The sequence below is a fragment of the Aquibium carbonis genome (genome assembly GCF_003970795.1).
In the GTDB taxonomy this organism is placed as follows: domain Bacteria; phylum Pseudomonadota; class Alphaproteobacteria; order Rhizobiales; family Rhizobiaceae; genus Aquibium; species Aquibium carbonis.
The window spans coordinates 57,281-171,235 of the sequence record NZ_RWKW01000035.1; the positions used below are offsets into that span (position 1 = coordinate 57,281).

Sequence of the window (113,955 nt, forward strand, 5' to 3'; positions counted from 1 at the left end):
CGGAACAACAATGAACGATATCAAACGGGAAGACGCAGGAGAGAAGGCTGCGAAAAGTGATCGCGCGCCGTTGGTGGTTCTCGTCCGCGGCGCCGAGAAGACATTCGATAATGCGGAGCGCCTTTTTTTCGAGGCGCAACTCTTGGCGAAAGCGGGCGCGGTGGCGCGTGCCCTTTGCCTCCACCAGATCTCGCTCGAGGAGTGCTCGAAGGTCAACAACCTCGGTGCGTGGGCGGTCAGCTTGGTTCTTGGGTTGGAAGTCAATCAGAAGAAGGTGCTGGCCGCCTTCGGCCGTCACGCTGCCAAGAACAAATCGAATGCGTACATGCTGAAGGGCTCGGAGGCGGAAACCGATGCGAAGGCCCGTGGCGACTGGGAGGCTGCCATGGAGGCATTCAGGCAGACCCAAGATGAGTTTCACGAGACGTCAAACCGAGCCAAGAACGCCTCCCTGTACGTGGACTGGGTTGACGGTGAATTCGCCGCGCCAAGCGAGCGCATCACCAAGGAGATGCTGGCCGAGATTACGGAGCGAAACGCTGAATTTCTCGGTTATGCCCAAAACGGCCTGAAGATGCTGAGACGGCTGGAGACGTCACCGGAGGAAATGAAGGGATTGCTCTCGGGTTTCGTCGAACAGGCGGAAAAGCTCCGCGAAGAGAAGCCGGACGACTTTATGGGGGCAATGGAGACATTGCTGTCGAGCTTCCTGGAAAAGGGAAAGCGGAAGCTAAAGGGTTAGAGACTTTTCGAGAGGCCAAGCTCGAATCAGTTCCCGCCCTCGGCGACGCCGGCGTGGCGGAGCAGGTCGCCGATGCTGTCGGTTCCGATCTGACAGCGGGCGATCACACGGTCGTAGGAAATGACGCGACCGCCGCGTCCTCGTTCCGTTGTGCATATGACTGCGCTCAGGAGGGCGATGCGCTCGAGGGCGGCCTTGGCTGCGGCACTACCCGGCTGGTGCAGTTCAGGCGCGTCAAAATCCGCGAGCCGAACTTCGATCCACTCCTTGGGATCGGCCGTCTTACCAACGCAAAGACCGTCCCCGTCACCGACGTATCGGACGACTCCAGAAAAGCTGATGCCGGCCTGGCTCGGTAGTGGCGCCTCGCACGGGTCGGCATGCACAGGAGCGGTGGGCCAGAGCAGGCCGAGCGCACCGGCGACGATGAGGACGCGATAGTTCACGCGGCTTGCTTCAACGGATTGTTGGCTTTCTTCCTCTTGAGCAGCGCCCGAACGAACCTGTCCCACTTGGCCATGCCGGCGCGCTTTTCGACCATATAGTGCCAGCGATCGTAGTGCTTGGAGCTGACGTCCTGGAGGGCGTGATTTTGGAGGCGATCGCGGATTTCCTTCGATACACCTGCCTTGCCGGCAAGCGTTTTGAAAGTCCGGCGGAGATCGCGGTTCGTCGCATAGGGGATCACGCCGCGGTCCCGTTGTCGCCAGACGAAGCTATATAGCGTGCCATGGCTGACGGGTTTCTTCGGGTCTTTGGCAGAGGGGAAGAACCAGCCATATTCGTTCGGCTTGATCGACTCGATCAGTTCGGCAGCGAGCAAGGGAACCGGAACGGCGTGGGGCTGCTCGTTCTTGGTCTTGGACCAGTCGATGATCCGCTCCTTGGCGTCCCATTGATCGACATGCAGCCGTGCAATCTCCTCGACGCGCTGGCCGGTCAGCATGATGAGTTGCACGGCGCGAGGATAGGAGGGGTGGACCGGCGTGTCGGGGCATTCCAGCCAGCGATAGAGTTGCACGAACTCGTCTTCGTCGAGCCAGCGAGTACCCTGGACCTTCGGCTCGGTCGGGATGCCCGTTGCGGGATTGAAGGGGAGCCGGAAGCGGCGAGAGGATTGCTGGCGATAGTCGTTGTCGGACTTCATGCCCCAGCTAAAGGCAGCATGGAGGTAGGAGCGAACATGATCGGCCATGGACTTTGCGCCTCGCTCGTAGATGGGGCGGATCAGCTCGATGATTTCCTCGGCCTCGATCTCACGTGCGAGGCGGTTGCGCCCCAGCGTATCGGCGATCTTGTTGAGGCCCTTTTCGGTTTCCTTCCATGATGGCTTGCCGGCTTCCTTGAGCGCCGCGACATAACCCTCGAACAAGTCGGCTACCGTGCCGGGACGTGTGTCGGTGGCTATCTTGATGCTTCGGCCCTTTTGGATGACGTCGGCAAAGTCGCGCTTGTAGATTTCGCGGGCCTGGGCCAGCGACATCGACGGATAGGCACCGATCTTCTTCTTAGTGCGTTTGCCGTCGCGCCATTGCTGCGCCATCCAATCGGCGGTGACACGCTTCGGCATGGGCTTGAGAACGAGGACGAGACGGCCGGTGCCACGTCCTTCGCCATCGGCGAGGTTTTCTTGTTTGCGGCTGATTTCGACGCGCTTCAGTGCGTGCCGGATCGCGGTGTCGGTTAGGACGGTCATGGCGTTTCCTCCCTTCCGGAACTGGGATCGGTCGAGGAGAAACAGGGATCGCTAGCTGGGAGCGGAAGGCCGTTTTCTACCCCTTTTACAGCCCCCAATTTGCCAAAACCGCCCCCACTACGCAATGCCAAAAATGCGCGATTTTGTTAGTGTTTCAAGGTGCTTGAGCGTGATTAAACGTGATCAAAGGGGGCGAGTGGGGTGGTTGTGCACGAGGATGATCGCGGTGGCCGAGAGTTCCAGCGCCCGCCGCACGATCTCGCGCGGATAGACCGGCGTGTGGTCGACGGTGCCGGTCTGCTGCACCTCGTCGGCGATCAGCGCGTTCTTCTTGTCGAGGAACAGGATGCGGAACTGCTCGCGCGCCTCGAAGGCCATCGCCATCCGGCAATAGTCGATCACCGCGCTCCACGAGGTGAGCACCTGGCGGCCGCGGATCGCGCTTTTCAGCATGCGTTCGGCGGCGGCGGCGGCGAGTTTGATCTCCAGCGCCACGGCCGGGCCGACGCCCGTGACTTCGCCCAGCAGGCGAGGGGGCGCGCCGAGCACTTCGGCGAAGGATCCGAACCGGGCGAGCAGCGCCTTGGCCACCGGCTTGGTGTCGGCGCGGGGAATGGCGCGAAACAGCAGCAGTTCGAGCAGCTCGTAATCCGCCAGCGCGTCCGCGCCGGCCTGGACGAAGCGTTCGCGCAGCCGCTCGCGGTGGCCGGCATAGTGCGGTTTCGGCTTCTCGACCACGGACGAGGCACGGCCGGGCGCGACGCTGCGTTCGGAAAAGAACCCGCGCTCGTCCTCGTCCTCGATCGTCATCGACGCCCTCGCCATCGCCCGCCCCGTGTGCTGGCCAGGGCAAGCTTAGTGCAAGACGCGGCAAGAGAGAACAGGCCGTTGCGGTGGTGGCGTCAGGCCGCTTCGGGCAGGCCCGGGCGGTCGAGCCCGCCGGGTGACAGCGTGAAGATCTCGCAGCCCGTGGCGGTCACGCCGACCGTGTGCTCGTACTGTGCCGACAGCGAGCGGTCGCGCGTCACCGCCGTCCAGCCGTCCGACAGCACCTTCACGTGCGGCCGGCCGAGATTGATCATCGGCTCGATGGTGAAGATCATGCCGGGGCGCATTTCCACGCCCTCGTTGCGGCTGCCATAGTGCAGGATGTTCGGCGCGTCGTGGAACAGCCGCCCGACCCCGTGACCGCAGAAGTCGCGCACCACCGAGCAGCGCTCGGCCTCGGCGAAGGACTGGATCGCGGCGCCGATCGCGCCGGTGCGGGCGCCGGGTACCACGGCCGCGATGCCGCGCATCATGGAATCATGCGTGACCTCGAGCAGCCGTTCGGCGGCGCGCTTGATGCGTCCCACCGGATACATGCGCGAGGAATCGCCGTGCCAGCCGTCGAGAATGTAGGTGACGTCGATGTTGACGATGTCGCCCTCGCGCAGCGGCTTGGCATCGGGAATGCCATGGCAGACCACGTGGTTGATCGAGGTGCAGGAGGATTTCGTGTAGCCGCGATAGTTGAGCGTGGCCGGCAGCGCACCATGATCCATGCCGAATTCGAAGACGAAGCGGTCGATCTCTTCGGTGGTCACGCCCGGCGCCACGCGTGAGGCCAGTTCGTCGAGCGCGCGTGCGGTCAGCTGGCAGGCCTTGCGCATGCCTTCGAAGGCCGCCTCGTCGTAGAGACGAATCTGGCCGGTGTTCTTCAGCGGCGCAAGCGCTGCATCCTGGTAGGTGACCATGATCTGGCTTTCGTGGCGATCGGTGGCAGGTGAGGCGGACCCTGCCCCTGATTTGGCATCGATCGGTCCGGGCATCAAGGCCGCAGATCGCCTGCCGCGAAATCAGCCCCGGTTCGGCGGCCATACCGGCCGTCCGTCTGGCCGCGCTCCCGGCCGGGAACCAATGGCTGCCTCAAACCTCCGGAATGTTCTCCTTGAGGATCAGGTGCAGCCGCGGCGGATGGCTTTCGTAGGCCAGTCCCCTGATCGACGACGTCAGCAGGTTCAGCGCCTCGCGGGCCTCGACCCTGGGATTCTGGTCGATGACGGCGTCCATCGTGCCGTCCAGCAGCAGCCCCTTGGTGTCCTCGGTCAGTTCGTGGCCGATCAGGATCACCGACCGCGCGCGACCGCTCTCCCGCAGCGCCCGCGCGATTCCCTGATTGCCGGCCCCGATGTTGTAGATGCCTGCCAGGTCGTCATGCCGTTCGAGCAGGGCCGACGCCTCGGCATAGGCGCGCTCGCGATCGTCGAGCATCTCGCGCAGTTCCACGATGGTCAGGTTGGGGAACTCCTCCACCAGGATGTGGCGGAACCCCATCTCGCGCTCCTGGTGCCCCCGGTAGGACAGGGAGCCGGCGAACATGGCGACCTTTCGCGGTGCGTCGCGCCCCAGCAGGCGCCCGATCAGATGTCCCGCAAGCCGGCCCGCCTGCCGGTTGTCGATGCCGACATAGGCGATGCGCGGCACATGCAGCACGTCCGTGGCGAGGGTCACGACCTTCGTGCCGCCATTCGACAGGGCGCGGATGGCTTCCCGCACGGTCGGGTGATCGAGGGCGATCAGCCCGACGCCCTGCGTGACCCCGGCGAGATCGTGCAGGGTGGCCGCCAGCGTATCGGGGTTGAAACCCTCGATGCCATGCATGTGGACGTCGAGCTCGGGGCGAGCGGCGGCTTGCAGCCGAAGCTGCTCGTGCAGGATGCGGATGAAGGAATTCGTCCCGACGGGCAGCACGAAGTCGAGGCGGAGCGTTCCCGCGCGCGTGCTCATGGCAGATCCGGGGTCGGGCGCGATGTAGCCGAGCCGCCGCGCGACCTCCAGCACCACTTCGCGCGTGCGTTCACGCACCCCGGGGCGGTTGTTGAGGACCCGGTCGACCGTGGCGGCCGATACGCCGGCCTCGCGCGCAACGTCCGTTACTGTGGAACGCATGGTCGGTGTCTCGGGTCAAAACGCATATGTCGAGGCCGGGCGAGATGTGTCCGGACCCGCCTGAGCCTGATGGGAAATGATGAACACACCAAGCCGGGCGCGGCAACCCTTGCGTCCGGATATCCACCGCACCCGGGAAAGCCGGCCTGCAGTACGATCCCATCAAATTCCATCATGTGCGATGCAAACCGGATTTGGTGCATCGCGGGAGGTGTTTGAATTCGCAATTGTTTCCCTTTGGGCCTTCGATGTGAGGGCAGATGAGTGGAAATGATGTTGACATCATCATCTTGAAACGTCAATCTTCCTCATATGGGCGCTCTCATTCGCCCACAGGGAGGAATTTCGATGACAGATCTGATGCGCATGTCGCGTCGCAGGCTGCTTGCGACCGGAGGAAAGGCAGCACTCTATGCAGGCGCGATCGGGATCGCGCCGAAGTTCATTCGGCCGGGACGCGCCTACGCAGCGGACGCGCTCGCGCCCGGCATGATCGGCGGTCCGACCGGCTTCGAGGGCGCCGAACGCTACCAGTACGGCGCCGAAACGCCCGAGGGACGCGCCATCGAGGCGGCGAAGCAGTTGAAGGCCTCCGGCGTGGACCGGATCGTGCTCGGCCTGTCGGACGGCTCCATCGGCCAGCTGACGCAGCCCTTCCCGGCAGGTGCGCCGTCGATCAAGGAGCTGTGGGAGCGGGAAACCGGCATCACGCTCGAGATCGTCGGCGTGCCGAACGGCCAGGAATTCACCAAGACGATGCAGGACATCTCCACCAGGGGTGGGGCCTACGACATCTATGCCGTCGAGTGGAATCGCCTCGGCGACCTCGCCGAGACCGGCGGCATCATCAAGCTCGACGATTTCGTCGAAAAGCACCGGCCGGAATGGGACGATCCCGAGACTGGCTATGTCGGCGGCGCCAAGGGCGTCTCGCTGCTCAACCAGTATCGTGGTTCCACCTATGGCGTGTCGCTCGATGGTGATTTCCAGACCTGGGTGTACCGCACCGACCTGTTCAACGATCCGGCCGAGCAGAAAGCCTTCAAGGACAGGTACGGCTACGATCTCGCGCCGCCGCGCACCTGGAAGCAGCTCGACGAAATCGGCATGTTCTTCCACCGCCCCGACAATGGCCTGCTCGGTTCCACCGACATCCGCAACCAGGGCTGGGGCTACACCAACTGGTACCAGCGCTACGTGTCGATGGGTTCGCCCAACCAGTTCCTGTTCGACGATGACGGCAGGGCGCTGATCAACTCCGAAGCCGGCATCGCCGCAACGCAGGAATACATCGACTCGCTGGCCTACAAGTCGCCGGATGCCATCTCCTGGGGCTGGCCCGAGCAGTACGGCAACTTCGCCAATGGCGGCGCGGCGATGACCTGCGCCTTCTCCAACCTGCCGAAGTTCCTCGACAACCCGGCCAACGCCGACTCGAAGGTGACCGGCAAGATCGGCTCCATGCTGCCGCCCGGCCGCGAGGTCGACGGTGGGCTGGTTCGGCGCTCGGTGCTGTGGCTGAACCTTTCGGCTTCGATCTCGTCGCAGGCGAAGAATCCGGAGGCCTGCTACGCCCTCCTGCAATGGCTCGGGTCGGCCCGCATCTATGCCTGGATGACTGCGAACCCCGGCGGATACTTCGACCCGTTCCGCCTGTCGGACTTCTCCGACCCGCTGGTTCGTCAGACTTACCACGCCTATCACATGGACGTGGTGCGCGAGACGGTGGAGCGCACGGTCCCGACGATCAACTATCCGGGTGCGACGGCCTTCCACAACGCCCTCGACGAGAACCTCGTCGCGGCCCTGACCAAGTCGAAGACGGCCGAGCAGGCCATGGCCGACACCGAGCGCGAATGGCAGCGGATCGCCCGCCGCACCGGTGAGGACAAGCTGCTCGAGGCGATCAGGACCAACAAGGAAGCCTGGCCCACCATTATCGATCCGATCGGCTGATCTCCCGGACCGGCCGAACGGGTGGGAGGGGCGGTACGACGCCCCTCCCGCATGTCTTGAAAACCAGACGAGCGTGCCTCCTTGCCATGAAGCGTTCCGTTTCCTTCGAGCTGTTTCGATACGCGGCGATCCTGCTCGCCCTGGCGGTGACGCTCATCCCGATCCTGTGGATGGTGTCGATGGCCTTCAAGCCCGTCGGCGAATGGTCGGCCACGGGCGCCGACCTGACGTGGTGGCCGCAGAACCCGACCCTTTCGAACTTCCGCTTCATCTTCGGCCAGTCCGATTCCAGCCTGATCGTCGCGCTGGACCGCACGGCCATGAAGCCGATCCTGTCGTCCCTGCTGTCGGCGAGCTTCGGCACCCTGATCGCGATGACGGCGGGCACCGCCGCCGCCTATGGACTGTCGCGCTTCGGCTCGGGCCAGAACCTGCCGCTGGCGCTGACGCAGCTGCGGCTGTTTCCGCCGATGGCGGTGATGATCCCGGTGATGATCATGTGGGCCTTCCTCAAGCTCACCGACACCTGGTGGGGCCTGGCCCTGGTCTATGGCATCGTCACGCTGCCCTTCGCCTTCTGGCTGATGAAGACCTTCTTCGACGACATGCCGCGCGAGATCGAGGAGGCGGGGCTCGTCGAAGGGTGCTCGCGCTGGCGGGTGTTCACCCGGATCACGCTGCCGATGATGCGCGCGCCGCTGGCGTCGGCGGCTCTGTTCGTCTTCATTCTCAACTGGTCGGACTATCTGATCGCCCTTCTGCTGACGACGCGCGAATGGGTCACGGTGCCGGTCTACATGGCCTCTCTGTCGTCCTCGATGACCGGCCAACTCTACGGCGCCAAGGCCGCGCTCGGCCTCATCGCCGCCGTGCCGCCCGTGATCATGGGCATCGCCATCCAGCGCCATCTCGTGCGCGGGCTCACCTTCGGAGCCCTGAAGCAATGAGCGTGGCCACGGTTTCGCAGACCGCCATGGCGGGGCAGGACACGACCGCGAGGGCCGGGCGGGACGAGTCGGCGCGGCTCGGCTTCCGGCTGACGCTGCCGGCCCAGATCCTGGTCCTGTTCATCGCCGTCTTTCCCCTCCTGATGCAGCTCTACATCAGCCTGACCGACTGGTCGCCGCTGAGCGGGCGCAACTGGTGGATGGCCTGGGAGAGCTGGAACAGCTTCTACAACTACTACGACCTGATGCAGGACAATCGCTTCTGGGGCGCGCTCTGGCGCACCTTCGTGGTGATGATCGTCTGCGTCCCGGTCGAATTCCTGCTCGGCCTCGGACTGGCGACGCTGTTTGCCGACGATTTCCGCGGCAAGCGGGTTTTCTATTCGATCCTGCTGATGCCGATGATGGTGGTTCCGGCGGTGGCGGGCTACATGTTCTTCATGTTGTTCCAGTCGGGGGGGCCTGTGAACGATGTGCTGTCGACCCTGCTCGGCACCCGCGTCGCCATCGCGTGGCTGTCGGATCCGACGCTCGCGCTAGTCGCGGTGATGATCGCCGACATCTGGCAATGGACGCCGCTGATGTTCCTGATCCTGCTTGCGGGTCTCGTCGGCGTGCCGCAGGACCAGGTCAGGGCTGCGACGCTGCTCGGCGCCGGCCCCTGGCAGCGCTTCGTCACCATCGTCATTCCGAAGATGAAGACGATCATCATCATCGCGCTGGCGATCCGGGTGATCGAGAACTTCAAGATCTTCGACACGCTCTACATCATGACCGGCGGCGGTCCCGGCGTCGCGACGGAGACGATCTCCGTCTACATCTACAAGCTCACCACGCAGGACCTGATCTGGGGCTACGTGGCGGCCATCGCGCTGGCGATCCTGCTGGTGCTGTCGGTCGTCACCATCTGGGCCATGAAGCGCATGGCGGCCGCGCGCGAGGTGCAGGCATGAGCGCGATCCGGCTGCAGAATCTGGTCAAGCGCTTCGGCTCCTTCACCGCGCTGAAGACGATGGATCTCGACATCGGCGACGGCGAGTTCATGGCGCTGCTCGGACCTTCGGGATGCGGCAAGTCGACCACGATGAACATGATCGCCGGCATGGAGGAGCCGTCGGAAGGCCGCATCCTGTTCGGCGACCGCGACATGGCGGGCGTCGCGATGGGACAGCGCGGCGTCGGCTTCGTGTTTCAGAACTACGCGATCTTCACCCACATGACCGTCCGCCAGAACCTCGCCTACGGACCCAGGATGCACGGCAAGCCGAAGGCCGAGATCGACCGGCGCGTGGCGTCGATCGCTGACCTTCTGCAGCTGACCCCGATGCTCGACCGACCCGCACGGGGCCTGTCGGTGAACATTCTCCAGCGGGTGGCGATCGGCCGCTCGGCCATCCTCGAGCCGGCGATCTTCCTGCTCGACGAGCCGCTGTCGAATGTCGACGCGGCGTTTCGCGCCGTCATGAGAACGGAACTGAAGCAGCTCCAGCGCGAATTCCGGCAGACGATGGTCTACGTCACCCACGACCAGCTCGAAGCCATGACCATGGCCGACCGCATCGCGGTCATGGACCATGGCGTGCTGCAGCAGGTCGGGACGCCGCTCGAGGTCTACAACAACCCGGCGAACGTCTTCGTGGCACGCTTCATCGGCTCGCCGGGCATGAACCTGCTGCCCGGGAAGCCGAGCGAAAGCGACCGCGGTCTGGTCGTCGACCTCGGCCCTCTCGGGGCGACGGCACCCTTGCCGCCGTCGCTCGCTCAGGCGCTGCGCCGACATTCCGGCGACGTGCTCTTCGGCTTCCGTCCCGAACAGGCCAGCCTCGAACCGGCGGGGCCGGGCATCACCGCCCCCATCACGATCGTCGAGCGCATCGGCGCGCGCACCATCGTCCATCTCGGCGACGACGAGACGGCGATGAAGGTGGTGGTCGACAACGACGTCGCCGCCGATGCCGGGACGTCGGTCGTGGTCGTGCCGAGGTTGGACACGGTGCGCATCTTTGACCGCGCCACCGGCACCGCCATCGGAGGCGAACATGGCTGAGGTTGTTTTCCGTAACGTATTCAAGCGCTTCGGAGACACTGTTGCCGTCTCGGACGCCAGCTTCGCCGTGGAGGACAACGAGTTCTTCTGTTTCTTCGGTCCGCCTCTGTCCGGCAAGTCGACCATCCTGCGTCTGATCCTCGGCCTGGAGACGCCCGATTCCGGCGAGATCCTGATCGATGGTCGTCCCGTGAACGGCGTCGGGCCAGCCGAGCGGAACGTCGCCATGGTGTTCCAGAACCTGGCGCTCTTTCCGCACATGACGGCGCGGGAGAACATCCGTTTCCCGCTGGTCGAGCGCAAGGTGCCCGCGCCGGAGATCGACCGCAGGCTGGACGAGGTGGCGGCCAAGCTGCACATCCGACACATCCTGCACAAGCCGCCGGCACAGCTGTCGGGCGGCGAGCGCCAGCGCGTCGCCATCGCCCGGGCGCTGGTGCGCGATCCCGTCGCCTATCTGATGGACGATCCCATTTCGGCGCTCGACGCGAGGCTGCGCGAGGAAACCCGCGTCGAGCTCAAGCGCATCCAGCGCGAGCTCGGCAAGACGCTGATCTATGTCACGCACGACCAGGAAGAGGCGATGTCGGTCGCCGACCGCATGGCCATCATGGAAGGCGGATCGATCCGCCAGATCGGCACGCCGCGCGAGATCTACGACCATCCCGCCAGCACCTATGTGGCGCGCCTCCTCGGCTCGCCGATGATGAACATCCTGCCGTCGGGTCCGTCCGGCGACAAGGCCGGGTTCGCCAGCGGCGCCATCGCGATTCCGGGACTGGTCGTCGGCCAGACCGCCGAAATCGGCCTGCGCCCGGAAGACATCAAGGTCGCGGCCTGGACCGAAGGCGATGCCGGTCGCCCCGCTCGCGTGTTCCAGGTCGAACCGCTCGGCGGCTTCACGGTGGTGACCGTCGACGCCGGTGCCTCGCAGGTTCGCGCGCTGGTGCGCGGCCAGCCCGACATCCGGCCGGAGGCACTGGTGGCGCTGTCCTGCGATGCCGCGCGCGTGCACCGGTTCGGACCGGACGGAGCAGCGATGCCGCGATGAATCAAGCCGTCAGAACAAGCGACAGGGAGAACTCAATGGCCGAGGTCCATGAATTCCAGCCGGACGTGAAAGTCCGCAACCGGGACTTCGCGATCGGGTGCATCGGAGCGGGGATGATCATGGCCGAATGCCATCTCGCCGCCTACAAGGAGGCCGGGTTTCCGGTCGTGGCCATCGCCTCGCGCACGAAGGCGAATGCGGCCAAGGTTGCCGAGCGGTGGAGCATCCCGACAGTCCATGACACGCCCGAGAGGCTGATCGAGGACGCCAGCGTCGCGATCATCGATCTGGCCTATCCGCCGGATCTGCAGCCGGCGCTGATCCGCCATGCGCTGAAGCAGCCGCATGTGAAGGCGATCCTGGCACAGAAGCCGCTGGCGCTGTCGCTCGACGAAGCCAAGGCGCTGCGCGACGAGGCGAAGGCGGCCGGCAAGATCCTCTCGGTCAACCAGAACATGCGCTACGATCAGTCGATGCGCGTGCTGAAGCAGATCATGGATTCCGGCGCGTTGGGCGACGTCGTCTTCGCCCAGATCGACATGCACGCGATCCCGCACTGGCAGGGCTTCCTCGAGGATTACGACCGGCTGACGCTGGCCAACATGAGCGTGCATCATCTCGATGCCTTGCGCTTCCTGTTCGGCGATCCGGACGAGATCACGACGCTGACCCGCAAGGATCCGCGCACGACCTTCGACCATTCGGATGGCATCATCGTTTCGACGTTGCGTTTTCCCTCAGGCGTGCTCGCACTCTCGCTGGAAGACGTGTGGTCGGGTCCGCGGCAGGACGGCTACAAGGACGACCAGCACATCCACTGGCGCGTCGAGGGCACGCTGGGCACCGCCAAGGGCACGATCGGCTGGCCGACGGGCGCGCCGTCGACGCTGAGCTATGCGTCGGCGAAGACCACCGGCGGCGAGTGGGTCAGCCCGGGCTGGGACACCATGTGGTTTCCCCACGCCTTCATCGGCGTCATGGAGCAACTCCAGCACGCGGTCGCCACGGGTACCGAACCCGCGCTCTCCGTTGCCGACAACGTCAAGACGATGGCGCTGGTCGAGGCCGGCTACAGGTCGATCGCCGAGGGGCGGACCGTCCGCCTCTCCGAAATTCCGCTTCACTGAAACCGACACCCACAGCAACTCGGGAGGAGTTCCAAGACCATGATGCAAGCCGGTATTTTCACGGGGTATTTCCCCTATTCGCTCGAGGAGACCGCAAAGCGGATTCGCGCCCTCGATTTCAACACGGTCCAGCTCGACCTGCATTTCAAGGATGTCGACCTGTCGGCGGGGCAGATCACCAAGGACAAGGCGAAGAAGGTTCGCGACACCTTCCGCGACCACAACCTGCCGATCTGCTGCATCTCGGGCTATACGAACATCATCCATCCGGACAAGGGCGAGCGCGACAGGCGCGTCGGCTATCTGAAGGAAATCATCCGCAACGCGCGCCATTTCGGCACGCCCTACGTGATTTCCGAGACCGGCACCTACAACACCGAGTCCGACTGGGTGCACCATCCGAAGAACAAGACCGAGGAAGGCTTCGAGGAGTGCCGCAAGGTCATCGCCGACCTCGCGCAGACCGCCTATGACCACGGTGCGGTGTTCCTCCTCGAAACCTATGTCAACAACGTCGTCGGCTCCGTCGAGGAGACGGTGAAGATGTTCGCGCAGGTCGACCATCCGGGCCTTGGTCTCCTGATGGATCCGACCAACTACTTCGAGACCCACAACATCGATGCGATGGACAAGATCCTGAACCAGGTCTTCGACACGCTGACCCAGCACATCAAGATCGCCCATGCCAAGGACGTGAAGCGGTCGGGCGACGACAAGACCGAAAAGCACGCAGACATCGGCGACGAGGACGCGCTGGAGAGCCACACCTTCCGCGGCGTGGGCGAGATCGAGCTGCCGGCGCCCGGCCTCGGTTCGCTCAACTACGACCTGTATCTGCGCAGGCTGGCCGAGAAGCACCCGAACATCGAGGTGATCATCGAGCACCTGTCGGAAGACGACGTGCCGCGGGCAAAGAAGTTCCTCGACGGCAAGTTCCGCGACAACGGACTCTGATCCAGGCAACCGGGGAGGCGCAAAGCCGCGCCTCCCGCATCCATGCGGCGAAGGTGAACATGGTCGAACTCTACGGACAGACGCTGACCCGCCGGCAGGTCGCCGAGCGCTCCGGCATGCTGTCGCAGTTCGCCGGGGTCCGCCTGATGACGCTCGACGACGGCGTCGAACGCGGCATCCGGATGCTCGAATTCCGCACCGGCAGCGGCCTGCGCTTCACGGCGCTCGTCGACCGGGCGCTCGACATCGCCGATTGCGACTACCGGGGCCAGGCGATCGGCTGGCATTCGCCGGCCGGATTCCGCCATCCCGGCCTGCACGACTATGAAGGGGAGGCGGGCCTTGCCTGGGCACGTTCCTTCTCCGGCCTGCTGGTGACCTGCGGCCTCGACCACATCCTCGGCCCCGAGGACGTGCCGGCCGACAGCTACTGCTATCCCGGACGGCGGACGGTGCGCCACTCGCTTCATGGCCGCGTCGGCACCATTCCCGCGCGTCTGACCGGCTATGGAGAAAGCTGGGAGGGCGATCGCTGCGTGCTCTGGGCGGAAGGCGTGGTCCAGCAGTCCACCGTTTTCGGCGAGGATCTCCACCTGCGCCGGCGCATCGAGGCGGATGTCGGCGGCAGCGAGATCCGGGTTCGCGACACGGTGGTCAACCATGGCTTCCTGCGCACGCCGCACATGTATTTCTATCACGTCAACGTCAGCCACCCGCTGGTCGACGAAGGCTCGCGCTACGTCGCGCCCGTTCGCGACGTGGTTTGGGCCGCGCATGCGGGCGAGGCCTATCGGGCACAGGACGTCGGATACCGCCGCTTGCCCGGCCCCATGCGCAACTTCCGCGAACAGGTCTGGCAGCACGAGCTCGCCGCCGATGCGTCCGGCGAGGTGCCCGTCGCGGTCGTCAACGAGCGCATCGGGCTTGGCCTCGAACTCGTGACCCGCAAGCAGCAACTGCCCTGCATGTACCAGTGGCAGAACTTCCAGGCGGGTCAGTACGCCATGGGCATCGAGCCCTCGACCCACCACGTGCTCGGCGACAATGCGGCGCGCGAGCGCGGCGAGATGATCTGGCTCGAACATGGCGACGAGCGCGCCTACGAGGCGACGTTCCGGGTGCTGGACGGCATGGCCGCGATCAAGGCCGCCGAAGAGCGCATCGCCGGCATCGCGCCCCAGCCGGATGACGAATTTCCAGCGCCGTCGGGTCGCTTCCCGGCGCTGACGGGAGGATCGCGAACATGAAGCGACGAGTGGAGCGGCCGACGGGCTGCCGGGCCGGCGGGGGGAGGAGCCCGGTGTCGAGCGGCTGGCCGTGGAGAACATGATGAGCAGCATGGAAAAGACCAAGCGCGACTACAGCCTCGTCGGCGAGAGCACGCGGCGTGCGATCGAGACCGGCCTCGCATCGGCCGAGTGGTACCATACCGACGTGCCCCGCAAGGTGATGAAGGACTTGATGCAGCGCTCCGACGGGCCGGCGATCCGCGACACCATCCTGTGGTTCGCGCTGCTGATCGGCTCGGCCGCCGGCGCGATCTGGTTCTGGGGCACCTGGTGGTGCGTTCCGTTCTTCTTCGTCTACGGCGTGATCTACGGCTCCTCCAGCGATTCCCGCTGGCACGAATGCGGCCACGGCACCGCATTCCGCACGCGCTGGATGAACGACGTGATCTACCAGATCGCGTCCTTCATGCTGATGCGTAATCCCGTGCAGTGGCGCTGGAGCCATGCGCGCCACCACACCGACACCATCATCGTGGGACGCGACGCGGAGATCGCCGTGATGCGGCCGCCGGACCTTTTGAAGGCGGCGCTGATGTTTACCGGGTTGCTCGATTTCCGCTACTCGCTGCCTGGCCTCTTTCGTCAGGCCTTTAGGGGCCTCAATGCCGAAGAGGAAAGCTATATCCCCGAGATGGAGCGGCACCGGGCGGTCGTCGCCGCCCGCTGGCACGTCGCGATCTACCTCGCCACCCTCGCGGTCGCGCTCTACAGCTGGTCGTTCCTGCCGCTGATGCTGATCGGCCTGCCGCGCCTCTACGGCAGCTGGCACATGGTGCTGACGGGGCTGCTCCAGCATATCGGGCTCGCCGACAACGTCACCGATCACAGGCTGAACAGCCGCACGGTCTACATGAATCCGGTCAGCCGCTGGATCTACTGGAACATGAACTACCATGTGGAGCACCACATGTTCCCGATGGTCCCGTACCATGCGCTGCCAAGGCTGCACGAACTGATCAAGCACGACCTGCCGGAGCCCAATCCGTCCATGTGGCACGCCTACCGGGAGGCCTGGCCGGCGCTGCTGCGCCAGCTGAAATACGAGGATTATTTCCTCAAGAGAGAACTGCCGCCAACGGCAAGGCCCTATCGCGACGAGTTCCACAACCTCGCGACGCCGACCGCCGCGGAATAGCAGCGCCGGGACGACCGACACCAATCGCCCGCCGCGCCCGCGCGCGGCGGCAAGAGATCACGCATGCCGAAAGGAACGCAAATGGCAGACTGGATCGAAGCCTGTTTGGTCGACGACGTGGACGAGGAGGACGTGATCCGCTTCGATCACGAGGGACGCACCTTTGCGATCTACCGCTCGCCGGACGGGCAGTTCTTCGCCACCGACGGGCTGTGCACGCACGAGAAGGTGCATCTGGCTGACGGCCTGGTGATGGACGACATCATCGAGTGTCCCAAGCACAATGGCCGCTTCAACTACAAGACGGGTGCGGCCAAGGGCGCGCCGGTCTGCGTCAACCTGGCGACCTATCCCGTCAAGGTGGAGGCCGGCACCGTCTTCATCGGACTGGACTGAGCCGATGACCGAGCCGGGCATGGTCATCGTCGGCGCGGGGGAATGCGGCGCGCGCGCGGCCTTCGCCCTGCGCGAGGAAGGTTTTGCCGGCCCCGTCACGCTCATCGGCGCCGAACCGCATCTTCCCTACGAGCGGCCGCCGCTGTCGAAGCAGGGGATGGCCGCCGACCGGCCCGGGATGACCCCGATCGCCGGGCATGATCGCTTCGCGCAGCAGGGCATCCGGCTGGTGCTCGGCAACCAGGCCCGTGCCATCGACCGGGCCGCCCGGACGGTCGAACTCGCCGAGGGCGAACGGGTCCCCTATCACCGGCTGCTCCTGGCGACCGGCGCCGTACCGCGGCGCCTGCCGGCGGCGGCCGCCTCGCGCCATGCGGTCACCTTGCGCACCCACGAGGATGCCGAACGCATCGCCGGGCATCTGTCGGCGCGCGCGCGCATCACCATCGTCGGCGGCGGCTTCATCGGCCTCGAGCTTGCCGCGGCCGCGATCGGCCGCGACTGCCGCGTGACCGTGATCGAGGCCCTGCCGCGGCTTCTCGCGCGGGCGGTTCCAGCCGAGATCGCCGAGCGCATCGCCGACACCCACCGGGCACGAGGCGTCGAGATCCTCACGGCGGCTTCGATCGAGGCCATCCGCGACGTCGGCGAAGGCGTGCAGGTGACGTTGGCCGACGGTCGCGCCATCGCTGCCGAACTGCTCGTCGTCGGCATCGGCGCGCTTCCCGCCACCGACATCGCGGCAGAGGCAGGACTCGTCGTCGACAACGGCATTCGCGTCGACGCGACGCTCGCCTCCAGCGACCCGGACATCTTCGCGGCGGGCGACTGCTGCTCCTTTCCACTCGCGCTCTATGGCGGCCGCCGGGTGCGGCTGGAGGCCTGGCGCAACGCGCAGGAACAGGGCGCGCTGGCGGCCAGGAACATGCTGGGGGCGCGGGAGGCGCATTCCGCCGTGCCGTGGTTCTGGTCGGATCAGTACGATCTGACCCTGCAGATCGCCGGCCTCTGCGACGAAGGCGCGACGACGGTTCGCCGCGACCTGGGCGGCGACGCCTTCATCCTGTTTCATCTCGCCGCCGACGGGCGGCTGGTCGCGGCCAGCGGCCTGGGCCACGGCAATGCCGTCGCGCGCGACATCCGTCTGGCCGAAATGCTGATCGCCCGGCGCGCGGCGCCCGACCCGCGAAAGCTGGCGATCCCGGACGTCAAGCTGAAGTCGCTGCTCGCCGCCTGAACGCGGCCTAACCAATTAAGGGGGATCCCGTGAGCCGTACCAGACCGACCATCCACGACCTGCGCGCCATGAAGGGCAAGCGCCAGCTGACCATGCTGCGCGTCATGACGCTGGACGAGGCGGAGGCCGCCGAGCGGGCCGGCATCGACATCGTCTCGATCCCGCCGGAACTGCTGCTCGACCCGCGCTACCGCGACGCCGCGCCGTCGCTCTTTTCGATGCCGGGCGAGAATTTCTACGAGATCGGCAATGGCGACGACTTCGTGCGCTGGGCCTTCCGGATGGTCAAGGCGAGCGCCGACGCGGTCTATTGCAGCGCCAGCTACGCCACGGTGAAGCGGATGGCCGACGAGGCGGTTCCGGTGATCGGCCATGTCGGGCTGATCCCGTCGCGGCGCACCTGGACGGGCGGCTGGAAGGCGGTCGGCAAGACCGCGCAAAGCGCTCTCGACATCATGCGCGCGGTGCGCCAGCTTGAAGCCGCCGGCGCCTTCGGAGCCGAGATCGAGGTCGTGCCGGTCGAGGTCGCCGAGGCGATCTCGAAAAACACCTCGCTGTTCATGCTGTCGATGGGGGCGGGCGCGGGTTGCGACGCGCAATACCTGTTCGCGGAGGACGTGCTTGGATCGAACCGGGGGCACATGCCCAGGCACTCGAAGGTCTATCGCAATTTCGCCGCCGAGTTCGACCGCCTGCAGGGCGAGCGTGTTGCCGCCTTCAGGGAGTTCGTCGCCGACGTCGAAAGCCGCGCCTTTCCGGAAGAGCGGCACATCGTTCGCATGGATTCCGCCGAACTCGCGACGTTCCTGAGGGAGATGGACCGACTGTAGGACGCCGCCAGGCGCTCCTGCGCGGGCACCCGTCGCCGACGATGCGCCGGGTGCCTTTCGGTCATGATTCGGCGCGCACGCATTGGCTGCGCGCGCCGATGTCGTGACTATGTAACTGTGGGGAAAATCGGGGCGAACCCTCGTTCTGCATGGCACGCCCAACGGGAATCGAACCCGTGTTTCCGCCGTGAAAGGGCGGCGTCCTAGACCGCTAGACGATGGGCGCGTAGCAGAACGTGCGGCCTTATAGTCAGCTTCGAACGGACGGGCAACCCCGCCGATCCCCGCTCGGGCAAGTTTTTTCTCAGCCCCTCGGCGCCCGGCAGCGCCAGTTCCAGTCGCGCTCGGGTCCGATGTCGATGTGGACCGAAGCGGTGTGGCAATAGGTGCCGACGCCGCCTCGCCCGGGCAGGGCGCGCACATAGGCAGCCAGGCGATGCTTGTCGACGCCCGGCACCTGAACGTCAGCCGCCGCGCAATACATGTGCATCGAGTTGCGTGCGCCGCGGACCGCCCGGTTGCGCTCGGGATCGCGGTAGCCGGAGGTGACGATCATCTTCTTGCCGAAGTGCCGCTCGACGTTCTTGAGCATGCGCACCAGCGATGGCTTCAGGCAGCCGACGTCGACGCCGTCTGTCTGTTTCAGGAGGCCATTCGGCGCAAGCCGGGCGAGGCCGGCAGCCGAGGCCACCCGGTAGGATGGTTCGTCTTCGTGGAGGTCGATATCCGAATCGTCGTCCAGGCCGGATTTGCGGGTGATTTCGAACAGCGAGCCCTGACGGACGCCCGGCAGGGCCTCGCCCGAGAAGACCGGCCGCGTGTCGCCGGCCTTTCCTCCGGTGGAGGCAAGCTTCACCAATGGCTTGCCGGCCTTGTCGGATTTGTCGGGCGCGGCGGCGGCCGAGGGCTTGTCGGCGAGGTCGAGCACGGGCCGCGGCGTGGCGGCAACGGCCGGCTTGGATCCGAAGAGCGAAGTCAGGAACCCCGATTTTTCGGCGGCGGAATCGTCTGCCGTTCCGGCGCGGTCCAGGGCCTGATCCGTGGACTGCGGGGGCGCTGCGGAGGCGGGCTTATCGGGCGCTGCGAGGGCTATCGGCGGAGCCGCTGGCGCCTGGGGATCGGCAGCCGGGACGAGACCAACCGTTGCCGGCTGGCCGCCGTCGTCCCCGCCATTGGTGGAAGCCGAACTGGCGTCGCTCTGTCGTCGTGCCGGGTCGGGCGATGCCGGCGGAGAACCCGCCTCGGCCGACAGTTCCGCTTCGGCCTGGCTCAGTACCGAGGTCAGGCCCGACGCAAAACCGGATGGCCCGATCTTCAAGGCGGAATCGCCCGTCGCCGAGCAGGAGGCGACGATGATGCCGGCCAGGATGGCGCTGCTCGTGCGCAGCCGGCACGTCGCAAGACGCGTTCGGAATGTCTTCAACCGTCCTGCCCCTTGCGTGTCCCGTCTGGGACTGTCTGGGTGTCGTCAGTTTTCCCCGGACGTGGATCCGAAGCATGCTCTCCCGATCCGTAAGGCCATGAACCGGATTAGGCAAACCGCCGCTGAGGGCGAGCGGCCAACCGCGCGGAGACGCAACGCAATAAAAAAACCGTTCCGGCCTTCCGTGGATCGTGAATTCACAGTCTATCCACAGCTTTCGCTGAAATGACGTCAAGTACAAGGCACTGTCGCTGCACGGGAATCCGAGTGCCGTAACGATTCGTTCACAAAGAATGACATCGTGTTACGGATCAGACGCGAACCGTCACATAGGTGCCGGGCGCGTCGCCCAGGACCGGCATGCCGCGCGCGCCCGGCCGGCGTGCGGTGACGAGGCGTTCGTCCAGGCCGGCGACCCAGGCGTGCCAGTGCGGCCACCACGAGCCCGGCGTCTCCGTGGCGGCCGCCAGCCAGGCGTCGAAGTCGCCGACGGGCTTGCCGCCGGTCCAGTATTGGTACTTGTTCAGCGCTGGCGGATTGACCACGCCGGCAATGTGGCCCGATCCCGACATGACGAACTGAACCTCGTCGCCCCCGAAGAAGGAGCATCCGGTGAAGACGGAGCGCGCGGGGGCGATGTGGTCCTCCTTGGCGGCGAGGTTGTAGATCGGGATGGTCACGTCCTTCAACGACACGGTTTGGCCGGCAAGCATCATCTCGCCACGGGACAGCGCATTCTTCATGTAGCAGTTGCGCAGGTAGTAGGAGTGGTTCGCCGCCGCCATGCGCGTCGAATCCGCGTTCCAGTAGAGCAGGTCGAACGGCATCGGATCCTTGCCGCGCATGTAGTTGTTGACGACGTAGGGCCAGATCAGGTCGCCCGCACGCAGCATGTTGAAGGCGGTCGCCATCTTGGTGCCGTCGAGATATCCCTTTTCGCCCATCGCGCGTTCGAGCGCGGTCACCTGGTCCTCGTCGACGAACACCTTCAGGTCGCCGGCATGGGTGAAGTCGACCTGCGTCGTGAAGAAGGTGGCGGAACGAATCCGTTCGTCGCCTTGCCTGGCCATCAGGGCGAGCGCGGCTGCCAGCAGCGTGCCGCCGACGCAGTAGCCGATGGCATTGACCTCGCTTTCGCCGGTCGCCTTCTCGATCTGGTCGAGGGCGAATTTCAGGCCTTCCTCGATATAGTCCTCCCAGCTTTTACGCCCGTGGCGCTCGTCGGGATTGACCCAGGAAATGACGAAGACGCTGTGGCCCTGTTCGACGGCCCACGCGATGAAGGATTTCTGCGGGTTGAGGTCGAGAATATAGAATTTGTTGATCCAGGGGGGGCAGATCAGCAGGGGCCGTTTGAGCACCTTCTTGGTCGCCGGCGCATACTGGATGATCTCGGCGACCTCGCTGCGGGCGATGACCTTGCCGGGCGTGGTCGCGAGATTCTTGCCGACCTCGAACTTGGTGTAGTCGGCCTGTCGCAGCTTGAGTTCGCCCTTGCCGGCAGCAATGTCCTCGGCCAGCATCTGCATGCCCTTGGCGAGATTCTCACCGTGGCTGGCCACCGTCTCCCGAAAGAGCTCGGGATTGGTGAGGATGAAGTTCGACGGCGAGATCGCCTGCGAGATCTGGCGGACGTAGAAGTCGGCCTTGTGGCGGGTGTGCTCGTCGAGCCCTTCGGCGTTCCGGACCAGATCGTTGGCCCAGTTCGTCGTCACGAAATAGGCCTGCTTGAGAAAGTCGAAAAAGGCGTTGGTGCTCCATTCGGGGTCGCGAAAGCGCTTGTCGGTTGTCGCCGCCGGCTCGTCGGGAGCGGCACTGCCGTCGCTGCCCATGCGGCGGATGGCGTTCGACCAGATGTCGAGATAGCCGGAAAAGAGCTTGGTCTGCGCCTCGAGCGCGCGCGACGGGTCGGACAGCCAGTATTCGGACAGCTTCGAGAAGGTCTTCACCATGTCGGCCATCGGGTCGGCCATGCTGTCGCGCACTTCACCCTTCTCGCGCGGATTGACCCAGGCGGAGGCGGCCTTGCCGGCGCTCTCGATCATGCGGGCGACATTGCGCGCAAAGAGCTCGGGGTCCTTGATGACGTACTGCTCGGTCGAGGAGCCTGCCGGCTTCGTCCCGTTCCCGTCCTCACCGGAACTCCTCATGATGCGCTGTCTCCTCCGGAAGCCTTTTCTTGACACAATACCATGTGACGACCATACCGGTCCAACGATGATGCCGGCCAGACGCGATCCCACCTAACCCTCTTTCGGATACAAAATATGTCGTCGATCATGGTTTGCGGACATATTTCGACCTGTCGAATGCCGTCGATCCTCGCAGTCGCGACGATGCTGGCACTGGCAGGCTGCGCCGGCATGTCGATCGACGACGCGGTACCGGCCGGCGCGCGGTCGTCTGCATCCGCCCCCGTCGTCGGCACGGGCCCGTCGGCGCCCCGCCAGACCGGCGAATTTCCCAATCTGAACATCGTGCCGAAGCCCGCGACCGCGCAGTTCACGGATGCCGAGACCAGCGCGACGACGAGCGAGCTGCGCCTGGCGCAGGAGCGTGCCCGCCGCACGGTGCAATCGCTGTCGGCGCCGGGAGAGGGCGAGCGGTTGCGCGTGCTCGGCAACACCCATGGCGCTGCGGTGCTCGGCGAGATCGAAGCCCGCTGACTCTATCGACCCCACACCCTAATGGGTGTATATCGCCGCCACTCCGCGCCCCTGAACCAGACGGAACCGTCATGGAAGAGTTTCACAAGACCCGCAGGCTGCCGCCCTATGTTTTCGAACAGGTGAACCGGCTCAAGGCCTCGGCCCGTTCTCAGGGCGCCGACATCGTCGATCTCGGCATGGGCAATCCGGATCTCCCGACCCCGAAGTCGATCGTCGACAAGCTCTGCGACGTGGTGAGGGATCCGCGCACGCATCGCTATTCCTCGTCGCGTGGCATTCCGGGCCTGCGCCGCGCCCAGGCGAGCTACTATGCCCGCCGCTTCGGCGTGAAGCTCGATCCGGAGCGCCAGGTCGTCGCCACCCTCGGTTCCAAGGAAGGCTTCGCCAACATGGCGCAGGCCATCACCGCGCCGGGCGACGTCGTGCTGTGCCCCAATCCGACCTATCCGATCCATGCCTTCGGCTTCATCATGTCGGGCGGTGTGATCCGGTCGATGCAGGCGGAGCCGGACGACGGCTTCATTCCGGCACTGGAGCGCGGCGTCCGCCATTCCATTCCCAAGCCGCTGGCGCTGATCCTGAACTATCCGTCCAATCCGACCGCACATGTCGCCTCGCTGGACTTCTACAAGGACGTGGTCGCCTTCGCCAAGAAGAACGAGATCATCATCCTGTCGGATCTCGCCTATGCCGAGATCTATTTCGACGAGAACAACCCGCCGCCCTCGGTGCTGCAGGTGCCAGGCGCGATGGACGTCGCGGTCGAGTTCACGTCGATGTCGAAGACCTTCTCCATGCCGGGCTGGCGGATCGGCTTCGCGGTGGGCAACGAGCGCCTGATCGCGGCGCTGACCAGGGTGAAGTCCTACCTCGACTACGGTGCCTTCACGCCGATCCAGGTGGCGGCGAGCGCGGCGCTCAACGGCGATGGCGCCGACATCGCCGAAGTGCGCGACGTCTATCGCCGGCGCCGCGACGTCATGGTCGACAGCTTCGCCAAGGCCGGCTGGACCATCCCCGCACCGCAGGCGACGATGTTTGCCTGGGCGCCGATCCCCGAGCCCTTCAGGTCGATCGGCTCGCTCGAATTCTCCAAGCTCCTCGTCGAGAAGGCCGATGTGGCAGTCGCGCCTGGCATCGGCTTCGGCGAACATGGCGACGACTACGTCCGCCTCGCGCTGGTGGAAAACGAGCACCGGATTCGCCAGGCGGCGCGCAACATCAAGCGTTTCCTGTCGACCGCGAGCAAGACGCTCGACAACGTCATCCCGCTCAGCGCGCGCCGCTGAGCTAGTCATCGACTTGCTGCCCGGCGCAAGGCCGCTGGGCTATCTTACATCTTGTAGAACGCGTTCAGGAGGGGTCCGGAACCATGGGCGAAGCATTGCGTGTCGGGATTGCCGGCCTTGGAACCGTGGGCGCCTCCGTCGTCCGCGTCCTCACCGAGAAGGCGGGCGAACTGACGCGCCAGTGCGGTCGCGAGACCGGGTTGCGGCCGTCAGCGCCCGCGACCGGTCCAAGGATCGCGGCATCGCGCTCGATGGCGTCGCCTGGTTCGACGACCCGGTGGAGCTCGCCCGCAAGGCTGACATCGACGTCGTCGTCGAACTGATCGGCGGCGACGAAGGCCCCGCCAAGGCCGTGGTGAAGGCGGCGCTCGAGGCCGGTCGTCACGTCGTCACCGCCAACAAGGCGCTTTTGGCGGCGCATGGCCTGTCGCTGGCCGAGGCGGCCGAGAAGAAGGGCGTGCTCCTCAACTACGAGGCGGCGGTGGCCGGCGGCATACCGGTCATCAAGACGATGCGCGAATCGCTCGCCGGCAACTCGATCAGCCGCGTGTTCGGCATCCTGAACGGCACCTGCAACTACATCCTGACGCGGATGGAGCACGAGGGCATCTCGTTTTCCGACTGCCTGGCGGATGCGCAGCGCCTGGGCTACGCCGAGGCGGATCCGACCTTCGACATCGAGGGGCACGACACGGCGCACAAGCTGTCCATCCTGACCAGCCTGGCCTTCGGCACCCGCATCGCGCCGGGCGCCATCTACATGGAGGGCATCTCCAACATCACCCAGGCCGACATCCGCGCGGCGGCCGAGCTTGGATACCGTATCAAGCTTCTGGGCGTCGCCCAGCGCACCGACAGCGGAATCGAGCAGCGTGTTCACCCCACCATGGTGCCGACCGCATCGGTGATCGCGCAGGTTCACGGCGTCACCAACGCGGTGGCGATCGAGACCGACATCCTGGGCGAGCTGCTGCTGTCGGGCCCCGGGGCGGGCGGCAACGCAACGGCGTCCGCCGTGATCGGCGACATCGCAGACATCGCCAAGAGCCGGCCGGGCTTCCAGCACGGGCCGGTGTTCGGTCGTCCGGTGAAGGAGCTCGCCCCCTACAAGAAGGCCGGCATCCGCGCCCATGCCGGCGGCTATTTCATCCGCCTGACCGTGCATGACCGCATCGGGGTCTTCGCCGCCATCGCCAAGCGGATGGCCGACAACGACATTTCGCTGGAATCGATCGTCCAGCATGCCGGCGCTGACGACGGCGATGACCGCAAGACGGTCATCCTGATCACGCATGAGACCACGGAAGCCGCGGTTCGCAAGGCCGTCGAGGGGATCACCAAGGACGGCCATCTCATCGACAAGGCGCAGGTCATCCGCATCGAACGGGCTGCCTGACGCGCCTCACCGGATCCCCGCATCGCGGACCGCCGGCAGACGGGACCGGCTGACGGGCAGTTCCGTTCCGTCCGAAAGCCGCAGCATCGTGCGGTCGCCCCGCCGCACGCAGTCGCGGATCGCCTCGCGCGCCACCCAGTGCGAGCGGTGGACCTGCAGCCCTTCGACCCCGCCGGTCTCGGCCATGGCGTCGGACAGCCGCATCAGCACGAGATGCGCGCCCTTGTCGGTCACCACCTCCACATAGTGGTCCTGCATGGACAGGCGGTGTAGCCGCCCGCGCAGCGCGACCGGAAGGCGGTCGAGCAGCGGCGGCCGTTCCGGCGCCGACGGTTGCCGCACTGCCGGTGTCTCCAGGGTCAGCGCAAAGCCGGTGACGACCGCCGAGCCCACCGCGGTGACGACCGCCACGTAGGCAAGCAGGGTCAAGAACGCCATCCCGCCGCCGGGGAAGAGCCACAGATTGGCGAGCCAGACGAGCGCGGCGACGGGAACGCCGGCCAGAATGCCGAACGCGCCGTCGCGCAGAGCCGTTCGCCGCGTTCCGGGAAAGAGCCCGTTGAGCAGGGTCGCCACCAGAAACGCGGTCAGGTATGTCGCGATCGCGATCACCGTCCAGTAGGAGAGGCGGGCGGGCAGCCGCAGGGACTCGTAGGTGCCGAAAGGGCCTGCGAGCCCGAGCACGAGCCCGCCCGCGGCGAGCGCCGACCACATGAGCGGCGAGCGCAGCGCCGCCTGCATTTCGCGCATCGTGAACTGCACGATCCCGTCCTTCACAAATACCGTCCTTCCGTCTGCGAAGTCGCCCTTGAGAAACAGCACCGGCCGGGGCCAGGTCAAGCCGCGCATCCGCGCACTCCGCAATCGACAGCCTTGGGACGGATCATGACCTTCGAACCGCTCATCCACACGACGCTCGCCATCCAGGTCCACACGCTGGCCGCCATCCTCGCCTTCCTCCTCGGCGGCATCGTCCTGTTCCGCCGCAAGGGCGACCGGCTCCACCGCCTCGGTGGTCGGATCTGGGTGGGGCTGATGATGGTCGTCGCCGCCACATCCTTCTTCATACACGCGATCGGCCTTGTCGGCATCTGGAGCCCGATCCACCTGATCTCGGTCGCGACCTTCTGGCTGATGGCGCGCGGCGTCTGGCTCGCGCGCGCCGGCCGCGTCTCAGACCACCGCGCCATGATGCAGCAGACCTATCTCGGCGCGCTGGTCGTGGCCGGCGCATTCACCTTCTGGCCCGGCCGCATCATGCACGCCGTCTTCTTCGAAGGGCCGCATCCGTGGATCGGAGGCGCTGCTGCGGCAGCGCTCGTCGCGGGGATCGCATTCCTGATGCGCCGGATGGTGCTCGAAGGCCGCAGCCGCCGGCGCGCGGTCCCCGCGACCTGACGCGGGAGCAAAACAGAGGGAAAGCATTCAATCGATTCATCCCCGGCGCGGCTCAACTATCCGCGCTGCAAGCCCTTGCCGCGCCGGGATGGCTTTGACAAAAGGAGACGCCTTCAAACTGCTCGCAGGAAAGCCCCCATGGCAAAGACCGCGTCGACCGGCCTCGATCGAATTCTGACCCTCGAACTGGTCCGGGTGACCGAGCGCGCCGCCGTGGCCGCCGCCCGTTTGCGCGGACGCGGCGACGAGAAGGCTGCGGATCAGGTTGCCGTCGATGCCATGCGTTCAGAGCTCAATCGTCTCCCCATTCGCGGCACCGTGGTGATCGGCGAAGGCGAGCGTGACGAGGCGCCGATGCTCTATATCGGCGAGGAAGTGGGACTGGGCGACGGACCCGAGGTCGACATCGCGCTCGATCCGCTGGAAGGCACCACGATCTGCGCCAAGAACCTGCCGAACTCGCTGGCGGTGATCGCCATCGCCGAGAAGGGCAGCCTGCTCTATGCGCCTGACGTCTACATGGACAAGATCGCGATCGGGCCCGGCTATCCGGCAGGCGTCATCGACATCGACGCGCCGGCGATCGAAAACCTCGAGAACGTGGCCAGGGCGAAAGGCGTCTCCGTTGCCGAGATCACCGCCTGCATTCTCGACCGCCCGCGCCATGCCCGCCTCATCGAGGAAGTGCGCTCGACCGGCGCGGCCATCCGCCTGATCGGCGACGGCGACGTGGCGGGCGTGATCCACACCACCGATCCCGACGAGACCGGCATCGACATCTATCTTGGCATCGGCGGCGCGCCCGAGGGCGTTCTGGCAGCGGCGGCGTTGCGCTGCATCGGCGGCCAGATGCAGGGACGGCTCCAGCTCAACACCGACGAGAAGGTGGCCCGGGCTGCCAAGATGGGCATTTCCGATCCCACCAAGGTCTACCAGATGGACGAGATGGCCCGAGGCGACGTGCTCTTCGCTGCCACCGGCGTGACCGACGGCAATCTGCTTGCGGGCGTCAAGTTCGCGCGCGACTACATCCAGACCCACACGATCGTCATGCGGTCGTCGTCGCTGACGGTGCGCGAGATCAAGGCCAAGCACCAGGACATGGACAAGTTCTGAGCGCGTTCGGGCTTTGCAGGGCAGGGGGTGCAGGCGCTATCCTGCCGGTCATGAAGACACCGTTTCCAACGGACGCCGTCTGACGTGCGCCCGTTCCTCGACATACGCCGCTCCGCAAGCGGTCTGGCCTGGGTTCACCGGCTGACGGAACGCGACGAGAATGTCGCGCTGACGATCTCCCAGAACCACGGCCTGCCGGACATCGTCGCTCGGGTTCTGGCGGGCCGTGGCATCGACGCCGACGCTGCGCAGCGCTTTCTCGATCCGTCGATCCGCGATCTCCTACCCGACCCGGCGTCATTGACCGACATGGACAAGGCAGCCGCGCGTATCGCCCATTCGATTCAGCGCGGGGAACGGGTCGCGATCTTCGGCGACTACGACGTCGATGGCGCGGCCTCGTCAGCGCTGATGAAGCGCGTGCTGGACCACTACCGGGTGCCCAACGAAATCTACATTCCCGACCGGATCTTCGAGGGGTACGGACCCAATCCCGATGCGATGCGCGAGCTGGTCGCGAAGGGCGCGCGGCTGATCGTGACGGTCGATTGCGGCACCAACAGCGCGGCATCCATCGAGGCCGCGAACCAGGCCGGCGCCGATGTCGTGGTGATCGATCACCACCAGGTCGGCGGACCGCTACCGAACGCGCTGGCGATCGTGAACCCAAACCGGGACGACGATCTGTCCGGACAGGGGCATCTCTGCGCGGCGGGCGTGGTGTTCCTGACCCTCGTGCAGGTCTTGAAAGTTCTCAGGCAACGCGCTGTTTCGATTCGTCCGCCCGACCTCCTAGGCCTGCTCGATCTCGTGGCGCTCGCCACCGTTTGCGACGTCGTCCCGTTGACGGGCGTCAACCGCGCTTTCGTCGTCAAGGGACTGGTCGCCGCGCGCCACATGCAAAATCCGGGACTGGCGGCGCTTCAGCGAGTGGCCCGGATCGGTGAGCCCATCAATACGTTCCATCTCGGCTTCCTGATCGGCCCGCGTATCAATGCCGGCGGACGCATCGGCGACGCGGCGCTGGGCGCGCGATTGCTTGCGACGGACGACCCGGTCGAAGCGCAGTCGATTGCCGAGACGCTCGACCGCCTGAACCAGGAACGCCAGGCGATGGAGAAGGCGATGCTGGAGGAAGCGCGAGCCGAGGCCGATGCGGAACTGATGCGCGGGAAGGGCCCTGCCGTCATCCTGACGGCGAGCGATCACTGGCATCCCGGCATCGTCGGGTTGCTGGCCTCGCGCCTGAAGGACCATGGGCGCCGGCCCGCCTTCGCCATCGCGTTCAACGCCAACGGCATCGGCACGGGTTCCGGCCGGTCGATCCCCGGCCTCGACCTCGGTCGGCTGGTGCGCGAGGCGGTGGAGCGCGGGCTGCTGGTGAAGGGGGGCGGACACGCGATGGCTGCGGGCATCACCGTCGAGCGGTCCAAGCTGGGCGCCCTGCGGGCCTTTTTCGAGGAGACCGCTTCCGACGAGGTGTTCCGGCTGCGCGATGCGGAAACGCTCAAGATCGATGCCGCGCTGATGGCAGAAGGCGCGAACCTCAGGCTGCTCGACGTTCTGGAGCGAGCGGGTCCCTTCGGCGCTGGTCATTCGCAACCGCTCTTCGTCCTGCCGCGTCACGAGATCGTCCGGGTGCGGCCCGTCGGAACGGGCCATTTGCGCGTAGACCTGAAGTCTGGCAGCGGCGGGAGCGTGCAGGCGATGGCATTTCGAAGCGCCGAGACGGAACTCGGGAACTTCCTGCTCAAGCAGCAGGGGCGAACCGTGCATGTCGCGGGATCGATTTCCGCCAACTACTGGAACGGTTCGAAATCCGTCCAGTTCAGACTGGTGGACGCCGCGCTTGCCGGCTAGCCGAGCCGGACCGGCATCAGGTCAGACCATGACGGTCTGAAGCCGTTTCAGTTCATTGATGTTGGCGACAGTCGCCTCGTATCCGAGGCGGATCGCCTCGTCGGCGCGATGGAATTCGGTGAGCCCGATGTGCCCGAGCTTCGGCTGCAGCGACATGTCGGGCGGATCGCCGGCCAGCCGCGCGCGCGAAATGCGATCCTGGATGATGTTGAAGGCCTCGACCATGACGCCGGTGATGCCGAGCTTGGACTCCCGTTCGCGGACCTGAGTTTCCGCGCGGGTCGGGCGCGGCGCGTCCTTTTCGACCAGCAGTTCGCCGGCCGAATGCCGGATCACGGCGGCGCGGCCGAACAGGTCGTAGTGCAGGTTCACCGCAACCACGAGAGGCTGCTCATAAGCGCGGCAGACCGAGACGGGCACCGGGTTGACCAGCGCGCCGTCGACCAGGACGCGCTTGTTGGCCGTGACGGGTTCGAACACGCCGGGAAGCGCGTAGGACGCCCGCATGGCGGTGATCAGGCTGCCGCTGGACAGCCAGATCTCGTGGCCAGTGCGGATTTCGGCCGCCACGCAGACGAAGGGCTTCGGCAGGTCGGAGAAGGTCAGCCCGTTCATGTGCTCCTTCAGCCGGGCGGTCAGCTTGATCCCGCTCAGCAGGCCGGACCCACCAAGGTGAAAATCGAGCAGGCCGAAGATGCGGCGCTTGGTCAGACCGCGAGCGAACTCTTCGAGCTCGTCCAGTTTTCCAGCCAGGTAGCAGCCGCCGACGAGCGCACCGATGGACGTGCCGGCAATCATGTTGATCGGGATTCGAGCCTCGTCGAGCGCCCTCAGCACGCCGATGTGAGCCCAGCCGCGTGCGGCTCCGCCGCCGAGCGCCAAAGCAATGCCGTTCTCCGGGCCATGCTCGGGTTGCGCCGGCGTCGGCACGAAAGGCGGCTCGGCCTCGTCACGCATCTCTTGCCTGCCACGAAGGGGAGCCCAATCGAGCATCCTTCCCTCCCTTGAACTCCCTGGCTCGCAAGATACGCCGAACACCTGTCGAAAACATGAATCGCCCGTTCATCGATTGGTAGGATTCGATCCCGATTCCCGCCCGACCCTACTACGGCCTCGATGAGAGCGGCATTCACGGTTCGGTCAGGATGGGATCACGACTTGCCGTAGACGTCGTGAGGGGAAAACAGCGGCTCGCTGCCATCCGACACGAGAATGGCACCCGCTCCCGACAAGGCGACGTCACGATAAAAGCAGGATCGGCGGCCGGTGTGGCAGGTCGCGCGGTCGCCGCCGACCACGACCGACAGCCAGATGGCGTCCTGATCGCAATCGGTCTTCATGGCGACCACGCGCTGCATGTTTCCGGACGTCTCGCCCTTCTTCCACAGGCTGTTGCGGGAGCGGGACCAGTAATGCGCGATACCGGTTTCGAGTGTGAGAGCGAGGGCCTCGCCGTTCATGTGCGCCACCATGAGCAGCACGCCGTCCTCCGCGTCGGTCACTACGGCGGTCACGAGGCCGGCGGCGTCGAAGCGCGGGGTGAAGACCGCGCCTTCTTCGAGCGCGGCCTTGTCAGCAGGAAGTGGAGGAAACTCGTTCGGGGCCATACCAGTCCATCTTTCGTGGCCGGCAGGCAGGTATCAGCCCTTGGCGCCGGCACGCAGCAACGTCATGAAGCGCACCTGTTCTTCGGGATGGTCGCGAAAGGTGCCGGTGAAGGTCGAGGTCAGGGTGGAAGACCCCTGCATGCGAATGCCGCGCATGGCCATGCACATGTGCTCGGCCTCGATGATCACGGCAACGCCGCGGGGATTTAGCACGTCCTGGATCGTGCCTGCAATCTGCGCGGTCATCGCTTCCTGCGTCTGCAGGCGCTGGGCGAAGATTTCCACCACGCGCGCCACCTTGGACAGCCCGACCACCTTGCCGTCCGGCAGGTAGCCGACATGGGCCTTGCCGATGATCGGCACCATGTGGTGCTCGCAATGCGAATGGAAGGTGATGTCCCGGATGAGGACCATGTCATCGAAACCGGCGACCTCCTCGAAGGTCCGGCCCAGTTCGTCGGCCGGATCCTTGTCGTATCCCGAGAACATTTCGCGGTAGGCCTTCGCAACCCGCTTCGGCGTGTCGAGCAGGCCTTCGCGTGACGGATCTTCGCCGATCCATCGCAAAAGCGTGTTGACCGCAGATTCCACTTCCGTCTGCGACGGACGCTCGGTCACGGGCAGCGGGGGCTTGGTGGCAAAGGTTTCCAACTTCTTGACGATGGCATCCATGAAAAGTGTCTCCCGTAGTTCCCCCATTTACGGGGAAACGAGTTGAACGGACCACAGCCTTTTCAGGGAAGAACGGGAAATTCCGATGCGTGCCCGAAAACGGCGTCAGGCTTCCAGACAGCGCGATGCGGTGCATCTTGCCGCCCGAGGGCCACGCCCCCTATATATTGGGTCGACCTATCAAATGAAAGAAGGCAGCGCGAAACGCTTTGTCCTTCTGTCCGCGACGATCGGAAAACGATGATCGACGATGTCTACAATGCGAAGATTCTCGGATTTGCCGGGAACATTCCGCGGATCGGGCGGCTGGCCGAACCGGACGCGACCGCGACGGCGCATTCGAAGCTTTGCGGTTCCACCGTGACGGTCGATCTGAAGATGGCCGACGGCGCGGTGACCGACTTCGCCCACGACGTGAAGGCCTGCGCTCTCGGCCAGGCCTCGTCGTCCATCATGGCCAGTCAGATTGTCGGCGCCACCGCCGCCGAGCTGCGCGAAGCGAGGGAAACCGTGCGCCGGATGCTGAAGGAGAATGGCCAGCCGCCCGAAGGCCGCTTCGAGGACATGAAGTACCTGGAGCCGGTGCGCGAGTACAAGGCCCGTCACGCCTCGACGCTTCTGACCTTCGATGCCGTCGTCGACGCGGTCGGCCAGATCGAGAAGCGCCACGCCGAAGCGGCGGCCTGAACGAAAGGGAGACGCATGCGACCCTCGGAGGCCCTGGCGATACACCGCGACGAGGTTCTGGCCATCATCGCGCGCTATCCGGTGACGAACCCGCGCGTCTTCGGCTCGGTGGCGCGCGGCGAGGACGTGGAGGGGAGCGATATCGACATTCTGGTGGAGAACCAAGGCAGGTTGACCTTCTTCGACATATTTGAGCTCGAGGAGCGACTATGCGATCTTCTCGGTGTGCCGGTAGAGGTCTTCACGAAACTGAATGACCCGGCGGCACGCACGGCGGCGAGCAACGTCCGGCCGCTATGAGCGTACCTCTTCGGACGGAAGTAGTGCAGCTGCTTGATGACATGGTGTTCTGGGGTCGACGGACGAGCGATCACATCTCAGGCCTAAGCGAAGAGGAATTCGTAGCGGACACAAAAAGCTGCGATGCAGTCTGCTGGTGCTTCGTCTGCATTGGTGAGGCAGCGTCGAGAATTCGCCAGATCGATCCGGAGTTCGTCCAGCTCAACCCCGAACTCCATCTCAACAGCGCTGTCGCGATGCGCCATCGCCTCGCTCATGGCTATGACGGTCTCGATCTGTTTGTCGTCTGGCGTTCCGCGATCGTTTCCATCCCCGCTCTTGTGGCGTCGATCGACGCACTGCTTCAAGAGCGGGCAAGCTACAGATGAGCCGCAACTACACCGGTCCTTGGCGCAAGACGCCCGGGCGCCTGTTCGGCACCGGCTTCGTGCGGCTCTACCAGCTCACGCTTTCAGGCTTCATCGGCAACACCTGCCGGCATCTGCCGACCTGCTCGGAATATGCCTACGAGGCGATTGCCCGTCACGGACTTTGGAACGGCGGCTGGATGGGGCTGTTTCGTCTGATGCGCTGCGGCCCGGGAGGCACCAGCGGCATCGACAACGTGCCGGTGGCTCTTGCGCCGGAATTGCACTGGTGGACGCCATGGCGATTCTGGCGGGTGTCGAAAAAGTGTGGTTGCGGGCACGACCACGACGGTTGACGCCGGCCGACATGACGAAGACCGGCGCATCGCCTTTACGGCAGCGTCGATCACCGCTAACAAGCCCGCGCCGCCGGACGCATCCGGCACGAAACCACCCGCGCTCGTTTGCGGGACTGGATAAGGAGAGAGAACATGTCCCAGGTTTCCCTGAAGTTTCCCGATGGATCCGTGCGCGACTACGACGCCGCGATGACCGGCGCGCAGTTGGCCGAGGCGATCTCGAAGTCGCTCGCCAAGAAATCGATCGCCTACGCGCTCGACGGGGAGGTGCGCGACCTGTCCGATCCGGTCGGCCGGTCCGGCGCGGTCGAGATCGTTACACGCGACGACCCGCGCGCGCTGGAACTGATCCGGCATGACACGGCCCATGTGCTCGCAGAAGCCGTGCAGGAGCTCTGGCCCGACACTCAGGTCACCATCGGCCCGGTGATCGAGAACGGCTTCTACTACGACTTCGCCCGCGCCGTGCCGTTTACGCCGGACGATTTTCCGGTCATCGAGAAGAAGATGCGCGAGATCATCCAGCGGGCCCGTCCCTTCACCAAGGAGGTCTGGGACCGCGACCGCGCGCGCAAGGTCTTCGGCGACAAGGGCGAGAGCTACAAGGTCCAGCTGATCGACGCGATTCCTGAAGGCCAGGATCTCAAGATTTACTACCAGGGCGACTGGTTCGATCTCTGCCGCGGGCCGCACATGGCCACGACGGCGCAGGTGGGCAACGCCTTCAAGCTGATGAAGGTGGCGGGCGCATACTGGCGTGGTGATTCGAACAACCCGATGCTGACGCGCATCTACGGCACCGCCTGGGCGACGCAGGAGCAGCTCGACGGCTACCTCCACATGCTGGAGGAGGCGGAGAAGCGCGATCATCGCCGTCTCGGCCGCGAGATGGACCTGTTCCACTTTCAGGAGGAGGGGCCGGGCGTTGTGTTCTGGCACTCCAAGGGCTGGCGCATGTTCCAGAGCCTGGTCAGCTACATGCGGCGCCGCCTGGACGGCGTCTACGAGGAGGTGAACGCGCCACAGATCCTCGACAAGTCGCTGTGGGAGACTTCCGGCCACTGGGGCTGGTACCAGGAAAACATGTTTGCGGTGAAATCGGCGCATGCCTTCACCAATCCGCAGGACGAGGAAGCCGATCACCGCGTCTTCGCCATCAAGCCGATGAACTGCCCGGGTCACGTGCAGATCTTCAAGCATGGGCTCAAGTCCTATCGTGAACTGCCGATCCGCTATGCGGAATTCGGTAATGTCCACCGCTACGAGCCGTCGGGCGCGCTGCACGGGTTGATGCGCGTGCGCGGTTTCACGCAGGACGACGCGCATGTGTTCTGCACGGAGGAGCAGCTCGCCGCCGAGTGCCTTCGCATCAACGACCTGATCCTGTCGACCTATGCCGATTTCGGCTTCGAGGAAGTGAGCGTCAAGCTCTCGACCCGGCCCGACAAGCGCGTCGGATCGGACGAGGCCTGGGATCATGCCGAGGCGATCATGAGTGGCGTGCTGGAGACCATCGAGAAACAGTCGGGCGGGCGGATCAAGACGTCGATCAATCCCGGCGAGGGCGCGTTCTACGGGCCGAAGTTCGAGTATGTGCTGCGCGATGCGATCGGACGTGAGTGGCAGTGCGGCACCACGCAGGTCGACTTCAACCTGCCGGAGCGTTTCGGTGCCTTCTACATCGACAAGGATTCGGAGAAGAAGCGGCCCGTCATGGTCCATCGCGCCATCTGTGGTTCGATGGAGCGCTTCCTCGGCATCCTGCTCGAGAACTATGCCGGCCACCTGCCGCTCTGGTTCGCGCCGGTGCAGGTCGTGGTCGCCACCATCACCTCGGAGGCCGACGACTATGCGCTCGACGTGGTCAAGAAGCTCAAGGCACTGGGGCTGATGGCCCAGGCCGACCTCCGCAACGAGAAGATCAACTACAAGGTCCGCGAGCACTCCCTGGCCAAGGTGCCGGTCATGCTCGTCTGCGGCAAGCGGGAAGCCGAGGAGGGCACCGTCAATATCCGCCGGCTCGGCTCGCGCGACCAGCAGTCGATGGCGCTCGGCGAGGCGATGGCGATGCTCGGTGCCGAAGCAGTGCCGCCGGACCTGCGTCGCCGCGCGGATGCGCAGGCGGCCTGATCGATCGACGACGGGGAGGCAGGGCCTTCCCCGTTTCGCCATCATCGGCGCGCCGCGCGGCCTTCATCCGCCTGTCATGGACGGCGCGCATATCGGAAAGATGATGCCCCGTTTGCGCAGCCGCCCGATTCCATTTCCCGAGCTGTCCTATGCCAACGACAGCCAGCCGCGCCTGAAGCGCTGGGTGATCCGATCGATCGAGGGCATGGCGGGTCGAGACCGCTACGCGGCGCTCTACGGCATCTGGCGCGACGAGATCGTCCCGTCGGGCGAACGCATCTTCGGCCGCATGCTCGACTTGATCGACGTGAAGGTGAACCGCGACAGGCCCTGGCCGCCGCAGCCCGCTCCGGACGCGCCGCTCGTCATCATTGCCAATCATCCCTATGGCATCGGCGACGGGATCGCCGTCCTGTCGCTCGCCGAACAGATTGGCCGCCCCTTCAAGGTGATGATCAACGCCGAATTGCTGAAGGTGCCCGAAATCGCGCCCTACTCGCTGGCCGTCGATTTCTCGGAGACGAAGGACGCGCTGAAGAACAATCTCGAGGTTCGCCACGAGGCCTTGAGATTGCTGCGCGAGGGCGTCACGATCGTCATTTTTCCGGCCGGTGGGGTCGCGACTGCTCCCAAGGGGTATGGCCGCGCCGAAGATCTGCCCTGGAAGATCTTCGCCGCGCGGCTGGTGCAGGATGCGAGGGCGTCCGTCATCCCGCTCTACTTCGACGGCCAGTGCGGGCGGCTGTTCCACATCGTCAGCCGCCACATGGACCTGACGGCCGACAAGCGGCCTATTCCACGGCTGATCGGCAACATTTCGCTCACGCTGCGGACCTCGCTCCTGATCCGCGAATTCGCGCGGCTGTCCGGCAAGACGCTGGAGGCGCGCATCGGCAATGTGATCGCCTGGAGCGAGATGGAGCCGATCCGCGATCGGAAGGCGCTTCTGGCCTTCCTGAAAAATGCTGTCTTTTCGCTTGCGCCGCCTAGGACGCCTGCCCGGCGTCGCATCCGACTGCCTCGTCGTCGCGCGGGCGTCGGGATTCCGGTCTGACCGCGCTACTCGACCGGCGCTTTCTCGGTTCCGTCGGCGCCAATGTCGGCGATGTCGCGGCTGGTGATCAGCTCGATGTCTTCATCCTGGCCCGACCTGACCGTGAAACTGCGTTGGTAGATGCGATCGCGATTGTTGGCGATGACCGTGTAGTCGCCCTCCGCGAGCACCATGGCCGCAAAAGGGCCGACGGATTCGCGAACCACGTCGCCCGAATCCGTGAGCACTGACCAGGCCGTGTCGGCGATTGCTTCACCGCCCGAGGCACGCACCAGTTTCATGGACAGCTGCGCCGCCTTGTGTTCGACCGTCGCGACCGTCAGCTTGCCCGGATCGATACGGATGTCGGATCGGATGACGGCGTTGACCTGACCGTAATAGGACACCACGTGGTAGACACCCGCGTTGAGCCGAACGACGCTGTTGGGCCTGACCTGAGGTGCAATCATCGCCCGTTCGCCATCGGGTCCCTCGGTGCCTTCCATGACGTCGAACCGCACCTTGGACGGCGCGATGCGCATTCCGTCCGAGAGCATGGCATCGAGCTTCAGGCCGCCGGCGTCGAGGACGAAGTTCTCCATGCGCGGTTCGTTGCCGACCGTGATGCGCTTGGTCGCGCCGGCCCGACCGAACGCTGCATGAACGAGGTAGCTGCCCGGCGCGAGGTCGAACGAGCGGGTTCCGCCCTGTTCGGCGACCACCAGCGGAAGCTTGCCGTCATCCCCCGCGTCCGGCTTGAAGATCCGCCAGATCAGTCCGCGTGTGAGTTCCGGCGATTCGGCCGTCAGCTGCGCGGAAAGTCGCACCTGCTGGGTGCCGACGAAGGGCAGGGCGGGCCCGCGCTCGACGCCGCCGAACCCGCCAGCGCCGGGAATCTGGAGTTGCGTCGCGTCTCCCGACTGCGCCAGCGCGCCCACGCTGTTCGCAAACAGGAGGGACGCCGCCAGAACGGCGCGCAAGGTGCGTTTTGCGGTGAACGGCGTGTCTTCGTGCATCGGGTTGCCATCAAGCCCAAAGCGGTGGCAATTTCAAGGCCGTCGGCTGGCACGTGACACGCGTCGCCGCAACTCTTCCGAACAGTTCGACCGCAAGGAATCGCCCTTTTGAACGCATCCGTCATCGACTTCATGCTGGCGCGAAAGTCCGCGCCGATCCAGGAACTCGCCGGCCCCGGTCCAGGTGACGAGGACATCGCAACCATGCTTCGGATCGCCTCGCGGGTTCCCGATCACGGCCGGCTGGTGCCGTTCCGCTTCATTCTCTATCGGGGCGATGCGCGTGTGGCCATCGGCGAGAAGCTGGCCGACCTTGCCGTGAAACGCGAGGGCGCGCTTGCTCCGGCCCGCATCGAGCAGGAGCGTACCCGCTTTTCGCGCGCGCCGCTGGTCATCGGCGTGGTGTTCGTGCCGAAGGCCAATCTGAAGATTCCGCAATGGGAAATGTTCCTGTCGGCCGGCATGGCCGCGATGAACCTGATCATCGCCGCCAATGCGCTCGGTTATGGCGCCAACCTGATCACCAACTGGTACTCCGATGTCGACGAGGGCCGCGCCATCCTCGGGCTCTCGCCGGAAGAGCGCGTGGTGGGCTTCGTCCATGTCGGCAACCATACCGGCGAGATCGCCGAGCGTCCGCGTCCCGACCCGGCGACGCTCGTCTCCGACTATGCCGGGCCTCGGGAGGGCTGAATGTTCTACGAAGCCGCCAAGGGCCACGGATTGCCGCACGATCCTTTGAAGGCTATCGTCGCGCCGCGCCCGATCGGCTGGATATCCAGCCGCAATGCCGTCGGCGAACTCAACCTCGCGCCCTACTCCTTTTTCAACGCTCTATCGTCGAGGCCGATGCTGGTCTGGTTTTCGTCCGAAGGCGAAAAGGACAGTGTCACTTTCATCCGCGAGACGGGTGAGTTCGTCGCCAATCTGGTCACGCGCGACCTCGCCGATGCGATGAACGCGACGTCGGTCGATGCCCCGCGCGGCGTCAGCGAGTTCGGCTATGCCGGACTGACGCCTGCGCCTTCGCGACTGGTTGCTGCCCCCCGCGTGGCCGAAGCCCACGCCGCGCTGGAATGCCGGGTGACGGAGATATTCCAGCCGAAGCTCCTCGATGGATCGAAGGCGGGTGTGACAGTGGTGACGGGGCAGGTGGTCGGCGTCCACATCGACGACGACTATCTCACCGATGGGATGTTCGACACGGCACGCGCGCAGAACCTCGCGCGGCTGGGCTATCACGACTATGCGGCGGTGCAGGAGGTGTTCCAGATGCGCCGGCCGCGGTGGGAGAGGGGCTGAGGGCGAAGGCGCCCACCGGAAACGGAACGGCCTTTCCGGTTGGTCTGCCTGGATATGGCCCGAGGCTGACGCCAACGCCAACGCGGATGCCTGCAATGGACGTAGACTGCCGCCGATCTGGGGCTGGGCCGAAATCGCCGCCGAATGTGTCGAGAATGCTCGTCGGTGGCTAAAGCAGGCGGGCGCCAGGACCATCTTTCGCCAGTTCGTCATTCGCGTTGACCAGTGGACAACGTTGCACGCTGAGGCATCCACAGCCGATGCACAGCGCCATCTTGTCACGAAGCGCCGTGAGCAATTCGACCCGCCGTGTGAGATCGTCATGCCAGTTTTCGGCGATACGCTCCCAGTCCCGCGTGTCGGGCGCCTTGTCGCGGGGCAATCGAGAGAGTGCTTCGGTTATCTCGGCAAGCGGGATGCCCGCGCTTTGCGCGATCTTGATGACCGTCACACGTCGCAGGATGTCACGCCGATAGACCCGATGATTGGCCGATGTCCTCTCGGAGGCGATCAGTCCGCGACGTTCATAGAAATGCAGCGTGGAGACCGGCAAACCGCTGCGACGCGAGAGCTCGCCAACGGACAATTCCTTCTTCGTCATTCGCAAACTCCTTGACCTCAACCAATGTTGAGGTCGTAGCAGCATGTCGGTCAAGAGGAGACGGGCATGACTGACACGGACGACGGTGCGAGAACGGATAAGGAGACATTCGTGTCGTGGGGGGAGTTTCTTGGGAGCCCTTATGCCGCGTCGTTGACACTGGTTTGCGTAGCCGTCTGGCTGCATGCGGCCGACAGCCTGATCGTCGCCACCATGCTCCCATCCATCGTCGCCGAGATCGGCGGGGCCGCCCTCGTGGGCTGGTCCGTCTCGCTCTACGAGATCGGGTCGATCGTCGCGGGAGCGGCCAGCGCACTGTTGACCATGCGCGCCGGCCTGCGCGCGCCGATGAGCATGGCTGCCGTCCTGTTCGGGGTCGGCTGTGTCGTCAGCGCCGTCAGCCCGACGATGCCCTTGCTTCTGACTGGCCGCGCCTTGCAAGGTCTGGGCGGCGGCGGTTTGGTGGCAATGAGTTTCGTCGCGGTCGGCCTGATCTTCCCGCGCCGCTATGTTGTGCGCGCGATGGCGGCCGTGTCGGCCCTGTGGGGCGTTTCGGCCTTCGCCGGGCCGCTGGTCGGCGGCGTCTTCGTGGAATATGCGACATGGCGGTGGGGCTTCGCCTTCTTTGCCTGTCAGGCGTTCGCTCTCGCCCTCTGGATCGTCTTTCGACGAGACACGGGCGCGACACGATCCATCGGCGGTTCCCCCGCGTTTCCTGTCGGCCGTCTGGCCCTGTTGTGTCTCGCCGTCGTTCTGGTCGCTTTCGGTGGCGTCGAGGTGTCGATCCTGCGCACGGTTCCCTCCGTTGCCGCCGGACTGGCCTGCCTGATCGTGTTTCTGTGGCTGGACGTGCGCGCTGGCGAAAACCGGCTCCTTCCGCGTCGTCCGTTCGATCCACGGCGGCCGGCTGGCGCCGCGCTGCTCATGATCCTGTCCATGTCGATGGCAACCATCGCCGTCACTGCATTCGGGCCGTTGCTGGCAACCGCGATCCACGGGGTATCCGCGCTGACGGCCGGCTACATCGTCGCCTGTTCGTCGATCGGCTGGACGATCATGGCGGTTCTGGTCAGCGGATTGCCCGAGCGGTTGGACCGGATGATGATCGGCCTCGGCATGACGGTCGTGAGCCTCAGCATCCTCGGCTTTCTGCATGCCGTTCCCAACGGCCCCGTCTGGCTGATCGCCCTCTTCTCGGCCATGGAAGGTGGCGGTTTCGGGATGGCGTGGACCTTCATTCTGCGGCGAACGATCGCGCTCGCCGATGCCGACGAGGTTCAGCGTGTTTCGGGAGCGATCCCCACGATACAGAGGCTCGGCTATGCCCTCGGCGCAGCCTATGTCGGGATCGTGGCCAATGCTTCGGGCCTGCTGTCCATGGAGTCGGCCGCGGACGCAGCAACCGTTGCCCGATGGGTCTTTGCCTCATGCGTGCCCTTCGCCGCCATCGGACTGGTGGCCATGAGCGCAATGATGCGCGATCCGTTGCGACCACCGCGGCCGTAGCCGCGATGGTCGCAACGGCGGCCTCAAGCCGGATGGTCCGCGTCCGATGCCGCTACAGTGGCTGCGCCATCCCCTCCAGCCAGGCCCGGTCCTCGTCCCCCAGCATAGGCCCGATCTCGGCCACCACCCGCGCGTGGTAGGCGTCGACCCAGGCGCGCTCTTCGGCGGTCAGCATCTCCGTCACGATCAGCCGCCGGTCGAAGGGGGCGAGCGTCAGGGTCTCGAAGCCGTGCATGGGCTTGTCGCCGCCGGGGATCGTCTGCGGCTCGGTGACGACGATCAGGTTTTCCAGCCGGATGCCGTAGTGGCCGGCCTTGTAGTAGCCGGGCTCGTTGGAGAGGATCATGCCGGGCAGCAGCTTTTCCGTGCCGGTCTTGGCGATCCGCTGCGGCCCCTCGTGGACGGAGAGGTAGGAGCCGACCCCGTGGCCGGTGCCGTGGCCATAGTCGAGCCCGGCCTTCCACAGCGCCATCCGCGCCACGGCGTCGATGTCGGCGCCGCGCGTGCCTGCGGGAAAGCGCAGGAGCGAGATGCCGATCATGCCCTTCAGCACCAGCGTGTAGCGCTCGCGCATTTCCGCGCTCGGGATGCCGATCGGCACCGTGCGGGTGATGTCGGTGGTGCCGTCCTGGAATTGCGCGCCGGAATCGACCAGGAACAACTCGCCGTCGCCCAGCACGCGATTGGTCGCGGTCGTCACCCGGTAGTGGATGATCGCGCCGTTCGGGCCGGCGCCCGAGATCGTGTCGAAGGAGATGTCGCGCAAGGGCATCTGCGCTTCCTCGCCGGCTTTGCGGCGGGCATTCTCGAGCGCTGTCACCGCGCCGATCTCGTCCACCGAACCGGGACGCTGGCGGTCGAGCCAGGCGAGATAGCGCGTCACCGCGACGCCGTCGCGGCGGTGCGCCGCCCGCGTGCCGGCAAGTTCGGCCGCGTTCTTCGTCGCGCGCGGCAGCCGCACCGGATCGGGCATCGACACGATGATCCCGCCGTTCTCGTCGACCAGCATCCGCAGCTTTTCGGCCGCGAGCGCGGTATCGAGACCGACCCTTGCGCCCGATGCCGCCAGCCGGACAATCTCGTCCTCGAGCGCCGATGGTGGCATCAACTCGGCGAGCTGGGTGAGATAGGCCTGCGTGCGCATCGGCAGCTTGCGCTCGTCCATGAACAGCAGGGGCAGACCTTCGGCGCGCAGGATGGCGAAGCCGAGCGCCAGCGGCGTGTGCGGGACGTCGTTGCCGCGGATGTTGAAGGCCCAGGCGAGCGACGCGGGGTCGGTGAGGACGCAGCAATCGGCGTCCGCCTTGGCGACGGATTCCGCGAGGTCGGCGAGCTTCTCCATCGCCAGCCGGCCGGCGAAATGCTCTGGATGGATGTCGACGGGCTCGATCGGCGGCGACGGCTGGTCGTCCCAGACGGCGTCGACGGCGTTGCGGTCGAGCGCGACGAGTCGGCCGCCGCTGGCCTCGACCGCGCTCTTCAGCGCCGCGGCGTCGCCGATCGTATGCAGCCAGGGATCGAACCCGATGGAAAGGCCCTCGGGAAGGCTCTCGCGGATGAAGGCGGGCGGCGGCGTTTCGATCAGGCTCTCGCCTGTGAAGATCGCAGGATCGGCCTGCTGCGCGGCCTGCAGCGTGTAACGTCCGTCGACGAAGAGGTGGGCCCGATCGGCCAGGATCAGCGCGACGCCGGCCGAACCGGTAAAACCGGTAATCCATTGCAGCCGTTCGGCGCGAGCCGGCACGTATTCGCCCTGGTGCTCGTCTGCACGCGGCACGAGAAAGCCATCGAGACCTTGGCCGGCAAGCCAGGCGCGCAGGCGCGCGACGCGAGGGCCGGATAGCGAGGGATCGGAAACGGTGTCGAAGCTCTGGAACATGAAAAGTCCGTCTGGTGGGAGGTCGTGCGACCCTAGTGGATTTTCTCCACGGGTTGAACCGCTTGCGAGCACGCCTGTCACCCGAAACGATCGACGACGGGCTTGCTGCGACGCACAAGATCGTTTCGCATATGCGAAGAGCGCATGGGTGGCATGCGGCATCGGCTCTGGTGGAAAAGGTCAGCCACGCTTACCTTTCAACCCAGTGGAGGACACATCAACTCCAGCCACGAAGGACATTCGACATGGCCACCAAGAACGGATTTTTCCGCAATGCGGTCGACGCGCTCGTCGAAGCCCGGCAGCGCCAGGTGAGCCGCTACGTCAACGGCGCGCTCCTCATGCTCGACGACGAGACGCTGAAGTCGCACGGCTATGACCGCGCAGACCTCAAGAAGCGCGGCGGCGCCTACTACATGTTCTGATCGCGTTGCGCGGGCCTCGCGCCCGGCGCATGGATCGAAGGCGGCTTCTTCCTGTCGGAAGGGCCGCCTTTCTCTTTATGAGGGCGGGGGGAGGGACGCTCAGCGCGTCCTCTCGAAATGGATCGTCACCCAGTCGCCGCGCGTCAGCGTCGAGACGTGGCGGAAGCGCTGGCCGGCATAGGCTGCCACCACCGCGTTTCGTTGGCGCACCAGGATGCCCGACAGGATGAGCGAACCGCCCGGCGCCAGGTGCAAGGCCATCTGCGGGGCAAGCTTCATCAGCGGCCGGGCCAGGATGTTGGCGACGATCAGATCGTAGGGAGCGCCGGCTGCGATCTCCAGATGGCCAAAGCCGGTGGCGGTGACGCAGCGCACATAGGCGCCGACACCGTTGAGCCTGGCGTTCTCGCGGGCAACGCCCACCGCGATCGGGTCGATGTCGGTTGCGAGCACGGGGATGCGTGCGAGTTTCGCGATTGCGATCGCGAGCACGGCGCTGCCGGTGCCGAGGTCGAGCACGCGGCGCGGACGCCGGTTGCGCACGATCCGCTCGATCGTTTCGAGGCAGCCGGCCGTCGTGCCGTGATGGCCGGTGCCGAAGGCGAGTCCGGCCTCGATCTCGATGGCGAGATCGTTTGCCCGCACCTTGTCGCGATCATGGCTGCCATGGACGAGGAAACGGCCGGCCCGCACCGGTTTCAACCCCTCCAGCGAGGTCGTGACCCAATCCGTTTCGGGCAGGATCTCGCGCACGAAACGCCCCTCGATGCCTTCATCGGCGAGCAGCTGTGCCAGTCGCCCCGCCTCGGCCTCGCCCGCGCCGTCGACATAGAGGTCGACGGTCTCGATGCCCTGCGCGGGTCCCTTGTCCTCGTCGATGTCGGTCAGCGCAACGGGCCAGCCATCCTCCTCGAACGCCGCCTCGACGAGTTCGTAGATGCGGCGGGCCAGTGCGCGCGGCGCGGTAAAGGAGAACTTGGTCTGCGGCACGGGAAGCGTCTCCGGGGCTGTCTTGCCGGCGCGGGGAGGGCGGCCGGGCGCTCTTCCTGCCTTAGGCCTGCGGGCGGGGCAAGCCCCGACGCAGGCTCAGCCCTCGGCGGCGAGCCGCTTCAGCTTCGCGACCGCCGTATCGGGATTCTCACCATAGGCGATGGTGCCGAAGAAGTCGCCGTCGCGGCCCAGAAGCAGGATGGAAGCGGTGTGATCCATGGTGTAGTCGTCGCCGTCGAGCGGCACCTTCTTCCAGTAGATGCCGAAGGATTTTGCCATGGCCTCCACCTTGGCGGTTTCGCCGGTGATGCCGGTGATGCGGTTGGAGACGTTGGAAACGTAGGTGCCCATGATCTCGGGCGTGTCGCGCTCGGGATCGACGGAGACGAAATAGGCGCGGATGTCCTCGCCTTCGCTCCCCAACTGCTTGAGCCAGCCGTCGAGTTCGAACAGCGTGGTGGGGCAGACCTCCGGACAATGGGTGAAGCCGAAGAACACGGCGGTCGGCTGGCCCCGGAAGGCGGCCTCGGTGATCGGCTGGCCGGTCTGGTCGACGAGCGTGAAAGCATCGCCGAAGGCCTCGCCCGAATGCGTCGTGCGATACCAGTCGAAGGTGAGCCAGCCGACGGCGCCGGCCATCAGGAGCACGATGCCGACCAGGATTCCACGCATCATTTGCAGTCTCTTGTTGTCGGGTGCGGGCGCCTATGTCCGGGGAACATGTGTCAGAAGCACCAGGAAAGCCCGCTTTCGGCGAGCGCCATGAACATCGCCGGCCCGTGCGCGCCCCAGGCCGCGAAAGCCACGCCGGTGGCGGCGGCAAGCCCCGCAAAGGCTGCGGCGGACAGGAGGGCGGGGCGGGCGGGCATCCGGATCGAACTCTCTCGCAGGTCGTGTCGTCGAGGCAGCATATAGGCGCTTCGGCCCCTGCGTGCAAAGGCGGCCGGTTGTCGCTGCCGGGTCAATCTTGCGCGAGGGCTCGCGAAGGCCCATTTGCGGGGCGACACCAGGAGACACACGACCATGATCCGCACACGCCTTGCCGCGGCTGTACTCGCCGGGCTCGCCGCCTTTCCGGTTGCCGCGCACGCCGACAAGGTGGGCGAGGTCGGGGTCGACTGGCTGGGCAACGACATCATCATCGAGGCCATCACCGATCCGGAGGTCGAAGGCGTGACCTGCCACGTCGCCTATTTCGAGCGCGGCGTGATCGACCGCCTGCAGAAGGGCAACTGGTTCGAGGACCCGTCGAATTCCTCCATCGCCTGCCGTCAGACCGGGCCGATCAAGATCGGCGACATCGACCTGTCGAAGGATGGCGAAGAGGTGTTCAAGCAAGGCATCAGCCTGATCTGGAAGAAGCAGGTGGTGAACCGCATCTACGACGCCAGGAACGAGACCCTGATCTATCTCGCGCATTCGCGCCAGGTGCAGGACGGCTCGGCCAAGATGTCGATCTCGACCGTGCCGCTCTACGGCCAGCAGGTGGAGTGGACGAAGGCCAAGCCGTAGGAAAACCGCCCTGGCGGCCTGCAAAAGGCGCTTCTCTGCGCTCCGATGCTCACGGACCCGAATGTCCGCTCCGCTTCGGTGCTCGACAATCGCCATTTTCGGCACGCCACGGCAATTTTCCGGGTGGCGTGGGCAAACGCACCCGCTTGCCGCGGCATGAGCCGCCCGCTACAGGCTCGGGCATGGCCGAGGATCTCCGCTTTACCGACGACGAGCCGCGCATCCACCCGACGGCAGAGCTGAAGGGCTGCCGGCTCGGCCGCCACGTCACCGTTGCCGAGCGCGTCATCCTGCGCGAGGTGACGGTGGGCGACTATTCCTATTTCGAGCGCCACGCCGAGGGTATCTACGCGCGAATCGGAAAATTCTGCTCGATCGCCGCCAACAGCCGCATCAACGCGCTGGAGCACCCGCTGGAGCGGGTGACGACGCACAAGGTGAGCTACCGTCCGAACGAATATTTCCGCTATCTCGGCGTCGACCCAGGGTTCCGAGAGCGCCGGCAGGCGAAGGCCGTGACGATCGGACACGACGTGTGGATCGGCCACGGCGCGGTGATCCTGCCCGGCGTCACGATCGGCAGCGGCGCCGTGGTCGGCGCCAATGCGGTGGTGACGAAGGATGTCAACGCCTACGCGATCGTCGCCGGCGCGCCGGCCCGCCTGCTGCGCCCGCGCTTTCCCGCCGACATCGCTGCCCGGCTGGAGCGGCTGGCCTGGTGGGACTGGCCGAAGGAGACTCTCTTCGAGGCCGTGCCCGAAATGCAGACGCTGGAGATCGGTGCGTTCCTCGACAAGTGGGAGGCGGCCGCCCTCAGCCGATGAGGCCGACCACGTCGGCCGTGCGGCGCACGTCGCCGAAGGTAGCGGCGACGTTGACCAGCGCCGCGACGTGCTCCTCGTCGGTCACGGCAGCGTTGGCGTCCTCGACGAAGACGACCCGGTAGCCGATCATCATCGCGTCGCGCGCGGTGCTCTCGCAGCAGCGGTTGGTCAGCGTACCGCAGATGATGATGTGGTCGATGCCGCGCGAGCGCAGCACCATGTCGAGCGTCGACGCACCCTGGATGAAGCAGGAGAAGCGGTTCTTCGACACGTGCAGGTCGCCCGGTTCGACCGCGAGACCGTCGGCCAGACCGTGCCAGGGCGAGTTGTCGCCGAGCGCCGCCAGGAGCCGGGCGCCGCTCTCTTGCGTGTTGAAAAGCTCGAAGAACACCGGCCAGGGATGCGCGCCGGTCTCGTCGGTGAGCGTCGTCCTGATCCACACCACCGGCGCGCCGGCCGCGCGGCACGTGGCGGCGAGCCGGTTGATGTTGCCGATGATCCCGCGCGCGAGCGGCACCTCTACCGGCGCGCCCTCGGCCACGAAGGCCTTCTGCATGTCGACGACGACGAGCGCGGTGCGGGCGGGGTCGAGCCGGTCGAAGATCTCGAAGCGGCCGCGCCGGCGGGCGATCTTGTCACGGAAATGGTCGGGGATGGTGACGCTGTGCATGGTGACAGGCATGGCATGCACGACGGGGCAGGGCAAGCGCGGCGGCAGGTCATGCGGGGACGCGCCGTGCAATGGTGACTTTACCGCCCGGCTCATCAGGCGTGGATGGAATTCATGGAAGACGTTGAAATCGCTGGGGTGAGGCAGGGGTTTGTCAACGCGGTGACGCATCGCCCCCTCCGCGTCGTCATCCCCGGTCGACCGGAGCGAAGCGCAGGGAGAGCCGGGGATCCATGCCTCTTCCGTGGTGAGGGATGACCCGGTGCGGAAGGGACACCCTTCCGCCGGCGTCTCGCAGGGCATGGAGGGCGAGGCATGTGTCCCATGGTCTGCGCCTCCGCTGCGCTGCGTCTCCACCATGGGATGACGACGCCGAAAGCCCTGCGTGTGCCCGGCGGGCCCGCCCTGTCAACGAACGAGGGGCCTTGCGGCCCCTCGTGAAAACCGGATCGTCCTTGTGGCGTCAGTCGAGCACCGCGCCCCAGGCGGCTGCGCGATAAGGCATCGTGGGGGTCTGGAAGGCGTTGAACGTGTCCTTGGCCGTGCCGGCACCGCCGAGGGCAATCGCCAGACCGAGGCGGAAGGCATGCTCGTTGCCGTCGTCCTCGGTGTTGGCGGTGTAGTCGCGATAGTCGTACGACGCGGTCGCGAAGATCGGAAGGTCGGAAGACACCTTGAACGCGCCCTTGATGCCGACATTCCAGAAATGGCCGGAGCCATCATCGTCCTCGAAGCCCTCATTGGCATGGCCATACCCGCCAGCCACGGCAAGCGCGACGCCGTCGCTGAAGCCATGGATCACGCTGCCGCCGATGAAATAGCCGGTAAAGCCGTTGTCGTCGTCATCGACACGAATGTCGGCCCAGCCGGCATGGCCCGTCAGCGTGGTGTCGGCCGTGAAGGCATGCGTCAGCAGCACGCCGCCCGTCCATCCGAAGCTCTGATCCTCGGCTTCGTCATACTGGCTTGGCGTTCCGAAGCTGCCGAACGCACCGATGGTGCTGTGTCCGAGCCGCACGTTCAGGCTCGATCCCGCCACGGCCACGAGGTTCGGCGCATTCTCGTCCCATTCCTCGTCGTCTGACAGGTGCAGCAATTCGAACTGCAGGTCGGAACTCCAGATAAGACGCGGCGTGACATCGACATTGGCGAAGGCGGAGGCGTATCCGCCCCAAAGCGTGTCGGTGACATCGTCATCGGTATTTGAGAACCGCAGCGCGCTGCCGCCGATTTCGAATGCGCCCTTGATGCGGCTCTCGACGACCGGCGCGCTGATGATGGCGTCGGCGGCGACCGCCGCTGTGGCGCTGACCAGCAGTGCAAGCATGGAAACGGTATACTTCATGGCAACCCCCTCGAATCTCATCGCAAGATGATAATGGTAGGTGGCCCGACAGCACAACACGATACGGGTGTAGAGGAGATGGTTTGTAGGCAAATGTTGCTTTGCTGCAACAGTACCTCGGCTCGTCATTGCCGCTCTCCTCGGCGGTTCGGAGCGCGGCGGAGTGAGAGCTGGGGGCTGGGCTCAATGGCGGTGACGGCTGACGCCGCGCAAGGGCGGGACTGCTTCTTCCCGCCGCCTAGTATGACGCAGACGGCGAGGCACGGATCCCGGGTCTTCGCCTCCGCTTCGCTCCGGCTCCGCCCGGGATGACGAAGGGGGGTGGGGAATGGCGCGCGAGGGTGGAGCGTGTCCTTCCTCCGTCGGGGGTAGAAGATGCGCGCTTGGTTGCCTTCGTCTTCCTTGGCCGACCGGAGCAGAGCGCAGGGCGAGCCGGGGTTCAGGTCTCGATGGTGGTGACGGGCGGGACGGGGATGGATGTCGCGTCGTTGTGACTGGTGGGCGTCCTGCACCGTCTCGCGTGGCCGCACTGGCGAGGCATGGATCCCATGGTCTGCGCCTCCGCTGCGCTCCGGCTCCGCCCGGGATGACGAAGGGGGGTGGGGAAGACCGCGAGGGCCAGGGAGACCGATGGTTGGCCATTTTCGCCGCCATGCGGTTCGGCTACGCTCTTCCCATGACCGGGTATGTCTATATGACCGCGAGCCAAAAGGGCGGCACGATCTACATCGGCGTCACGAACGATCTCGCTCGCCGCATTCCCGAGCACAAGTCCGGCGCGGGCTCGCGGTTCACGGGCCGATACGGCGTGACGCGGCTCGTCTGGTACGAGGAGCATTTCGACATCCGCGACGCCATCCTGCGCGAGAAGACGTTGAAACGCTGGCGCCGGAAATGGAAGGTGGCGCTGATCGAAAGCATGAACCCGGGCTGGGAAGAACTCTTGCGGGGCACCGGGTGGTAGACCCCTCGGCGATCGCGGTTTTCGCGCCGTTCCCTCCGCTTCGTCATCCTCGGCCGACCGGAGCGCAGCGCAGGGAGAGCCGGGGATCCATGCCTCGATGGTGGTGACGGACGACGCGGCGCGGGAAGGGTGCCCTTCGCCCGCTGAACTGCGTGACGCAGACGGCGAGGCATGGATCCCGGGTCTGCGCCTCCGCTGCGCTCCGGCTCCGCCCGGGATGACGAAGGGGGTGTCAGCTAGTGGCAAGTCACCTCCGATCCGTCAACGCGGCTGAGTCCCTGAGCAAAAACTATACAATCATCCCCCGTCCACATACAAATTGGTACCCAGAAGTAGCAACGTAGTCTCCGGGGGCTCCGAAATGAGATGGACGAAACGAAGACAGCACTCGCGTTGTGTCAATGGGCGTACTGTGACAGTTTCGGAGTGTTGGATTCCCAGGGAGGACAAGAAATCGACCGATGGCGTCAGGGTGAAATCATCTTCTTGCCCCCATTGCAGTGCAACAATTCAAAGCATGAAAATGCCGAATGGTGGATGGGCGCATTTCGAAAGTGGCGACGGACTGAAAGCTGTGAAACATCCCTGCTTCAATCGGGGTGATCGGCTTTCGAAAAGGCGAGATAACGATACTCCCGATTTGTTCGTGTCGGAGGGATTGTAATGGCGCGCCTCATCAATCTCCACGCCCGCCCCCCTCACACCCTCTCCACGAACCCGTCCAGCACGCGTTTCTGTCCCGCCTTGTCGAAGTCGATGGTCAGCTTGTTGCCTTCGATGGCGGCGATGTTGCCATTGCCGAACTTGAGGTGGAAGACGCGGTCGCCGACGGCGAAGGGGGAGGGGGTGTCGGAGACGGATTTGGCGACGAGTTCGCCCTCGATGACGCGGCCCTTGACCGAGCCGCGCCCGGCGCCGTAGCCCGAGTCGGTCTCCCCATAGCCGATACGCTCGACGGCGTGGCCGGAGCGGTTGCCCCAGTTGCGGTCGGTGGCCTCGGTGCGGTTCTTCTGCGCCCGCGCCCAGCCGGGCGTGGCGTAGGTGTTGGAGAAGGCGCCGCCGCCCTGGCTCCCTGAACCGCCGCGCCCGCCCGCTTGTCCGCCAGACGCGCCGCCCTGGCCGCCCGAGGCGCCGCCGCCCAGGCTGTCGAAGCGCGAGGCGCCGTAGGGGTTGCGCCGGCCGGCATTGCCGTCGGAAAAGCCGCTGCGCCCGCCATAGCCGCCGCCCGAGCCGTAGCCGCCATAGGACTGGCCGGCGTCGGCCACCTCGACATGCGCCTCGGGCAGTTCGTCGAGGAAGCGCGAGGGGATGGTGGATTGCCAAAGCCCGTGGATGCGGCGGTTGGACACGAACCAGATGTGCAGGGTGCGCTTGGCGCGGGTGACGCCGACATAGGCCAGCCGCCGCTCCTCCTCCAGCCCCGAACGGCCGCCCTCGTCGAGCGCGCGCTGGTGCGGGAACAGGCCTTCCTCCCAGCCGGGCAGGAAGACGGTGTCGAACTCCAGGCCCTTGGCCGAATGCAGCGTCATGATGGAGACGGCGTCGGTCGCCTCGGTCTGCTCGGTGTCCATCACCAGCGCGACGTGCTCGAGGAATCCGCGCAGGCTCTCGTAGCCGTCCATGGAGCGGATCAGTTCCTTCAGGTTTTCCAGCCGGCCCGGCGCCTCGGCCGACTTGTCGGCCTTCCACATGTCGGTGTAGCCGCTCTCCTCGAGAATGGTCTCGGCGAGCTCGGTGTGCGGCGTGTCGTCGAGCGCCTCCTGCCAGCGCAGGAACGAGGCGGCGAGTTCGCGCAACGCGGAGCGCGGCTTCGGCTTCATCTCGTCGCTCTCGGCCAGCTTTCGCGCCGCCTCCAGCATCGGGATTCCGAGCGCGCGGGCGGCGTCGTGCACCTGTCGCACGGCCGCGTCGCCCAGCCCGCGCTTGGGCACGTTGACGATGCGCTCGAAGGCGAGGTCGTCGGTGGGATTGGCCACGACGCGCAGATAGGCCATGGCGTCGCGGATCTCCTGGCGCTCGTAGAAGCGCGGGCCGCCGATGACGCGGTAGGCGAGGCCGAGCGTGACGAAGCGCTCCTCGAACTCGCGCATCTGGAACGAGGCGCGGACGAGAATGGCGACGTCGTTGAGCGCGCCGCCCTTGCGCTCGATCTGCTCGAGCTCCTCGCCGACGGCGCGCGCCTCCTCCTCCGAATCCCAGGCGGCGTGCACCTGCACCTTCGCGTCTTCGGGATCGGAGATTTCGGTGAACAGCGTCTTGCCGAGGCGACCCTCGTTGTGGGCGATGAGATGCGAGGCGGCGCCGAGAATGTGTGCGGTGGAACGGTAGTTGCGCTCCAGCCGCACGACGATGGCGCCGGGAAAATCCTTGTCGAAGCGCAGGATGTTGTCGACCTCGGCGCCGCGCCAGCCATAGATGGACTGGTCGTCGTCGCCGACGCAGCAGATGTTGACCTTGTTTTCGCTCACGCTGTCGCCGCTTCGCGGCTCGCTCCGCGAGGGCGCGCCATCGGGCGCGACGGCCGGTCGGCCTTGCGAACCTTCGGTTCGTGACGTGGCCTGGGTCTGGCCGATCTCCCCCCTTGAGGGGGAGATGTCCGGCAGGACAGAGGGGGGTGCCTCGCGCCCGACCTTCGGTCGCTGCGCCAGGAGCCGCAGCCACATGTACTGCGCCGTATTCGTGTCCTGGTACTCGTCGACGAGGATGTATCTGAACCGGCGGTGATAGTCGGCGAGCACGTCGGGATTGTCGCGCAGCAGCCGGATCGGATGGCAGAGCAGGTCGCCGAAATCGCAGGCGTTGAGCGTTTTCAGCCGCTCCTGGTAGGCGGCATAGAGCTCGCGGCCGCGGCCATTGGCGAAGGCGCGCGCGTCGCCCTCGGGAATGTCCTTCGGCGCCAGCCCCTTGTTCTTCCAGCCATCGATCATCTGCGCGAACTGACGCGCCGGCCAGCGCTTGTCGTCCAGCCCCTCGGCCTGGATGATCTGCTTGATCAGGCGGATGACGTCGTCGGTGTCGAGGATAGTGAAATCGGAGCGCAGCCCGGCGAGCTCGGCGTGGCGGCGCAGGATCTTGACGCCGATCGAGTGGAAGGTGCCGAGCCAGGGCATCCCCTCGACACTGGCCTCGCCGACCAGAACGCCGATGCGGTGCTTCATCTCGCGCGCCGCCTTGTTGGTGAAGGTGACGGCGAGGATCTGCGAGGGAAAGGCGCGCCCGGTGGCCAGGATGTGGGCGATGCGGGTGGTGAGCACGCGCGTCTTGCCCGTGCCGGCGCCCGCCAGCACCAGCACCGGACCCTCGGTGGTCTCGACCGCCAGCCGCTGCTCGGGGTTGAGGCCGGAGAGATAGTCCGGCGCCTTGGTCTGGCGCGCGGCCATGGCGCGCGCGGCGATGCCGAGCCCGCCCGAAGCGGGGGCGGCAGGGCGGGGCGGTTCGTCCTCGTCGAAGAACGGCATATCGGGAAAGTCGGACATGCTCCGGAATGTAGTGATTCGCCCGGCAAAGGCCAGCGAGTGTGTCCGTTTTGTTCCGGCTTCGCCGCCAGACGGCGCGACGTTGACGGTTTGCTGCCGCCTGTTCTATCTTTTCGATCAGGCTGGCGCGGCCCGCAGCCCGCACCCCGAAGGGGGATGGCGAACGCGCAGAACCATTCTTCAACCGGTCTCTTCCTCGGCGGACGACACCGGCAACGCGGGCGCCGGAGACTGTTCCGCCGCACAGGCAAGGATCGGAATTCCCATGCGGACATACCTGGACGCCAAGGCGATGGCGAAATCGCTGCGCGAGGCCATGCGCGAGACGGGCGTCGACGTCTCCCATTCGGCCGTGCTGGAACTGGTGGCGCGACAATTCGGCCTGCCGAACTGGAACGTGCTTTCGGCGCGGATCGAGGGCGAAAACGCGGCTGACGTCAAAGCGGCGGCCGCAGGCGCGGCGGCCTTCGGCTTCGAACCGCCGGTGCCGATCGTGCGCATATTCGACGAGGCGAAGGCGCGCGAATTCTACTGCGGCTTCATGGGCTTTCGCGTGGACTGGGAGCATCGCTTCGGCGACGATTTCCCGCTGTACTGTCAAGTCTCGCGGGCAAACGTGAAGCTGCATCTGTCCGAACATGCCGGCGATGCGACGCCGGGCGGCAACATGGTCGTCTTCATGACAGGGCTGGCCGCCTTCAACGCCGAACTGAAGGCGAAGAACTATCGCTACATGAAGCCCGGCATCCAAGCGCAGGACTGGGGCGACGAGATGCAGGTGACCGATCCCTTCAACAACCGGATGCGCTTCATCGAGCGCAGGGCGGTGTGAAGCCGGCGGGCAGGCCCTTGATCCGGGCTCGCTCGATGCCGATGTGCAAGAAAGCCGGGCGCCCTTCGCGCCGCCGGCAACGGGAGGCAGCATGGCCAGACGCGGATCTTCGTTCGGTTTTCTGGGACGGTTCGGACGGTCGGCGGACTTGCGCCAGCTCGACGACGCGCTGCGCGCCTTCGACCTGCATCCGGCCCGCGTTCCGGAGGGCGCCAAGCTCGCGCTCGTCAACCTGATGAAGGATCACGATCCATCCGGCGAGCCGCCCGAACACGCCTACCCGTTCACCGCCTGGCTGTTTTCCTACTGCGCGCTCGGCCGCGAGGCTTGCGTGGCGGCCAATGGCGAGGAGCCGGCGGACGCGGCAGAACGGCGGCTGGAGGCGGCGATCGAGGCGGGCGAGGGCTTCGACGCCGACGTGGTGCTGCTCACGCTCCATGCGAGGCTGATCCATCCGAAGATGGTGGAGCGTTTCGGCCTGGAAGCGGGCGAGGCTTGAACGCCACTCGATGAGGGGGCGCATGCGGTCGATGGCCGGCCCGTCCGGTCCCACCCGCGCTCGGAATTGACGCAGCGCAATGAATGTATGAGCGTTGCATGGAATACGAAACGGACGAAGGCCCGCGTGAGGGATGGGAATGTCCGCAGTCAAGAAATACCAGGAAGACGAATTGCCGTTGGAGCCGCCGGTCGACGGGTACGACCTGTGGCGCGCGCGGCGCGACCTCGAGCGCTACATCTTCGAGCGCCGGATCGACGACGGAGCGATTGCGCCCGAACTCCTGCGCGTGCGCGACTTCCTGCGAGACCTGTCCGACAAGGGTTGAACGGTCGCGGCTTGCGTCGCGGCCATGCCCGGGCAAGGATGCGCCGGACACAAGCACGCGGGAGAACGCCATGTCGCTGAAGGGAAAGACCCTTTTCATTTCCGGGGGTTCGCGGGGCATCGGGCTCGCGATCGCGCTGCGCGCGGCGCGCGACGGCGCCAACGTCACGATCGCGGCCAAGACCGCCGAGCCGCATCCGAAACTTCCCGGTACGATCCATACCGCCGCAGCACTGATCGAAGAGGCCGGCGGCAAGGCGCTGCCGGTGCTGTGCGACATCCGCAGCGAGGAAATGGTCGAGATCGCGGTGAAGGCGACGGTCGACGCTTTCGGTGGCATCGACATCTGCATCAACAATGCCAGCGCCATCCAGCTGACCGGAACGCTGGACACCGACATGAAGCGCTACGACCTGATGCACCAGATCAACACGCGCGGCACGTTTCTCGTTTCGAAGACCTGCATTCCACATCTGAAGAAGGCGGACAATCCGCACATCCTCAACCTGGCGCCGCCCCTGGACATGAACCCGAAATGGTTCAGGAACCACGTCGCCTACACGATGGCGAAGTTCGGCATGTCGATGTGCACGCTGGGCATGAGCGCCGAGTTCGCCCGCGACGGCATCGCGGTGAACTCGCTCTGGCCGCTGACGGCGATCGACACGGCCGCCGTGCGCAACCTGCTCGGCGGGGAGGCCGTGGCGTCGATTAGCCGGCTGCCCGACATCATGGCCGATGCGGCTCATGCGATTCTCAAGCGTCCGTCGCGCGACTGCACCGGGAACTTCTTCATCGACGAACTGGTGCTGCGCGAAGAAGGCGTGACCGACTTTTCCGGCTACGCGCCCGACGCCACCGGATCGCTGGCCGCGGACTTCTTCGTGCCGGACGAGGTGTTCGCCAGGACCGACACGAAGCTCGCCGGCATGCCGAACTGAGGGTTCGACGCAAGGACCGGCGAACGGTCGTCGAAGGGCAGGTGTTCGAAGGGACTGGCGCCGAGGGGGCGCCAGTCGTGGTCAGAAACGCAGGATGAAGCGCGCCTCGCCGCCATTGTCGGTCGAATTCTCGCCGAAGGCGCCGCGATAGTCGACCGAGAGGGAGCTGGAGGCCGAAAAGTCCACCGCCACGCCCGCGCCGACCACGGCCAGGTTCTTCGACAATGGCGCGCCCTCGACGGCGAAGGCAGAACCGCCGGCAAAGCTCGCCGTCGACATGGGGGTGAGGTCGCCGAAACCGTGGCGCCAGCCCAGCATCCCGTTCAGCCGCGCGCCCGTGCCCATCGAAGGCAGGAGGACGGAGCTGCGGATGCCGAGCGTGGAATAGGCGACGTCCGTCTCGCTGCCTGCGATCGACAGGGCGGCAAGCCCGCCGGTCTCCTGATAGCCGTCGATGCTGAGCCGAACGTAGTCGATGCCGGCGAAGGGCTCGACCTGGAGCGTGCGCGTGCCGAAGGCCAGCACATAGTCCTGGCTGATCTCGCCGAAGAGCTGCAGCGAGCCGCCGGCGGTCGAGCCGGAGAGCGCTTCCGTGAAGTTCCCGATCGTGGCGATGCGGGCCGTGTCGATGTCGTGCCACGCATAGCCCGCGCCGCCGCGCAGCGTCAGCCGATCGAAACGCAGGCCGCCATAGACGCCGACCTCCCAGCTGTCGGCCGAGGAGCTCGATGCGCGGCCGTCGACGTCATAGTCGGCGGAGTGGTACGCGGCGAGGACACCGACGCGGGCGTTCTCGCTCGGGGCGAAATCGATCCCGACCGCGCCGCCGACCGAGCTGCGGTCGATCGCGGCCGTGTTGGCCGAACCGTCCAGGCTGCCACGCGCGCCGTCGAAGGAGGTCCAAAGTGCGTAACGCTGTCCTGCCGGTCCGGCGGCGAGTTCGGGCGCCGGGCCGTAGCTCGACACCAGGATGCTGCCGGTGCTGCCGCCGGCATCGTGGCCGAACGCCTGCGAGATCCGCTGCTGCGCGGCGTTGCTGAAGAACTGAGACGAAAGAACGAGGCCGCCCTGCGTGGCCGCCGCGACTTCGCCCGACAGGCTGTCGTAGCTCGCACGCGCGCCGTCGGCGCCGAGCATCAGCACCCGCTGCAGCAATTCGCTGTCGGTGCCGAGCGATTCCAGGCCGGCGGCGGCTGCTGCCTGGTTGGGCGTGGCGGCCACGTCGGCCAGCGCCACGCCGTTGCGCGCGATCGTCAGCCGAACGTCGTTGCCCACATAGTCGAGATCGGCATCGACGAAGGCCGAGAGCGGTGCAATCGGATCGAAGGCGCCGCTCCTTCCCTCGTCGGCGGTCAGGATCGTGTAGGTCCGATCACCCGCGAACCGTTCGCCGAACGGAATCAACTCGACGCTGCCCGCGAGACTGGCTTCGCCGGTCACGTGGAGCAGGCTCGCATGCGCGCTCGCGGGGTCGAACTGGACGCCCAGGACCGCCTCGGCGGTCATCGTGAGATGGCCGTCGATGGTGAGCGTGCCGATCCCGCCGACATTGCCGGCCGCGATGCCACCGGCCCGCACCGTGACGTTTCCGCCGATCGTCCCGTCGCCCGAAAGGAGCGCGACGACGTCCGGCGTCGGGCCGCCCGTTTCGCCAACTTCGACGGAAGCGGTTCCGTCACCCAGCGTGCCGTCGACGACGAGAATGCCGCCCTTCAGCGTCACAGTCCCTGCGAAGCCGCTGCTGTTGCCGGTGAGCCGTGTCAGGCCGTCGAGATGGAGGATCGCGCCGTTGCCTTCGACCACCGGCGCGAACGTATAGTCGATCAAATCGCCGGTTCCGGCGTCGGTGATCGAATGGTTGAAGACGATCTCGCCGCCGCCCGCGCCGATGACGACCTTCGACGTCTCGACGGTGCCGGCCGCTGCCGAGGCCGAGCCTTGCGCCGCGCCGATGTTGAGGACGCCGTAGCCCTGGCTGTCATAACCGATGCGCAGTTCGTTGTCGGCCCGGACGATACCACCGTCGGAGACCGTGACCGTACCCGATCCGTTGTAGCCGGCATAGACGTTTCCGAGCGTGCCGGCCGTCGGATTGGCCTTGGCCCAGAGCAGCGAGCCGGGGCCCGTGACCGTGATGACGCCCTGAGAGTTCGGGTCCATGCCCGCGCCGACCGTACCGGCGATGGTGACCTGGGCGCCGTCCGACACGAGGAGGACGCCGTTGCCGTTCATCGGTCCTTCGTCCCGGCTGCCGTTCTGCCCGCCGACGTAGAGGCGCACGTCGCCCTCCACGATGGTTCCCGCGCCCGTGACCGTCATCGTGGTGAGGTTGCTCCCGCCGGAGCCGACATAGATGCCGTTGGCGAAGAGATAGGCGCCGTCCGATACGAGGACCGTCCCGCCCTCGGGGCTGAGCCAGGCGCGATCGTCCTCGGCGGTCTTGGAACCGATGGTGACCGAGGTGTCTTCGCCGGTGATGGTGATCTCGGCGCCAGCCCCGGTATAGATGCCGGTTTTGACGATGGAAGCGCTCGCGCCGTTCGAGATCGTGAGCGAACCGGTTGAGCCGGCCGTCCGCGCGATGTCGACGCCGCCGGTGTTGGTCCAGGTGGTGCCGGGGCCGGTGACGGTCAGCGAGCCGTGGCCGCCTTCGCCCGTCTGCCAGTTCCCGGTGGAGAGGGCGAGCCTGCGCGCGACGAGGGAGGCCCCGTCGGAGACCGCAATGCTGCCTTCGCCGCCGTCGAGACCGACGGTGAGTTCACCCGTGCTGGTCCAGATCGAGCCGGTCCCGCTGATCGTGACCGAGCCAGCACCGCCCTCCGGCCCGCCGACCGTGGCGTTCTCGCTGGTCAGGCTGCCGCCGTTGGTGATGGCCAGTGCCGCCGCCGCGTCGCTGCCGATGCTGGCCGATCCGACCGCGATCGTGCCTTCCAGGACGAGCGTGCCCTCGTTTACGGCGAGGCTGTCGGTCAGGCTCGAGCCGCTGCCGGTGACGGTCCACATGCCGCTGCCGGACTTGGCGAGCTTCGAGAAGCCCTGGAACTGGCCCGACGCATGGACCGTGCCGAGATCGAAGGCGCCGGTCGCATTGCCGGTGAGTTCCAGCGTGTTGCTGCTGGAGACGTTTAGCACCTTGCCGACCAGGGACGCCGTGTCGGCGAGGATGAGCCGGTTGTTGCCCGAACCCATGCTGATGGCGGTCCCGGAGGCGGAGGACGCTGCGATGGTGCCAGTGTTGACGATCGTCGTGTCGCCATTCCCGGTATAGACCGCCGTATCTCCGGTGGTCTCGATGGTGCCGGTGTTCTCGAGCAGGTTGGTCGTCCCGTCGAGCCAGACCGCGTAGGACGCAGCCGTGACCGTGCCGCTGTTGGTGACGGAGATGTCGCCGTCGATGGCGTCGACCGTCGCGGAGGTGAGGTCGCCCGACAGGCCACTGTCGACGTAGATGCCGGTAAGGCCGGTGAGCAAACCGGCATTGACGATGGTGACGTTGCCTTCGGGCGTCGCGGCACGGATGGCGCTGTCGCGGTTGGCGGTAACGATGCCGGTGGCCTCGTTGGTGATGACGATGTCGCCGGACGTATTCGCGGTCGCGACCAGGCCGCCATAGCCGACCGGCGCGCGAATCAGGGCGCGGGCGGCGTCGTAGGACGCATCGCCCGTCGCGGTGACGGTGCCGCTGTTGGTCACCGTCGCCGTGCCGTTGCTGGTGGCGGCGTAGACGGCGTTGTCGGTGTTGGAGGTGACGGAACCGCTGTTGGTGACGGTGGCGTCGCCGTCGGCCGACCAGGCGATCAGGCCCTGGAACAGCGTCGACCCAACCGTGCCGTCGTTCGTGATGCTGGCGAGACCGTTGTAGGCAATGACTCGAATGCCCGCCGTGGTGGCCTGAACGGTTCCCGTGTTGGTGTTGGACACAGAGACCGTGGCCGGATCCGTGCCGTTGTAATTGCCGTCGGCATAGATGCCGCGCCCGCCAATCGACGTCACGGAGCCGCTGTTGGTGATGGTCACGCCGCCGAGATTGGTGACGCCGCTGAGCACCGCCTTGTTCGAATCGTCGAAGGTGCCCGTCAGCGTACCGGCGTTGTCGATTTCGATGGTGCCGGCGTAGTCGTTCAGCACCCAGATCGTGCCGAAACCGCCCGAACCGGAATTGGCCACGACGTCGGCGCCGATGTTCACGGTCGCGTTGACGGTCACGGCGACGGGCTGGGGCGGATTGTCGGGCGTCGTCCCGAACTGCATCACCAATCCGCTGTAGTCGGGATTGTCGATGAGGGTGGACCCGGTCAGCGTGACGGACTGGTCATAGACGCCGGGCGTCTGGGGCGACGCATAGATCACCGAGATCGTCTGGACGCCGTCGACCGTCAGCGAGCCGGCGCCAGGCGTCATGGTGACATTGACGCTCGTCGGGTCGCAGGACACGAGGCTGGTGGTTCCGTCGACGGTGCAGGCCGCGAGCGCCGGCCGGGTTACAAGGCCCCCAAGTCCTGCCAGGCAGAGTGCCGCGAGGCAGACACTGGTCCGCAGCCCGGCAACCGACCGCCTTTTCGACCGGGGCGAGGCTCCGAGCGTCGCAAGAAGCGGGTTGTCTTCTTTTTCGGGAGGGCTAAAGTCTGATGTCGCGACGCGGCCCGTGCTGGAATTCAAACGTTCGTCCATCGTAAGCGATCCCCCGGCCCAGACTCGGTATCTCAATCACAAGTTGAGAAGCAATGCACCGATAGGTCATGCCAGCGGGCCAAGTCAATGTGCGCCGGTGTCCGTTCCCTTGGGCCAGAGGCGATCGTCCCCTCAGGAAAACATCAGCGTGCGCAGAAGATCCGGGATGACCTGGATCGCCTTCAGGGAGGCCTTCAGTTCGGTCTGGTCTTCACGCGACATCGCCCCCACCTCGACCTTGTTGGAGACGGGAATGCCGGCGAGCAGGTCGCGGCTCTGCTGCGTCAGCATCGCCTTGATGATGGCGCCGTGCGCGGCGATCAGACGCTCGATGTCGCCAGTGCTTCCCAGACCCCGGGCGATCAGGCCCGAAAGCCGGGCCTTGGTGGAGCGCTCCGCAATGCCATGGCGGATGGCGAGCGCGCGGGCGAAGGCGACGATGGGAAACAGCCCATGCATCTTCAGATCGACGCGGCCCTCATCGGTGCGAAAGCCGCCGAAAAGCGTGAAGGGGCCTGAACCGACGGCGATGCGCTCGCCGAGGAGCTTCGCGAAGACCGGGCTTTTCGAGCCAAGGTCGTAAGCGAGGTCGAAGAGCCTGGCGGCAAGCGCGAAGTCGCCATGGACCGGCGCGAAATCGAAGAAAATGTCGACGTTGAGCAGGTCGTCCGGGCGCGAGCGGCCGATCCAGTCCTCGACCCGGGCGGTCCAGAGCGCCGCGGAACCTCGAAAGGCCGGGTTCTTCGCCATCACGCCGCCCTTGCAGAGCGGGATGCCCGCATCGTCGAGGGTGGCGGCCATCCGTTCGCCGAGCCTGGCGAACCACCGGTCCTGCGGCCCGTCCGGCTCGCCCTCGGCAAAGACGATGGCGTTGTCCTGGTCGGCGGCGAGCAAGGATTCGCCGCGTCCGCCGGAGCCGAGCACCAGTACCGCATAGGGGCAGGGCGGTTCGCCCAGGCCTTCGGCCAGCATCGCCGCCTCGGCCAGCTGCGCGGCGCGACGGGTGACGATCCGAAGCTCCTCGCTGACGATCTCGGCAATGACGCGCGCCTCGATCGCCTCGCCGATCAGCGCCTCGGCGACGGCGGGAAGGGTCGACCAGGCCGACGCCAGCGCGCTCGGATCGCCGGCCGCCTCGATCTCGTCGTCCAGGCTGACGGCGGCGCCCGCGCGCAGGCGCAGCAGATCGCGCGCCGAAACGACACCCACCAGCCTGCCGAGATCGTCACGGACTGCGAGGTGGCGGATCTTCAGCCGGTCCATGCGGCCGACCGCACGGTAGACGAAGGCCTCGGCGCGGATGGAGGCGAGGTTGCGGGTGGCGATGGAGCCGACCGGTTCGCACAAGGCATCGGCTCCGCTGCCGGCGATGCGGCGCATCACGTCTCGCTCGGTCACGATGCCGTAGGCCGGCAGCGGCAATCCAGGCTCGGGTGTGTCGGCGACGAACAGCGAGGAGATGCGCTTTTCGACCATCAGGTCGATGGCACCGCGCAGGTCGAGGCCGGCGGCGACGATCAGCGGCGGAGACGCCATCAGGTCACGGATGCGGTGGCGGTAGGCGTAGGGATCGACCGCGCCGAAGGCGCGAGGGCCGGGCGCTTCCGGACGCGTAGCCGGTTCCGACCAGCCGGCCTTGTGATGGCTGTCGAGCTGGGCTGTCTGCGCAAGACAGGCGCGCTCGGCTTCGGCCAGCGTGCGAATGCCGCGCTCGGCCAATCGGGGCAGCAGGGCGACGAAGATGTCGGCGGCGGCCTTCGCGTCGCCCGGCGCCTGGTGGCGGCCGTCGATTTCGATGCCGAGCCATTGCGCGATCATGTCGAGGGACTGGTCGGGCAGGGTCGGGCTGGCGACGGCCGAGAGCAGGCGAACGCACAGGGTTCGAGGTCGGATCCAGCGGATGCCGGCGCGCTTCGCCTCGTGTTCGATCACCGCGAGGTCGAAGCCGATGGAGAAGCCGATCAGGACGCGCTGCTTGGCGAAGGCGTCGAACTGCCCGAGCGCCTCGCCGAAGGAGGGCGCGCCGGCCACGTCGGCGTCGGTGATCTGATGGATGAGAGTCGAGCCCGGCGGGATCGGACTCTTTGGATCAACGAGTGTCTCGAAACGCTCGTCCGCATTGACTTTCCCGCTCGTGATCGCCACCGCGCCGAACTGCACGATGCGGGCGGTGGTCGTGTCGAGGCCGGTCGTCTCGGTGTCGGCGCAGACCGCGTCGAGCGCGATCAGCGGCGTCGCCCCGCTCAGGATCCTCATGCGGCGTCCTCCCCAGGATGGTCGGGCACGACCATAGCATGGCTGCCGCAACGGAGCTTGATCCTGATCATCCCAGAAGCGGGAGACGAAGCCATTCCGGCGCTGCCGCGCCGATGCGCATGGCGGCTGTGGGCTGTCGCCTTCCAATGCGACGCATGTCGCTTTCGTGCGATCCTGTCCGATTGCGACATGGTGTTGTGGGACCGTTCAAGGTGCCTTCCGGCGGCGACGCCCGGAAGGATAATTGGGAAGCCGGTAACCCCGACAGGGAAATCCGGCGCTGCCCCCGCAACGGTGGCGGAGCGACAAACCCGACGGGAGACCACTGGGCCGACAGGCCCGGGAAGGTGTCGGGCAAGGCCTGCACGGGCCAGCTCCGGAGCCCGGAAACCAGCCTGGAACCTGTTGAGAACCGACTGATCGCGGTGGGCGGTCAAGAGGCAGAGCGATTCGGGAGGCCCTGCGTGGCCTTGCGCGCGGCTTTTCCTCCATCACCACCAGTTCAGTCCTTGTGCGAATGCGAGGACGGACATGGATACGCGCAACGACATGCTGCGGTTGCTGAACAACCGCCGGCCGGGCTTCAGCCTCGAGCAACCCTTCTACATCGACCCGGGCTTCTACCAACTGGATCTCGAACTCGTCTGGTATCGTGACTGGCTGTTCGTCGGTCATGATTGCGAGGTTGCCAAGCCCGGCGCTTTCTTCACGGTCCAGGTGGGCGATTACCCGGTGGTGATCGTGCGCGGCCGCGACGGACAGATCCGCGCCTTCCACAATTCCTGCCGCCATCGCGGCAGCCGCGTCTGCACGGCGCACAAGGGCACGTCGGCCAGGCTGGTCTGCCCCTATCACCAGTGGACCTACGACCTCGACGGATCGCTCGTCTTCGCGCGGCAGATGGCCGACGACTTCCGCAAGGAGGAGTTCGGCCTCAAGCCGGTCGCCTGCGAGAGCGTCGGCGGTTACATCTTCATCTGCCTGGCGCAGGAGCCGGCGGATTTCGCCCCGTTCCGGGCGATGATGGAGCCCTATTTCCGGCCGCACCGGCTGGGCGAGGCGAAGGTCGCGCACGAGGCGACGATCGTCGAGAAGGGCAACTGGAAGCTCGTCTGGGAGAACAATCGCGAGTGCTATCACTGCGCGGCCAATCATCCCGAACTGTGCAAGACCTTCCCGGAAGCCCCGACCGTCACCGGCGTCAATGGCGCCGAAAGCGATCCTGACATGCTGGCGCACTGGGCGAAATGCGAGGCTGCCGGGCTGCCGTCACGTTTCCGCATCGACGACCGGGGCCAGTACCGCGCGACGCGTGCACCGCTCTTGCGCGATGCGGTGAGCTACACGTCCACCGGCAAGCGCGCGGTGGGCAGGAACCTGTCCGACGACGTCGCGACCGACCGCATTGGCACGCTCCTGCTCTATCATTATCCGACGACCTGGAACCATGTGCTCGGCGACCATGCCGTCACCTTCCGCGTGTTGCCGATCAGCGCCACCGAGACGGCGGTGACGACCAAGTGGCTGGTGCACAAGGACGCGGTGGAGGGCGTCGACTACGACCTGCAGAACCTGATCCACGTCTGGACCGAGACCAACGACGAGGACCGCAGGATCGTGGAGGAGAACGCCTTCGGCATCCGCTCGCCCGCCTACGAGCCGGGGCCCTATTCGGAACTACACGAGGGCGGGGTGATCCAGTTCGTCGACTGGTACGCGGGTTTCATGGCCCCGCGCCTGGCCGAGGGTGCTGCGCCGCGCCTGAAGAACGTGGCGTGAGGGAGGGGCGGATGGCCGTGCTCGACGATACCCCCCGCTGGCCTGCCGGGCAGGGCGAGCCACTTGTCCCGCCCGTCCTTCGTATCCCCCTTGAGGGAGAGATGGCCGGCAGGCCAGAGCGGGGTGCCTTGGGGCGCATCCTCGAAGGAAGGGGAGCGCCTCGATGAACGCCCCCACCGATCCCGGACTCTACCGCCATCTGGACGAGATGGTGCCGTGGGACGATCGCCTCCAGGTTCTGGAGGTGATCGGCGTGACCGAGGAAGCGCCCGACGTTCGCACCTTCACCTTCCGCTCCGACGCGCAGACCTGGTTCCGCTACAAGCCGGGCCAGTTCGTGACGCTCGAACTGCCGGTCGGGCCGGAGCCGGTGATGCGGACCTACACGCTGTCTTCCTCGCCGTCGCGGCCATTCTCGATCGCGGTGACGGTGAAGGCGCAGCCCGGAAGCATCGGCACGCGCTGGATGTTCGACAATCTGAGGCCCGGGGCGCATGTCCGCGCCTACGGGCCGGCCGGCGACTTCACGCATCACAACCACCCGGCCGGGAAATACCTCTTCATTTCGGCCGGATCCGGCGTCACGCCGATGATGTCGATGCTGCGCTGGTTTTCCGACTGCGCGCCATGGTCCGACGTCGCCTTCGTCAATTGCGCGCGGCGGCCGGAGGAGATCATCTTCCGCAAGGAACTGGAGTTGCTGGGCAGCCGCATGCCGGGCCTGTCGCTCGGCTTCCTGATCGAGGAGCGGTCGAGCCGCGAGAGCTGGTTCGGCCACATGGGCCGCATCGACGCGGTGCGACTGCCGCTGCTGTCGCCAGACTTCCGCGAGCGCGAGGTGTTCTGCTGCGGACCGGAGCCCTTCATGCGCGCGGTACGCGGCATGCTGGAAGCGTCCGGCTTCGACATGGCGCACTACCACCAGGAGAGCTTCGCAGCCCCAACGCCGCTCCCGGCGCCGGTGGATGTCGAGGCCTTGGCCGCCGAAGACGGCGCACCGGTGCAGGAGGCGCTGCCGATCCGCTTCTCGACATCGGACGCGACGGGCGAGTGCCTGCCCGGCCAGACGATCCTCCAGGCCGCGCGGGCCGCCGGCGTGCGCATTCCCGCCGCCTGCGAATTCGGTCTGTGCGGCACGTGCAAGACGATGAAGATGTCGGGAGAAGTGGAGATGGCCCACAATGGCGGCATCCTCGACGAGGAGATCGCCGAAGGCTTCATCCTGGCCTGCTGCTCGAAACCGCTGACGGCGGTGGAGGTGGCGGCGTGAGCGCGCGCGATCCGGATGGCCTGTCGACGACCCCGCGTCTGCTCGATGCTCACGCATTGGAACGCGTCTCCCCATTGCCGCCGCCGGACGAGGTGTTTGCCGACTGGCTCCTGTCGGTGCCGCATGGCGCGGACCTTGCGGCCGACGCCCGTCGGCAGGTCGAACTGATCGACGCCCGCGGTGTGACGCATCCCGATGTCGCGTGCCTGCGGATGCTTCTGGTCGCGGTCGCCGAGGATGCCCGCTGACAGCCACCGTTCAAGCCACACCTCGTTCGGAAATCCGAACAGGCTCGCGAAACCCTTTCGGAATTCCTGACAACGTCTTCCGGTGATCAAACCAAGCCATTGAATTCACGTCGAATCCGGAACTGGCACGCCTCATGCATCGCGAGGGGCGACCAGCGAAGGGAAGACCGTGAACATGGCGTGGATCATCATCATTGCATTGGCGGGAGCGGCCATCGCGCGACCAGCCGCCAACCTGTTCGGCAAGGCGACGGGCTGGGTGATGAGCCTGATTCCGCTTGCCCTGTTCATCATGATCCTGCGCCATGCCGGGGACGTGGCGGACGGCGGCGCCGTGATCGCAACGATGTCCTGGGTGCCGTCGCTCGGGGTTGACCTGACCTTGCGGCTCGATGGCTTCTCGATGCTCTTCGGGCTCCTGATCACCGGCATCGGCACGCTGGTCACGGTCTATGCCGGCGCGTATTTCGCCGAGAAGCCGGCCGCCGACATGGGCCGCTTCCTGGCGCTGATTCTCCTGTTCATGACCGCCATGCTCGGCACCGTGCTGTCCGACGATCTGATCGTCATGTTCGTGTTCTGGGAACTGACGAGCCTGACCTCCTTCATGCTGATCGGCTTCGACGCCCACAAGGCGGAGGCGCGCAAGGCGGCGATCCAGTCGCTGCTGGTCACCGGCGGCGGCGGCCTCGTGCTGTTCGCCGGCATCCTCCTGATCGGCATGACGCTCGGCACCTTCTCGTTCACCGAAATCCTCGCCCGCGCCGACGAACTCGTCGCCAGCCCGTGGGCCGGCGTGATCGCGGTGCTGATCATGATCGGCGCCTTCACCAAATCGGCTCAGGTCCCGTTCCACTTCTGGCTGCCGAACGCGATGGCGGCGCCGACGCCTGCGTCCGCCTATCTCCATTCCGCCACGATGGTGAAGCTCGGCATCTACCTGCTCGCCCGCTTCGACGCGGTCTTCGCTTCGGCGCCGGCCTTTGGCGCGACGCTGGTGGTGGTCGGTTCGCTGACGATGCTGGTCGCCGCGCTCAAGGCGTTGCGGGCGGAAGGCTACAAGGCCGTCCTGGCGCACTCCACCGTCGCGTCGCTCGGCATCCTGGTGATGCTGATCGGGCTCGACGGAGAGGTCGCGGCGGTGGCCACGGTCGGCTTCATCCTGGCGCATGCGCTCTACAAGGCGGCCCTGTTCTTCTGCGCCGGCACGGCCATCCACGCCACCGGCGAGACGAGCCTGCGCAAGCTCGGCGGGCTCGCCCGCTTCCTGCCGGTGACCGCCGTCGCTGCAGTTCTGGCAAGCCTCAGCATGGCCGGGCTGCCACCCTTCGTCGGCTTCATCTCGAAGGAGTACCTGTTCGAGGCGCAGCTGACCAATGGCTGGAACGTGGTCCCGATCGTCGTCGCCGTCCTGGTGAACGCGGTCATGTGCGGCGTGGCCGGCGTGGTCTCCATCAAGCCGTTCTACTTCAAGAGCCACCGGGTCGAGACGGTGAAGCATGGCGAGACGCCGGGTCTCCTCGTCGGACCGCTGTTGCTTGCGAGCGGGGGCATCATCATCGGGCTGTTCCCGGACGGGATCGGCAACCTCCTGATCGGTCCGGCCGCGTCGGCGCTGTATGGCAGCCCGATCGACGTCTCCTTCCAGCTCTGGCACGGCCTGACGCCCATGCTGGTCCTCAGTGCGCTGGTCGTTGCGATCGGCGTGGCGATCGTCGTCTGGTGGGACTTCATCCACGACCACCTGCGCCGCCACGACCGCCTGTTTCGCCTGATCGGCGACGGCGGCTATCACTGGGTGGTCGACGGCACCCTGCACATCGCGCGCAGCTCTACGCGTGTCCTGCAGAATGGCGACCAGCGGCGCTACACCGCCATCGTCGTGGCGGTGGTGGTGGCGGGGCTGGCCTTCGCGCTCCTTGCCGGGCCGGCCGGTCTCTACATCGCCGCACCCGACGGATCGCTGCGAGCCTCGGTCGCGATCGTGCTTTTCCTGAGCGCGGCCGGCGCCGTTGCCACCGTGCTGGCGCGCTCGCTGATCGCGGCCCTCGTCTCGGTCGGCATCGTCGGCTTCGCCGTGGCGGTGATCTTCATGCTCAATGGAGCACCCGACCTCGCGCTGACGCAGATCGCGGTGGAAACCCTCCTCGTCATCCTGCTGACGGCGGTGCTGCTGCGTCTGCCTGCACGGCAGCGGCACTCGAGGACAGTCGGCGAACGCCGGCGCGACGTCGGGCTGGCCACCGCGTTCGGGGCGGTGATCTTCCTGGCGGTCGCCAGCATGAGCGTCATCCCGCTCGACATGAGCCTGTCCGACTATTTCGGCCAGACCAGCTACCTGGAAGGTTTCGGCCGCAACGTCGTGAACGTGATCCTGGTCGACTACCGCGCCATCGACACCCTGGGGGAGATCGCCGTGGTCGCCTTTGCAACCCTCGCTGTGTGGGCGCTGCTGCGCAACACCGGCCCCAAGACGCGGACCAAGGAGTAGCGGCCATGCAGATCATCTTTCCGACCATGTCGCGGCTGTTCTTCATCCTGATGATCGGCGTGTCGCTCTACATGCTGTTTCGGGGCCACAACGAGCCCGGCGGCGGCTTCATCGGCGGGCTGATCGCAGCGCTGGGCTTTGCGCTGCTGGCGATGGCGCATGACGTCGGCGCCGCGCGCAGGGCCTTGATGGTCCACCCCGTCGCGCTGATGGGTGGCGGGCTGCTCCTGTCCTTCGTCAGCGGACTGCCCGGCCTCCTGTCGGACCAGTCCTTCCTCACCCATTGGTGGCTCGAGATCGGCTCGCTTCACCTCGGCACGGCGACCACCTTCGACATCGGCGTCTACTGCGTCGTGATCGGCGGCGTCCTGTGCCTCGTCTTCCGTCTTTATGAAGGGATCGAGCAGTGAACCTCGTCTACGCCTTCGCCATCGCCGCCCAGATGGGTTGCGGCGTCTATCTTCTCCTGTCGCGCCACGGCGTGCGCATCCTGCTCGGCATCGTGCTGTTGTCGACCGCGACCAACCTGCTGATCTTCGTCGCCGGCGGGCTGCGCTTCACCGCGCCGCCGGTGATCGAGCAGGGCATGCGCATGCTCGGCACCGAGACCGCCAATGCGCTGCCGCAGGCGCTGATCCTGACGGCGATCGTCATCGGCTTCGCCCTCGTGGCCTTCGCCGCCGCCCTGATGCTGAAGACCTACCGCTCGGTCGGCTCGGTGCTGACCAGCGACCACACCGACGCCGAAGCACTCGGCAGTCCGTTCGACAAGGAGGCGCTGCGCGATGCCTGAGTTCCTGGCCGGCACCGAGCTCTTCTGGCCGCTCGCCATCCCGCTCGCAACCGCCGCGGTCTGCGCCGCGGCTTGGGCCTACCCGCGCCTGCAGCAGGCGGCGAGCCTGGTCGGCCTCGTGCTGACGCTCGTCGCGTCGCTGGTCCTGCTCCAGATCGTCCTGTCGGAGGATATCGTCACGAAGCAGTTCGGCGGCTGGGCGCCGCCCTTCGGCATCAGCTTCGTTGCCGACCGCTTCAGTGCCGCCATGGTGGTGATCTCGAGCGTGCTTGCGCTGGCGGCAGGCATCTTCGCCATCGCCGACCTGCGGCGCAGGCAGGTGAAGGCGGGCTTCTATCCGCTGTTCCAGGGCCTGATGGTGGGCGTCAACGGCGCCTTCCTGACCGGCGACATCTTCAATCTCTACGTCTGGTTCGAGGTGATGCTGATCGCCACCCTCGGCCTGATCACGCTCGACCGGACCCGTGCGCAGCTCGACGGGGCGATCAAGTACGCCGTGCTGAACCTGTTCTCGACCATCCTGTTCCTGATGGCGATCGGGTTGCTCTATGGCGTGACCGGCACGCTGAACATGGCCGATCTCGCACGCGTCCTGCCGCAGACGGAAGGCTCCGTGGCGCTGACGGTCTCGGCCATGCTGTTCCTGCTGGCCTTCGGCATCAAGGCCGGCTTCTTCCCGCTCTTCTTCTGGCTTCCAGCCTCGTATCACACGGCCACGATCATCGTGTCGGCGGTTTTCGCCGGGCTGCTGACCAAGGTCGGCGTCTATGCCTGCTTCCGCGTCTTCACCCTCCTGTTCGAGGTGAACGAGGGAGGCATCCGGCCGATCGTCGCCTTCTTCGCGGCCGGAACGATGCTGTTCGGCGTCTTCGGCGCGGCGATCCAGTGGGACGTGCGCCGCATCCTGTCGTTCCACATCATCAGCCAGATCGGCTACATCATGCTGGGGCTGGCCATCGCCACTCCGCTGGCCATGGCCGGGGCCGTCTTCTACATCATCCACCACATCGTGGTGAAGGCGAACCTGTTCTTCGTGGCGGGCGCCATCCACCGCGCGACGGGCACGTACGATCTGCGCAAGGCGGGCGGACTGATGAAGTCCTCGCCGCTGCTGGCCGTCCTGTTCCTCATCCCCGCGCTCTCTCTGGCCGGAATCCCGCCGCTGTCGGGCTTCTGGGCGAAGTTCATGGTCATCGACGCGTCGTTCCGCGGCGACATGGCCTGGCTTGGCGCGCTGGCGCTCGTCGTGGGGCTGCTCACGGTCTTTTCCATGAGCAAGATCTGGATCGAGGCCTTCTGGAAGACCTCGCCACGCAAGGTCGCAAGGGTGCGCGCCGTCCCGGTCGCCATGCTCGTGCCGATCGCCGCGCTTGGCCTGATCACGCTCGCCATCGGCTTCAATCCGGAGCCGCTGGTGGCCTTCGCCAACGTTGCCGCCGACACCATGACCGACCCGGCCCAGTTCATCGCAGCGGTCTTTTCCGAACCGCGTATCGCAGGAGTGACGCCATGACCGCCATCGCCTCCAAGGCCGTGCAGGTAACCTCGCTGGCCGCCATCTTCCTCAAGGAACTCGTCGTCTCGTCCGTCGCGGTGGCCCGCTCGGTGCTGGGCGCGAAGGGCTCCTCGTCGTCGGCGATCGTCGCCGTGCCGATCGGGCTTCGGACTGCCGCGGGTGTCACGACGCTGGCCAACTGCGTCAGCCTGACGCCCGGCACGACCTCGCTGCATGTCAGCGAGGACATGTCGACGCTTTACATCCACGTTCTCGACGCGCCGTCGACCGACGAGATTATCGCGTCGATCAAGGAGAAGTTCGAGGCGCGCATCAAGGAGATTGAAGCATGATCGAATTCCTGGACAGCCATCTGCCGACGCTCGCCGCGGTGCTCATCACCGTGCTGATGATCCCGCTCGGCATGTCGGCGCTGCGGATGGCGACCGGCCCCGGCTACGCCGATCGTTTCATCGCCCTCGACATGCTGACCGGCATCGCGGTGGCGGTGGCCTGCCTGACCATGATCGTGACCGGGCGGCGCGAGTTCCTCGACATCGCCTTCGGCATCGCCCTCATCGGTTTTCTGGCGACGTGCTCGCTGTCGGCGCTCCTCGAAAAGAAGAAGGGGGACAAGAAATGATGCTGCTCGCTTCCGTCCTGCTGAAACTCCTCGGCGTTGGCTTCCTGTGCATCGCCGGCATCGGCGTGATGCGGCTGTCCGATCCGTTCCAGCGCATGCATGCCGCCACCAAGGCCGGCACGCTCGGCGCCGGCCTCGTCATCCTGGGCTCGATCATCTCGCACGGGGCCACCGATGCGACCGTCATGGGGTTGCTGACCATCGTGTTTTTGCTCCTGACCGTGCCGGTGGCGGGACACCTGCTCGGCCGCGCTTCCTACATTTCGGGCGCGCGCCTGTCGCTTCGCGGCGAGAACGCGCTGGAAGGCGTGCTGGAACGGTCGGACCGGTCCCTGGACGAGCGTCTTGCCTGGCTGCCGACTGGTGCAGGCGCTCCGGCGGCAAGCGCGACGCGTCTGCGCCCGGCGTCGCAGCCTGGTCGGCGGGAGTTGTCTCCGCCCGCGCCCGCGCCTGTGGTCTCGTTGCCCGCGGTCGAATCCGTGCGTTTCGCCGTCATCAAGGGCCTCGTGCCGTCCGTGGCCGAGCGCGCCTGCGCGATCGCCCGGAAGAGCCGCTCCGACCTGTCGGCCCACGTCATCATCGATGCCGCCGCGATCGAAAGCGCCGCCGATCCGGCCCATGCACGCCAGATGATTCGCGAGCGGGCGAGTGCTGCGATCCTCGAACTGCGCGCCTGCACGGCGGCGGGCGGCGCCGAACCGGCGCTGAATTATGACGAGGGCGATCCGGAACGGCTGCTGGTGACGAGCGATCCGGGCAGGGTGTTGCTGGTCCTGCCCTGCGAGGGCTGGTTCCACCATCAGGTGGAGGTGCGCCGCGACCAGACGACCTGGGAGCCCGACGGGCTCCTGCGCCTGCCGATGGTCCATCGCGGCCCGGTGCTCTACGTCTCGCCCGACGCGGTGGAAGCGGAGCGCGCCACGATCGTGGTGCGCGATCGCGGCGAGGCGCATCTGCCCGCGCTGCTCGAATGGGCGCTCGTGGGCGATTTGTGGGATGTGTCGCACATCATCCATGTCGCCGCGGGCGATGCGGGACGGCTGGCGGAGATGGAGGCGATCGCGCGCCGTTTCGGCTGCACGTTCGAAAGCAGAACGGTCGCGACAGACGATTGCGCCATTCCGGACGACATCAGAAGGCCACGGGCCGTCGTCCTCGGACAGGCGCCGCGTCCATTGCGGACCAACTGGTTCGGCAGCCACTGGCGCCGCCGGATTTCGCCGAACATGCCCTGCGAGGTCCTGCTCATGGAGGACCCGGCCTGATCGCATCCGGCGGGGCACAGCGCGCGGCGAGAGGTCTCTGGCCCCGTCGCGTGCAACTGGGCTAAACCTGACGCATCATGCGATCCAACCTGAAGCCCAAACTGCCCCTCACCTTCGCGCTACCGCTGTTTGTGGCGCTGGCGATGTTTGCGGTCGCCGTGGGCACGACCCAGATCGGCGTTCGTATCCTCCAGGCCAACGACGAGACGGCGCTGCGCGACCAGGCGGTCGTCTTTCTCGATGCGGTCGCCGGCCACATCGCCGCCGAGACCGACGATTCGCCCGACGCCGTGCGCAGGCAGCTTGCCGCCTCGCTGACGTTTCGCACGGCGCTTCTGGAACGGACGATCGCCGCACGATGGCGCGGAACACCGGGTGCCTGGCAGACGGTGGTGCTCGGCGAATCGTTCGACGAGACCAGACTGGTCGAAGCGCTCGACGCGGCCGAGGAGATCGACCCGGACGCGGTCACCGAATGGAAGGATCCCGACGCAGCGGTCCTGACCGTTCTCCGCAGCTACGCGCTGCGCGATGACACGCTGCTTCTGGCGGCGACCTTCGACACCACCAGGATCCTCGACGACGCCGCCACCGCCACCCGGCTGACGATCGGGGTCGACGTGCTGGTGGCGGTGCTTGCGGCCCTGACGGTCTACGCCATCGCGCGCCGGGTGCTGTCGCCGCTCGACGGCTTCATCAGCCGGCTTGCCGAACGCGGCGATGATGGCGCCTCGCCGGCCGGCCTGCGCGACGGGCACGAACTGCAGCGGCTGGAGGCCGCGCTCGCGATGCGCGAGCAGTCGGAAGCAGCCCGGACGAAGATCCTCGAGCAGATGGCCCAGCAGGAGCGCGACGCGCTGCTGGCCCGAATGGCGGCAGCCATCGCCCATGAGGTGCGAAACCCGCTCGCCGGTCTGAAGAACGGCGTTTCGACCCTCAAGCGATTCGGCGACCAGCCGCAGGTCCGCCAACAGACGGTGGAACTGCTCGAGAGCGGTCTCGACTCGATCGGCCGGGTGGTCGACGTGACGCTGTCGACCTACCGTCGGCGGCCCGGAAAGACCCGGATCGTCGCCCGCGACATTCGCGACCTCGAACTCCTGATCCTTCCGACCGCCCAGCGCGCGGAGGTTTCGCTGCGCTGGGAACTCGACGAGGCGGTGGTGATCGACGTCGACGGGGATGCGCTGCGGCAGATCCTGGTGAACCTGCTCCTGAATTCGGTCGGGGTGACGCCGCGCGGAGGCGAAATCACCATCACGCTTGCGCGGGCGACGGATGGCCGGTCCGTCTCGATCGCCATTGCCGACCAAGGCAGCGGCATGCCGCCCGAGGTCGTCGCCGCGATCGTGTCCGGACAGATGGACGAGGTTCCCATGGAACGCGGCATCGGCTTGTGGGTGGTCGCCACGCTCGTGCAGCGCATTGGGGCGGGCTTGTCGATTCGAAGCGAGGAAGGACGCGGAACGACCGTGACGCTGTCGCTTCCCGCCATCGCCGAGAGCGGGAGTTAATACCATGTCCGCCCCCCTGATCCTCATGGTCGAGGACGACGCCACGCTCGGGACCTCGCTCCAGCAGCGGCTGGAGCTGGAAGGGTTTCGAGTCCGCTGGGCGCGCTCGGCCCGGGAGGCGCGCGCGGCGCTGCCCGGCGCCCACCCGGCCATCATCCTGTCCGACATCCGACTGCCGGACGGCGACGGCGAGGCCGTAATGCGAAGCCATTTCGCGAATTTCGGTCTGGTGCCGACGATTTTCATGACGGCTTACGGCGATATCGAACAGGCGGTGCGGCTGGTGCGCGACGGGGCGCTCGACTACGTCACGAAGCCGTTCGATCTCGACCAACTGGTCGATCGGTTTCGCGACATCGTGCGGCGCGCGACCCCGCAAGCGATCGGCGCCGGCACGCCGCTGGGTCGCAGCGCCGCCATGCAGCCCGTGGTCGAGACGCTGTCGCGGGCGGCCCGCGTGGCGTTGCCGGTGCTGTTGCTCGGCGAGACCGGCAGCGGAAAGGAAGTCGCTGCCCGTCACGTGCACGACAGCGGCCCCCGGAGCAGCGCGCCCTTCGTGCCGGTCAACTGCGGCGCGATGCCGGCCGAACTCGCCGATTCGATGCTCTTCGGCCATGAGCGCGGCGCCTTCACGGGAGCTGCGGGCACGCATCGCGGCCTGCTGGAAGAAGCCGGCGAGGGGACCTTGTTCCTCGACGAAATCGGCGACCTGCCGCTGCCTCTCCAGGTCAAGCTTCTGCGTGTGCTCGAGACGCGGGCGTTCCGCAGGCTGGGCGCTGCCGAGGAGCGTGGCTTTCACGCGCGCCTGATCTGCGCCACGAACAGGGATCTCGAGAGCATGGTCGCGGAAGGCGCCTTTCGCGAAGACCTCTGGTTCCGCATCAACGTGATCACCTGCAAGCTGCCGCCGTTGCGCGAGAGACCCGAAGACATCGCCGACCTGATGGCGAGCTTCGCCGAGGCTGCCGCAAAGGAGAACGGCTTTCCCGGCGTCTCCATCGAACCCTCGGCCATCGAGGCCGCGCTCGCGCATGCCTGGCCGGGCAACGTCCGCGAACTGCTCAACCGCGTGCAGCGCGCCGTGGCCCTCGGCGCGAACGGAACGCTGACCGCAGCCGACCTCTTTCCAGACGGGGTCGACGCCGGTCGGCGCCAGGCGTCGGGCGGCGACGATATCGATGGCAGCCTGTCCGACATTCGCGAGGCCGCCGAACGTCGCCACATCGTCGCGGCCCTGGCCAAGACCGGCGGCTCGACCAAGGATGCGGCCGATCTGCTGCAGGTCTCGCGCACCACGCTGTGGGAAAAGATGCGCCGTTACGGCATCGACGGGTAACGCGTCGCAGGCTGATCCAGGACGACGACCGGGGCGAGAAACGCCACCGCCGTCAGGGTCGCTTCAGCGCCGCCATGTCGATCTCGACCCGCTCCGAGAGGCTTTCCAGGCTGTCGTGGAGCAGTTGCAGCATGTAGGACGGGTTGTGGACGTAGGCGCCGGGGTCCTTCGCCGCCACCTGATAGTTGTAGGCCGCCTTGAGAAGCCGCGGCGTCCAGCTCTGGTAGCGGTTGGGGAAGACGGCCTCGTCGGGTCCGATCTCTCCGTCAGCGTCGGTGTCGGCGAAGAAGTAGGGAAAGGTGCCCTTCGCATAGCCGATGGGGGCTTCGGCCACATCCGTCGCATAGAGCTTGATCGCGTCGAGAAGTTGCGCATGCAGGCCCATGATCTCGGAATGGATGCCACCGGCGGCATTGCCGTCGCCGTCGAAATCGGCATGGCGCATGCGGATGGCGCGAATGTCCTCGACGCCGCGATGGCACACGAGGCACGGCTCAAGCTCGACCGTCGTCGCGTGCGGCTCGTGGCAGTCGATGCAGGTGCTCGCGCTCGGCACATGGAAGAAGCGTCCCGCGTAGGAACGTCCGGGATACTGGTACCCGCCACGCACCTGCGAGCCCTGGCTCACCGCCGCCGCGACACCGTAGTGGACGTTGATGAAGCCCAGGGTAGGCGAGACGGTGTCCTCTTCCAGTGCCTCGGTCGCTGCCGCTACCGTATCGGTCGACGCCCGACCCTGGTGGCAGACGTTGCAGGTGGCGGACGCGCCGAGTCCGTCGACCGTCACGCCGGAGGGAAACGTGACGCTGTCGAGCGCATGAGCGGCCTGAGTGTGACAGGAGGCGCAGCCGATCGGCGCATTGATCGCCGCGGGCGCGTCGACGACCCCGGGCGCGCTTCCATCCGCGCCGAGGAAATCGATGAAACCGGGTTGGGAGTGGCAGGCCGCGCACTGCACCGGCACGGCCCCGTCCTTGTTCCAGTACGTGAAGGAGGGGGAATGGTAGTTGCCGTGCGGAGAGGCGAGCCAGGCATCCACCAGGGCGGACAGGGCGTCTTCGGTCTGCGCCGCCGCGGACCCGCCGAGCCAGAACACGGCCAGGATGGCGGCAAGAAACGTGTGGCTGCGCGTCATGAAACGCATGGCTATCCTCCTGTACTGGCTTCGTCTGAAACGATCATTGACGACAATTGATGACCGCTCCATGACCTGTGTCAATGCATCCGCCGGTCATGCATCTAGTTTGGCACCGTTCTACAAGGGACGCCATTTGGATGAACAGAAAGGGGACATTGGCAGCGATGGAGCCGACGTGATGGAAACCCGCCGCATGCCGCGTTTGCCCGGAAGCGCATTGGCTCTCATCTATCTGGCGGTCTGCATGACGCCCGTGGCGCTGGCTGCCACGCGCATCGTCGCGCCGCTCGATGCCTGGGAGGCCGGCGCGGCGGCGCTCGGGCTCGCCGGCCTGACGGCGATGGCTGTCCAGTTCGTGACATCGGGCCGGTTCGGCATCGTTTCGGGCCGGCTCGGCATCGACAAGATCATGGCGTTCCACAAGATCGCCGCTCGCTGGGTTCTGCTCGGTCTTCTGCTCCACCCGTTTCTCTACGTCCTGCCGACATGGCTGGACGATCCGGCCCTCGGCCAGGAGCGCTTCCTCGCCTATCTGACGTCGCCCCACTACCGCTCCGGCGTGGTTGCCATGGGCGCGTTGCTGCTGCTGGTCCTCAGTTCCCTCCTGCGCGACCGGCTGCCATGGCGCTACGAGACATGGCGCGCCAGCCACGTCGTCCTTGGCACGCTGGCCATGGTGGCGGGCCTGCATCACGCCCTGACGACCGGCCGTTTCAGCGCTGCCGGGCTGGTGGAAGGATTCTGGTGGCTGGCTGCGCTCGGCATTGCCGTCGTCCTCGGCATTCTCTACGGCTGGCGCTGGTTCCTGCTGCACCGCAGACCATGGCGGCTGGCTTCGGTTCAGAAGGTCGCCGACCGGATGTGGGAACTCGACATCCAGCCGGCTCCGCACAACCCAGCCTGGCCCTACGAGGCGGGACAGTTCGTCTGGATGACGGTGGGCAGTCGCCGCTTTCCGCTGTTCGACCACCCCTTCTCCATCGCCGACAGCCCCAGCCGCGCCGGGCTCAGCCTGATCATCAAGGAGGCGGGGGATTTCACCCGGACAGTCGGCAGTCTCGAAGCCGGCGTCGCGATCGGCATCGATGGGCCATATGGCGACTTCGTGCTGCCCGGAGACGAGGCGCAGTCGGTGGTGTTGCTGGCCGGCGGCGTCGGCATCGCACCCATCATGGGCCTGTTGCGGGACATGGTCGCGCGGCGCGACCCGCGCCCGGTTCGCCTTGCCTATGCGGTCGGGTCGCCGGCGAACTTCGCCTGCCTGCCGGAGATCGAAGCCGCCGGACGCGTCCTCGACCTGCGCGTCCTGCTCGTCAGCGAGGAGGCCGGGGAGGGCTGGACGGGCCTCGTCGGACGGCTCGACCAGAAGCGGCTCGGCGAACTGCTCGAGGGCCTGGACGCGAAACGGACGGTCGCGCTGATGTGCGGTCCCGGACCCATGGTCACGGCCGTCTCCGACACGCTGCTCGATCTCGGACTGCCGATGGACCATGTCGTCTACGAGCGATTCGACTATGGCGGCGGCGTCAGTTCGCGACAGGACCGTCGGCGGTCGCTCCAGCTGGCGGGCATCGGCGCCGCGCTCGCCGCTGCGGTGGGGCTTTTGGCGCTGTTCATCGGCTGAGCAACACCGCGACCTTTGCGGCAGCCACGCGATGCCCGCCGGTGGCGACAACCGCGTTGCCGGCGGGCGAGGGACGCCTTACTGGGGGAGACGTGAAATTCCGGAGCAGTGCCCACGGGTCGGACGTCATCTGATCGTACCCGGGCGATACAGGTGATTTGCGCATGACCGATATCGTCTTTCGAGAGATCGCCTTTCTTTTGCTGGGCGCAGCCGCGATCGGCATGATCGGCTCGGCCTTGCGCCAACCCGTCATCGTCAGCTTCATCGCTGTCGGCATCCTGGCGGCGGCGACGTTCGACCAGACCCATCAGACGACCGAGCAGATCGAATTCCTCGCCGAACTCGGCGTCGCGGTGCTCCTCTTCCTCGTCGGCCTGAAGCTCGATTGGCGCCTTGTGCGGACGCTCGGCCCCGTGGCGCTGGCCACCGGCTTGGGGCAGGTGCTGTTCACCGCCGTCATCGGCTTTCTGATCGGCCTGGCGCTGGGTCTCGATACGCGCACCAGCCTCTATGTGGCGATCGCTCTCACCTTCTCGTCCACGATCATCATCGTGAAGCTGCTCAGCGACAAGCGCGAACTGGAAACGCTGCATGGGCGCATCGCGCTCGGCTTCCTCATCGTCCAGGACATCGTCGTCGTCCTCGCGATGGTGGTGCTGTCGACGCTGGGCGTCGGCGCCGACGAGGGCCGGCAGGGCCTTGCCGGCATCGCCACCGTCCTCGGATCGCTCGCCGCCACCGGCGTCCTGCTTTTCCTGTTCGTGCGCTACGTCGCCGATCCGCTGGTCGGCCGGTTGGCGCGTTCGCCGGAGCTGCTGGTCATCGCCGCGCTGGGCTGGGCCGCCGCGGCAGCCGCCGTCGGCGATCTCGTCGGTCTCGGCAAGGAACTGGGCGGCCTCGTCGCGGGCGTTTCGCTGGGCTCCACGGCCTATCGAGAGATGATTTCGGCCCGCCTGTCGGCCCTGCGCGACTTCCTGCTCCTGTTCTTCTTCCTCTCGATCGGCGCATCGCTGGATCTGTCGACGCTCGGCCAGGACCTGTCGCGCGCCGTCGTGTTCTCGCTCTTCGTGCTGATCGGAAACCCGCTGATCGTGCTGCTCATCATGGCCTGGATGGGCTATCGCGCCCGCACCGGCTTCCTGGCCGGCCTGACCGTGGCGCAGATCTCGGAATTCTCGCTCATCTTCATGGCCATGGGACTGAGCCTCGGCCACGTGCAGGAATCGGCGATCGGGCTGGTCACACTGGTGGGCCTCGTGACGATCGCGATATCGGTTTACATGATCACCTATTCCGAACAGCTCTACCGGTTCGCCGCGCCGTTCCTGAAGCCCTTCGATTTCGGCTGGCACCGCGAAGCCGCCGACGACGAGTCGCCGCAGGAAAAGGCTGATGCCATCGTCTTCGGGCTCGGACGCTTCGGCGGCCAGATCCTGCGGCGGCTCAATGACGACGGCGTGCCGACGATGGGCGTCGACGTCGATCCCGTAGTTGTCCGCCGCCTTGCCGCCGACGGTTTCCAGGTCCGCAATGGCGATGTGACCGAGCCGGAATTCTGGAGCGAACTGCCGCTGGCGCAAGCGCGCTGGATCGTCATCGCCATGCCGCTCGGCTCCGTTCACCTCACCGAGACGGACCCGGGCGAGAGTTTCCTGACCGCCGTCAGGATGCACGGGTTCAGCGGCCAGATTGCCATGACCGTCCGCAATGCGGAGGAGGCCGACCGGCTCAAGGCGATCGGACGCATCGACCTCGTGCTGCATCCCTTCGACGATGCGGCGCTTCTGGCCGTGCGGCAGATCAGGGACATGGACGAGGAACTCGCCGACAGCGAGGCGATGCCCTGACAGGTCGGTCGTGGCGCGCGCTTCGGCGCGGCCGGCTCCGGTCGCCCAAGCCGCCAGCCTTGTACTCACCTGTTTCCGGGAGAACGGTTCTATCTGCTCCGACATTCCTCTAGTTTGCAGGTCGCGGGGGAATCGCCCCCCTTGACTGCGAGACGGAACGAACGGACGGCACGATGCGCACCCATCCCGAAGCACAGTATCTGGACCTGATCGAGCGCATCCTCGGTACAGGCGACCGCCGCGTCGACCGCACCGGCGTCGGCACGATGTCGGTGTTCGGCGCCATGCTGCGCTTCGACCTGTCGGACGGGACCATCCCGGTGCTGACCACCAAGAAGGTCTACTGGAAGACCGCGATCAAGGAGATGCTGTGGTTCCTCACCGGCGGAACCAACATCCGCCAACTGCTTCAGGAGAACGTTCGAATCTGGACCGACTGGCCGCTTGCCCGCTACCGCCGGGAAACCGGAGAGGCGATCAGCCAGGCGGATTTCGAGGCGCGCGTCCTCGCCGACGAGGCCTTCGCCGCGCGCTGGGGCGAACTCGGGCCGGTGTATGGCAAGCAGTGGCGGCGCTGGCTCGGCGCCGACGGACGCGAGCACGACCAGATCACCGAGGTGATCCGCCTGATCCGGGACAATCCCGGCAGCCGCCGGATGCTGTTTCACGGCTGGAACGTGCCGGAACTGCCGGGCATGGCGTTGCCGCCCTGTCATATGGTCTACCAGTTCCACGTTCATTCGAGCGGCCGGCTGAACATGCTGATGTTTCAGCGCTCGGGCGACGCGCTGCTCGGCCTGCCGTTCAATTTCGTCGGTGCGGCGGCACTGCAGGCCATGGTGGCGCAGCAGACCGGACTGGCGCTGGGAGAGTTCATCTGGATGGGCGGTGACGTGCACCTCTACCTGAACCATCTCGACCAGGCGCGGACACAGGCCGGGCGCGAGCCGAAGCCCTTGCCGAAGCTCACGCTCGGGCGCCGGCCCGAAACCATCGACGGCTACCGGATCGAGGACTTCGAGGTGACCGGCTACGAGAGCCACCCGGCGATCGTCGCCGACGTCGCTGTATGAGACGAGGAACCCGATGAAACGCTTCCTTGCCACTCTCCTGCTGGGCGCGACCGCGACCGCCGCGAACGCCAACGACTCGACGGCGCAGCTCGGTGCGGGCGGGCTCGTGCTGTCGCGCAGCGACGTCATCGAGATGGCGCGCGAGGAGCTGTACCTGTCGAAGGACGCGGTGCGGGTTGACTACGTCTTCCGCAATCGCTCGGACGAGGACGTCGCCGCGATCGTCGCCTTCCCGATGCCCGATATCGAGGCCAGTCCGTATCACAACGTGTCGATCCCTTTCGACGCGCGCGACGACTTCCTCGGCTTCGAAGTCGTGGTGAATGGCGAAGCGGTGGTCCCCCAGCTCGAGCAGCGTGCCTTCGCCGTCGGCATCGACGTCACGGCCGATCTGGCCGGGCAAAGGGTGCCCCTGTTTCCCTATGGCGGGCCGGCCGAGAAGGCGCTCGCCGCGTTGCCGGCCGATATACTCGAGGACTGGCTGGCACGGGGCATCGTGATCATCGAGGAGTTCGATTTCGGCAAGGGCATGCAACGGGTCGTCACGCCGTTCTGGCGGCTGACGTCGACCTACTGGTGGCGCATGACCTTTCCGGCGGGTGCCGATGTCGAGGTCGCTCACCGATACACGCCCAGCGTCGGCTCGACCGTCGGCGTCACCTTCTTTTCGCAGAACCGCCTCGGCGGTGACGCGCTCGACGAATACAGACGGCGCTACTGCATGGACACAGGCTTCGAGAACGCGGTGCTGAAGGCGGCGAAAGCGTCCCCCGACGGCTACCCGCGTCTTTATGAGACGCGGCTGTCCTATGTCCTGACGACCGGCGGCAACTGGGCCTCGGGCACGATCGGCGATTTCCGCCTGACCATCGACAAGGGCGATCCGAAGAACATCGTATCGTTCTGCGGGACCGGCGTCCGGAAAACCGGCCCGACGACCTTCGAGATGCGGGCGACCGACTTTCATCCGGAACGGGATATCGAGGTGTTGATCCTCGAACCGTACCAGGTCGATCCCGGCTCGGGAGGATGAGCATGACCGACATCGTCATTCACGTCGCCATGGCAGAGAACGGTGTGATCGGCCGCGACGGGGACATGCCGTGGACGCTCTCCACCGATCTCAAGCGGTTCAAGGTGCAGACCATGGGCAAGCCCGTCGTGATGGGCCGCAAGACCTTCGCGAGTATCGGCAGGCCCTTGCCCGGGCGGTTGAACATCGTCGTGACCCGCGATCCGGACTGGCGCGCCGAGGGCGTGGAGACGGTTCATTCGCTCGACGATGCGCTGACGCTGGCGCGCGTCCGCAGCCGCTGCATGCCGGCGGCCGACGCGATCTGCATCATCGGGGGTGGCGAGATCTACGCGCAGGCGATCGACCGGGCAGACCGCCTCGAGGTCACCCACGTTCTGGCTGCGATCGACGGCGACACCCGCTTTCCGGCAATCGACCCCGCCAGGTGGCGCGTGGTGAGTTCAGCAGATCATCCAGCCGGCGAACGGGACAGCCATGCGACCCGGCATGTCGTGTACGAACGGGCGGGAACGTCTGCCGGTTGAACACGTTTTGAAGAGTTTCGCTTCGTTTCCGTCTTTTTCCGCGACATGGCATCGCAATTCGCCGCATTCACGGCCTATGTCGCGTTGAAAGGCAGGGATCGTATCCCTATAACACGGCCATCGGTTCCGCCCTCTCCATGGGGGCGGCGCCCACCAATTGAGAGGACATTCATGCCCTGGAGCAATCAAAGCGGAGGCGGCGGCCCTTGGGGCGGCGGCGGTGGCAACGGCGGAGGCGGCGGACCCTGGGGGCAGGGACCTCGCGGTCCGAGCGGCCCGAAGGGAACCCCTCCGGATCTCGAGGACATCATCCGTCGCGGCCAGGACCGGCTGAAGAACGCACTGCCGGGTGGCGGTGGCTTCTCGCCGGCGATCGTCGGCCTCGTGGCCGTCGGCCTGGTCGCGCTCTGGGCATTCCAGTCGGTGTACACGGTGCAGCCGGACGAACTGGCGGTCGAGTTGCGCTTCGGAAAGCCGAAGGACGAGCTCTCCCAGCCGGGCCTGCATTTCCACTGGTGGCCGGTCGAGACGGTCGAAAAGGCCAACACCGCCGAGAAGCTGGTCAACATCGGCGAAGTGCGGGGCAGCGGCTCTTCCGGCCTGATGCTGTCCGGCGACCAGAACATCGTCGACGTGAAGTTTTCGGTCGCCTATCAGGTCTCCGATCCGGCAGCCTATCTGTTCAACGTGGCAAGCCCGGACGACACCGTTCGTCAGGTCGCCGAGAGCGCCGTGCGCGAGGTTGTCGGCCGGCGTCCAGCGCAGGACATCTTCCGCGACGATCGCCAGGGCATTTCCGACGAAGTGCGACAGATCATCCAGGGATCGCTGGACGATTACAGCGTCGGGATCGCGGTGAACGCGATTTCGATCGAGGACGCGGCGCCGCCGCGCGAAGTGGCCGATGCGTTCGACGAAGTGCAGCGCGCCGAGCAGGACGAAGACCGTTTCGTCGAGGAATCCAACCAGTATTCCAACCAGCAGCTCGGTCGGGCGCGCGGTGAAGCCGCCCAGATCCGCGAAGACGCGGCCGCCTATCGGACCCGCGTCGTCCAGGAAGCCGAGGGTGAGGCGCAGCGCTTCATCTCCGTCTACGACGAATACGCCAAGGCTCCCGACGTGACGCGCCGCCGTCTGTTCCTCGAGACGATGGAACAGGTGCTCAAGGGCTCGAACAAGGTGATCATCGAGCAGGGTAGCGGAACGGGCGTCGTACCGTATCTGCCGCTTCCCGAACTAGAGCGCCGTGCGACGACCACCGGAGGGACGAACTGATGTCGAACAGGCTTCCCATCATCGCCGCCATCGTCGCGGTCATCGCCATCATCGCCTATTCGTCCTTCTTCGTGGTCAACGAGCGCCAGCAGGCCATCGTGCTGCGCTTCGGCGAGATCGTCGACGTCAAGTCGGAGCCGGGCATCTACTTCAAGCTGCCGTTCGGCTTCGTCGAGGCGGACAATGTCCAGTTGATCGAAGACCGCATCATGCGCTTCGATCTCGATGACATCCGCGTTCAGGTCTCGGGCGGCAAGTTCTACGAGGTCGATGCCTTCGTCCTCTACCGGATCAACAATCCGCGCATCTTCCGCCAGACGGTTTCGGGCTCGGTCCAGCTCGCCGAACAGCGGCTGCGCACCCGTCTCGATGCAGCCCTGCGCCGCGTCTACGGTCTGCGCGGCTTCGAATCGGCGCTGTCGGAGGAACGCTCGTCGATGATGCGTGAGGTTCGCGACCAGCTTCGCCCCGACGCGACGTCGCTTGGCCTGGAAATCCAGGACGTGCGTATTCGCCGGACGGACCTGACGCAGGAGGTCTCGCAGCAGACCTACGACCGCATGAAGGCCGAGCGTCTGGCCGAAGCCGAGCGCCTCAGGGCGCGCGGTCGCGAGGCGGCGCAGCGCATCCGCGCCCGTGCCGACCGCGAGGTGGTGGAGATCATCGCCGAAGCGCGTCGCGAATCGGAGATCCTGCGAGGCGAGGGCGAAGGTCAGCGGAACGCCATTTTCGCCGACGCCTTCCAGCGCGATCCGGACTTCTTCGACTTCTACCGCTCGATGTCGGCCTACACGGAGTCCCTGCAGGGCAGCGGCACCTCGATGGTGTTGTCGCCGAACTCGGAGTTCTTCCGCTTCTTCGGCAACGACGCCGGGCGGATGACGGCGCCTGCCAACGGGGCTGCTCCCGGCGGAGGGCAGGCCGGAACGGCCTCGCCCGCGGGCAATCCGCTGCCGGCTTCCGGTCCGCTCGCGCCAGCGTCCGAGCCGGCGGCTCCGGCCGCCGACTGACATGCGCGACTTTCTCGGCGCCCTCGGTCTCGTCTTCGTGATCGAGGGCCTCATCTACGGAGGCTTTCCCTCGCTCGCGAGGAAGCTTGCATCGAACGTGCTGGAGATGTCCGACAACACCTTGCGATACGGCGGTCTTGCCGCCGTAGCGATCGGCGTCGGCATCGTCTGGCTGGCCCGAGGATAACGCAGGAGTTATCCGATTTGCGCTATCCTCGACCGCAAACTGGCCCTAATTCTCGCTGACGAATGAGCGGGCGCGACACCGTCGCGCCCGCTCATTCGCGACGGACGCGGACAATCGCGGCGCGACAATGAAATTTCCAATCGGGAGAACGTCACGATGATGCACATGCGGTTCCTGCCGGCGATGCGTCGCTTCGCCCTTGCCGCAACCGCCGCCGCCATGCTCGCGCAGCCAGCCGCGCCGGCTTTCGCGCAGCAGCGCGGCCCGGCGTCGGTGGCCGATCTCGCGGAAGGTCTGCTGGAGGCGGTCGTCAACATCTCGACATCCCAGAACCGGGGCGCAGGCGGGTCGGACGCGGTGCCCATGCCGCGGCTTCCGGAAGGCTCTCCGTTCCAGGACTTCTTCGAGGAGTTCTTCCGGGATCGCGGCGGCAACAACCAGCCGCGCCGTGTCCAGTCGCTCGGATCCGGCTTCGTCATCGATGCCGAGCAAGGCATCATCATCACCAACAACCACGTGATCGCGGACGCCGACGAGATCGAGGCGAACTTTTCCGACGGCTCCAAGCTCAAGGCGGAGCTGGTCGGCCGCGACACCAAGACCGATATCGCGGTATTGAAGGTCGACCCGACGCTGAAACAGCTGAAGGCCGTTCAGTTCGGCGATTCGAACGCCATCCGCATCGGCGACTGGGTAATGGCGATCGGCAACCCGTTCGGCCTCGGTGGCACGGTCACCGTCGGCATCGTTTCGGCTCGCAACCGCGACATCAATTCCGGTCCCTATGACGACTTCATCCAGACGGACGCGGCCATCAACCGCGGCAATTCCGGCGGTCCCCTGTTCGACATGGACGGCAACGTGATCGGCATCAACACCGCAATCATCTCGCCATCGGGTGGATCGATCGGAATCGGGTTCTCGATCCCGTCGGAACTCGCCGTGAACGTCATCACCCAGCTGCGCGAGTTCGGCGAGACGCGGCGCGGCTGGCTCGGCGTGCGTATCCAGCCGGTCACCGACGACATCGCGGAGAGCCTCGGCATGGCGAGGGCCGAAGGCGCGCTGGTCGCCGGCGTGACCAAGGGCGGGCCCGTCGACAACGGCGTCCTCGAGCCTGGCGACGTGATCCTTCGCTTCGACGGGCGTCCGGTGCGCGAGATGCGCGACCTGCCTCGTATCGTCGCCGACAGCCCGGTCGGCAAGGAGGTCGACGTCGTGATCGTTCGCAGGGGCGAGGAGCAGGTCGTCAAGGTGACCCTGGGTCGCCTGGAGGACGGCGAGGAAATGGCCGAGGGCGGCGCAGGCGAGGGCGAGGAGGGCGGCGCGGTCGCCACCGCGTCCGTGCTCGGCATGACCATCGGCGAACTCGACGATGCTGCCCGCGCGCAGTTCGGCATCCTCCCCGAAGTCTCCGGCGTGGTGATTTCCGAAGTCACGCCCGGCTCCGCGGCGGCCGACAAGGGCATCGCCGCCGGGGAAGTCATCACCGAGATCGCCCAGGAATCGGTCTCCTCGCCGCAGCAGGTCATCGACCGGATCGCCGCGCTGAGAGAGCAGGGAAGGCGCAATGCACTCCTGATGCTGTCCTCGAAGACCGGCGAACTGCGCTTCGTGACGCTTCGTATGGATTGACGCGAAAAGAGACGCTTTCGAACCGGACGCCGCCTCCCGAGGGCGGCGTCTGCGTTTCAGGCGCCTTGCTGCCAGTCGGCCTGGTTCAAGCGGTAGAGCACGTGCGGCTTGAGGCTCGGCGACGCCACGCGCGGATGGTCGAAATCGCCCGACGGGTCGTGCCGCATCCCGATCCGCTCCATCACGGCGATCGATCGGACATTGTTCCAGACCGCGAAGGAGACCACCTCGTCGAGACCGAGCGTCCGGAAGGCGAAGCCGAGCCAGGCGCGGGCCCCTTCCGCGGCGTACCCCTTGCGCCAATACTCTGGCGCGAGCCGCCAGCCGATTTCCACCGCATCGTCTGGAAGGATGCCGTCGAGCGCGGCCGGATTGAGACCGACAAAACCGATCGTCTCGCCGGTTTGTGCGATCTCGGCGGCGCACAAGCCGAAGCCTCGGCTGGCGATGTCGATGCTCAGGCGATCCATCATCGCGTCCGATCCGGCCCGGGTGCGCCGAAATCCGAAGAACTTCATCACCTCGTCATCCGAATTGATCCGATGGAAGAGCGCGCGGTCGCGATCTTCCCAGTTCCGCAGCACGAGCCTTTCGGTCCGGATTGGCGTCATTCCGCGAAATCGACGCTGGAGTAGCCCTGGAGATAGAGCAGAGCCGTCAGGTCTCCGTGATCGATGCGGAACCGCGCCTGGGCTGCAACCGCCGGTTTGGCGTGTAGGGCAACGCCCATGCCGGCGAGGCCGATCATGGCAAGGTCGTTGGCGCCGTCGCCGACGGCGAGTGCATCCGCTGGCGTGACGCCCAGGCGCACGGCCATCGCCTCGAGGGCCTCCGCCTTCGCTTCGCGCCCGAGCACCGGATCGCTGACCGTCCCCGCAAGATGTCCGCCTTCGACCAGCAGCGTGTTGGACTGGTGCTCGTCGAAACCGAGCCGTTCGGCGACGGGGCCCGTGAACAGCGTGAAGCCGCCCGAGACGAGCGCCGTCCACGCGCCATGCTTGCGCATCGTCGCGACCAGTTGCCGCCCGCCCGACGCCAGCGTGATGCGCTCGTCGATGACCCTGTCGATGACGGCGAGCGACAGGCCTTTCAGAAGCGCGACCCGCTCGCGAAGCGCGGGTTCGAAGGCGATCTCCCCGTTCATGGCCCGCCGGGTGATGGCGGACACGTGATCCTTGAGGCCGACCTCGGCGGCGAGCTCGTCGATGCACTCCTGGTCGATCATGGTCGAATCCATGTCGGCGATCAGGATCTTCTTGCGTCGTCCCGCAACCGGATGCACGGCCAGGTCGAGCGGCCGGCCCGAGAGAGCGTCGCGTAGCGCTTCTTCCGCCACGACCGCGTCCAGGCCGTCCGGAAGCATGATGTCGCAGGCGATCCCCTCCGCCAGCCAGATCGGCGCCCTTGCGCCCAGGGCGCGGCACGCGGTATCGGCGACGTCCGGCGTGAGATCGGCCGCGGCCGGACGGGAGATGAGCGTGGCGACGAGCGACATCGAGACAATTTCCCCGGGAAGCGGCTTCGAGCCGGTGAAGGACGCGGTCCTGATAGCGGGACCGACCGCAAGCGGCAAGTCGGCGCTGGCCCTGGCCATTGCAATTCAGACGGGTGCCGAGGTCATCAATACCGATTCCATGCAGGTCTACGACGTGCTGCGGGTTCTGACGGCACGACCGTCGCCAGCCGAGGAAGCCCAGCGCCCGCACCATCTCTACGGCCACGTGCCGCCGTCGGCTGGCTATTCCACTGGCCAGTGGCTGCGCGACATCGCCCATCTTCTGGCCAATTCGGAAGGTAGCGGCCGGCGTTTCGTGTTCGTCGGCGGCACGGGGCTCTATTTTCGTGCCCTGACGGGCGGCCTGTCAGCCATGCCGCCGGTGCCGACCGAAATGCGCGAACGCTGGCGGGCAAGACTGTCCGACGAGGGAAGCACGGCCTTGCACGCCCTGCTTGCGGAAAAGGATCCGGAAGCGGCTAGCCGGATCGGGTCCGCAGACGGCCAGCGAATCGTCCGCGCGCTCGAGGTTCTGGAGGCCACCGGTGAACCGATCGGCCATTGGCAGAAAAAGCGCGGCCCCTCGCTCGTCGATCCGGCAACGGCGCGTCGGCTCGTCATCGCGCCGGACCGATCGCTGTTGCGGGCGCGCATCGACACCCGCTTCGACGGGATGGTCGGCGCGGGCGCGATCGACGAAGTGAAGGCGCTTGTGAGGCTCGGGCTCGACCCGGCGCTGCCGTGCATGAAGGCGATCGGCGTTCCCGAGCTTGCAAGCTACCTCCGGGGGGAACTGGCGCTGGACGACGCCCTGGAGCAGGCCAAGGCCGCGACGCGGCAATATGCGAAGCGGCAGGAAACCTGGTTTCGCCACCAGCTCGGACCAGATTGGCGAAGGATCGACGCTGCCGACCGTATAGATCCGTCCGTCTTCGGATAGTCCGAACGAAGCGTGCTAAAAATCTCGCGCTCAGGTTGCGATCGTTAACGGCATTGTAATCGTGGTCGTGCAATGGCTTCCGCGGTCTCGCTGTCTGGATCTCATGCGCCTTCATCGATCGGAATCGGCATTCTTCCTGTTCATGACGCTGATCCTCGTGAACTGCGTGCTGATGCTGTTCGCCTACCGCTCGATCAACGACCCCCAGATCGACAATGCTACCGCGCACGCCGTCGCGACCCAGATGCTGTTCGTCGCCGCCATCCTCAATGCTGCGGCCATCCTGTTCGGGCTTTTGTTCATCTACCCGCTGGTGCGCGGCCAGGCCCGCGAAGAGGGCAAACTGCGCGCCATGACCGAAACGCTGAGCGCACGCTCGCTCACGCTCGAGCAGGCTGCGCTGACCGACTCGCTGACGGGCATGCAGAACCGGCGCTATTTCGATGACGCGCTGCGCGAGTATCTGGGCGAGTTCCGGCACATCAGGAAACCGGTCGGGCTCATGATCCTCGACCTCGACAATTTCAAGATGGTCAACGACACCCATGGCCACGATGTCGGCGACCTGGTGCTGAAAGCCGTGGCGAATTGTCTGCGCGAGTTCACGCGGTATCACGACGTCGCGGCGCGGCTGGGGGGCGAGGAGTTCGCCGTCGTCGCGCCAAATCTGGACGATCGAATGTTGACGAAGCTCGCCGAACGGATCCGGACGGCGATCGCCCAGCTTGCCGTGACGAACGGCAACGTCACCTTGCGGGTGACCGCGAGCGTGGGCCTTGCGGTGTCGAATTTCGACGAGACCGCGGACGAGTTCTTCAGGCGCGCCGATCGCAAGCTTTACCAGGCCAAGCGTCAGGGGCGTAACCGCGTCTGCGCCTGAGCGGGGGCGCCGCCGAACGAAACGCCCGCACCGCGGCGCCCAAGCGCCGGTCCGCCCTCAACGAGCGGAGAAGGCTGAAGTCCCGATCGAAGGACGACGGTCAAGCCGATGTTTCGAATCGAACTTCCTTGCCGACAACCAGCCGTCCCGGGCTCGAACGGCTTCAGTCGCCCGGCCGGAACGGCGCGTCGCCGAACCGCCGCAGACGGCGCGGTTCATCCTGCGTGGCAGGCGACCCGAAGGCCGGTGGATAGGACGTCGCCGCGAGCCCGGCCAGGGCCGCCGGCGTGTTGCCAGAGGTCGCGTCACGCGCGGCCTCTGCCACCGGACGCTTGAGAAGCGGACTGCCCTCGCCGAAAAACGATGCTTCCGCCTCCGTTTCGGCTTCGACCTGCGGCTGGCGCTCGGTGCGGCGCATGCGGTTGATGATGGCGTGCAGGTCGACTTCTTCCGGCGTGGCGATGTCACCGAGCGTCGTGTCGGCGTGGGCGCCGGGGATCTTGTCGGCCGACATTTCCTCGAACTTCAGCCGCATCGGCGTGGCGACCGCCTCGCCGAACGCGATGGCTTCACGCTGGCCCATGGAGGACAGGAAGGTGAGGGTGGAGGCCGAAGAGTCGGCGATGGCCGTACGGATGATCTCCTGGTCGCGGTCATTGGCCAGCCGCATGGCAAAGACGCTCGAGCACTGCGACAGGATGGTCGGGTCGAGTTCACCCGGTCGCTGGGTCACGACGCCGAGATAGCAGCCATATTTGCGACCTTCCTTGGCGATGCGCGCGAGCGCATGGCGTGTCGGAGCGAAGCCGAGCCGGGTGTCGGATGGCATGTAGCGGTGCGCTTCCTCGCAGACGACGAGGAGCTTCAGCTTGCCCTGGCTGCTCTGGGCGAGATCGAAGGCCAGGCGGGCCAGCACCGAGCAGACGGAATTCACCACCTCGGACGACATGCCCGCAAGCTGGAAGCAGGTAATGGGCCGTCCCTCGTGCGGAACGCGGAAGATCTTGCCGATCGATCTGTGGATCGTGTCCTCCACCATGTGGCTGCCGAACAGGAAGCGATAGGAGGCGTCGTGGACGATGCTTTCGATCCGGCCCTTGAGCGACTTCAGCGCCGGCCGCTCGAGCTTGGCTTCGAGGCTGCCCATGCGCTCCTCGATCAGGCGCAGCACGTCCGACATTCGGTAGGGAAGGGGTGTGTCGGCGGTGATCGAGCCCATGTCGGACGAGCGCCGAAGCCGAAGCTGGCCGCCGGGATTGCGGTAGGACACCTTCGCGATCGGTATCAGGTCGCGCAGGATGTCGATCTCCTCGACGACGTCGTCGCGTCCGCGGAAGAGCACCTCGGTGAGCTCCTCCAGCCGGAACAGCCAGAAGGGAAGGTCGAGCGACTGCTGGTCGATCAGCGCGGCACGGTCCTTGAAGGCGGCCGCGAATTCATTGTGCGGATCGAGGATCAGGATGCGCAGGTCCGGTCGCTCCTCGATCGCCTTGTGCAGCAGCAGCGAAACGGCCGTCGACTTGCCGACACCGGTCGTGCCGACGATGGCGAAATGGCGATTGAGCATGGCATCGACGCTGATGCGCGCATCGATGTTGGCGTTCTGCGACAGGCTGCCGATGACCACCGACTTGCGACCGGCGAGCTGGTAGACCGCTTCGAGGTCGCGGGCGCGGATCTGGTGCGCGATGGCGCCGATGTTGGGATAGACGGTGATGCCGCGATCGAAGATCGGGCGCCGTGTGCCTTCCTCGTCGCGGACCTCGCCGATCAGTTCGAGATGCACCTTGATCGGATTGGGCTCCTCTTCGTCCCACACGCCGGACGGCATCTCGATCGAGCAGACCATGCCGACGAGGCGCGTCTGGCCGGTGGAGACCGAGATGAGCTTGCCGATGTTCCAGAGATTGGTCGGTGCGCCCTCGGCCGCGTCCGCGTAGGAGGCGATGACCGCCATCGCGCCATCGCACTGGATGACGCGGCCAAGCATCCGCGCGTCGGGCTGCCTTGGGTCGCGGCGTTCCTGCGCCGTCGCTTCCCCGCGGGCTGCTTCTTCGGCAAACATGATCGACCGGATTCCCTGTCCTGCTGTTTTTTCTTGTCGTTTGGGAAAGGACTTAGCAGCGCCGAGTTAAGGGCGGGTTCGGGGCATTGGTTCACGCGGGGTTAATGCGCGACGGTGTTTTGGCGGTCCTGCGGATTGACGATTGACAGCACGCGCGCAATAGCCCTAGTGTTCGCCCCATGAAGAAGATGATCATTCTCGTAGTAGGCGCGCGCATGGGCAAGGCGGTGTAACCGCCGGGCGAAATTCCCCCATGCGCGACGAACAGGCTCCCTCGGGGGCCTTTTTTATTGGCCGGACATGACCAAACGAAGCTTCGACGCCGCAACGGCGCACAATACGGGACGATATCGATGAACAAGGCAAACGTGGAAACCGGGCGGCGCGAAATGACCGGCGCCGAGATGGTCGTGCAGGCGCTGATCGACAATGGCGTCGAGCACATCTTCGGCTATCCCGGCGGCGCGGTCCTGCCCATCTACGACGAACTCTTCCAGCAGGAGCAGGTCCAGCACATCCTCGTGCGCCACGAGCAGGGCGCCGGTCATGCGGCCGAAGGCTATGCCCGTTCCACCGGCAAGGCCGGCGTGATGCTGGTCACCTCCGGCCCCGGCGCCACCAATGCGGTGACGCCGCTGCAGGACGCGCTGATGGATTCCATCCCGCTCGTCTGCATCACCGGCCAGGTGCCGACCTCCCTGATCGGCTCCGACGCCTTCCAGGAATGCGACACGGTCGGCATCACGCGGCCCTGCACCAAGCACAATTGGCTGGTGAAGGACGTCAACGAGCTGGCTGGCATCCTGCACGAGGCCTTCCAGGTGGCGACCACCGGCCGCCCGGGACCCGTCGTCGTCGACATTCCCAAGGACGTTCAGTTCTCCAAGGGCATGTACACGCCGCCGCAGACCGCACCGCGCTCCTCCTACCGGCCGAAGCTCCAGGGCGACCTCGAGCAGATCCGCGCGGCTGTGGAACTGATGGCGTCGGCGAAACGACCGGTCATCTATTCGGGCGGCGGCGTGATCAACTCCGGACCGGAAGCCAGCCACCTGCTGCGCGAATTGGTCGAACTGACCGGCTTTCCCATCACCTCGACGCTGATGGGGCTCGGCGCCTATCCGGCCAGCGGCCCGCGCTGGCTGGGCATGCTCGGCATGCACGGCACCTACGAGGCCAACATGGTCATGCACGATTGCGACGTGATGGTCTGCATCGGCGCACGCTTCGACGACCGCATCACCGGGCGGCTGAACGCCTTCTCGCCGAACTCCAAGAAAATCCACATCGACATCGACCCGTCATCGATCAACAAGAACGTCCGCACGGACGTGCCGATCATCGGCGACGTCGGCCGCGTGCTGGAGGACATGGTGCGGCTATGGCGCGCCGGCGCCAAGGCGGACAAGGCGGCGCTGCGCCCCTGGTGGGAGCAGATCGAGCGCTGGCGCGCCCGCGATTCGCTGGCCTACAAGCCCAACGACGACGTCATCATGCCGCAATATGCGATCCAGCGGCTCTACGAGCTGACCAAGGACCGCGACACCTACATCACCACCGAGGTGGGCCAGCACCAGATGTGGGCCGCCCAGCACTACGGATTCGAGAAGCCGAACCGCTGGATGACGTCGGGCGGGCTGGGTACGATGGGCTACGGCCTGCCGGCGGCGCTGGGCGTGCAGATCGCGCATCCCGATGCGCTGGTCATCGACATCGCCGGCGACGCCTCGGTGCAGATGACCATCCAGGAGATGTCCTGCGCGGTGCAGTACGAAGCGCCTATCAAGATCTTCATCCTCAACAACCAGTACATGGGCATGGTGCGGCAGTGGCAGCAGCTTTTGCACGGCAACCGGCTGTCGCACTCCTACACGGAGGCGATGCCGGACTTCGTCAAGCTCGCCGAGGCCTATGGCGGGCACGGCATCCGCTGCGAGAAGCCGGGCGAGCTCGACGACGCGATCCGGGAGATGATCGACGTGAGGAAGCCGGTGATCTTCGACTGCCGCGTCGCCAATCTCGCCAACTGCTTCCCGATGATTCCGTCCGGCAAGGCGCACAACGAGATGCTGTTGCCCGACGAGGCCACCGACGAGGCCGTCGCCAACGCCATCGACGCCAAGGGTCGGATGCTGGTCTGAGTTGATGTCGGAGACCTATCCCATCAACGTCATGCAGGATCGGTGTTCCGGGGACTATTCCGGAGGACGATGGCCTGCGATGGCTTGCGCCACCGATCCTGTGGACGATGGCAGAACACGAATAGAACTTGGTCTGAATGCACCCGGTGGGCCGGCGGGTTCGGACGTCGACGCGGGAAAGTTCTGGAACGATGCTCCCGCATGGATCGCCGTCGGCGGCACGCCTGATGAAGCGCTTGATAATCTAAGGAAATCGCAGACATGAACGCCCAGCTCCAGCCCACCGGCTCCGCCTACTTCATCGAACGGGAAACCGCCAAGCCGGAGGCGCACACGCTTTCGGTGCTGGTCGACAACGAGCCGGGCGTGCTCGCCCGCGTCATCGGCCTGTTTTCCGGTCGCGGCTACAATATCGACAGCCTGACGGTCTCGGAGACCGAGCACGAGAAGCACCTGTCGCGCATCACCATCGTGACGCGCGGCACGCCGCAGGTGATGGAGCAGATCAAGCACCAGCTGGAGCGCATCGTGCCGGTGCACCGCGTCGTCGACATGACGGTGGTGGCGCGCGAGCGCGGGCACGACCGTCCGCTGGAGCGCGAACTGGCGCTGGTGAAGGTCGCCGGCACCGGCGACCACCGGGTCGAGGCGCTGAGGCTCGCTGACGCTTTTCGCGCCAGCGTCATCGACGCCAACACCGAGCACTTCATCTTCGAGATCACCGGCCGCGTGTCGAAAATCGAGCAGTTCATCGCCATCATGAAGCCGCTCGGGCTGATCGAGGTCTGCCGCACCGGCGTCGCCGCGCTCAATCGCGGTCCCGAGGGAATGTGAGGCCAGAGTGCCGGGCCGACGGATCGGAGCGTGCCCGCTACCTGGAACATCGTCCGCCGCCCCGGGGATGAGGACAGACCGGCGGGCGGGATTTCATCCGGGGCGTCCAACCGGCACCGGAAGGCTGTGCTGCGGGGTGTTTTTGGGTTGACCGTTGGAACCGGCCTCCCTATGTTCCGCCGCACTTCGGGAGCGCTTTGGGCCTTCGGGAGCGCGTAGCTCAGCCGGTAGAGCAACTGACTTTTAATCAGTAGGTCCTGGGTTCGAGCCCCAGCGCGCTCACCAGTTCGAAAAAAATCGGCTCCGGACAGGCTTCCACACACCACGATCCCCCGATGGCGGCGAACAATGCCGGGCGGGTGCGCCGGCGGGCGACGATGCCCGCGCATCCTTTCGTCGACGGCGGCGGGATGAAGCGATCATGCAGCCGCGGCTGGATCACGCCTTGGTCGCGCCGGGACAATATGCCCACGCAAGGGTGATTGGCTCGCGCCCCGGTCGGGGTCTATAGGCGCGGATCGACGGACTGCGAACCGGACGAGGCGAGGCGATGGCGATCGATGTCGGCTATGTGAGCGCGGTGGGGGCAGGGGCGATCTCCTTTCTCTCGCCCTGCGTCCTGCCGCTGGTGCCGCCCTATCTCTGTTACATGGCCGGCGTCTCGGTCGATGACTTTCGCGGCGAGGGCGCTAAATCCGAGGACAGAACGACGCGCTACGCCCTGGTCGGCGCCTCGGTGGCCTTCGTACTGGGTTTCTCGACCGTCTTCGTGGCGCTCGGCGCGGGGGCCTCGACCATCGGGGGCCTGCTGCGCGCCTGGCAGCAGGAACTGGCCGTCGTCGCCGGCCTGCTGATCATCCTGATGGGGCTGAACTTCCTCGGCGTGATCCGCATCCCCTTCCTGTCGCGGGAAGCGCGCTTCCAGTCCGGCGGCAAGCCCGCCAGCGGGGTGGCGGCCTACTTCATGGGACTGGCCTTCGCCTTTGGCTGGACGCCCTGCATCGGCCCGGTGCTGGGGCCGATCCTGACGCTGGCCGGCGGGCGCGACACGGTGGGCGAGGGCGCGGCCCTGCTTGCCGCCTATTCGCTGGGGCTCGGCATTCCCTTCCTGGCGGCAGCGTTGTTTTCCGGCGCCTTCATGCGGTTCCTGTCGCGCTTTCGAGTTCATCTCGGGCGGGTGGAGAAGGTGATGGGCGTGTTTCTCGTGCTGGCCGGCATCCTGTTCTTGACGGGGGGCATCCAGACGGCGTCCTTCTGGCTGCTCGAGAACTTCCCGATCCTCGGAACACTGGGCTGATCGTCATCGACGTCGCGGCAGCCAGGTGGCGGGCAGCGTGGCCAGGATAACCCCTCCGGTCACCAGCACGATTCCGAGGGCATGGTGGGTGTGGAAACTCTCGCCAAGGAACAGCACCGCCAGCCCCACGCCAAAGGGCGGCATCAGATACATGAACACGCCCGCCACCGGCGCGCCGAGCCGGCGGACGCCGAACTGGAAGCCGAGGAAGGCCGCCAGCGAAGCAAAGACCACGATGCCGGCGATCCCGCTCCAGGCACTGGCCGTCACCGGCATGGGAGCGCCGGCGAAAAACTCCCAGGCCGCGAACGGCGCCAGCAGCAGGGCGCCAGCCGCTGCGATCAGCGGCAGCAGCGCCAGATTGGCGACGCCGGTGACGCGCGGCGAACGCAGCATCAGCGAATAGACCGCCCAGGCGATGGCCGCCCCCACGAAGAGCAGATCTCCCTCGTTGAAATCTAGCGACAGCAGGGCCGAAAGCTCGCCGCGCAGCACGATGAACGCAATGCCGGTCAGCGCCAGAACCGATCCGGCGGCGGGACGCAGGCCGATTCGCCTGCGGTTGACGACCGCATCGATGAGGATGATGAACACCGGCGAGGTGGTGTAGATCAGCGTGCCGTTGGTGGCCGTCGTGCGCTGGAGCGCGATGTAGACCAGTGCGCCGCAGAACCACATGCCGAGGAAACCGAGAAGCATGAGGAAGGGCCCGTTCTGAAGCACCAGCCGGCGCGCGGCGGCGCGGTCGGCCAGCACGCAGGGCGAAAGTGCCAGCGCCACCGCGCCCCAACGCAAAAAGGCCAGCGTGAAGGGTGCGACCTCGCCGATGACGCCGCGCCCGAAGATCAGGTTGGTGGAAAAGAACAAGGGCGTCAGCACCATCACGACGATGGCGGCGGTCTGGCGTCCCGAATGGCTGGTCAAGGGCGGTGCTCCTCGCCGGTGCGGCGATTGGATTGGCAAGGCAGCGGTGATAGAGACGTTCCCGGTTTGGAACAATGGGTCGGTCAGAAACGAGGGCCGATCCGGGACAACGCGCCGGTTTCGGCATGAGGACGTCACGCATCATGAGCGCACGCAGCTGTCTTTCCGTCATCCTGGCCGCTGGCGAGGGCACCCGCATGAAGAGCGCGTTGCCGAAGGTGCTGCACGCGGTCGCGGGGCTGCCGCTCGTCTGCCATGTGATCGATGCGGCGGCCGCCGCCGGCAGCAGCGCGCTCGCGGTGGTGGTCGGCCATGGCGCCGACGAGGTGCGCAAGGCGGTGCAGGCGCGCGCGCCGGGCGCCGACGTCTATCTGCAGGCGCAGCGACTCGGCACCGCGCATGCGGTGCTGGCGGCGCGCGAGGCGCTGGCGCGCGGCCATGACGACGTGCTGGTGATGTTCGGCGACACGCCGCTGATCGAGTCGCAAGCGCTCGCAAGCGCGCGCGAAAAGCTCGCGGAAGGTGCAGCTGTCGCGGTGATCGGCTTCCGGACGGACCATCCGAGCGGCTACGGCCGGCTGATCGAGAAGGACGGCGCGCTGGTTGCCATCCGGGAGGAGCGCGAGTGCTCAAACGAGGAGCGGCGGATCACCTTCTGCAATGGCGGGCTGATGGCGATTGCGGGCGAACATGCGCTTTCGCTGCTCGACGCGGTCGGCAACGACAATGCCAAGGGCGAGTACTACCTGACCGACATCGTCGAGATCGCCCGCGGTCGCGGGCTGCCCGTGGTGGCGACCGAAGCGCCGTTCGAAAACGTTCTCGGCATCAACAACCGCGCCGAACTGGCCGAGGCGGAGGCGATCTGGCAGGCCCGCCGCCGCCGCGCCACGATGCTGTCGGGCGTGACGCTGATGGCGCCGGAGACGGTGCATTTCAGCCATGACACCGTGATCGGCGCCGATACGATCGTCGAGCCGAACGTCGTCTTCGGGCCCAAGGTGGCGGTGGCCGGAAATGCCCGCATCCGCGCGTTTTCGCATCTGGAAGGCGCGACGGTGGGCGAGGCTTGCGAAGTCGGTCCCTTCGCGCGGCTGCGGCCCGGCGCGCGTCTTGCCGAAAAGGCCAAGGTCGGCAATTTCTGCGAGGTCAAGGAGGCCGATATCCAGGCCGGCGCCAAGATCAACCATCTGACCTACATCGGCGACGCGACCGTGGGCGCCGACGCCAACATCGGCGCGGGCACCATCACCTGCAACTACAACGGCTATACCAAGGACCGCACCGAGATCGGCGCGGGCGCCTTCATCGGCTCCAATTCCTCGCTGGTCGCGCCGGTCAGGGTCGGCGAGCGCGCCTATGTGGCCTCGGGCAGCGTCGTCACGGCCGACGTGCCGGACGATGCGCTTGCCTTCGGCCGTGCCCGCCAGGAGGTCAAGCCCGGCCGTGCGCCGATCCTGCGCGGCCTCTACAAGGCTGAGAAGGAGCGCCGGCAGGCGGAAAAGGACAGGTCCTGACATAAGGCCGCCGAGGCAACGTCACGATCTGAAACGAAAATTTAGTTCCGTTCGGTCATCATCCGACCCACCATCGGCGCCAACGGACGGCGCGAATCCCCGGGGGCATCAAAATGTGCGGCATCGTTGCAATCATCGGCTCGACGCCGGTCGCTCCGCTTATCGTCGACGCGCTGAAGCGGCTCGAATATCGCGGCTATGATTCGGCGGGAGTCGCCACGATCGACCATGGACGGCTCGATCGCCGCCGCGCCGAGGGCAAGCTCATCAACCTGGAAAACCGGCTGAAGGACGAGCCCCTGGCCGGGCTGATCGGCATCGGCCACACGCGGTGGGCGACCCATGGGGTTCCCAACGAGACCAACGCGCATCCGCATTTCGGCAAGGACGTCGCGGTCGTCCACAACGGCATCATCGAGAACTTCGCCGAATTGCGCGATGAACTGAAGGCCGATGGCTACGACTTCGTCTCGCAGACCGACACCGAGGTGGTGGCGCATCTGGTCTCGCGCGAACTGGACCGCGGTGCTTCGCCCGAAAAGGCCGCCCACAACACGCTGAAGCGCCTGCAGGGCGCATTCGCGCTCGCCATCATCTTCCGAGGCGACGAGAACCTGATCATCGGCGCCCGCTCCGGCCCACCCCTGGCCGTGGGGCACGGCGAGGGCGAGATGTATCTCGGCTCCGACGCGATCGCGCTGTCGCCCTTCACAAGCGCCGTCACCTATCTCGAGGACGGCGACTGGGCGGTGGTGCGCCGGGACGGGATGAAGATCTTCGACATGGATGGCAATCCGGTCGAGCGGCGCATGCAGAAGTCGATCGGCACGGCCTTCCTGGTGGACAAGGGCAATCACCGGCACTTCATGGAAAAGGAGATCCATGAACAGCCGGAGACGATCTCCCACACGCTGTCGCACTATCTCGATTTCACAGAGGGCAGGGCGCGGCGCGAGGCGCTGCCCTTCGACTTTGCGAAGCTGGACCGCATCGCGATCTCGGCGTGCGGCACGGCCTATCTGGCCGGACTGGTGTCGAAATACTGGTTCGAGCGCTATGCCCGCCTTCCGGTCGACATCGATATCGCGTCTGAATTCCGCTACCGCGAGATGCCGATGCCGAAGGCGAGCGCGGCGTTCTTCGTGTCGCAATCGGGCGAGACAGCCGACACGCTGGCTTCGCTTCGCTACTGCCGCTCGCAGGGCATTCCCATCGGCGCCATCGTCAACGTGCAGGAATCGACCATCGCGCGCGAGGCGGATGGCATCTTCCCGACGCTCGCCGGACCCGAGATCGGCGTCGCCTCGACAAAGGCCTTCACCAGCCAGCTCTCCGTGCTGGCGGCGCTCGCCGTGCGTGCGGGCAGCGAGCGCGGGACGATCAGCGCCGAAGACGAGAAGCGCATGGTGCGCGAGCTGTCCGAAGCGCCGCGCTACGTGCGCCAGGCGCTGAAGCTCGAAGAGCAGATCGAGAAGGTGGCACGCAAGCTTTCGCAATTCCGCCACGTGCTCTACCTGGGCCGCGACACGAGCTATCCGCTCGCCATGGAGGGCGCGCTCAAGCTCAAGGAAATCTCCTACATTCACGCCGAGGGCTATGCCGCCGGCGAACTGAAGCACGGGCCGATCGCGCTGATCGATCGCGACATGCCGGTGATCGTGATCGCCCCGCACGACCGCATCTACGACAAGACCGTGTCGAACATGCAGGAGGTGGCAGCGCGCGGCGGCAAGATCATCCTGATCACCGACCAGGAAGGCGCCCGCCGTTCCTCGATCGACACGTTCGAAACGATCATCATGCCCGATGTGCCCGAGATCATCGCGCCGATCGTCTACGCCCTTCCCATCCAGATGCTTGCCTATTTCACCGCCGTGTTCATGGGCACCGACGTCGACCAGCCGCGCAATCTTGCCAAGTCCGTTACCGTCGAGTGACGGGGAGCCGGCCGCTGAAATCGCTGCCGCCTGCATGATTTGACATTCATAAATCCGTTGCATTGCCCTATCTATGGTGAGGCTTCGCTCCGGAAACGCGTGCATGTCCGACCACACCAAAGGCCGAGGAATGATGCGGATCAGAAATTATTTCCTGACCGGATTCGTCGTTTGTGCGCCGCTCGCGATCACCGCCTACATCGCATGGTCGTTCATCGGCTGGGTGGATTCATGGGTGAAGCCCTACATTCCCGAGCGCTACAGCCCCGACTACTACCTGCCTTTCGCGGTCCCGGGTTTCGGCCTGATCGTGGCCCTGACCATCATCACGCTTGTGGGCTTCCTGACGGCCAACTTCATCGGCCGATCGATCGTGTCCTATGGCGAGACGCTGCTGGACCGCATGCCGCTGGTGCGCAGCCTCTATAAGGCGCTGAAGCAGATCTTCGAGACGGTTCTGTCGAACAAGTCCGAGGTGTTCAAGAAGGTCGCCCTGATCGAGTATCCGCGCCGCGGCTTGTGGTCGATCGTCTTCATCTCGTCGGAAGGGAAATCGGAAGTCAACCACAGGCTGGAGGAACCGGCGTCCGAGACGGTGGCGGTTTTCCTGCCGTCGACGCCCAACCCGACCACGGGCTTTCTCATGTATGTGCCGCGTGCCGACGTCATCGAGCTGTCGATGTCGGTGGAGGAGGCCGCCAAGCTGATCATTTCCGCCGGCCTGGTCACGCCCGACTACCAGAAGAAGGTGCAGGAACTCGCCCTCGCCGCGAAGGCCAGACAGCTCTCGACCGCCGCCGAGTAGCGCCGACGCTTGCTGCTCAGCCTGCGCGCAACAGCCGGACGGCCTCGTCGCGGCCGAACAGGTAGAGCAGCAGACGCAGGGCTTCGCCGCGCGGCGTGGTCAGGTCGGGGTCGCGCTCCAGCACGAGCCGCGCATCGCTGCGGGCGATCTCCAGGAGGTCGCCATGCGCCTCGAGCCGCGCTACCTGGAAGCCGGGCGTGCCGGATTGCCGGGTGCCGAGCAACTCGCCTTCGCCGCGCAACTTCAGATCTTCCTCCGAGATGAGGAAACCGTCCTCCGTCTCGCGCAGCACCGAGAGGCGTCGCTTGGCCGTCTCGCCAAGCGGACCCTCGTAGAGCAGCACGCAGGTCGACGCATCGTCGCCGCGCCCGACCCGGCCGCGCAGCTGGTGCAGCTGCGCCAGTCCGAAACGCTCGGCGTGCTCGATGACGATGATCGTGGCGTCCGGCACGTCGACACCCACCTCGACGACGGTCGTGGCGACGAGGATCCTGGTCTCCCCGGACTTGAAGGCGCGCATCGCCTCGTCCTTTTCGGCGGCCTTCATGCGTCCGTGCACGAGGCCGACGAGCGGACCAAATACCTCGCGCAGGGATTTTGCCCGGTCATCGGCCGACATCAGCTTGACCTCCTCGGACTCCTCCACCAGCGGGCAGATCCAGTAAGCCTTCTGGCCGTCGCGGATTGCGTTGCCGATGCGCCCGACGAGGTCCGTCAAACGTTCGATGGGCAAGGTCACGGTCTGAATCGGCTTGCGGCCGGCGGGTTTTTCGGTCAGGCGCGAGACGTCCATGTCGCCAAAAGCCGACAGGACGAGCGTGCGCGGGATGGGCGTGGCTGTCATCACCAGCATGTCCGGCGCATCGCCCTTGGCGGTCATCGACAGCCGCTGGTGCACGCCGAAGCGATGCTGCTCGTCGACGATGGCCAGCACCAGGTTGCGATAGGCCACGCTTTCCTGAAAGAGCGCATGCGTGCCGATGACGAAGTCGATCGAGCCGTCGGCGATGCCGGCCAGGATTTCGGCGCGCTCGCGGCCCTTCTCGCGCCCGGTCAGCACACGAGCGGCGAGGCCGGCTTTCGCCGCCAGCGGAGCGATGGTCGCGAAATGCTGGCGCGCAAGAATTTCGGTCGGCGCCATCAGCGCAGACTGGCCGCCGGCCTCCGCCGCGCGTGCCATGGCGAGCAGCGCGACGACCGTCTTGCCGGCGCCGACGTCGCCCTGCAGCAGCCGCAGCATGCGGTCGGGCCGTGCGAGATCGGCGTCGATCTCGGCGACGGCCTGTTCCTGACTGCGGGTCAGGGTATAGGGCAGCGCCGCACGGATCGCCGCCACATGCCTGCCGTCGCCAACCAGGGGCCGGCCGGAAAAACGCCGGACGCGGGCGCGTATCATCGCCAGCGAAAGCTGGCCGGCGAGCAGCTCGTCATAGGCGAGGCGCCGACGCGCCGGATTGTCGAGCGAGACGTCGAGCGCGTCGGCCGGCTCGTGCAGGCGCTTCAGTGCACCCGCGAAATCGGGGAAGGACTGGCGTCGCACCAGTTCGGCGTCCTGCCATTCCGGCAAGGCGGGCAGGCGCGCGAGCGCCTGGGCGAGGATGCGCCGCAGGACGCGCGGCGAAAGGCCGGCCGTCAGCGGATAGACCGGCTCCACCAGCGGCAGGTCGCCCGCCTTGTCGACCGAAACCATGTGGTCGGGATGCACCATCGAGGGCCGGCCGTTGAACCACTCCATGCGGCCGCTGATCAGCATGCGGGCGCCGACCGGCAAGGTGTTTTCCAGCCAGGGGCCCTTGGCGTGGAAGAAGGTGAGCGCGATCTCGCCGGTGTCGTCGAATGCGAAGACGCGGTAGGGCATTCCGCCCTTGCCGCGCGGCGGCGGCTGGTGGCGGTCGATCGTTACCTCCAGCGTCACGATCGCGCCCTCGGCGGCCAGCGCGATCTCGGGCCGACTGCGCCGGTCGATCAGCGAGTGCGGCAGGACGAAGAGCAGGTCGCCGACCCTCAGCTCGCGCTCGGCGACATCGGCGGGCGTCACTTTCTCCAGCAAGGCGCCGACCTTCGGCCCGACGCCTTCGAGCGTGGTGGCCGGCGCAAAAAGCGGGTCGAGCAGGGACGGGCGCATCGGTCAGCTCCCGTCCAGGCGCGCGAAAGCCGACGCGAAGCTGGCGAAGGATGGCGAGGCGGATGGGAGACGATCATTTGGCACGCCGCGCACCTTATCCGCCTGCGCGGTCGCTGCAAGGCTGACACTGGCCTCGTTCCGTTCTATATGCGCATCCGAACCAGGCGAGCGACCACCGGCACGATGATCAGCAGCGGCACTCTCAGCATCCGGCGCAAGAAGGCGCTCTATCGGGCCCAGCATCGCGGCATGCGCGAGATGGACCTATTGCTCGGCACCTTCGCGGCCGCAAGCCTGGATCAGATGAGCGCGGCAGAACTCGATGAGTTCGAGGGGTTGCTGGACATCCTGGATGCCGATTTCCTGAAATGGCTCACCGGCGAAGAACCGGTACCGGCCAGACACGACACAGATCTCTTCCGCAGGATCCGGGCGTTCCGCCAAGTGATGCCTTTCTGACGATAGATAACCCATGCGCTTGATCGATTCCCTCGGGCTGAAACCGGGCCGCACCGGCTCCGTCGTGATCGACGGTGTCGCCGACGGCTATGAGGCCTTCGTGCTGGCCGAGATCGCGCGCGAAGCGGCCGGTGATCGGCCTTTGATCTATGTCGCTCGCGACGGCCAGCGCATTCCAGCCCTCGTGGAGGCACTGGGCTTTGCCGCGCCCGGCCTTCCGGTGCTGGAACTCCCGGCCTGGGACTGCCTGCCCTATGACCGTGTCTCGCCCGGCGCCGATGCCGCCGCGCGCCGGCTCGATGCCCTGTCGGCGATGATCGCGCTTCAGGAAAACCCGCATCGCGCCATCATCCTGACCACCGTCAACGCCATCCTGCAGCGCGTGCCGCCGGCCAAGCTGCTCGCCGCGCAATCCTTCTCCGTCAGGCCGGGAAACCAGGTCGACATGCAATCTCTGGTTGCAAGACTGGAGACGGGAGGGTTCGACCGGGTGGGCACGGTGCGCGACGTCGGCGACTACGCCGTGCGCGGTGGTATCCTCGATCTCTATGCGCCCGGCTGGACCGAGCCGCTGAGACTCGACTTTTTTGGCGACACGCTGGAATCGATCCGCGCCTTCGACCCCGCCACGCAGCGCACCACCAGCCAGCGTAACGCCATGACATTGCAGGCGGCAAGCGAGGTGACGCTGACGCCCGAGACGATCAGCCGGTTCCGGCGCAACTACATCGAAACCTTCGGCGCGCCATCGCGGGAGGACGGGCTCTACGCCGCGGTCTCCGAGGGCCGCCGTTTCGCCGGCATGGAGCACTGGCTGCCGTTCTTCTACGAGAGCCTGGACACCATGTTCGACTACGTGCCCCACGGGCCGGTGGTGTTCGACGCGCTGGCGCAGGAAGCGATGGTGGAGCGCCACACGCTGATCCTCGACCACTACGATGCGCGCAAGCGGCAGGCGTCTGGCAAGGGACTGGGTGACTCGACGCCCTACAACCCCACCCCGCCCGAGCGGCTCTATCTGGCGCCGCAGGACGTCCGACCGGCGGCCGGCGAACGCCTGATCGTCGATCTGTCGCCCTTCGACGCGCCGAGGGGAGAGGGCAGGGCGATCCTGAAGGCGAAGTCGCGTGCGGGCCGATCCTTCGCCGCCGAGCGTGCCGACCCGAACGCCAACGTCTTCGACCATGCGGTGCGGCACATCGCCGAACTGCGCGCCGCCGGCCGCAAGACGCTGGTCGCCGGCTGGACGGAAGGCTCGCTCGACCGGCTAAGCCAGATCCTCGCCGAGCACGGGCTGGGCGGCATGACGCGCGTCGCCACTCTCGAGGAACTGGAAAGACTGGCGCCCGGCAAGAGCGGCATCGCCGTGCTGCCGCTGGAGACCGGCTTCGAAACCGACAAGATGGTCGTGATCGGCGAGCAGGACATCCTGGGCGACCGGCTCGTGCGCCGCGCCAAGCGCAAGCGGGCGTCCGACTTCATCTCCGAACTGGCCTCGCTCGCGGCCGGCGACATCATCGTCCACGCCGACCACGGCATCGGCCGTTTCATCGGGCTGCGAACGATCGAGGCAGCGGGCGCCCCGCACGATTGTCTGGAAATCCACTATGCCGGCGACGGGCGCCTGTTCCTGCCGGTCGAAAACATCGACCTCCTGTCGCGCTACGGCTCGGACGCCGCCGACACGACGCTGGACCGTCTGGGCGGCGGCGCCTGGCAGTCGCGCAAGGCCAAGCTCAAGAAGCGCCTGCTCGACATGGCCGGCGACCTGATCCGCATCGCCGCCGAGCGCCAGATGCGCGGCGCGCCGGCCTTCCTGCCGCCCGAGGGGCTGTACGGCGAGTTCGCCGCGCGCTTCCCCTACGAGGAGACCGAGGACCAGCAGGCGGCCATCGACGCGGTGATCGACGATCTCGGCCTCGGCCGGCCAATGGACCGGCTGATCTGCGGCGACGTCGGCTTCGGCAAGACCGAGGTGGCGCTGCGCGCCGCCTTCCTGGCCGCCATGGAGGGCGTGCAGGTGGCCGTCGTGGTACCGACGACGCTTCTGGCCCGCCAGCATTTCAAGACCTTCTCGCAGCGTTTCGCCGGCCTTCCCGTGACGGTGCGCCAGGCCTCGCGCCTCGTCGGCGCCAAGGAATTGGCCGAGACCAAGAAGGGGCTCGCCGATGGCACGGTCGACATCGTCGTCGGCACGCATGCGCTGCTCGGCGCCGCGATCAGCTTCAAGCATCTCGGGCTCCTGATCATCGACGAGGAGCAGCATTTCGGCGTCAAGCACAAGGAGCGCCTGAAGGATCTGAAGAGCGACGTGCACGTGCTCACCCTGTCCGCGACGCCGATCCCGCGCACGCTGCAGCTGGCGCTGACGGGCGTGCGCGAACTGTCGCTGATCACCACCGCACCCGTCGACCGCATGGCGGTGCGCACCTTCATCTCCCCCTTCGACCCGCTGGTGATCCGCGAGACGCTGCTGCGTGAGCGCTACCGCGGCGGCCAGAGCTTTTACGTCGTGCCGCGCATCAGCGATCTGAAGGAAGTCGGTGATTTCCTGAGGGAACACGTGCCCGAGCTGAAGTTCGCCACCGCGCACGGGCAGATCGCGCCCGGCGAACTCGACGACATCATGAACGCCTTCTACGACGGCAAGTACGACGTGCTCTTGTCGACCACGATCGTGGAATCCGGTCTCGACATCCCGACCGCCAACACGCTGATCGTCCACCGCGCCGACATGTTCGGCCTGGCCCAGCTCTACCAGCTGCGCGGCCGCGTCGGCCGTTCCAAGCTGCGCGCCTACGCCCTGTTCACGCTACCCGCCAACCGCACCATGACCCAGACTGCCGAGCGGCGGCTGAAGGTGCTGCAATCGCTCGACACACTGGGCGCCGGTTTTCAGCTCGCCAGCCACGACCTCGACATCCGCGGCGCCGGCAACCTGCTCGGCGAGGAGCAATCGGGCCACATCAAGGAGGTCGGCTTCGAGCTCTACCAGCAGATGCTGGAGGAGGCGGTGGCCGAGATCCGCGGCACCGGCGAGGTCTCGGACGGCTCCTGGTCGCCGCAGATCACCGTCGGCACCGCCGTGATGATCCCCGAGAGCTACGTGCCCGACCTGCAGCTCAGGCTGGCGCTCTACCGCCGTCTGGCCGACCTCCAGTCCACCGCCGAGATCGACAGCTTCGGCGCCGAGCTGATCGACCGCTTCGGCCCGCTGCCCGACGAGGTGCAGCACCTCTTGAAGATCGTCTACATCAAGGCGCTTTGCCGCAAGGCCAACGTCGAGAAGCTCGACGCCGGGCCGAAGGGCGTCGTCGTCCAGTTCCGCGACAAGACCTTCGCCGATCCGGCCGGGCTGGTGAAGATGATCGCCGAGCAGGGCTCGCTGGCAAAAATCCGCCCCGATCAGGGCGTGGTCTTCATCCGCGACTGGCCGAACCCCGAGAAGCGCCTGGCCGGCGCGGCGGTGGTGATGACGCAGTTGGCAAGGCTGGCGGAGAAGGCGGGGTAGGGCGCGGGCGGGGTCTTGTACCCAAAGTTGCTTCAGCTTCTGACAACCCTACCCGCAGGCTGCCGCAAAGCAACGCGATTCCACGAAAGTGGCCGAGAGCTCCAATGTTCTTGGATGGCCTGCGAGAAATCGGGCCTGACAAGCTTCGCTCGGGCAATGCAACCGGTTTCATCCTCGGTTCGGATAACGAGCCCTTCTATCGCACCATCTCTGAACTGACTACGCACATTGAGTAGAAGGTCAGTTAGCTGATGTAGCGCAAAATGTCCTCTTGCGATTTCCGGTACGGTGCTGAGGCCACCTTTTTGAGCAAGCGTATTCCTGTCAATGGTGGTAAGGAATTCTTTTTTCTCACGACAGTAGACGTCGAATAGAAGAAACCAGTCTGGTAAACGATCGTAAAATAGTGAGTGGGTTGCCGCACACCATTCACCGAATAATATCAGCTTCGGTTCTAGAACCTTTTCCAGGCTCTCCCGCCTCTCCCCAAGCCAAGAATTAAGACGTGCAAACTGTCCCCGATAGGGCATTGAAATATAAGATCCCCTGTTTTGCAGTAATATCTCAAAATCGTCGGCGCGTGATATCCCGAGGTTGGCTCCATCAACTTTTTCTTCAACAATTACGACAGAATCCAAAAAATCTTGAATCTCATGTGGCAAAAGAACCTTGTCTCCGCGCGGTTTATCTTTACCGAGCCAAGCTAGGTGTGGAGTATGAGGAAACCGAAAGAAGTCAGTCATTTTGGCAACTTAGGAGATGCATTATTCGGAAATTTTACTTTGTAGAAATGACAGGCATCCTCCGGGCACAAAAATTCTACTGCGATGCCATGTTTCCTGAGCGTCTCCCACCAATCCAACCATTTGCAGTCTGCGGCCTGCAAAATCTTCGGCTTCTCTGGGTGGGCGTTCGCTACTGCCGCAAATTTTCGATCGGGAGCATCGAAGTGTGGCTCAAGACGCTGATCTGGAAATTCAACAAATTGATCGGACCCTATTTCTGTAATCGTTACCTGCTCAACATAAGTTTGATTGCGTTGATTTTGGAGTAACCATTTTAAGAATACGTCGCCGACCCCCTTCGGTTGGTTCGGATGAGTTTTATTCTGGTATTCGCGGAGAATGTGGAAGCAATCATCAATTACTGTAATTCCGCGCTTCTGTTGCATGAGAAGGCGTTCTATGCAGCGCTGCCTGCATTCGTCGGAAATTCCTTCGTGATTGCCATTGGCAACCAAGAGGACATTTGTATCGATAACAGCATAAACCATCAATTATTTAGAACCGATTTCGTTCGTGATTTCTTCTTGATGGCCGCAAGTGTTCTTGCACTTATATCTTCCATCTCGTCTCCGAAGAAATTTTCTGGCCAGTTAATAATTTCTCCGTCTTCATTGATTTGAAGATCCTCAATTTCGGTGAATCCTCTCCTATTCCTTACAAAATAGACAGCCACCTCTTCCTTCTGAATCGCTCCCTCAGCTACTCGTCTCTGCAAACGATTAAGGAAATGCTCCGAATGCGTTTCGATTACAAGTTGCGTCCTTCGCGGCGCACCTTCCTCGTAAGAATGGATTGCGCTGATAAACGCATCGGCAAGTACGGATTGCGCTTTGGGATGGAGATGAATTTCCGGCTGCTCCATCCAAACAGTGGAACCTACAGGGGAATAGAAGGCTTGCACCAGTGCGGGAAGAACCTGCGAAACACCAAAACCTACGTCAGTTAGTTTAACCTCTGGTGCCGTGGTCTGTGTTTTCACGAGGACTTCATATTCTTTGCGCCCCTCCGCGACGGCCTTCACGCGGAAATTAGCAATAATACCGAGGTCGACTAGCCAAGATGCGATAAACTCATCAAAACGCATTTTGCTACGCTTGTGGCCGCGATTGAGCTTGCGTCCTTCTGCCGCCGCCGAAAGTAGCGCGGCAATCGCACTTTCCCCCTGTTGGCCTACATCCGGTGGGCTATCGCCAGACCATTGGTACACCCGGCGGGGAGGGCTTCTCAGGGGACCGAGAAAGTAAAGCTCATCCAGGATACGTTCGGTTTCTAGCGCGAACTCAGCTAAGAAGTCAGCATTTTGGTATCGCAGGAGCGTACGATCTGCAAATCGGTAGAATTTTTCAGGCGGCTCCGCCGGCCACTTACGACCTTGAGCGTGAACAAGGCGCAGTGGCGAGGCTTCAAGAAATCCACCGCTACCTTTTCGACCGTGAGTGATCTCAAGCGCGGCTATATTTCCATCAAACAACTTGTACTCGACCTTTTCAGCGATCGGCTGCCCCGACTTGTCCGCCCGTAATGTCGAATGGAGATACAGGTGATCTCCGGAGTAGTCTTCCGACCGGGTCAGTGGGTTTTTTACATGCAGCCGATTTGGGAGCCGCCATTTCAAGGCAAATTCAATAGGCAGAGTAAGATTATGGCCATGAACGCAATCAGCAAAAGTACCCAGATCGATCAAAGAATTTTCATCGCCAAGATGTAGAGCGCGTTTTCGGTCAGAAATCTGAACCGTCTGTTTCAAAGCGAGAAGTAAGTGCCCAAGACTGGATTTTCCAGAGCTGTTTCCGCCAAATATAACAGTTAGAGGAGCAAGGCGAATAGAGCCCGTATCCTGCCATGCCTTGAAGTTTTTCACCTGCAATTCGACGAGCATCTCATTGTCCTAGAATTTTTCTTTTGCTAGCACGACTTAAGCGGTTCCCGCCAATCGCTTCAGGGCTGTCTTTGATCTGAAAAACCCTTTCCTTGCGGTAGAGAAGTCCCCGTTTGGGGCTAATGTGTATCGAGAGGCTGCACTACGTGGTTGACATATTCACTAGCGATTTAACGTAACCCGACAATCTTTTTTCGGTACATCTTGCGATACGCGGTTGGCCGTCAGCCTTTTACCCTGCCTTCACTCTCCCTCCAACTCCTCCCATCTCCCCCTCACCCCTTCTCCGCCGCCACCTGCCTGATCGCGTCGGCCAGTGTCTGCGGGTCCTGCGCGCCCATCACGGCATATTTGTTTTCGAGGATGAAGCACGGCACGCCGCGCACGCCCATGCGCGAGGCGGTGGCGATTTCCTCGGTCACAGCGTCGCGGTCGGCGTCGGTGGGGAGAAGCGTCTCGACCACGGCCGCGTCCATGCCGGCGTCGCGGGCGGCTGCGATCAGTTCTGTGGGGTCGCCGACATTTCGGCCTTCCTGGAAATAGAGCTCGAACAGCCGGCGGGCGAGCCGGTTCTGGATTTCGGGACCGGCCGAGCCCGCCCAGCGGATGACCCGGTGCGCGTCGAGCGTGTTCGGCGCGACCGTGATGGCGTCGAAGGCGAAGGGAATGCCTTCGGCCTGGCCGGACCCGACCAGAGTGTCATGCGCCTGCTTCAGCCGATCGGCGCTGCCGAACTTCGCCAGCATGTAGGCCTTGCGCTCGAGCCCTTCGGCCGGGATCGTCGGATCGAGCTGGTAGGGCCGCCAGCGGACGTCGACCTCGATGCCGTCGGCAAGCGCGATGGCGCGGTCGAGGCGTTTCTGGCCGAGGAAGCACCAGGGACACACGACGTCGGAAATGACGTCGATGCGGACGGTCTGCGGCTGGGTCAAGGCGGCCTCCATCTGTGCTGATCCGCGAGAACTTAGCGCGATGCGGCGAAGCGGGCCATGCCGTCGCGCATCCACCATCCGTGCCGTGTCAGTCGCCGACGCGCCACCAGGTCGGCAGCTGGTAGCCGTAGAGCGGCGTCTGGCCGGCATGCTCGATCCGCGCCCAGCGCCCGACCCATTGCTCGCCCTGATGATAGAGCGGAACGACATAGGCACCGGACAGCAGCGCCCGGTCGAGCGCCCGCACGGCGTCGATGAAATCGCCGCGCTCGCGGGCCTGGAGAAGCGTCTCGATCAGCGCGTCGACGGCAGGCTCGGCGACGCCTGCGAAGTTCCAGGAGCCGGGCGCGTCCTTCGAGGCCGAGCCCCAGCGGCCGACCTGCTCGACGCCGGGGGAAAGCGAGGCGGTGTAGTTGGCCAGGATGACGTCATAGTCGCGGGTCAGGAGCCTTTGCTGGTACTGCGCCGCGTCGACCGAGCGGATCGTGGCCTCGATGCCGAGGCTGGCCAGCGTGCGCTGCCAGGCCAGCGCCAGTTCCTGTCCGCCATTGGCCCGCAGCATGATCTCGAAGGCGAAGGGCCGTCCGTCGGCGTTGACCATCTTGCGGTCCTGCATGGTGTAGCCGGCGGCCTTCAGCGCTTCGAAGCCCTGGCGCAGGAAGGAACGGTCGCGGCCGGTGCCGTCCGATACGGGTGGCGCCCAGGCGCCGTCCATGATCTCCGGCGCGACCGCGTCGGGGAAGGGGGCGAGCAACGCCTTTTCCGCCTCGTTTGCCGGCACGCCCTGCGAGCCGAGTTCGGACCCGTCCCAGTAGCTCCGGGTGCGCCTGTAGACGCCGGAAAACAGGTTCTGGTTCGCCCATTCGAAATCGAACAGCCCGGCGAGCGCCTGGCGCGTCGCGCGGTCCTGGAACAGGGGTCGCCGCGTGTTCATGACGAAGCCGTACATGCCGGAGGGCAGGCCGCTGCGAAAGGTGTCCTTCGCCACCTCGCCGGACGACACCGCGGGGAAACCGTAGTCGTTCGTCCAGCGGGTGGAGCTGCCTTCCGGAAAAATGTCGACGAGACCCTTCTTGAAGGCCTCGAACATGGTGTTTTCGTCCCGGTAGTAGTTGAGGCGGATCTCGTCGTAATTGTCGAAGCCGCGCTTGGAGGGAATGTCCTTGCCCCAGTAGTCGGGATCCCGCCGAAGCACGAGGAGTTCCCCGGGGCGCACCGTCTGGATGCGATAGGGGCCGCTGCCGATCATCGGCTTCAGCGTCGACTTGGCGAAGTTCTCCGCGTCGATGGCGTGTTTCGGCAGCACCGGCATGAGGCCGATGATCAGCGGCAGTTCGCGATCCGGCATTTCGAAGGTGAACCGCACGCCGCGCTCGCCCACCTTCTCCATCGCCGACAGCTTGTTGACGGTGGTGGCGTAGCGGGGAAAGCCCTTGTCGCGCAGCAGCTCGAAGGTGAAGATCACGTCCTCGGGCGTCACCGGTTCGCCGTCGGAGAAGCGGGCGCGGGCGTCGAGCGTGAACTCGGCATAGGTGCGGTCGTCGTCGGTGTCGATCGATTCGGCCAGCAGCGGGTAGAGCGCGAAGGGTTCGTCGTAGGACCGCATCATCAACGTCTCGAAGACGTTGTTGCCGTAGGTCAAATCGAGGATGCCGCGCACCGCCGAGCCCTGGATGATCAGCGGATTGAGGCTGTCGAACGTGCCCTGGACGGCATAGTTGACGGTCCCGCCCTTCGGCGCATCCGGGTTGGCGTAGGGCAGGTGCTCGAAATCGGCCGGCAAGGCCGGTTCGCCATGCATGGAAATGGCATGGCGGGGCTCCGCCACAGCTGGTGAGCCGATGACGGGGAGGGACAGGACCGCGAGGGCCGACAGTGTCTTGAAGAGTCTCATGGGGGCTGTCGCCGAATGGGTGGATGATTCGAAGGCACCGTAACACGATCGGGGCGTCATTCCCTCATCGCGGCAGAAAGCGGCGTGTTTCCGGTCGACCATACTGGATTCGGCTCGGCTGGCGGTGTAACAGGCGGCGGCAGGATAATCATCGGTCAGCCCGGACAGCGCCGCCAAGTCATGCTGTCGCCTCATTTGGCCAACATTGAGCGGTCAAGGTTCCAGGCACCGAAACTCGAGAGGAAACGCCACCGATGCAGTCGAAGAGTATCTCCGCACCCCGCTTTGCAGTACTTGCGGCCGGTATCGCCGGCTTCGTCGTGGCCAACGTCGTGCCGGCCATGGCCCAGCAGCAGGGCCAGCCGCCCCGCGGCTGGTTCAAGGCCTGTTCGAAGCAGGAAGACATCGACATCTGCAACGTTCAGAACATCGTGGTCGCCGATTCGGGCCAGCTGATCACTGGCGTGAGCCTGATCGAGGTCAAGGGAAAGGTGAACCGCAAGGTGTTCCAGGTGACCGTGCCCACCGGCCGCATGATGATGCCCGGCATCGGCATGCAGGTGGACACCGCCAAGCCGCAGAAGGTCGACTATGCCGTTTGCTTCCCGGATCGGTGCGTAGCCGAGGTTCCGATGACGGACGCGCTCGTCGCGAGCTTCAAGAAGGGCACCGAGCTGACGCTGACCTCG

At 65.8% G+C, this 113,955-nt stretch carries 100 protein-coding genes, 2 tRNA genes, 1 pseudogene and 1 riboswitch (1 of these 104 running past the window's edge); of the genes and pseudogenes, 69 read left to right on the plus strand and 34 right to left on the minus strand.

The genetic code is table 11. The annotated features are described in order from the left end of the window. Positions 1 to 10 precede the first annotated feature (10 nt). Positions 11 to 742, plus strand: a complete 732-nt coding sequence (locus EJC49_RS10425) for an AbiV family abortive infection protein (protein ID WP_245453350.1) — start codon at positions 11 to 13, stop codon at positions 740 to 742. Between the two features lie 26 nt (positions 743 to 768). Here the strand turns inward: EJC49_RS10425 and EJC49_RS10430 are convergent, their stop codons facing one another. The 5 genes from EJC49_RS10430 to EJC49_RS10450 all read right to left on the minus strand — a co-directional run bounded on the left by EJC49_RS10430 (position 769) and on the right by EJC49_RS10450 (position 5,369). Then, positions 769 to 1,188, minus strand: coding sequence for a thermonuclease family protein (locus EJC49_RS10430; protein WP_126699866.1), 420 nt, complete (start codon positions 1,186 to 1,188; stop codon positions 769 to 771). Further along, a complete protein-coding gene (locus EJC49_RS10435) occupies positions 1,185 to 2,438 on the minus strand; it encodes a tyrosine-type recombinase/integrase (RefSeq protein ID WP_126699867.1) in 1,254 nt (417 codons plus the stop codon). Before EJC49_RS10435 ends, EJC49_RS10430 begins: the two co-directional genes overlap by 4 nt. A gap of 183 nt (positions 2,439 to 2,621) precedes the next feature. Continuing rightward, on the minus strand, positions 2,622 to 3,248 hold the full coding sequence (locus EJC49_RS10440) for a JAB domain-containing protein (RefSeq protein ID WP_126699868.1): 627 nt from the start codon (positions 3,246 to 3,248) through the stop codon (positions 2,622 to 2,624). A gap of 92 nt (positions 3,249 to 3,340) precedes the next feature. Further along, the gene (map, locus tag EJC49_RS10445) at positions 3,341 to 4,174 is read right to left on the minus strand and encodes a type I methionyl aminopeptidase (protein ID WP_126699869.1); all 834 of its coding nucleotides are present in this window, start codon (positions 4,172 to 4,174) and stop codon (positions 3,341 to 3,343) included. Positions 4,175 to 4,346: 172 nt separating this feature from the next. Next, positions 4,347 to 5,369 carry a LacI family DNA-binding transcriptional regulator gene (locus EJC49_RS10450; protein ID WP_126699870.1) on the minus strand — a complete coding sequence of 341 codons (1,023 nt, stop codon included), beginning with the start codon at positions 5,367 to 5,369 and terminating at the stop codon, positions 4,347 to 4,349. Between the two features lie 348 nt (positions 5,370 to 5,717). Between EJC49_RS10450 and EJC49_RS10455 the strand changes: the two genes are divergently transcribed. The 12 genes from EJC49_RS10455 to EJC49_RS10510 all read left to right on the plus strand — a co-directional run bounded on the left by EJC49_RS10455 (position 5,718) and on the right by EJC49_RS10510 (position 18,338). Beyond that, on the plus strand, positions 5,718 to 7,325 hold the full coding sequence (locus EJC49_RS10455) for an extracellular solute-binding protein (protein ID WP_126699871.1): 1,608 nt from the start codon (positions 5,718 to 5,720) through the stop codon (positions 7,323 to 7,325). 86 nt (positions 7,326 to 7,411) lie between these two features. Continuing rightward, the gene (locus EJC49_RS10460) at positions 7,412 to 8,272 is read left to right on the plus strand and encodes a carbohydrate ABC transporter permease (RefSeq protein WP_126699872.1); all 861 of its coding nucleotides are present in this window, start codon (positions 7,412 to 7,414) and stop codon (positions 8,270 to 8,272) included. Next, positions 8,269 to 9,225, plus strand: coding sequence for a carbohydrate ABC transporter permease (locus EJC49_RS10465; RefSeq protein WP_126699873.1), 957 nt, complete (start codon positions 8,269 to 8,271; stop codon positions 9,223 to 9,225). The genes EJC49_RS10460 and EJC49_RS10465 overlap by 4 nt, the downstream gene beginning before the upstream one ends. After that, positions 9,222 to 10,319: an ABC transporter ATP-binding protein gene (locus tag EJC49_RS10470; RefSeq protein ID WP_126699874.1), complete on the plus strand. Its 1,098-nt coding sequence runs from the start codon at positions 9,222 to 9,224 to the stop codon at positions 10,317 to 10,319. Before EJC49_RS10465 ends, EJC49_RS10470 begins: the two co-directional genes overlap by 4 nt. Continuing rightward, the gene (locus EJC49_RS10475) at positions 10,312 to 11,370 is read left to right on the plus strand and encodes an ABC transporter ATP-binding protein (protein WP_126699875.1); all 1,059 of its coding nucleotides are present in this window, start codon (positions 10,312 to 10,314) and stop codon (positions 11,368 to 11,370) included. The genes EJC49_RS10470 and EJC49_RS10475 overlap by 8 nt, the downstream gene beginning before the upstream one ends. 35 nt (positions 11,371 to 11,405) lie before the next feature. After that, complete coding sequence (locus EJC49_RS10480; protein ID WP_126699876.1) at positions 11,406 to 12,497, plus strand: Gfo/Idh/MocA family protein; 1,092 nt, start codon at positions 11,406 to 11,408, stop codon at positions 12,495 to 12,497. A 39-nt stretch (positions 12,498 to 12,536) separates the two neighbouring features. After that, entirely contained in the window at positions 12,537 to 13,451 is a 915-nt protein-coding gene (locus EJC49_RS10485) for a sugar phosphate isomerase/epimerase family protein (RefSeq protein WP_126699877.1), read from the plus strand. A gap of 59 nt (positions 13,452 to 13,510) precedes the next feature. Then, positions 13,511 to 14,698, plus strand: coding sequence for an aldose 1-epimerase family protein (locus tag EJC49_RS10490; protein ID WP_126699878.1), 1,188 nt, complete (start codon positions 13,511 to 13,513; stop codon positions 14,696 to 14,698). Between the two features lie 82 nt (positions 14,699 to 14,780). Beyond that, positions 14,781 to 15,875, plus strand: a complete 1,095-nt coding sequence (locus EJC49_RS10495) for a fatty acid desaturase family protein (RefSeq protein ID WP_126699879.1) — start codon at positions 14,781 to 14,783, stop codon at positions 15,873 to 15,875. A gap of 81 nt (positions 15,876 to 15,956) precedes the next feature. Beyond that, positions 15,957 to 16,271: a MocE family 2Fe-2S type ferredoxin gene (locus EJC49_RS10500; protein ID WP_126699880.1), complete on the plus strand. Its 315-nt coding sequence runs from the start codon at positions 15,957 to 15,959 to the stop codon at positions 16,269 to 16,271. 4 nt (positions 16,272 to 16,275) lie between these two features. Then, entirely contained in the window at positions 16,276 to 17,508 is a 1,233-nt protein-coding gene (locus EJC49_RS10505; protein WP_126699881.1) for an NAD(P)/FAD-dependent oxidoreductase, read from the plus strand. Positions 17,509 to 17,537: 29 nt separating this feature from the next. Beyond that, positions 17,538 to 18,338, plus strand: coding sequence for a 3-methyl-2-oxobutanoate hydroxymethyltransferase (locus EJC49_RS10510; RefSeq protein WP_126699882.1), 801 nt, complete (start codon positions 17,538 to 17,540; stop codon positions 18,336 to 18,338). 150 nt (positions 18,339 to 18,488) lie between these two features. Here the strand turns inward: EJC49_RS10510 and EJC49_RS10515 are convergent. The 3 genes from EJC49_RS10515 to EJC49_RS10525 all read right to left on the minus strand — a co-directional run bounded on the left by EJC49_RS10515 (position 18,489) and on the right by EJC49_RS10525 (position 21,911). Further along, positions 18,489 to 18,564, minus strand: a tRNA-Glu gene (locus tag EJC49_RS10515). A gap of 78 nt (positions 18,565 to 18,642) precedes the next feature. Beyond that, positions 18,643 to 19,761, minus strand: coding sequence for a D-Ala-D-Ala carboxypeptidase family metallohydrolase (locus EJC49_RS10520; RefSeq protein ID WP_245453351.1), 1,119 nt, complete (start codon positions 19,759 to 19,761; stop codon positions 18,643 to 18,645). A 311-nt stretch (positions 19,762 to 20,072) separates the two neighbouring features. Beyond that, positions 20,073 to 21,911, minus strand: coding sequence for a PHA/PHB synthase family protein (locus EJC49_RS10525; protein ID WP_126699883.1), 1,839 nt, complete (start codon positions 21,909 to 21,911; stop codon positions 20,073 to 20,075). 159 nt (positions 21,912 to 22,070) lie between these two features. On the opposite strand from EJC49_RS10525, the gene EJC49_RS10530 reads away from it, so the two are divergent. From EJC49_RS10530 to EJC49_RS10540, 3 genes and pseudogenes are all read left to right on the plus strand, one after another. Next, positions 22,071 to 22,427 carry a hypothetical protein gene (locus EJC49_RS10530; protein WP_126699884.1) on the plus strand — a complete coding sequence of 119 codons (357 nt, stop codon included), beginning with the start codon at positions 22,071 to 22,073 and terminating at the stop codon, positions 22,425 to 22,427. Positions 22,428 to 22,498: 71 nt separating this feature from the next. Beyond that, entirely contained in the window at positions 22,499 to 23,719 is a 1,221-nt protein-coding gene (locus EJC49_RS10535) for an LL-diaminopimelate aminotransferase (protein ID WP_126699885.1), read from the plus strand. Between the two features lie 83 nt (positions 23,720 to 23,802). Beyond that, a pseudogene (locus tag EJC49_RS10540) lies at positions 23,803 to 25,115 on the plus strand (homoserine dehydrogenase). Between the two features lie 6 nt (positions 25,116 to 25,121). Here the strand turns inward: EJC49_RS10540 and EJC49_RS10545 are convergent. Next, on the minus strand, positions 25,122 to 25,964 hold the full coding sequence (locus EJC49_RS10545) for a LytTR family DNA-binding domain-containing protein (protein ID WP_126699886.1): 843 nt from the start codon (positions 25,962 to 25,964) through the stop codon (positions 25,122 to 25,124). Positions 25,965 to 26,000: 36 nt separating this feature from the next. Between EJC49_RS10545 and EJC49_RS10550 the strand changes: the two genes are divergently transcribed. From EJC49_RS10550 to recJ, 3 genes are all read left to right on the plus strand, one after another. Further along, a complete protein-coding gene (locus EJC49_RS10550; RefSeq protein ID WP_126699887.1) occupies positions 26,001 to 26,513 on the plus strand; it encodes a DUF2306 domain-containing protein in 513 nt (170 codons plus the stop codon). A gap of 138 nt (positions 26,514 to 26,651) precedes the next feature. Continuing rightward, positions 26,652 to 27,629: a class II fructose-bisphosphatase gene (glpX, locus tag EJC49_RS10555; protein ID WP_126699888.1), complete on the plus strand. Its 978-nt coding sequence runs from the start codon at positions 26,652 to 26,654 to the stop codon at positions 27,627 to 27,629. Between the two features lie 84 nt (positions 27,630 to 27,713). Further along, complete coding sequence (gene recJ / locus EJC49_RS10560; protein WP_126699889.1) at positions 27,714 to 29,489, plus strand: single-stranded-DNA-specific exonuclease RecJ; 1,776 nt, start codon at positions 27,714 to 27,716, stop codon at positions 29,487 to 29,489. 21 nt (positions 29,490 to 29,510) lie between these two features. On the opposite strand, the gene EJC49_RS10565 is transcribed toward recJ, so the two are convergent. The 3 genes from EJC49_RS10565 to folE all read right to left on the minus strand — a co-directional run bounded on the left by EJC49_RS10565 (position 29,511) and on the right by folE (position 31,768). Next, a complete protein-coding gene (locus EJC49_RS10565) occupies positions 29,511 to 30,446 on the minus strand; it encodes a patatin family protein (RefSeq protein WP_425358806.1) in 936 nt (311 codons plus the stop codon). 194 nt (positions 30,447 to 30,640) lie between these two features. Continuing rightward, a complete protein-coding gene (hisI, locus tag EJC49_RS10570) occupies positions 30,641 to 31,096 on the minus strand; it encodes a phosphoribosyl-AMP cyclohydrolase (protein WP_126699891.1) in 456 nt (151 codons plus the stop codon). Between the two features lie 33 nt (positions 31,097 to 31,129). After that, positions 31,130 to 31,768, minus strand: coding sequence for a GTP cyclohydrolase I FolE (folE, locus tag EJC49_RS10575; RefSeq protein ID WP_126699892.1), 639 nt, complete (start codon positions 31,766 to 31,768; stop codon positions 31,130 to 31,132). Positions 31,769 to 32,008: 240 nt separating this feature from the next. Between folE and EJC49_RS10580 the strand changes: the two genes are divergently transcribed. From EJC49_RS10580 to EJC49_RS10605, 6 genes are all read left to right on the plus strand, one after another. After that, the gene (locus tag EJC49_RS10580) at positions 32,009 to 32,455 is read left to right on the plus strand and encodes an iron-sulfur cluster assembly scaffold protein (protein ID WP_126699893.1); all 447 of its coding nucleotides are present in this window, start codon (positions 32,009 to 32,011) and stop codon (positions 32,453 to 32,455) included. A gap of 15 nt (positions 32,456 to 32,470) precedes the next feature. Further along, complete coding sequence (locus tag EJC49_RS10585) at positions 32,471 to 32,755, plus strand: nucleotidyltransferase family protein (protein ID WP_126699894.1); 285 nt, start codon at positions 32,471 to 32,473, stop codon at positions 32,753 to 32,755. A gap of 23 nt (positions 32,756 to 32,778) precedes the next feature. Further along, positions 32,779 to 33,123: a HepT-like ribonuclease domain-containing protein gene (locus EJC49_RS10590; protein ID WP_170314675.1), complete on the plus strand. Its 345-nt coding sequence runs from the start codon at positions 32,779 to 32,781 to the stop codon at positions 33,121 to 33,123. Next, complete coding sequence (gene yidD, locus EJC49_RS10595) at positions 33,120 to 33,458, plus strand: membrane protein insertion efficiency factor YidD (RefSeq protein WP_126699896.1); 339 nt, start codon at positions 33,120 to 33,122, stop codon at positions 33,456 to 33,458. The genes EJC49_RS10590 and yidD overlap by 4 nt, the downstream gene beginning before the upstream one ends. 135 nt (positions 33,459 to 33,593) lie before the next feature. Then, complete coding sequence (thrS, locus tag EJC49_RS10600; protein ID WP_126699897.1) at positions 33,594 to 35,591, plus strand: threonine--tRNA ligase; 1,998 nt, start codon at positions 33,594 to 33,596, stop codon at positions 35,589 to 35,591. A gap of 103 nt (positions 35,592 to 35,694) precedes the next feature. Continuing rightward, complete coding sequence (locus EJC49_RS10605) at positions 35,695 to 36,645, plus strand: lysophospholipid acyltransferase family protein (protein ID WP_126699898.1); 951 nt, start codon at positions 35,695 to 35,697, stop codon at positions 36,643 to 36,645. 5 nt (positions 36,646 to 36,650) lie between these two features. Here EJC49_RS10605 and EJC49_RS10610 read toward each other — a convergent pair whose 3' ends face one another. Continuing rightward, positions 36,651 to 37,640 (minus strand): hypothetical protein, encoded by a 990-nt coding sequence (locus tag EJC49_RS10610; RefSeq protein ID WP_126699899.1) that lies wholly within the window; start codon positions 37,638 to 37,640, stop codon positions 36,651 to 36,653. Positions 37,641 to 37,772: 132 nt separating this feature from the next. On the opposite strand from EJC49_RS10610, the gene EJC49_RS10615 reads away from it, so the two are divergent. Together EJC49_RS10615 and EJC49_RS10620 are read left to right on the plus strand one after the other, a co-directional pair. Continuing rightward, positions 37,773 to 38,333, plus strand: a complete 561-nt coding sequence (locus EJC49_RS10615) for a nitroreductase family protein (protein ID WP_425358809.1) — start codon at positions 37,773 to 37,775, stop codon at positions 38,331 to 38,333. After that, positions 38,334 to 38,942 (plus strand): flavin reductase family protein, encoded by a 609-nt coding sequence (locus tag EJC49_RS10620; protein ID WP_126699901.1) that lies wholly within the window; start codon positions 38,334 to 38,336, stop codon positions 38,940 to 38,942. Positions 38,943 to 39,111: 169 nt separating this feature from the next. On the opposite strand, the gene soxR is transcribed toward EJC49_RS10620, so the two are convergent. Continuing rightward, on the minus strand, positions 39,112 to 39,543 hold the full coding sequence (soxR, locus tag EJC49_RS10625; RefSeq protein ID WP_126699902.1) for a redox-sensitive transcriptional activator SoxR: 432 nt from the start codon (positions 39,541 to 39,543) through the stop codon (positions 39,112 to 39,114). A gap of 66 nt (positions 39,544 to 39,609) precedes the next feature. Between soxR and EJC49_RS10630 the strand changes: the two genes are divergently transcribed. Next, on the plus strand, positions 39,610 to 41,049 hold the full coding sequence (locus EJC49_RS10630; protein WP_126699903.1) for an MFS transporter: 1,440 nt from the start codon (positions 39,610 to 39,612) through the stop codon (positions 41,047 to 41,049). 52 nt (positions 41,050 to 41,101) lie between these two features. Here EJC49_RS10630 and EJC49_RS10635 read toward each other — a convergent pair whose 3' ends face one another. Further along, complete coding sequence (locus EJC49_RS10635) at positions 41,102 to 42,928, minus strand: aminopeptidase P family protein (protein ID WP_126699904.1); 1,827 nt, start codon at positions 42,926 to 42,928, stop codon at positions 41,102 to 41,104. A gap of 245 nt (positions 42,929 to 43,173) precedes the next feature. Here EJC49_RS10635 and EJC49_RS10640 point away from each other — a divergent pair, with 245 nt between their 5' ends. Then, complete coding sequence (locus EJC49_RS10640; RefSeq protein WP_126699905.1) at positions 43,174 to 43,353, plus strand: hypothetical protein; 180 nt, start codon at positions 43,174 to 43,176, stop codon at positions 43,351 to 43,353. A 99-nt stretch (positions 43,354 to 43,452) separates the two neighbouring features. On the opposite strand, the gene EJC49_RS10645 is transcribed toward EJC49_RS10640, so the two are convergent. From EJC49_RS10645 to EJC49_RS25620, 3 genes are all read right to left on the minus strand, one after another. After that, complete coding sequence (locus tag EJC49_RS10645) at positions 43,453 to 44,343, minus strand: 50S ribosomal protein L11 methyltransferase (protein ID WP_126699906.1); 891 nt, start codon at positions 44,341 to 44,343, stop codon at positions 43,453 to 43,455. 96 nt (positions 44,344 to 44,439) lie between these two features. Then, the gene (locus EJC49_RS10650) at positions 44,440 to 45,018 is read right to left on the minus strand and encodes an SCO family protein (protein ID WP_126699907.1); all 579 of its coding nucleotides are present in this window, start codon (positions 45,016 to 45,018) and stop codon (positions 44,440 to 44,442) included. Between the two features lie 50 nt (positions 45,019 to 45,068). Next, positions 45,069 to 45,212, minus strand: coding sequence for a hypothetical protein (locus tag EJC49_RS25620; RefSeq protein ID WP_170314676.1), 144 nt, complete (start codon positions 45,210 to 45,212; stop codon positions 45,069 to 45,071). Positions 45,213 to 45,366: 154 nt separating this feature from the next. Between EJC49_RS25620 and EJC49_RS10655 the strand changes: the two genes are divergently transcribed. Next, a complete protein-coding gene (locus EJC49_RS10655) occupies positions 45,367 to 45,855 on the plus strand; it encodes a CreA family protein (protein WP_126699908.1) in 489 nt (162 codons plus the stop codon). A 182-nt stretch (positions 45,856 to 46,037) separates the two neighbouring features. Further along, a complete protein-coding gene (locus EJC49_RS10660; RefSeq protein ID WP_126699909.1) occupies positions 46,038 to 46,679 on the plus strand; it encodes a DapH/DapD/GlmU-related protein in 642 nt (213 codons plus the stop codon). Here EJC49_RS10660 and EJC49_RS10665 read toward each other — a convergent pair. Together EJC49_RS10665 and EJC49_RS10670 are read right to left on the minus strand one after the other, a co-directional pair. Next, entirely contained in the window at positions 46,669 to 47,361 is a 693-nt protein-coding gene (locus tag EJC49_RS10665; protein WP_170314677.1) for an isochorismatase family protein, read from the minus strand. The two genes, EJC49_RS10660 and EJC49_RS10665, sit on opposite strands and share 11 nt — an antisense overlap. A 451-nt stretch (positions 47,362 to 47,812) precedes the next feature. Beyond that, complete coding sequence (locus tag EJC49_RS10670; protein WP_126699911.1) at positions 47,813 to 48,694, minus strand: hypothetical protein; 882 nt, start codon at positions 48,692 to 48,694, stop codon at positions 47,813 to 47,815. A 676-nt stretch (positions 48,695 to 49,370) separates the two neighbouring features. Here EJC49_RS10670 and EJC49_RS10675 point away from each other — a divergent pair. Further along, a complete protein-coding gene (locus tag EJC49_RS10675) occupies positions 49,371 to 49,658 on the plus strand; it encodes a GIY-YIG nuclease family protein (RefSeq protein WP_126699987.1) in 288 nt (95 codons plus the stop codon). 698 nt (positions 49,659 to 50,356) lie between these two features. Here EJC49_RS10675 and EJC49_RS10680 read toward each other — a convergent pair. Next, positions 50,357 to 53,134: an ATP-dependent helicase gene (locus EJC49_RS10680; protein ID WP_126699912.1), complete on the minus strand. Its 2,778-nt coding sequence runs from the start codon at positions 53,132 to 53,134 to the stop codon at positions 50,357 to 50,359. Positions 53,135 to 53,399: 265 nt separating this feature from the next. On the opposite strand from EJC49_RS10680, the gene EJC49_RS10685 reads away from it, so the two are divergent. The 4 genes from EJC49_RS10685 to EJC49_RS10700 all read left to right on the plus strand — a co-directional run bounded on the left by EJC49_RS10685 (position 53,400) and on the right by EJC49_RS10700 (position 55,733). Beyond that, complete coding sequence (locus EJC49_RS10685; RefSeq protein WP_126699913.1) at positions 53,400 to 53,966, plus strand: glyoxalase superfamily protein; 567 nt, start codon at positions 53,400 to 53,402, stop codon at positions 53,964 to 53,966. Positions 53,967 to 54,057: 91 nt separating this feature from the next. Next, positions 54,058 to 54,465, plus strand: a complete 408-nt coding sequence (locus EJC49_RS10690) for a hypothetical protein (RefSeq protein ID WP_126699914.1) — start codon at positions 54,058 to 54,060, stop codon at positions 54,463 to 54,465. Positions 54,466 to 54,604: 139 nt separating this feature from the next. Continuing rightward, positions 54,605 to 54,793, plus strand: coding sequence for a hypothetical protein (locus EJC49_RS10695; RefSeq protein ID WP_126699915.1), 189 nt, complete (start codon positions 54,605 to 54,607; stop codon positions 54,791 to 54,793). A gap of 70 nt (positions 54,794 to 54,863) precedes the next feature. Next, positions 54,864 to 55,733 (plus strand): SDR family oxidoreductase, encoded by an 870-nt coding sequence (locus EJC49_RS10700; protein ID WP_126699916.1) that lies wholly within the window; start codon positions 54,864 to 54,866, stop codon positions 55,731 to 55,733. 81 nt (positions 55,734 to 55,814) lie between these two features. Here the strand turns inward: EJC49_RS10700 and EJC49_RS10705 are convergent, their stop codons facing one another. Continuing rightward, the gene (locus EJC49_RS10705; RefSeq protein WP_126699917.1) at positions 55,815 to 60,134 is read right to left on the minus strand and encodes an autotransporter domain-containing protein; all 4,320 of its coding nucleotides are present in this window, start codon (positions 60,132 to 60,134) and stop codon (positions 55,815 to 55,817) included. Between the two features lie 402 nt (positions 60,135 to 60,536). Then, positions 60,537 to 62,660, minus strand: coding sequence for a DUF294 nucleotidyltransferase-like domain-containing protein (locus tag EJC49_RS10710; RefSeq protein ID WP_126699918.1), 2,124 nt, complete (start codon positions 62,658 to 62,660; stop codon positions 60,537 to 60,539). Positions 62,661 to 62,853: 193 nt separating this feature from the next. Beyond that, a riboswitch (cobalamin riboswitch) is annotated at positions 62,854 to 63,073 on the plus strand. Between the two features lie 118 nt (positions 63,074 to 63,191). Here EJC49_RS10710 and EJC49_RS10715 point away from each other — a divergent pair. The 12 genes from EJC49_RS10715 (at position 63,192) to EJC49_RS10770 (ending at position 75,494) form a co-directional block, all read left to right on the plus strand. After that, positions 63,192 to 64,439, plus strand: a complete 1,248-nt coding sequence (locus EJC49_RS10715) for an aromatic ring-hydroxylating oxygenase subunit alpha (RefSeq protein WP_126699919.1) — start codon at positions 63,192 to 63,194, stop codon at positions 64,437 to 64,439. Between the two features lie 163 nt (positions 64,440 to 64,602). Then, a complete protein-coding gene (locus EJC49_RS10720; protein ID WP_126699920.1) occupies positions 64,603 to 65,709 on the plus strand; it encodes an FAD-binding oxidoreductase in 1,107 nt (368 codons plus the stop codon). Continuing rightward, the gene (locus tag EJC49_RS10725) at positions 65,706 to 65,957 is read left to right on the plus strand and encodes a hypothetical protein (protein ID WP_126699921.1); all 252 of its coding nucleotides are present in this window, start codon (positions 65,706 to 65,708) and stop codon (positions 65,955 to 65,957) included. The genes EJC49_RS10720 and EJC49_RS10725 overlap by 4 nt, the downstream gene beginning before the upstream one ends. Before the next feature lie 175 nt (positions 65,958 to 66,132). After that, a complete protein-coding gene (mbhE, locus tag EJC49_RS10730) occupies positions 66,133 to 68,448 on the plus strand; it encodes a hydrogen gas-evolving membrane-bound hydrogenase subunit E (RefSeq protein WP_126699922.1) in 2,316 nt (771 codons plus the stop codon). Positions 68,449 to 68,453: 5 nt separating this feature from the next. Then, on the plus strand, positions 68,454 to 68,858 hold the full coding sequence (locus EJC49_RS10735) for an MnhB domain-containing protein (protein ID WP_126699923.1): 405 nt from the start codon (positions 68,454 to 68,456) through the stop codon (positions 68,856 to 68,858). Then, positions 68,855 to 69,241, plus strand: a complete 387-nt coding sequence (locus EJC49_RS10740; protein ID WP_126699924.1) for an NADH-quinone oxidoreductase subunit K — start codon at positions 68,855 to 68,857, stop codon at positions 69,239 to 69,241. The genes EJC49_RS10735 and EJC49_RS10740 overlap by 4 nt, the downstream gene beginning before the upstream one ends. After that, entirely contained in the window at positions 69,234 to 70,754 is a 1,521-nt protein-coding gene (locus EJC49_RS10745; RefSeq protein WP_126699925.1) for a Na+/H+ antiporter subunit D, read from the plus strand. Before EJC49_RS10740 ends, EJC49_RS10745 begins: the two co-directional genes overlap by 8 nt. Continuing rightward, positions 70,751 to 71,089, plus strand: coding sequence for a Na+/H+ antiporter subunit E (locus EJC49_RS10750; protein ID WP_126699926.1), 339 nt, complete (start codon positions 70,751 to 70,753; stop codon positions 71,087 to 71,089). Before EJC49_RS10745 ends, EJC49_RS10750 begins: the two co-directional genes overlap by 4 nt. Continuing rightward, on the plus strand, positions 71,086 to 71,379 hold the full coding sequence (locus EJC49_RS10755) for an MrpF/PhaF family protein (RefSeq protein ID WP_126699927.1): 294 nt from the start codon (positions 71,086 to 71,088) through the stop codon (positions 71,377 to 71,379). Before EJC49_RS10750 ends, EJC49_RS10755 begins: the two co-directional genes overlap by 4 nt. Further along, positions 71,376 to 72,644 (plus strand): monovalent cation/H(+) antiporter subunit G, encoded by a 1,269-nt coding sequence (mnhG, locus tag EJC49_RS10760; RefSeq protein WP_126699928.1) that lies wholly within the window; start codon positions 71,376 to 71,378, stop codon positions 72,642 to 72,644. Before EJC49_RS10755 ends, mnhG begins: the two co-directional genes overlap by 4 nt. A 77-nt stretch (positions 72,645 to 72,721) precedes the next feature. Further along, positions 72,722 to 74,158 (plus strand): sensor histidine kinase, encoded by a 1,437-nt coding sequence (locus tag EJC49_RS10765; RefSeq protein ID WP_126699929.1) that lies wholly within the window; start codon positions 72,722 to 72,724, stop codon positions 74,156 to 74,158. A gap of 4 nt (positions 74,159 to 74,162) precedes the next feature. After that, positions 74,163 to 75,494, plus strand: coding sequence for a sigma-54-dependent transcriptional regulator (locus tag EJC49_RS10770; RefSeq protein ID WP_126699930.1), 1,332 nt, complete (start codon positions 74,163 to 74,165; stop codon positions 75,492 to 75,494). Positions 75,495 to 75,546: 52 nt separating this feature from the next. On the opposite strand, the gene EJC49_RS10775 is transcribed toward EJC49_RS10770, so the two are convergent. Further along, positions 75,547 to 76,638, minus strand: coding sequence for a polyheme membrane-associated cytochrome C (locus EJC49_RS10775; RefSeq protein WP_245453352.1), 1,092 nt, complete (start codon positions 76,636 to 76,638; stop codon positions 75,547 to 75,549). 187 nt (positions 76,639 to 76,825) lie between these two features. Between EJC49_RS10775 and EJC49_RS10780 the strand changes: the two genes are divergently transcribed. The 9 genes from EJC49_RS10780 to EJC49_RS10820 all read left to right on the plus strand — a co-directional run bounded on the left by EJC49_RS10780 (position 76,826) and on the right by EJC49_RS10820 (position 86,846). Continuing rightward, positions 76,826 to 78,256, plus strand: a complete 1,431-nt coding sequence (locus EJC49_RS10780; protein ID WP_245453353.1) for a ferredoxin reductase family protein — start codon at positions 76,826 to 76,828, stop codon at positions 78,254 to 78,256. A gap of 164 nt (positions 78,257 to 78,420) precedes the next feature. Beyond that, entirely contained in the window at positions 78,421 to 80,106 is a 1,686-nt protein-coding gene (locus tag EJC49_RS10785; protein WP_126699932.1) for a cation:proton antiporter, read from the plus strand. Positions 80,107 to 80,279: 173 nt separating this feature from the next. Next, the gene (gene thyA, locus EJC49_RS10790) at positions 80,280 to 81,179 is read left to right on the plus strand and encodes a thymidylate synthase (protein ID WP_126699933.1); all 900 of its coding nucleotides are present in this window, start codon (positions 80,280 to 80,282) and stop codon (positions 81,177 to 81,179) included. Between the two features lie 13 nt (positions 81,180 to 81,192). Then, the gene (locus tag EJC49_RS10795; protein ID WP_126699934.1) at positions 81,193 to 82,212 is read left to right on the plus strand and encodes a DUF4424 domain-containing protein; all 1,020 of its coding nucleotides are present in this window, start codon (positions 81,193 to 81,195) and stop codon (positions 82,210 to 82,212) included. Between the two features lie 2 nt (positions 82,213 to 82,214). Next, complete coding sequence (locus EJC49_RS10800) at positions 82,215 to 82,739, plus strand: dihydrofolate reductase (protein WP_126699935.1); 525 nt, start codon at positions 82,215 to 82,217, stop codon at positions 82,737 to 82,739. A 171-nt stretch (positions 82,740 to 82,910) separates the two neighbouring features. Further along, on the plus strand, positions 82,911 to 84,014 hold the full coding sequence (hflK, locus tag EJC49_RS10805) for an FtsH protease activity modulator HflK (protein ID WP_126699936.1): 1,104 nt from the start codon (positions 82,911 to 82,913) through the stop codon (positions 84,012 to 84,014). Continuing rightward, positions 84,014 to 85,024, plus strand: coding sequence for a protease modulator HflC (gene hflC, locus EJC49_RS10810; RefSeq protein ID WP_126699937.1), 1,011 nt, complete (start codon positions 84,014 to 84,016; stop codon positions 85,022 to 85,024). Before hflK ends, hflC begins: the two co-directional genes overlap by 1 nt. A 1-nt stretch (position 85,025) precedes the next feature. After that, entirely contained in the window at positions 85,026 to 85,211 is a 186-nt protein-coding gene (locus EJC49_RS10815; protein WP_126699938.1) for a DUF2065 domain-containing protein, read from the plus strand. A 156-nt stretch (positions 85,212 to 85,367) separates the two neighbouring features. After that, entirely contained in the window at positions 85,368 to 86,846 is a 1,479-nt protein-coding gene (locus EJC49_RS10820) for a DegQ family serine endoprotease (RefSeq protein WP_245453354.1), read from the plus strand. Between the two features lie 56 nt (positions 86,847 to 86,902). Here EJC49_RS10820 and EJC49_RS10825 read toward each other — a convergent pair whose 3' ends face one another. Then, positions 86,903 to 87,457: a GNAT family N-acetyltransferase gene (locus EJC49_RS10825; RefSeq protein WP_126699939.1), complete on the minus strand. Its 555-nt coding sequence runs from the start codon at positions 87,455 to 87,457 to the stop codon at positions 86,903 to 86,905. Continuing rightward, complete coding sequence (serB, locus tag EJC49_RS10830; RefSeq protein ID WP_126699940.1) at positions 87,454 to 88,341, minus strand: phosphoserine phosphatase SerB; 888 nt, start codon at positions 88,339 to 88,341, stop codon at positions 87,454 to 87,456. The genes EJC49_RS10825 and serB overlap by 4 nt, the downstream gene beginning before the upstream one ends. Between serB and miaA the strand changes: the two genes are divergently transcribed. Then, on the plus strand, positions 88,319 to 89,281 hold the full coding sequence (gene miaA, locus EJC49_RS10835) for a tRNA (adenosine(37)-N6)-dimethylallyltransferase MiaA (protein ID WP_126699941.1): 963 nt from the start codon (positions 88,319 to 88,321) through the stop codon (positions 89,279 to 89,281). The genes serB and miaA overlap by 23 nt on opposite strands. Before the next feature lie 103 nt (positions 89,282 to 89,384). Continuing rightward, positions 89,385 to 90,161 carry a GGDEF domain-containing protein gene (locus EJC49_RS10840; protein ID WP_126699942.1) on the plus strand — a complete coding sequence of 259 codons (777 nt, stop codon included), beginning with the start codon at positions 89,385 to 89,387 and terminating at the stop codon, positions 90,159 to 90,161. A 163-nt stretch (positions 90,162 to 90,324) separates the two neighbouring features. Here EJC49_RS10840 and EJC49_RS10845 read toward each other — a convergent pair whose 3' ends face one another. Beyond that, a complete protein-coding gene (locus EJC49_RS10845) occupies positions 90,325 to 92,226 on the minus strand; it encodes an ATP-binding protein (RefSeq protein ID WP_126699943.1) in 1,902 nt (633 codons plus the stop codon). A 353-nt stretch (positions 92,227 to 92,579) separates the two neighbouring features. Here EJC49_RS10845 and EJC49_RS10850 point away from each other — a divergent pair, with 353 nt between their 5' ends. From EJC49_RS10850 to EJC49_RS10870, 4 genes are all read left to right on the plus strand, one after another. Then, positions 92,580 to 94,367, plus strand: a complete 1,788-nt coding sequence (locus EJC49_RS10850) for an acetolactate synthase 3 large subunit (RefSeq protein ID WP_126699944.1) — start codon at positions 92,580 to 92,582, stop codon at positions 94,365 to 94,367. Positions 94,368 to 94,628: 261 nt separating this feature from the next. Further along, positions 94,629 to 95,201, plus strand: coding sequence for an acetolactate synthase small subunit (gene ilvN, locus EJC49_RS10860; RefSeq protein WP_126699946.1), 573 nt, complete (start codon positions 94,629 to 94,631; stop codon positions 95,199 to 95,201). A 209-nt stretch (positions 95,202 to 95,410) separates the two neighbouring features. After that, positions 95,411 to 95,486: transfer RNA gene (locus EJC49_RS10865), tRNA-Lys, on the plus strand. A 265-nt stretch (positions 95,487 to 95,751) separates the two neighbouring features. Then, complete coding sequence (locus tag EJC49_RS10870; protein WP_126699947.1) at positions 95,752 to 96,498, plus strand: cytochrome c biogenesis CcdA family protein; 747 nt, start codon at positions 95,752 to 95,754, stop codon at positions 96,496 to 96,498. 3 nt (positions 96,499 to 96,501) lie between these two features. Here EJC49_RS10870 and EJC49_RS10875 read toward each other — a convergent pair whose 3' ends face one another. After that, complete coding sequence (locus tag EJC49_RS10875; RefSeq protein ID WP_245453355.1) at positions 96,502 to 97,422, minus strand: DMT family transporter; 921 nt, start codon at positions 97,420 to 97,422, stop codon at positions 96,502 to 96,504. 143 nt (positions 97,423 to 97,565) lie between these two features. On the opposite strand from EJC49_RS10875, the gene glmU reads away from it, so the two are divergent. The 3 genes from glmU (at position 97,566) to EJC49_RS10890 (ending at position 101,681) form a co-directional block, all read left to right on the plus strand. Further along, entirely contained in the window at positions 97,566 to 98,939 is a 1,374-nt protein-coding gene (glmU, locus tag EJC49_RS10880; protein ID WP_126699948.1) for a bifunctional UDP-N-acetylglucosamine diphosphorylase/glucosamine-1-phosphate N-acetyltransferase GlmU, read from the plus strand. A 113-nt stretch (positions 98,940 to 99,052) separates the two neighbouring features. After that, positions 99,053 to 100,876, plus strand: coding sequence for a glutamine--fructose-6-phosphate transaminase (isomerizing) (glmS, locus tag EJC49_RS10885; RefSeq protein WP_126699949.1), 1,824 nt, complete (start codon positions 99,053 to 99,055; stop codon positions 100,874 to 100,876). Between the two features lie 103 nt (positions 100,877 to 100,979). Then, complete coding sequence (locus EJC49_RS10890; protein WP_126699950.1) at positions 100,980 to 101,681, plus strand: DUF502 domain-containing protein; 702 nt, start codon at positions 100,980 to 100,982, stop codon at positions 101,679 to 101,681. Between the two features lie 16 nt (positions 101,682 to 101,697). Here the strand turns inward: EJC49_RS10890 and recG are convergent, their stop codons facing one another. Continuing rightward, positions 101,698 to 103,806, minus strand: a complete 2,109-nt coding sequence (gene recG / locus EJC49_RS10895) for an ATP-dependent DNA helicase RecG (RefSeq protein WP_126699951.1) — start codon at positions 103,804 to 103,806, stop codon at positions 101,698 to 101,700. Between the two features lie 183 nt (positions 103,807 to 103,989). On the opposite strand from recG, the gene EJC49_RS10900 reads away from it, so the two are divergent. Both EJC49_RS10900 and mfd read left to right on the plus strand, forming a co-directional pair. Beyond that, complete coding sequence (locus tag EJC49_RS10900) at positions 103,990 to 104,265, plus strand: succinate dehydrogenase assembly factor 2 (RefSeq protein ID WP_245453356.1); 276 nt, start codon at positions 103,990 to 103,992, stop codon at positions 104,263 to 104,265. 13 nt (positions 104,266 to 104,278) lie between these two features. Beyond that, entirely contained in the window at positions 104,279 to 107,776 is a 3,498-nt protein-coding gene (mfd, locus tag EJC49_RS10905) for a transcription-repair coupling factor (RefSeq protein ID WP_126699953.1), read from the plus strand. A gap of 32 nt (positions 107,777 to 107,808) precedes the next feature. On the opposite strand, the gene EJC49_RS10910 is transcribed toward mfd, so the two are convergent. From EJC49_RS10910 to EJC49_RS10930, 5 genes are all read right to left on the minus strand, one after another. Further along, complete coding sequence (locus EJC49_RS10910) at positions 107,809 to 108,519, minus strand: RNA ligase family protein (protein ID WP_126699954.1); 711 nt, start codon at positions 108,517 to 108,519, stop codon at positions 107,809 to 107,811. Continuing rightward, positions 108,516 to 109,049, minus strand: a complete 534-nt coding sequence (locus EJC49_RS10915; protein WP_126699955.1) for a hypothetical protein — start codon at positions 109,047 to 109,049, stop codon at positions 108,516 to 108,518. The genes EJC49_RS10910 and EJC49_RS10915 overlap by 4 nt, the downstream gene beginning before the upstream one ends. After that, positions 109,049 to 110,440 (minus strand): AAA family ATPase, encoded by a 1,392-nt coding sequence (locus EJC49_RS10920; RefSeq protein WP_126699956.1) that lies wholly within the window; start codon positions 110,438 to 110,440, stop codon positions 109,049 to 109,051. The genes EJC49_RS10915 and EJC49_RS10920 overlap by 1 nt, the downstream gene beginning before the upstream one ends. A 275-nt stretch (positions 110,441 to 110,715) precedes the next feature. Next, positions 110,716 to 111,384: a DsbA family oxidoreductase gene (locus EJC49_RS10925; RefSeq protein ID WP_425358807.1), complete on the minus strand. Its 669-nt coding sequence runs from the start codon at positions 111,382 to 111,384 to the stop codon at positions 110,716 to 110,718. Between the two features lie 76 nt (positions 111,385 to 111,460). Next, on the minus strand, positions 111,461 to 113,266 hold the full coding sequence (locus tag EJC49_RS10930; protein WP_126699958.1) for an extracellular solute-binding protein: 1,806 nt from the start codon (positions 113,264 to 113,266) through the stop codon (positions 111,461 to 111,463). 254 nt (positions 113,267 to 113,520) lie between these two features. Between EJC49_RS10930 and EJC49_RS10935 the strand changes: the two genes are divergently transcribed. After that, positions 113,521 to 113,955, plus strand: partial view of an invasion associated locus B family protein gene (locus EJC49_RS10935; protein ID WP_126699959.1) — the 5' portion only. 195 nt of this gene lie beyond the right edge of the window; only the first 435 of its 630 coding nucleotides appear in the window; it begins with the start codon at positions 113,521 to 113,523; its stop codon lies off the right edge, out of view.

Coding starts and splice junctions, on each gene's coding strand:
- EJC49_RS10775 (WP_245453352.1), bottom strand. CDS start 76,638: ATGCGTTTCATGACGCGCAGCCACACGTTTCTTGCCGCCATCCTGGCC.
- EJC49_RS10720 (WP_126699920.1), top strand. CDS start 64,603: ATGAACGCCCCCACCGATCCCGGACTCTACCGCCATCTGGACGAGATG.
- ilvN (WP_126699946.1), top strand. CDS start 94,629: ATGAACGCCCAGCTCCAGCCCACCGGCTCCGCCTACTTCATCGAACGG.
- miaA (WP_126699941.1), top strand. CDS start 88,319: ATGAGCGTGGCGACGAGCGACATCGAGACAATTTCCCCGGGAAGCGGC.
- EJC49_RS10755 (WP_126699927.1), top strand. CDS start 71,086: ATGATCGAATTCCTGGACAGCCATCTGCCGACGCTCGCCGCGGTGCTC.
- EJC49_RS10665 (WP_170314677.1), bottom strand. CDS start 47,361: ATGCCTGTCACCATGCACAGCGTCACCATCCCCGACCATTTCCGTGAC.
- EJC49_RS10695 (WP_126699915.1), top strand. CDS start 54,605: ATGTCCGCAGTCAAGAAATACCAGGAAGACGAATTGCCGTTGGAGCCG.
- EJC49_RS10820 (WP_245453354.1), top strand. CDS start 85,368: ATGATGCACATGCGGTTCCTGCCGGCGATGCGTCGCTTCGCCCTTGCC.
- EJC49_RS10770 (WP_126699930.1), top strand. CDS start 74,163: ATGTCCGCCCCCCTGATCCTCATGGTCGAGGACGACGCCACGCTCGGG.
- EJC49_RS10690 (WP_126699914.1), top strand. CDS start 54,058: ATGGCCAGACGCGGATCTTCGTTCGGTTTTCTGGGACGGTTCGGACGG.
- EJC49_RS10850 (WP_126699944.1), top strand. CDS start 92,580: ATGAACAAGGCAAACGTGGAAACCGGGCGGCGCGAAATGACCGGCGCC.
- EJC49_RS10495 (WP_126699879.1), top strand. CDS start 14,781: ATGAGCAGCATGGAAAAGACCAAGCGCGACTACAGCCTCGTCGGCGAG.
- EJC49_RS25620 (WP_170314676.1), bottom strand. CDS start 45,212: ATGCCCGCCCGCCCCGCCCTCCTGTCCGCCGCAGCCTTTGCGGGGCTT.
- EJC49_RS10710 (WP_126699918.1), bottom strand. CDS start 62,660: ATGAGGATCCTGAGCGGGGCGACGCCGCTGATCGCGCTCGACGCGGTC.
- EJC49_RS10925 (WP_425358807.1), bottom strand. CDS start 111,384: ATGGAGGCCGCCTTGACCCAGCCGCAGACCGTCCGCATCGACGTCATT.
- yidD (WP_126699896.1), top strand. CDS start 33,120: ATGAGCCGCAACTACACCGGTCCTTGGCGCAAGACGCCCGGGCGCCTG.
- EJC49_RS10870 (WP_126699947.1), top strand. CDS start 95,752: ATGGCGATCGATGTCGGCTATGTGAGCGCGGTGGGGGCAGGGGCGATC.
- EJC49_RS10610 (WP_126699899.1), bottom strand. CDS start 37,640: ATGCACGAAGACACGCCGTTCACCGCAAAACGCACCTTGCGCGCCGTT.
- EJC49_RS10800 (WP_126699935.1), top strand. CDS start 82,215: ATGACCGACATCGTCATTCACGTCGCCATGGCAGAGAACGGTGTGATC.
- EJC49_RS10630 (WP_126699903.1), top strand. CDS start 39,610: ATGACTGACACGGACGACGGTGCGAGAACGGATAAGGAGACATTCGTG.
- mnhG (WP_126699928.1), top strand. CDS start 71,376: ATGATGCTGCTCGCTTCCGTCCTGCTGAAACTCCTCGGCGTTGGCTTC.
- EJC49_RS10785 (WP_126699932.1), top strand. CDS start 78,421: ATGACCGATATCGTCTTTCGAGAGATCGCCTTTCTTTTGCTGGGCGCA.
- EJC49_RS10765 (WP_126699929.1), top strand. CDS start 72,722: ATGCGATCCAACCTGAAGCCCAAACTGCCCCTCACCTTCGCGCTACCG.
- EJC49_RS10435 (WP_126699867.1), bottom strand. CDS start 2,438: ATGACCGTCCTAACCGACACCGCGATCCGGCACGCACTGAAGCGCGTC.
- EJC49_RS10655 (WP_126699908.1), top strand. CDS start 45,367: ATGATCCGCACACGCCTTGCCGCGGCTGTACTCGCCGGGCTCGCCGCC.
- glpX (WP_126699888.1), top strand. CDS start 26,652: ATGGCAAAGACCGCGTCGACCGGCCTCGATCGAATTCTGACCCTCGAA.
- EJC49_RS10530 (WP_126699884.1), top strand. CDS start 22,071: ATGCCGTCGATCCTCGCAGTCGCGACGATGCTGGCACTGGCAGGCTGC.
- thrS (WP_126699897.1), top strand. CDS start 33,594: ATGTCCCAGGTTTCCCTGAAGTTTCCCGATGGATCCGTGCGCGACTAC.
- EJC49_RS10535 (WP_126699885.1), top strand. CDS start 22,499: ATGGAAGAGTTTCACAAGACCCGCAGGCTGCCGCCCTATGTTTTCGAA.
- EJC49_RS10675 (WP_126699987.1), top strand. CDS start 49,371: ATGACCGGGTATGTCTATATGACCGCGAGCCAAAAGGGCGGCACGATC.
- EJC49_RS10660 (WP_126699909.1), top strand. CDS start 46,038: ATGGCCGAGGATCTCCGCTTTACCGACGACGAGCCGCGCATCCACCCG.
- EJC49_RS10525 (WP_126699883.1), bottom strand. CDS start 21,911: ATGAGGAGTTCCGGTGAGGACGGGAACGGGACGAAGCCGGCAGGCTCC.
- EJC49_RS10815 (WP_126699938.1), top strand. CDS start 85,026: ATGCGCGACTTTCTCGGCGCCCTCGGTCTCGTCTTCGTGATCGAGGGC.
- EJC49_RS10930 (WP_126699958.1), bottom strand. CDS start 113,266: ATGAGACTCTTCAAGACACTGTCGGCCCTCGCGGTCCTGTCCCTCCCC.
- EJC49_RS10550 (WP_126699887.1), top strand. CDS start 26,001: ATGACCTTCGAACCGCTCATCCACACGACGCTCGCCATCCAGGTCCAC.
- EJC49_RS10425 (WP_245453350.1), top strand. CDS start 11: ATGAACGATATCAAACGGGAAGACGCAGGAGAGAAGGCTGCGAAAAGT.
- EJC49_RS10545 (WP_126699886.1), bottom strand. CDS start 25,964: ATGCGCGGCTTGACCTGGCCCCGGCCGGTGCTGTTTCTCAAGGGCGAC.
- mbhE (WP_126699922.1), top strand. CDS start 66,133: ATGGCGTGGATCATCATCATTGCATTGGCGGGAGCGGCCATCGCGCGA.
- EJC49_RS10460 (WP_126699872.1), top strand. CDS start 7,412: ATGAAGCGTTCCGTTTCCTTCGAGCTGTTTCGATACGCGGCGATCCTG.
- EJC49_RS10450 (WP_126699870.1), bottom strand. CDS start 5,369: ATGCGTTCCACAGTAACGGACGTTGCGCGCGAGGCCGGCGTATCGGCC.
- EJC49_RS10475 (WP_126699875.1), top strand. CDS start 10,312: ATGGCTGAGGTTGTTTTCCGTAACGTATTCAAGCGCTTCGGAGACACT.
- EJC49_RS10745 (WP_126699925.1), top strand. CDS start 69,234: ATGCCTGAGTTCCTGGCCGGCACCGAGCTCTTCTGGCCGCTCGCCATC.
- EJC49_RS10840 (WP_126699942.1), top strand. CDS start 89,385: ATGCGCCTTCATCGATCGGAATCGGCATTCTTCCTGTTCATGACGCTG.
- EJC49_RS10580 (WP_126699893.1), top strand. CDS start 32,009: ATGATCGACGATGTCTACAATGCGAAGATTCTCGGATTTGCCGGGAAC.
- EJC49_RS10910 (WP_126699954.1), bottom strand. CDS start 108,519: ATGACTGACTTCTTTCGGTTTCCTCATACTCCACACCTAGCTTGGCTC.
- soxR (WP_126699902.1), bottom strand. CDS start 39,543: ATGACGAAGAAGGAATTGTCCGTTGGCGAGCTCTCGCGTCGCAGCGGT.
- EJC49_RS10920 (WP_126699956.1), bottom strand. CDS start 110,440: ATGCTCGTCGAATTGCAGGTGAAAAACTTCAAGGCATGGCAGGATACG.
- EJC49_RS10500 (WP_126699880.1), top strand. CDS start 15,957: ATGGCAGACTGGATCGAAGCCTGTTTGGTCGACGACGTGGACGAGGAG.
- EJC49_RS10900 (WP_245453356.1), top strand. CDS start 103,990: ATGATCAGCAGCGGCACTCTCAGCATCCGGCGCAAGAAGGCGCTCTAT.
- EJC49_RS10715 (WP_126699919.1), top strand. CDS start 63,192: ATGGATACGCGCAACGACATGCTGCGGTTGCTGAACAACCGCCGGCCG.
- EJC49_RS10620 (WP_126699901.1), top strand. CDS start 38,334: ATGTTCTACGAAGCCGCCAAGGGCCACGGATTGCCGCACGATCCTTTG.
- EJC49_RS10915 (WP_126699955.1), bottom strand. CDS start 109,049: ATGGTTTATGCTGTTATCGATACAAATGTCCTCTTGGTTGCCAATGGC.
- EJC49_RS10750 (WP_126699926.1), top strand. CDS start 70,751: ATGACCGCCATCGCCTCCAAGGCCGTGCAGGTAACCTCGCTGGCCGCC.
- folE (WP_126699892.1), bottom strand. CDS start 31,768: ATGGATGCCATCGTCAAGAAGTTGGAAACCTTTGCCACCAAGCCCCCG.
- EJC49_RS10480 (WP_126699876.1), top strand. CDS start 11,406: ATGGCCGAGGTCCATGAATTCCAGCCGGACGTGAAAGTCCGCAACCGG.
- EJC49_RS10615 (WP_425358809.1), top strand. CDS start 37,773: ATGCTGGCGCGAAAGTCCGCGCCGATCCAGGAACTCGCCGGCCCCGGT.
- mfd (WP_126699953.1), top strand. CDS start 104,279: ATGCGCTTGATCGATTCCCTCGGGCTGAAACCGGGCCGCACCGGCTCC.
- EJC49_RS10505 (WP_126699881.1), top strand. CDS start 16,276: ATGACCGAGCCGGGCATGGTCATCGTCGGCGCGGGGGAATGCGGCGCG.
- EJC49_RS10680 (WP_126699912.1), bottom strand. CDS start 53,134: ATGTCCGACTTTCCCGATATGCCGTTCTTCGACGAGGACGAACCGCCC.
- EJC49_RS10845 (WP_126699943.1), bottom strand. CDS start 92,226: ATGTTTGCCGAAGAAGCAGCCCGCGGGGAAGCGACGGCGCAGGAACGC.
- EJC49_RS10485 (WP_126699877.1), top strand. CDS start 12,537: ATGATGCAAGCCGGTATTTTCACGGGGTATTTCCCCTATTCGCTCGAG.
- EJC49_RS10700 (WP_126699916.1), top strand. CDS start 54,864: ATGTCGCTGAAGGGAAAGACCCTTTTCATTTCCGGGGGTTCGCGGGGC.
- map (WP_126699869.1), bottom strand. CDS start 4,174: ATGGTCACCTACCAGGATGCAGCGCTTGCGCCGCTGAAGAACACCGGC.
- EJC49_RS10705 (WP_126699917.1), bottom strand. CDS start 60,134: ATGACGCCTGGCGCCGGCTCGCTGACGGTCGACGGCGTCCAGACGATC.
- serB (WP_126699940.1), bottom strand. CDS start 88,341: ATGTCGCTCGTCGCCACGCTCATCTCCCGTCCGGCCGCGGCCGATCTC.
- EJC49_RS10735 (WP_126699923.1), top strand. CDS start 68,454: ATGCAGATCATCTTTCCGACCATGTCGCGGCTGTTCTTCATCCTGATG.
- EJC49_RS10650 (WP_126699907.1), bottom strand. CDS start 45,018: ATGATGCGTGGAATCCTGGTCGGCATCGTGCTCCTGATGGCCGGCGCC.
- thyA (WP_126699933.1), top strand. CDS start 80,280: ATGCGCACCCATCCCGAAGCACAGTATCTGGACCTGATCGAGCGCATC.
- EJC49_RS10795 (WP_126699934.1), top strand. CDS start 81,193: ATGAAACGCTTCCTTGCCACTCTCCTGCTGGGCGCGACCGCGACCGCC.
- EJC49_RS10490 (WP_126699878.1), top strand. CDS start 13,511: ATGGTCGAACTCTACGGACAGACGCTGACCCGCCGGCAGGTCGCCGAG.
- EJC49_RS10640 (WP_126699905.1), top strand. CDS start 43,174: ATGGCCACCAAGAACGGATTTTTCCGCAATGCGGTCGACGCGCTCGTC.
- EJC49_RS10465 (WP_126699873.1), top strand. CDS start 8,269: ATGAGCGTGGCCACGGTTTCGCAGACCGCCATGGCGGGGCAGGACACG.
- EJC49_RS10685 (WP_126699913.1), top strand. CDS start 53,400: ATGCGGACATACCTGGACGCCAAGGCGATGGCGAAATCGCTGCGCGAG.
- EJC49_RS10565 (WP_425358806.1), bottom strand. CDS start 30,446: ATGCGTGACGAGGCCGAGCCGCCTTTCGTGCCGACGCCGGCGCAACCC.
- glmS (WP_126699949.1), top strand. CDS start 99,053: ATGTGCGGCATCGTTGCAATCATCGGCTCGACGCCGGTCGCTCCGCTT.
- EJC49_RS10780 (WP_245453353.1), top strand. CDS start 76,826: ATGCCGCGTTTGCCCGGAAGCGCATTGGCTCTCATCTATCTGGCGGTC.
- hflK (WP_126699936.1), top strand. CDS start 82,911: ATGCCCTGGAGCAATCAAAGCGGAGGCGGCGGCCCTTGGGGCGGCGGC.
- EJC49_RS10585 (WP_126699894.1), top strand. CDS start 32,471: ATGCGACCCTCGGAGGCCCTGGCGATACACCGCGACGAGGTTCTGGCC.
- glmU (WP_126699948.1), top strand. CDS start 97,566: ATGAGCGCACGCAGCTGTCTTTCCGTCATCCTGGCCGCTGGCGAGGGC.
- EJC49_RS10440 (WP_126699868.1), bottom strand. CDS start 3,248: ATGACGATCGAGGACGAGGACGAGCGCGGGTTCTTTTCCGAACGCAGC.
- EJC49_RS10605 (WP_126699898.1), top strand. CDS start 35,695: ATGCCCCGTTTGCGCAGCCGCCCGATTCCATTTCCCGAGCTGTCCTAT.
- hisI (WP_126699891.1), bottom strand. CDS start 31,096: ATGGCCCCGAACGAGTTTCCTCCACTTCCTGCTGACAAGGCCGCGCTC.
- recG (WP_126699951.1), bottom strand. CDS start 103,806: ATGCGCCCGTCCCTGCTCGACCCGCTTTTTGCGCCGGCCACCACGCTC.
- EJC49_RS10470 (WP_126699874.1), top strand. CDS start 9,222: ATGAGCGCGATCCGGCTGCAGAATCTGGTCAAGCGCTTCGGCTCCTTC.
- EJC49_RS10635 (WP_126699904.1), bottom strand. CDS start 42,928: ATGTTCCAGAGCTTCGACACCGTTTCCGATCCCTCGCTATCCGGCCCT.
- EJC49_RS10825 (WP_126699939.1), bottom strand. CDS start 87,457: ATGACGCCAATCCGGACCGAAAGGCTCGTGCTGCGGAACTGGGAAGAT.
- EJC49_RS10670 (WP_126699911.1), bottom strand. CDS start 48,694: ATGAAGTATACCGTTTCCATGCTTGCACTGCTGGTCAGCGCCACAGCG.
- EJC49_RS10455 (WP_126699871.1), top strand. CDS start 5,718: ATGACAGATCTGATGCGCATGTCGCGTCGCAGGCTGCTTGCGACCGGA.
- hflC (WP_126699937.1), top strand. CDS start 84,014: ATGTCGAACAGGCTTCCCATCATCGCCGCCATCGTCGCGGTCATCGCC.
- EJC49_RS10890 (WP_126699950.1), top strand. CDS start 100,980: ATGTCCGACCACACCAAAGGCCGAGGAATGATGCGGATCAGAAATTAT.